Raw genomic sequence first — 115343 nt, 5'->3', positions numbered from 1 at the left:
TGTCAAGGTGACACCGGAGCTTTCGCGTGCCGCCCGACATAGTCGATGATCATGCCGACAACTGTTTCCAGCGACAGCGTCATGTCGACTTTCAGGTGTGGCACGTCGAGCGGCTCGAACTCTCCGTGGATCCGTTCCGCTTTTTGCGGCGTGCGTTGCGCACGCATATTGACAGCGTCCGACAGTCCGGCGGCCAAACGCTGCCGGATGATGTCGAGAGGCGCGTCGCAATGCACGACGTGCACGCGCGCATCATGGTCCACTGCCAGGGTCAGGATGCTGCGGACCTCTTGAGAGCGCGAGAAGGGCTTGCCGTCGATGATCAGGCAAGGTGGATGATGCCGGCTCAACAGATAACGAAGCACCTCGAGCAGGGTGTCGGTGCCAACCTGGTTCTGCTCAGGTGAATAGTCGAGATAGACGTCGGGAAAAATCGCATCGCGTATCAAATCCCGGCTCAATATCTGTCCGCCAAGGCGCGCGGCCAACTCGTTGGCCAACGTCGTCTTGCCGACGCTTGGCAAGCCGACCAGCAAGATGACGTTGGAAGTCGCCACGGTGGGCATATCCATCTTCACTCCGCGCGGTCGTCGCGCCGAACATGCGAATTCGGCGGTCGACCGCCTTTTCGGCAAGCTTGCGGGGACTCGGCGAGCGGCTCGCGCGTGTCGACCACCGGGTCGGCAACGCTGTAGGCTTTAATCAGCGCTTCGCGGAATCCGCCCTTGACCGCGGCGTCGATATTGATCTTCGCAATGCCTGCCTTGACAACGGCGGACACGGTTTCGGCCGGCACGCTGGTGCCGCTGTGAAGAACGAGCGGCATCTTCAGAGCCGCCGACAGTGCCTGGACCAGCGGCACGTCGATCGGCGCTCCGTTGCCGAGAACGCCTGATGTGTTGCCGATAGAAACGGCCAGGTAGTCGACACCAGCGTCCTTGATAAAGGCGACTGCTTCCTCGACCGTCGTCTTGCGTTCGATGACCTCGTCACCCTCCTCCGCAAGAGTCTCCCCAATCTGGGCTTCGACGCCGACGCCGTGGCGCCGCGCCAAGGCAACCACCTTGCGGACGAGTTCGACATTTTCGTCGTAGGATGCGCTCGACGCATCGATCATGACGGAGTCGAATCCCGCCTCGATGCACATCTTGACCGTCTCGTAGTTCGCGCCGTGGTCGAGATGCAGGATCAGGGGAACGGACGTGCGGCGGCGAGCCGCCTGCGCATTCCATGTCCGGCGATCAGAGGCGGTGAGATCGTAGCACGAGCGTCCATTTCTTTTCTCATTCGGCCATCATTGGCCCCCGGAGAAAACGCCGGTAGACGGTTGAGGGGCAGATTCCGGACAGGCAGCTTTCAGGCAACGACGGTGGGATAGCTGCCGTTGGTCTTGAAGCGCTCAGCGCGACCGCTTTCTACTCCATCTTGGCCATTGGCAGTTAAATTACGGAATAAAGCGGCCATTGTTCGGATGATAGCAATAGCGGTTTTGCGTGCCATCGTGACGTCAAAGTCTGCGTAGCAATCACCTGAAGCGCACACTCACGATAGATCGCTGATCTCATTTGATGCCGGCATGCAGATATCCGCCGTCAACATTCACGATCGTGCCGTTAATGAAGGTCGATGCGGGCGAAGCGAGGAACAGCGCTGCGCTGCAGATTTCTTCGAGCTTGCCGAAGCGGTCCATCGGCGTACGGTCGAGTGCCTGCTGCTTGCGGAGCGGGCTCATATTGCTCTCCGCCAGCGGCGTCATGAAATAGCCCGGCGAGATCGCGTTGACCCGGACGCCGCGGACTCCCCATTCTGCCGCGAGTGTCTTGGTAACACCGGCGACGCCATGTTTGCTGGCCGTGTATACAGCGGCGCGGGTGAAGCCGAGATGGGCGGCCATGGATGCGATGTTGATGATCGATCCAGAGCCGCGTTCCAGCATGCGCTTGCCGATCACGGTGCATGAGAAGAACACACTGCGCATGTTGACTTCCATGATCTCGTCATAGAGCTCGCAGGTGAATTCCTCGGCCGGACGCAGGCGCTGGATACCCTGCGCACAGACCAGTTGATCCGGCGTGCCGCAATCGGCGAGGAACGCGTCGAACTCAGCGCGGTTTGCCACATCGACCGAAATGCCCTTGCTGGCTGGGTTGATCGCCTTGAGCGCGGCAGTCGCTTCCTCAACCTTGGAGACGGTGCGCGCAGCGATCGTGACCTCAGCACCTTCGCGGGCGAAGCCTGCAGCGATGTGGTAGCCGAGGCCGCTCGAACCACCGATGACGAGTGCTGTCTGGCCGGCGAGTAAATTGCTCATGTTTCTCTTCCGTTGATCGATAATAGAAAGCGTCGGCCTATCGGCCGACGCTGAGAGTGCTTGGGAGGCACTTACTTCGCGAACTGATCGGTCCAGAAATCCGAAGCCTGCTTGTCCGTCTCCAGGTTCTGATACTTCTTCAGGAGGGCAAGGGTGTCTTCCCAGTCCTGTGCGACCATGACGCCGAGCGGCTTGCCCTTGCTGTGGGGGCTTTCGACCAACTTGTAGCCTGCCTCGAGCTGCGCCTTGGCCAGATCGACGTCGAGATCCGGCTTCATCTTCACGCCGGCAGCGATCGCGCCGTCTTCGTCATCCTTGGCGGCGGCGAAGCTCTCCTGCGTCGCCTCGACGAAGCGCTTCACGAGGTCCGGGTTCTCATCGATGGTCTTCTGGTTGGTCTGGATCGTCAGGCCGATCGTGTTGACGCCGAGTTCGGCATATGGAAAGTCGACGACTTCGGCACCCTTGCGCGGCAGCAGCAGCGACTGGTTGTCGAGGCCGGCGAGCATGCCGACGGCCTGTTTCTGCAGAACCGCGACCATCTTGGCGGCCGGGTCGAGACGCAAGATGTTGATCGCGTCGGGCGCCATGCCCTGTGATTCCAGCACGGCCGGCAGCAGGGCAAGGGGCGCTTCGCCGGTGTTGGCGGCGATCGTCTTGCCGGCCAGATCCTTGAAGCTCGTGATGTTCGCGTCCTTGCGGACGGCGATTGTGTACGGGCTGTGGTTGGTCAGCGACATGACGGCGCGGACCGGTGCACCTTTGAGCACGCCATTGATAATCGACGACGAGTCCGAGATGCCAAAGGTGTCGCCGCCGGCGCCGACGATCTGCACGGTGCTGGCCGATCCCTTGCCTTCGCCGATCGTCAGGTCGATGCCGTGCTTCTTGTAGATGCCCTTCTCGACGCCATAGTAGATCGGCGTATGGAAGCCGTAGATCGTGTAGTTCAGGCGCAGGGACACGACGTCGTCCGCGGACGCGATGCCGGTAAGGGCGAGAAGCCCGACAGCGGCTGCGGTAAGTGTCTTCAACATCAAGGTTTCCTCCGGTGTGATGTTTAGATGGTGGGAACGTCGCCCTGGGCGCGTCGACGCGACACGTGCCAAGGAATGGACATGCGTTCGATGAGCTCGACGACGCCGTAGAGCGCGAGGCCCATGATCGAAAGCACGATGATCGCGGCGAAGCTCATGGTGGTGTTGAGATCGCCATTGTAGCTCATGAGCAGATAGCCAAGACCGCGGTCCGACGCGACGAACTCGGCGACGATCGCAGCCGTAGAGGCCAGCACCGCTGCAACTTTGATGCCGCCAAACAGCGCAGGCAGCGCCTGCGGTAACTGAACCATGCGAAACGTTCGCAGGCGCCCGGCGCCGGTAGAGCGCGCCAGTTCCATGACTTCCGGCTCTATCGAACTGAAAGCTGTCATGGCGGCGACGACAACGGGGAAGAAGGACATCAGCCAGACAAGCAGGACCTTGGGCAGCATGCCGAAGCCGAACCAGATGATGAAAAGCGGCGCGACGGCGATCTTCGGAACGATCTGCAGCACGACCAGAAGGGGATAGAGAAGTGCGCGGCCGGTGGCGCTGAAGGCAATGGCGATCGCGATGACGAGGCCCGCAACGACGGCGACGAAAAAGCCAAGGACCATGGCCTGCGAGGTGTAGATCGCGGCCCATAGCAGCGTGTTCCAGTGACGCAGGCCACTGGTAACGATGACGCTCGGCGCTGGCATGATGTATTCCGGCACCGCGAAACCACGAACCATCAGTTCCCAGAATAGGAGGAAACCGATGATACCTGCTGCCGATTGCAGCGACCTCCAGCCAGCCATGTCCTCTCCTCGCCCTCTAAAAACCCGTCGCGACACTTTCGCTAACGACTAACATGTCAATAGTCAAATAATAATCTGCGCAACTATTGACGGTTCGCTCCGATAGCGAGAGAAAGACCCTGAAAAGAGCAATCGCCACACCAATGAGCACCGCAAAATGTCGTCATTGCCGTCCGAGATAGTCAAAACCTCCTTTGTGGATGAACTGCGCGCCGCAGTCGGCGCGATGGCATGTCTGACCGGCGCGGACATTCCCGCGCGAAATCTCCGTGACTGGAGCGGTGTCGCGCCACAGGCCCCTCTCGCGCTGGTGCGCCCGGATACGGTTGAAGGCGTCTCTGCCGCGATGCGCATTTGCGCTGAGCATGGTGTCGCCGTGGTACCGCAGGGCGGCATGACCGGCCTGTGCGGCGGCGCGGTCGCGACCGCCGACTCGGTGGCGATCTCGCTGGAGCGCCTCGCCGGTATCGACGAGATCGATCCCGCTGCTGCGACCATTACCGTCAAGGCCGGTACGATCCTTCAGACGATCCAGGAGGCCGTGTCTGACGCTGGCTTCTTCCTCGCGCTCGATCTCGGTGCGCGCGGATCCTGCACCATCGGCGGCAACCTTTCCACAAATGCCGGCGGCAACCGCGTCATCCGCTATGGCATGTCGCGCGAGATGGTGCTGGGCATCGAGGTCGTGCTGCCAGATGGCACGATCGTCACCAACCTCAACAAGATGATCAAGAACAACGCCGGCTACGATCTGAAGCAACTCTTCATCGGCGCGGAAGGCACCCTCGGCATTATCACACGCGCCGTCCTGCGCATGCTGCCAAAGCCGCGCTCCGTCTCGGCTGCGCTCTGCGCGGTGTCGAGCTTCCAGGGTGTTGTCGACCTCCTGAACGGAGCGCGCCAGGGCCTCGGGCCGATGATGTCGGCCTTCGAGGTCATGTGGCCGGATTACTGGTCGACAGTGATGGACCGCGTTGGCGGGTTCAGCGATCCGCTACCGGGCGATCATGCTGCTTACGTGCTGGTCGAGGCGCAGGGCGCGGATGATGCACTGGACAATGAGCGCTTCCAAGCCTGGCTGGAGGAGCAGGCCGAGAATGGTGTCGTTGCCGATGCGGTGGTCTCGCGTTCGCTTGCCGACGTGAAGTCATTCTGGGCGATCCGTGATGCATGCTCTGAATTCCCCAAGGTCTTTGGTGCTCACAAGCCGTTCGACGTCGGTTTGCCGATCGCGCAGGCCGACAATTTCGCGAAGACCTGCCGCAAGGAACTGGAAGCGCGCGTGCCGGGCGCTTTCGCCGTTTTCTACGGCCACATCGGCGATAGCAACCTGCACATTGTCGCGCATGCACCGAAGCACGACGAGTTCCCCGGCCATCTGATCGAGGAAGCGGTCTACACCGCCGTGCGGGCGTACGGCGGTACGATCTCTGCCGAACACGGCATCGGCACGGTCAAGAAACCCTATCTCTCCTATACGCGCAGCGAGCCGGAAATCGCGCTCATGCGCCAGCTAAAACAAGGACTGGATCCAGCCGGCCTCCTGAACCCCGGCAAGATCATCAGCGGAGGAAACAATGCGTCTTAATATCAATAAGGCCGCCAAGACCTTCGGGACCACACAGGCGCTTGCGCCCGTCGACCTGAAGATCGCGGATGGCGAGTTCATTGCCATCGTCGGCCCGTCCGGCTGCGGCAAGTCCACGCTGCTCCGCCTCGTCGCGGGCCTTATGGACGCATCCAGCGGCGAACTTCTGCTCAACGACAAACCGATCAACGGCCCTGTCACCGGGCTCGGCATCGTCTTCCAGCAGCCGGTGCTGCTTGACTGGCGCACCATTGTGGAGAATGTCCTTTTCCAGGTGGAGATGCGCGGCATCAATCCGGAAAAGTACCGCGCCCGCGCCATGGAATTGCTGGCGCAGATCGGGCTGACGGATTTCGCGAACAGCCGTCCGTATCAGCTTTCCGGCGGCATGAAGCAGCGAGCCGGCATTGCCCGTGCGCTCGTTCACGACCCGCGCCTGTTGTTGATGGATGAACCGTTCGGTGCGCTCGACGCGCTTACGCGCGAGCAGATCCGCGTCGATCTCGAAACGCTGTGGCTGCAAGACAAGATGACCGTGCTGTTCGTCACGCACAGCATCGACGAGGCTGTGCTGCTGGCTGACCGCGTCGTCGTGATGTCGCCGCGTCCGGGCCGTATCGACCGCATCATCGACGTGGATATTCCGCGTCCACGCGGACTGGCCGGTCGCCGTCATCCGGAGTTCCTGCGCATCGAGCACGAGATCACTGAGCTCTTCCTGTCCAGCGGTATCCTCGGAAAGGCGCACTGACCAAATGTCCAAGCCAGCCCATCTCGTCCAGAAGCGCTGGGAAGATGTCACGCCGATTTGGACCGGGCCGTCCTATGCGGATCGTGCGCTTCAATTCTCGGCCGATGTGAAGCGGGCTAGGCTCGGCAGCCGGCTGATCACCTGCGTCGATGTTCTGGATTGGGACGGTGATGGTGGCCGCGACGTGCTGATGTCCAACTGGGACGCCTGCTATGATGGTGGTGTTTTCCTGCGCCGGGAGATCGGCGTCCGCGATGATGGCACGCCGATCCTGGGGCAGGAAGAGCGCGTCGAAGGTGTGCATGGCTACGTCACCTCGGTACGCGACGGCGATGTCTTTCATCTGATCGCAACCTCCCGGTTGCGCCCGACGCTGCTCTTCTATCGCAACATCGGCACGCGCACCGAACCCCGCTTCGCCGAGGGCCTGGAGATCGCGCTCGACGTTGATTGGGTAAAGGGCGGCGAAGTTCTGCACATGGCCCGCTTCGCCGATATCGACTGCGACGGAAAGCCGGAACTGATCGTCGGCACGGATTACTGGCAAGACTATTTCCCGCATGGCCTGGAATGGAACGAGGAAGGCTATCGTGCCTTCGACGCCGCCGGCCGCTGGCTCGGCGGACCGCTGCGCGGCTTTGCCTACGTCTTCAAGAACGAGGGAACGCCGGCTGAACCGAAATTCGGTCGCGGCAAGGCGATCAGCGCCGGCAACAACGCGATGGAAGTCTACGGGCAGCTTTCGCTGGCCTTCGGCGATTTTCATGGGATCGGCCGCGTCGATCTTGTCGCCGGAGAGTTTCTCAACGTGCTGCATTATGCGCGCAATCGCGGCGAAGGCAGTTTCGACGCTGCAGATCTGCTGCGCGGCGCGGACGGCAAGCCGCTGCTGCTCGACCACTGTATCCACTTCCCGTGCGCGGTGGACTGGCGCGGTTCGGGCAAGCTCGACCTGCTGATCGGCGGCGAGGATGGTTATGTCCTGCTACTCGCCAACACCAGCGAAATCCGCGATGGCGCGCCGGTCTTCGCGCCGCCGGTTGCGCTGGAGACAGAAAGCCCGCAGATCCATGCCGGCGTGCTGCCCATGCCCTCGGTCTACGACTTCAAGGGCGAAGGGCGTCTCGACCTCGTCACCGGGACGTCTCAGGGCGAAATCCTCTTCTTTGAGAATGTCGGCACGCAGGCCGAGCCGCGGTTCGCTCGGGACGTGCCGTTGATTTCAGGCGGCGAGCGCATTCGCATCGCGGCTGGTGCGCCGGGATCGATCCAGGGTCCGTCGGAAGTCCGCTTCGGCTACACCTGCCCGGCTGTGTTCGACTGGGATTGCGACGGAAATCCAGACATCCTCGCAAGCGACGTGACCGGCTACCATCGCTTCTTCCGCAACGATGGCTCCGGCTCTTATCCACCACGCTTCGAGAAGGAGCAACTGCTCCAATTCGAGGGCAAGCCGCTGAGAACGGTCTGGCGCGTGCGCCCGACGATTACCGATTGGGAAGGCGTAGGGCGCGTCAGCTATGTCACGCTTGACGAGGAAGGCGTGCTTGCCTCCTACGATCGCGCCTCGCCGAACGAACTCGTCAACAAGACTGTGCTGCGCTGGGAAAATGGCGAACCAATCCGCTTCACCGAGGATATCGGCGGCGGCATGGGCCGGATGAAGTTGCATGCGTGCCGCTGGACGGGAAGCGACAGGATCGACCTGCTGGTCGGCACCCATGGCCGCGCGTCGATCCCTCCGGGGCCGACAGGCATGCCGCGTCACACGACCGGTCAGGCTGCTATTGTGCTGCTCCGCAACGTCGGCAACGGGCGGTTCGCCCAGCCGGTCGTGGTGAAGTACAAGGGCGAACCGATCCAGGCGGGCATGCATGAGATCGGCGTCGAAGCGGTCGATTGGAGGGGCGATGGCACGCTCGACATTCTAGTCGGCATCGAGGACGGTAGCGTCGTCTGGCTGCCGCGCGAAGATCTCAGTTGGTAATCATTCGGTTGTGAAGTCGGCCATCAGGGCGCGCTGGCGCGAGCTAGACAGATGGTCGTGCAGCGCGGCCACACTGGCCTCAATATCGCGGCAGCGCATCGCCTGGATGATCTTCAGATGTTCGTCAAGGGCAATCGGCAGGCGGTTCGCCGACAGACCGATGCGCGCACCGAGCACCATACGGATACGGATCGAGTTGACGCGATGGATTTCCCACATGATGCGGTTGTCCATCGCTTTCACCAGCACGTCGTGAAAGCCCCAGTCGGCCTTCTGGGCCTTGGCGAGCAACTCCGGCGTAACGCCTTTGCGCGCCTCTTCCTTGAAACCGTCGATCTCCGCTTCGAAGGCTGCAATGGTGCGATCCGTCGCGGAAGTTACGAACTCACGCATCGCCGCGGTTTCAACGACTTCGCGCACCGCAAAGGAATCGTGGATCATTTTCAGATCGATATCCGCGACCTGAAGACCTCGCTGGGCGATCGTCGTCACCAGCCCTTCCGCTTCAAGCCGTGGGATCATCTCCCGGATTGCCCCGAGCGACATGGACGTCATTTCGGCGAGTTCGCGCTGCGACAGGAGTTGGCCGGGCGTCAGCCTGCGATCCAGCAGATGCCGGGTGAATGCGTCATACGCCTGTTCGCGCAGTTTCATCGGCGCGCGTCCACATCCTGCCCGAGCGCCAGCGCCTTGGAGTTGCGCAGGTGGCGCTCAAGCGCTGCCATGGTCTGTGCGACGTCGCGCTTGGCCATGCCGTCTATGATCGCCATATGCTCGTTCATCACGCGCACCAGATTGGTGGCGGTAATGCGCAATTGCGGCTGGATCGCCATTCGGATCTTGATCGCGTTGACGCGATAGACTTCCGAGATCACTTCATTCTGGAGGAAATCGATCGCACGGTCGTGCAGTTCCCAATCGGTCTGCTGCGCACGCTCCAGCAATTCGTCGGAGACTTCGTCGGTGAGGTCGTCGAGGATCGCCTGATGCTGCTTGCGCATCTCAGCGATGGCTTCGTCGGATGTGTGCTCGATCAGAACAGAAAATGCTTCCTTCTCCAGTGCGACGCGCAGCTGGTAGGCATTTCTGATGAAGCTCGGGCTGACGCTGGCGATCTGCAAACCGCGCTGGCGCGTCGAGGTGAAGATGCCGTCTGCTTCCAGCCGTGGAATGGCTTCGCGCACCGAGCCGAGCGGCATTCCGCTGATTTCGACGAGTTCGCGCTGCGTGACGAACGCGCCGGGAATGAGCCGCCGGCGAACGATCGCATCGGTGATCTTTTCATAGACCTTTGCGCTGGGTTTCAGCGTGTTCAGCATCGACCTTCCCATTCCTCGCAGGGCTTCCGTCAGAGAATCTCTTGGCTGTATCCTGCTTACATACCCAAATGAAAATCAATGCCTATTTCAGAATTTGATGATTGACATGTTAGATTGCAATTATAATGAAGATCAGAATAATTATCCAACTCGAGGTACCATGGTGGCAAAGATCGTCAACGGAATCATACCAGTCATGCTCACGCCGTTCCTGGACAGCGGAGAGGTCGACTTCGCAGGGCTGCGAAAGCTGACCGACTGGTACCTCGACAACGGCGCGGACGCTCTTTTCGCCGTCTGTCAGTCAAGCGAGATGCAATTCCTCAGCCTTGAGGAGCGGGTCGCTGTCGGCAAGGCCGTAGTCGAGCATACGGTCGGTCGCGTGCCGGTGCTGGTGTCAGGCCATATCTCGGACGACATGGACGCCCAGATCGAGGAACTGAATGCCATGGCGCGCGTCGGCGCCGATGTCCTCATTCTCGTCACCAATCACCTCGATCCGTCGAATGCGGGGGACGATAAAGCGCTGGACTCGATCAAGCGCATTCTGGCCGCTCTGCCTGCCGATACCGTATTGGGTCTCTACGAGTGTCCGGCACCCTATCGCCGCCTTCTGACGGATGATGAATTGAAATTCTGCGCCGATACCGGCCGCTTCGTAGTCCTCAAGGATGTGTCCTGCGACCTCGATGTGTTGAAGCGCCGGAAGGCGCTGATCGCAGGCTCACCGCTGACGATCGTCAACGCCAATGCAGCTGTGGCGTTCGCTGCCATGAAAGCCGGGCTTGACGGATTCTGCGGCGTCATGACCAACCTTCATCCCGATCTCTACAAGTGGCTGCTGGGCAAGGCCTCGGATCCGGATGCTCTGTCAGAGGAGGTGGCGTCAATCCTGTCGATAGCCGCCATGTCCGAAGCTTATGGCTATCCGGCGCTGGCGAAACTTCACCATCAGCGCATCGGCACATTCGCTTCGATTCACTGCCGGGTGGACGCGGCGAATCTGCACGAACGCGTATGGGCCGTCAATCCGTTGCTCGACCACATCACATCCGCGACCGAATCCATACGGGCAAGGATCGCGAACGACGCCATCTGATCTACGTCTTCGTTCTGGAGGCCCGTTCAGGAAGCTTACATGCTCGAACTTCAGCGTCTTTGCCGGCAACGTCTGCTTTGAGGATGCTGTAAAACTGATCTCTACGACCGACATTCGGAAGGGTTTCGGGTGCCGTCAGGCGTACGAAAGTCTCTCATGTAGGAACCCGCGGGCCGCAGACGATTGCCCATGGGGATTTGTGCCTTGGGATATGCCAGCCCTATCGTGGACTTCCGCATAGGATGCGGTGGGCATGTCGTCGAAGCGGCTTCCGGGCCAAGTCGCAGAGCCTATAGAGTTGATTCCGACGGGATTGGTGTGCGTGACGATCGGCGCCACGGCAACGTGCACATAACATCCCGTTGACCGGTGCCAACGTGGCGCGGCCGTGTGGACAAACGGTCCATGCCGGGTCATGGAGCGTTCTCCCGGTTCGGCGCTCTTGAGGCAGGCGGTGCACGAGGCTGGCACCACCGTTCGAACCTCTCGATGACGATCATGCGTCCGCCGCAGCATGGGCACGGCGGGCGGGCGTCAGCCGGTTCTTCCGGAGTGTCGTCTCGGGCGGCGGAGGGACGTTCGTGCTTCGTTCGGCCTTAGCGTGTCTGTGGGAACAGCTCTTGTTCCGATCCCCGACAGATACCAGGCGACCAGTAGCGGATCTTGTGCTACCTTCGGCTCCAGGCTTGACGCCGTCGGCGGAACCGTCGTGGCACATGTAATTTCCGATCCGACAGGCGATGGCCGCCGCCTTCCTGTGCCAACCGGGAGTCTCAGCGACCGGAACCTTCCGGCAGATGCTGATCGCTATCCCATGTGTAGATGCCGGTCAGATTAATATGCTCCCAGCGGCGAGATGTGCTTGAGCAGGTAATCCGGAATCTCGCGACGCATTTTGCGCAAGTGGGTAACGGCCCGTTCGATATAGACCGTGTTCCAATGGACGATGGCGCTGACGACGAGGTTGAGGCCGGAGGCGCGGAAGGCTTGGCAATTCTCACGGAACTGACGAACGTGCGACGGGACGGCTTCGCATTAGTCGACCAGGAAGTTGAAATCGGGCTCCGTTCCGCTGCTCACCGTTCGGGGAAATGTGGTGGCTGCCGTGAATGTCGCGGTGCCAGCCACCTAGGTGGCGGCCACCGATCTGATTCCACTCTACCTTGAGCCGCTACGAGGTTTGCAAGCCGAGCTTCGTGCGGTTCTGCGATGAGGCTCTACCAAACCTTCCATGGAATAGTGTGTCGTCGCTGCGATCTGTACGCAAGGAGATATGGAATCGTCCGACGCTCACTGCCGACAAACGCGGCATCCTAAGCAATGAGCGCGGGCTAAACGGAGTCAGCTAGGAGACTGAAAGTTCCGAAAATCGGGATAAGTACCGATATTTGGAATTTCTTGATTGACATCCGGATTGGAGTTTGCCCAGATATTGGCATCGCTCCTAAATTCCGGAACCCGACATGACCCAAGCTCTACCGCGCGTTACCTATTCGAATATCGGCGTAGATTTTTCGCCCGTTCATGATCACTTGGACAGCCTGATCCCGGACTTCGAAAAGTCAGAGCTGTCGAAGCCGTGGAAGACCGAATTCGCGACAGGTGCCGTCGAAGATGTCGCCAGCCCGATCGACCCGGCACTTTCCCTTGGCAAGTTCCCGACATCCACGGACGCTGATGTCGACGCGGCGATCGCCGGCGCGCGCAAGGGCGCAAAGGTATGGAACCGCTCCTCCGTCAAGGAACGGCTCGATTTCGCTGTCCGCTGGAAGAAGGTTCTCGACGAAGAGAAGTATCGCCTCGGCTTGGCGGCTCTTTATGAAGTCGGCAAGTCTCGCATGGAGGCCATCGGCGAGGCCGAGGAAGCCGTCGACATGCTCGACTACTATCCGTCGGAGCTGGAGAACAATAAGGGCTATCGCCGCCCGATGAACGAGTTGGTGAAGAACGAGACGGCGGAGAGCGTGCTTCGCCCATATGGTGTCTTCGCCGTCATCGCTCCTTTCAATTTCCCGGTCGCCTTATCGATCGGAATGATAACCGGGGCGCTGCTCGGCGGGAACTCGGTCGTTTTCAAGCCGTCGCCAGCCTGCCAACTTACGGGTCTGCTGATCGCTGAGACGATCAAGAAGGCCGGTCTGCCAGATGGTGTCTTCAGCATTGTCCTCGGTGGCGCTAAAGTCGGTCAACGGCTCGCAACGAGCGATCGGGTGGATGGTGTCGCATTCACCGGATCTCATAAGACCGGAATGAGCATTTTCCGCCACATGGCCGTCCAGCCTTGGATGAAGCCAGTGATCGCGGAGATGGGCGGCAAGAACCCGGCATACGTAACCCGTAACGCCGATCTGGATCGCGCTGCACAGGGAGTGATCCGCTCCGCATTCGGCCTTCAGGGCCAGAAGTGCTCGGCATGCTCGGTCGTGTACGTCGATAACGCCGTGAAAGACGAGTTTATACAGCGGGCGAAGGCCTTCGCGGAGAAACTGGTTTTCGGCGACCCGCGCAAGCGGGAGACCTACATGGGGCCGCTGTACAACGACGGAACGGTCGGCCGCTTCAAATCTGCAATCCAGCAGGCGCAGACCGAGGGAAAAATCCATTTTGGTGGCAAGCCGATTGAAGGATTCCCATCCAATTACTTCGTTCCTGCCGTCGTGGAACTGGATGGCCCGGCGAACCTGACGCGCGATGAGCTGTTCATGCCGTTCGTCGTAGTGCGGGGAGTCGATAACCTTGAGGCAGGACTCTCTGAAGGAAACGACGTTTCATACGGTCTTGCAGCAGGCGTTTTCACGAAGGACGAAGGTGAACTTGAGTACTTCCTGAACAATGCCGAGGCTGGAGTTCTCTACGCGAACCGCGCCAGCGGGGCTACCACGGGCGCATGGCCTGGAGCCCAGCCATTCTGCGGCTGGAAGGGCACGGGTGTCAGCGGAAAAGGTGGCTTGGGTTGTTACTTCCTCCCGCAGTTCATGCGCGAGCAGAGCCATACCATCATGACGAAGTAATTCGATGAACCCGCAGCGGAGTGAAAGTTCCGCTGCGAACCCGTCTCCAATGCAACCGGAATCATTTTGAATGCCGACGTATCCAGAGTCCTGCCCGCGCTCTCAGCAGATGTTCGAGCGCGCCAAGAACGTCATGCCGGGAGGAAACACTCGGACGACAGTCTATATCGATCCGTTCCCGATCTACGCTGAGAAGGGTCACGGGTGTCGGGTCTGGGATGTCGACGGCAACGTCTACTTCGATTGCATCAACAACTTCACCGCAATGATCCACGGCTACTGCCATCCCGCCACGACAGCGGCCGTCTCGAATGTGCTTCCATTCGGTACGGCCTTCGGCGCACCGACGCAAAGTGAGATCGACCTCGCCGAGCTCTTGGTATCCCGGCTGCCTTCGGTTGAGCAGATAAGGTTCGCCAATTCCGGCACCGAAGCTGTCATGATGGCCATCAAGGCGGCTCGTGCGTTTACGGGACGATCGAAGATCGTAAAGATTGAAGGTGCCTACCACGGATCTTACGATTTCGCAGAGGTCAGTCTGGACAGCAGCCCGGAAAACTGGGGTGATCTACCGAAGTCCACGGCATATGCAAAGGGGACACCGCAAGGCGTACTCGACGACGTGATCGTCGTCCCATTCAACGATGCCGAGGCGATTTCGGCCGTGCTCAACGCACACGGACGTGAAATCGCTGGCATTCTGATTGATCCGATGCCCAACCGCGCGGGCTTGATTCCGGCGCGTAGAGAATATCTCGAGGCTCTGTTTAAAGTCTCCCGCGCCCAGGGTGCCTTGGTCATCTTCGACGAGGTCATCTCTTTCCGACTTGGCTATTCCGGTGCACAGGGCCTTTGGGATATGCGCCCTGATCTGACCGCTCTGGGAAAGGTGATCGGAGGTGGCTTCCCGGTTGGCGCAGTGGCCGGCAGCGCCGAAGTAATGAGCGTGTTCGATCCCACGAGAGGCAAGCCCGCCCTTCCTCATGGGGGTACGTTCACCGCAAATCCCGTCACGATGCGCGCTGGGCTGGCGACCATGAACTCTCTCGATAGCGATGCCTTAGCGCACTTGGACCGCATCGGTGAACAGCTCCGTGAAGGAACGAACGAGGCTCTGGCAAAGAACGGTCTGCAAGGACGTTGCGTTGGCCTGGGTTCGCTCTTCAAAGTCCATTTCACGGCGGGTGACATTTCGGACTACAGGTCCGTCTATCCGTCGGCTGCCGAAAAGAAGAAGCTAAACCAGTTTCACAAAGGTCTCCTCGATCGCGGCGTTCTGTCGGCCAGCTATGGTCTTTTTGCACTGTCCACGCCGATGACCGAAGGCGATACCGCGGAAATTCTCGCGGCTATCGATGACACCCTGAAGCAGATCGCAGCCGCCTGAAGTTAGCCGCGTTATCCACACAACCAGGTTCAGACAAATGCAAGCCTCTCCTCGCGTGGTCGTTATCGGAGCCGGAACGCTCGGTATGTGCTCCGCAATACACCTGATAAAGCTCGATGCGCACGTGACTGTGCTGGACGCGCAAGCGATCGCCTCGGGCTCGAGCGGTCGGTCGGTTGGCGTGATCGGGACCCAATTCACCGACCCCTTCCAGATACAGATCCGACGCCATTCGATGCGGCATTTTCGGGAATGGGAGGGCAAGGGTCTCAAGATTAACCGCGTGGGCTATCTGCGGCTCGCTCGCACAGACGCACAAATGGCATTGTTCGAGAAGTCGGTCGCGATGCAGGCCGACGCTGGTTTCCGGTCTAAACTGTATGTCGGCGATGAGCTACTCCAGCTCGTACCGCATATGAGCACCGACGGGCTGGCTGGAGGAATTTTCGGACCCGATGACGGCTTCGTGGATCCCCACGAGCTCTGCATGCTGCTGGCCGAAAAAGTGCGTGCAGCCGGGGGAATCGTGAAGCAGTTCTGCAAGGTGAAGGCTGTTTCACGAGTACCTGGCGGCTACCGCGTAAAGACATCGGCCGGACCGATAGATTGCGACTCCGTCGTTAACGCCGCGGGTGCCTGGGCACCGCAAGTGGCCGAGCTTTTCGGTCAGACACTACACGTTCGGCCAGAAAGGCACGAGGCAGTGACAATTCACCTCGACGAGCCGCTCGCCTACGTCATGCCGATGGTGATGGACCTCGTGAACGGCGAAGGGACGGGACTGAACTTTCGGCACGAAAAACCGGGCGAACTCATCGCCGAGATTCACAAGGTCGCCTCGCTGCTCCCGGAAAACCCTGATGCTTACAACGAGCTGTGCGAGGAAGAATCGAAGGTCAACCTGGCGGAGCTTCTTCTCGAGCGAGTTCCGGAATTGCCAGGTGCACGCTTGGGCCGAGGTTGGGCGGGTCTATATCCTATGACAGCCGACCATCGACCCTTCGTCGGGCCGATCGACCGTTCGGAGCCAGGCTTGATTACGGCAGCTGGAGCAGGTGGCTACGGGATCCAACTTTCCCCGGTAATTGGTCAGGTGGCTGCCGACTGGGCCGTTCACGGATCGCCGGTATCTGCTCCCGAGACAGAGCGTCTTTTGCCAACTGCAGAACGAAACATAGCCGCCTGATCAATTTTCCCTGCGAGCTGGTTTGCCGGGCCTTTAGCGGCACCTGCAACGCCGCCTCAGCGCGTGAGCCTGATGTTGGCCATGTCAGAAGCCAATTGACAGCGAGCTCGCACTTCCATACATTCCGTATATCGGCACAAAAGACCGAAAAACGGAACAAAAGAGAGGAACTATGAGGATCAAATCCGTTCTCGCCATGCTGATGAGCGCGTCTGTTGCAATCGTTGCACCATCGCTAGCCAGCTCCCAAGAGCTTAACGTGCTGCCTGCGGGGTCAACCCAAGAACTTAACGTATTGGCGTGGTGCGACCACACAGACCCAGCACTGCTCGACCCGTTCACTAAAGAAACCGGGATCAAGGTGAACGTTCGCGACTACGAGGGGACTGGAGCGGGCTTGGCTCTGCTTGATCAATCCCGCCCACAAGACTGGGATGTCTGGGTTCTGGATTCTCCCGCCATTCCGGAAGTCGCTCGCCTTGGTAAGCTTGCACCGCTGGACCCATCTGACTTCCCGCTCGCGGACATTCCCGAGAAGGTCCAGAACGCAGGTGTCCATGTCGTTGACGGCAAGTGGTACGGCATGCCTGAGAAATACGGCTATCATGGATTCGCCTTCAACAAGGATGTGGTAAAGGAAAGCGACCTCACCAGTCTGAAAGACATCCTGGCAGAGCGCTTCAAGGGGCGTGTAGCCGTATACAACTACTATCGTCCGATCATGGGGATGATTGCCGCTGGACTTGGCATCGATCCCGCCAAATTCAACGAACAGGATCTCGAGACCGTCAAGAAGTTCCTGATGGAACTGAAGCCAAACGTTTCGATAGTGTCGGATATCGTGACCTCACAGACCGCGCTCGCCACTGGTGATGCAGATGTCTTGCTGGGTGGTGGCGAGTACGCGATTGCTACCATCCTGCCCGAGCATCCGAACCTCGATTGGGTAATTCCCAAGGAGAACACCGTCCGGTACGAGCAATCGATCGCAGTTCTCGCCGGCAGCGAACACAAGGACGCTGCCAAGAAGTTCGTTCAGTATATCCTGTCGCCTGAAGGCCAAGCTCGTCTGGCGACCTCCTCCTGCTTCTGGGGCATGCCTGCGAACCGCAAGGCGACCCTGACACCAGAGCAGAAGACGGTTCTCCGATGGGATCAGCAGGACGAGTACCTGGCCAGAACGACTTCATACATCGCACCGACTGGTGAGCTGGCAGCGAAGGCAGAGGCCGTCTGGGCCGAGTTCATGCAGTAAATCAAGTGAGCCAGCCGCCAAATGGCTGGCTTCTTCTTTTCAACGCAGCGGGTGTCCAATGGACCGCAGTGAGAATTCTGCCGGGTGGCTCTTCGCGTCCCCTGCTCTCCTATTTCTGACAGCTTGCTTCTTCGTGCCCCTGGCAATCATGTGTGTGACGAGCCTCACTCCGATCCGCCTGACAGATTGGGGAATGTTCGAGAACTACGCCCGTTTCCTCAGGCAGGGTGCCTTGCTGTCCTCGCTTTGGAATTCGCTGCTGATCAGCGCGCTGGTTGCCATCGGTGCCGTCCTAGTCGGGTACGCCCTCGCCGCCGCCATAGTGTTCGGAGTTCCAGAGCGCTGGCAGCGAATGGTCTTGGTCCTGTTGTTGCTGCCCTTTTGGACGTCCTACGTCATACGCTCCTATGCATGGCTGCTCGTTCTCGCACCCAACGGCATAATCAATAACGTTCTGAAGACGCTCGGGCTGATAACGGCTCCGCTCCGCCTAAACTTTTCAATCTTCGCCACGGTAGTCGGCTTCGTTCATTTCTTTTCGATGTTGGCGGCGATCATCATCTATGCGGGACTTCGGCAGATCGATCGACGGGTACTCTTGGCAGCAGGAGATCTCGGCGCAGGAACGCTGATGAGCTGGAGCCGCATCGTGCTTCCGTTGAGCTTGCCATCGGTCGCCGTTGCCGCGTTTCTCGCCTTTGTCATGTGCATCGGTGACTACGTCACGCCACAGATCCTCGGTGGCAACGCCCGTCCCGTACTGCCGCAAGCCATTATGGAGCAGCTGAACAGGTCTAATGATCTTCCAATGGCAGCGGCTCTGGCCTTCGTACTCACCACAGTGGTCATGCTCGTTACAGCACTTTGCGTTCCAATATACCGTGCGAGGGTTCGCTCATGAGTGGGCGCAACGTTTCTACCGTAGCCGTGCTCACGATCGGCCTGGCATTCATCTACTTACCGATTGTCGTGCTCGGACTGTTCTCGTTTCACGATGGCCGGGCTGCGGTGCCACCGTTCTCAGGACCGACCCTCAAGTGGTACGCCGAAGTCCTGCACGACCCCAAGATCGTCAAAGCTGCTCTGAATTCGCTTTGGTTGGGCATCGCGTCCTCGGTCCTCTCCACTGTCCTCGGATTCCTGGCAGCATACGGACTAGGGCGCTACCGGGTATCCTGCGACGCGGCCTTGCGAGGCATTATCATGCTTCCAATGAACGTTTCGTACCTAGTCATAGGAATGGGGCTTTTGGTCTTGATACGCTGGGCGAGCTTTCCGCTCGGGCTCGCCGCCGCGTGCCTCGCGCATGTGGTGATGACGTTGCCGCTCTCCTTCGCAATCTGCCAAACGGCAATCACTCCCAGTCAGGTAAGGCTGGAGATGGCCGCCAAAGATTTAGGCGCTAGCCAGTGGATGATCCTGAGGCGGATTACGATCTGGCTCTGTTGGCCATCCATTCTCGCAGCGTTCTGCCTAGCGTTTACTCTCTCGTGGGACGAATTCATCATGACGTATCTGTTGACCAGGTTCGACGTGACCATCCCGATCTCGATCTGGGGAATGATGCGGACAGGACTAAACCCCGAAACCAATGCCTTGGGCGTGATGGTCTTTGTCGTATCGCTCGTCCTCTTCCTCACCTTCGAACTCGTCTACTTCCGCTCCGCGAAAGGACGCCTAACGTGACCTCATCGGAACTCTTCATCGACAACATAACGAAGACATACGGGGATGTCGTTGCGTTGCATCCGTTGTCGATGCGCATACTGAACGGGACGTATGTCGTCCTGCTCGGACCGTCGGGTTCGGGCAAGACGACCTTGCTGTCGATGCTGGGAGGGTTCGTTTCGCTTACATCAGGCTCGATCACCGTCGGGGGGCGAAACATAACAGGGTTGCCTCCAGCTCGGCGGCCTACCACGACCGTTTTCCAGGACTACGCACTGTTCCCGAACATGGACGTGAGTGCGAACGTCAGGTTCGGTCTGGATGCGAGGAAGATTGAAAGGACCGAGGCCCAGTCTCGATGTGAGGCGGTCCTCCGGTTGGTTGGGCTGGAGGGCTACGGATCGAGAGCGGTCGCCGCACTCTCGGGGGGCCAGCGCCAACGCGTCGCCCTCGCTCGCGCTTTGGCGGTTGAGCCGGAGATCCTGCTCCTCGATGAGCCGCTTGGCGCGTTGGATCTGCAACTTCGGCGTCAGATGCAGGACGAGCTCAAGCGTATCCAGACCCGGTCCGGGCGGACGTTTCTCCATGTGACCCATGATCAGGAAGAAGCGCTCGCCCTCGCCGACATAGTCGCGGTCATGAACAACGGACGGCTTGAGGATTTCGGACCGCCCGAAAGGCTCTACTCGCGGCCCGCGACAAGATTTTGCGCGACATTCCTGGGTGAGAGCAATCTGGTGGAGGGAATCGTCTCCGGCGGGGCAGATGGAGTGAATAAGATCGATACGCCATTCGGCAGTCTCTTTGCTATGGGCACGGAAGGGGCTGACAGCAAAGTCTGCGTCTGCATTCGCCCTGAGCGGCTTCGAGTAGCCAAGGCCGGGCAACCGTCGATCTCCGGACTCCAAGTCATAGAGACAGTTTTCCAAGGGACATTCGTCAGGGTTCGCGTTGCAAACGATCGCGGTGACCAGCTTCTGGCGAAGCTTCCGCCCGAGCAGGCACCTGCGCTAAAGGAAACGGTTTCGCTGTCGTACGAGCCAGAGCACGCAAGCTTGGTTCCGGCCTGAGGAGTACAATCTTGGCATATGAACTCGAAACGCTGAGCTGGACCGATTATCGAGACCTTCTGTCTTCGCGGGGTCCTGCAGTTCTGGTCCCGGTTGGCTCGATCGAGCAGCATGGTCCACATTTACCGCTGGCGACAGATACGCTGATTCCTGCCGCTTTGTGCCGTGCGGCCGCGGAACGTACGGGTTCAGTCGTAGCTGCGACGCTCAGCTACGGGGCAAGGTCGACACCAAGATCAGGGGGTGGCCAGCACTTCTGTGGAACCACGAGTCTTGATGCCGCCACGCTCATTCAACAGGTGCGGGATCTAGTGCGGGAGTTTGCCCGACACGGAGTGAAGGGGCTCGCATTCATTGCGGGACATATGGAGAATACCTGGGTTTTAAACGAAGCGTGCGAGCTTGCGCTTCGTGACTCCAAGTCATACGGTGTCGATGCACCTCAGATGATGTCGGTCGGTTACTGGGAGTTTCTCACCGCCGAGACGATCAGGAAGGTGTTTGGCGATACACCTCCCAACTGGCCTCTCGAGCATGCGGGAATTCTCGAGACATCCTTAATGCTGCATCTTTACCCGCAGCACGTCGCGATGAGCCGTCTCGAAGATCATCCGCCCATGAACCTTCCAGTGTATGACCTGTGGCCATACCGCGAAAATGACATTCCGGCAGATGGCATTTTGGACGGCGCGCGTAAGGCCAGTCCCGGACATGGCAAGATCTGTTTCGACGGCATCTTGAAGGGTCTCGTCGACGCTATCGAGAAGGAGTTCCCTCGGCCCGCGACACCTATGAGGCGAACGCAAGCCTAGATGTCTTCGCGACCACCTCCGTGAATTTCAGAGCAGCGCCCGATTGCCGCCAACGCGGCCAGATGGCTGTAATCTTCAACGGTGTCGTGGCCTCTCGAATTGGAATAACAACAGTGTCGGAACGCCGCACGGTGAAAGCGACATCAGTGTAGATACATGCTCCCATGCCGGCCGCGACGAGCCCGAACATGCTGTCCCTGGTCGGTGCCTCTTGCACCACGGAAGGAAGGAAGCCGTGCAACTGGCAAAACGCGTTCACCGCGTTGTTTAAGCTTTGCCATTCAACCTTCGTCCCTTGAACAAACGGGTCGTTTGCCAAATCCGTGATGCTAATCTGTTCCCGCCCTGCCAATGGGTGGCGAGAGGGGAGCACGGCCACGAGCCGTTGCTCGGCCACGACCGTGTTCACGATCTCGCGGTCGGAGTGCTCACCCACGACGAAGCCAACATCGATCCGCCCAGCATCGAGATCCAGCTTCTGTTTATGCGACCAGCCATAGGTGAACGTCACCTCGACCTCTGGGTGCTGTCTTCGAAACTCAGTGACGATCTTCGGTAGGAACGTCACGATGGCCAAGTCCATGTAGCCCACGGTGACTACGCCAGCGAAGCCAGACTGAATACGTTGCGCGGCGCGCCGTGCAGCATCGAGATCCGACAGAATTTTTTGGGCATGGCCGACGTATACCTTCCCCGCTTCGGAAAGCGTCACTTTGCGAGACGTTCTTTCGAACAGCCTGATGCCGAGTGACTCCTCGAGAGAGGCGATTTGTCGGCTTAACGCAGACTGCGAGATGTGCATGCGCTCGGCAGCCTTCGCAAAGTGCCCTTCTTCTGCCAACGCCAGAAGCAATGTCAGCTGTCGCTGTTCGATCATATCGATCCTTGCGCTAAGTGCATTCAATGTGCCGATATTAGCGTTAGATCATGCAATGATCGAGTTCTATCATCCAGCGACTTTAACCTGCGATCGGATAGGACATGTCGAAAAGCACTTCAGCTGGCCTTGCGAGCGTTGCGCGCATCACCCCGAAACTCGATCCCAAACGGACGGCCCTCATCCTAGTCGATTTCCAGAATGAGTGGTTTCACGAGGATGGAGCCTACGCCCGCACAGGATTCGACATCTCGCATATGACCAGAACCGTCGAGCCTACGGTTGCCTTGGTGAATTTCTGCCACGAGAACAAGATCGACGTTGTCTGCCTGACGTACGCTTGCCGTGGCCGTATTGACGGTGGTCCTGTTTTCGAAAAGCGACCTGCTCTGCGGGAAGACGGTGGCAAGGGACTGCGGGAAGGAAGCTTTGGCGTCGAGGTCATTCCCGAATTGCCGCTGTCTGCCGAAAAGTATGGCGACTGGTTTATCCAGCGCAAGCGTATGAGTGGCTTTTATCAGACAGGCCTTGAGCAGCTTCTGCGAGATCTTGGCAAGGACACGATCCTAGTCACCGGCGTTGCGACAGGTTCATGTTGCGAGTCGACGGCGCGTGATGCCAATTTCCGAAATTTCAATGCAGTCATGGTGCACGACTGCCTCGGGACGATCGGCGGAAAGACCCTTCATCCGATCACCAAGGAAGAACACTACGTAACAGCGGAAGAGATGCACTTCGCGTCACTCAGGAACTGCCAGATGATCGTCTGCGATGTGATGAGCAGCGACGAGTGCATGCAGGAGTTGAGTTCGGCTACGTAAATGCAGACACTATCCGGAAACGGCGATAGGCTGGATTGCCCTTTCCAATTTCCTTGCTGCGTCAAGCAGGTGAGACAGGTGCGTTGCGAAAACGTCCTCGCCTACAATACGATCGTAAGGTCCCGTGATTCCGACGGCGTAGATCACATCGATCCCGGAAGCCTTGATGGGGGCGCCGATCGAGGCGAGACCATCGACGTGCTCGGCGAGGTCGAGTGAATAGCCGCGAGTTCGCACTTGCTCGAGTTCACTACGCAGCAGCCCTTGGTCTGTTTTGGTATTCGCAGTGTACTTGTCGAGCGTGCCGCTCAATACCTTTTCGATCACGTCGCTCGGCTGGAACGCCAAGATCGCCTTGCCCGTGGCGGTGGCATTCCAGGGCATAGGCTTCCCGGGCACCACGTAGGTTCGAACGGGCGTATCCGGTGACTCGGTGTTCACGGAACGGACCTCAAGGCCCGTGAGCTTGGTGATGAAACAGGTCTGACCTGTCACGTCTGCAAGGTTCTGGAGAATTTTCTGGGTTGCGGTAACTACCCAACTCGAGTCAGCGGACGCGTGTGTAAGCTTCAAGAGGCGATTGCCGAGAACGTAATTTCTCGCCTTGGTGCTGCTGACCGCGACGAGGTTCGCCTCCAGCAACGTCCTGAGCAGGCGATTTACAGTCGTCTTGGGCAGTTGCAGTACCGCTTCGACATCAGAGGGCGATAGGCCATCAGGGAACGGAGCTAAGGCTTCCAGAATGGCTACATATCTATCCAGTGGTCGATCTTTGAGATCCCTGTTCTCGTCTTTGGCGAGCATAGTCAGTCCTTAATCTGGTATTCGCTATCATTTAGCCCGCCACAAATGCGGCCATGTCGATTTTCAGCATAGTGACCGCACCAGATAATGTCATTCAGTTCCGGAAATCGGCAGCGCCAAATGGGCGTTTATCCAGCTAATTCTCTCCTAACCAGCTCACCATGGCCCCGGAACTGACTTCGTTCGGTCGTCATCCACCGGCGGGATTTCAGCTCTGATGATTGGACGGTATCGGGCTCCACAGATGCAATCAAGCTATAAAAGTTCCGAAAACTGCACCGAAGTGCCAAAAACCGGATTGCCAGCCAAGCCCAGTCGTGCATACTGCCCGGACCTCAAGGGAGGTTCCATTGAAGATAAGAGGGCTGGAATGCTTAACCTGATTGTTGATCATACCGTCGCTGCAAAAGGCGGCTACGCCGCGCTTGTGAAGCAGGGTCAGGTAGTCCGTCTGACTGACCTGGAAGGTCAGCAGGTCATTGATTTCGTCGTTTGGAACAACGATGACCGCCGCGAAAAGCTCTCCGCGAGCTATTCACGCTCGCGCTGGTTCGTTCCGCTTCATTCTGAATACGAACCCCGCAATACCGTGGGTGAAGGCGACTGGCTGATGTCGACGTCCTGCCGCCCGCTTATGACGATCATCAAGGAGTCGGCAGAGCAAAAGGGCGTGCACGACCTCCACCATCGCATGTGCAACCGCTTCATGCAGAACGTGATCAACGGCGTCGACCAAGACGGCTGCCATGAGATTATCGGCAAGGCGATCAAGCCGTTTGGCGTCGACTACTCAGAGGTTCCGGACCCGATCAACGTGTTCATGAACTATCCGTACGACACCAAGCGTAATGGCTTCTTCATCTGCGAACCCATCACGAAGTCGGGCGATTACATCGAATTCCGTGCCGAGATGGACGTGCTGATCGCTATGGCGAACTGCCCGGAAGACATGTGTACGGCTTGCAACTCCGGCAATTGCACGCCGATCAACGTCAAGATTTTCGAAGACCCTAACTACGAGGCGAAGCCTGTGCTCGGACACTACGAATGGCTCCATAGCGAGTTGCAGAAGCGCGGCCGCGCTGTCGAGCAACGCCCGCAATAAGCTTTGCCTGAAGGGGCGGCTCAATTTTGCGGCCACCTCAAATACAAAGAAAGGGGAATCAAGGTGAAACTCGCAAGACATACTTTTCTAGCAGCAGTCGGCGTCGCGGCGGTGGCACTCTACGGAGCAGGCGCGTCGCGTGCTGCCGACGACACAATCTCGATCGCGAATTACGGCGGTGCTTACGGCGACGCTATGTGGAGCGCCATCTGGCAGCCAGCATCCCAAGACATGAAGATCACGATCAATAAGGACACCTTGGCCGGCATCGCAGATGTCCGCGCTCAGGTGAAGGCCAACGCTGTGCAGTGGGACATCGGCGAATTGACCGTCGACGAATGCGCGGTCGGCGAAAAGGAAGGTCTTTTTGAGCCGCTGTCGCTCAGCAAAGAAGCGATCAAGGGCTATGACAAGTCAGCAGTGAGGCCGAGCTACGTCCTCGTCAACACTTCATCTTATGTGATCGCCTGGAACAAGGACAAGCCTGCGATGCGGACTTGGGCTGACTTCTGGGACACTTCGAAATTCCCCGGGACGCGCGCGCTCCGCGACGACCCGTTGGAAAACGTGATCATCGCCCTGCTTGCTGACGGTGTCCCGCTCGACAAGGCCTATCCGCCGGATGTCGATCGCGCCTTCAAGAAGCTCGCCGAAATCAAGCCGCACATCGTGACTTGGTGGGCTTCCGGTGCCCAGGGTGCGCAGCTCCTCGGAAGCGGAGAAGCTGACTACATGGGCATCTGGGCAACCCGCGCGGGCGCTGCAATCAAGGAAGGCGCCAATGCGGAATTCACTTGGAACCAGGGTATCCTGATTCCTGATTGCCTTTTTATCCCGAAAGGTGCTCCTCACGCTGAGCTTGCTAAGAAGGTCTTCGAGCGCGCTCTGAAAGCTGACTTGCAGGCAAAACTGCCGACCGTCATAGACGCGTCCCCGGTCAATTCTGAGGTTTACAACCAGAACATGCTCCCGGCAGACTTGGTACCGAAGCAGGCGACCTCGCCCGACAACGTCAAGCTGCAGGTCTGGACTGACGGCGACTGGTGGGCTGAGAACGGTGCTGCCGTTCGCGAAAAGTGGTCCGCTTTCAAACTTCAATAATCGAACCACGATTATCGCCAGCAAGGGTTATCTCCCTGCTGGCGACGAAGGAGCATAGGATGCTGTTATATCCGCCACTTGAGCGACCTAAGCATCTTTGGAGCAGCTTTCGGGGAGTTGGAAAATTGAGCCGCAACAAAACCCGTGTGACTGTTCAAGGCCTCCAAAAGAATTACGGCAGCCTTCGCGTTTTGGCGGATGTCGACCTAAGCGTTGAGCCGGGTGAATTTGTTACCCTTCTGGGACCGTCTGGTTCTGGCAAGACGACGCTTCTCATGAGCATCGCGGGCTTCGTAGAAGTGGATGGCGGGGCTATACTCTTCGATGGCAAGGATGTGACCCGGGCCGCCGCCGAAAAGCGAAACATCGGGATGGTGTTTCAGTCATACGCCTTATTCCCTCATCTTTCGATCGGTGAGAACGTCGCCTTTCCACTGCGTGTGAGAAACGTCCCGAAAGCCGACCGTGATGCGCGGGTCAAGGAAGCCCTTGCGAGGGTTCAGCTTTCTCAACTTGCTGACAGATCGCCGACCCAATTGTCCGGTGGACAACGGCAACGCGTAGCGCTCGCCCGGGCATTGGTGTTCGAGCCGACACTGTTGCTCATGGACGAGCCACTGTCCGCTCTGGATAAATCTCTCCGCGAAGAAATGCAGTTTGAGATCCGTACGATCCAGCAACGACTCGGGATCACGACCATCTCGGTCACCCATGATCAACGCGAGGCGCTCACGATGGCGGATCGCGTAGCAGTGATGCGAGCCGGCCGCATCGAACAATACGATCGGGCAGAAGAGGTCTTCGAGCGTCCAGTCAATTCTTTTGTCGCTTCGTTCATCGGCGATGCGACTCTGTTTCCAATTGATCGACGAGACGGCTTCGGATGGGTGGGAAGCCAGCGCCTTTGTGAGGAAGCGCGTCTCCCTACTTCATCTAAAGTGCATCTTGTGGTGCGAGCCGACGAGACAACGCTTTCGCCGGAGCGGGTCGACGGCAGTGTCGCGCTCAAAGGGACGATTACATCGTCAGCCTATCAAGGGTCAGAGCGGCTCTTTTCCGTCTCGCTTGATACCGACCGCCACACCTTCGTTCGGCAAAAAATAAAGCGTAGCGAGGGCCTCAATCCCGGCGCTGACGCTTGGATCAACATCGATCCTGATCGGCTCATAATAGTACCTGAGGCATGAACCATGTTAGCAAGGTTGCCTCCTCCTAAACAAAGCGAATTGCCGAACCTTGGACTGGCCGCACCCGCTGTCGTGCTAACGACAGTGATCTGTATGGTGCCGATCATGATCCTTTTCCTACTTTCCTTCTCGGAGGGCGGGCAACTCACTCTCGCGCACTACGCCCGCATCTTCGAGAGCCCCGTTTATCTGTCAATTTTCGGGGCGACCGTCGGCTTGAGCCTCGGCGTGACCGCACTGGCTGTGATTTTCGGATATCCACTCTGCTACTTTATCTACTGTCTGCCCAAGCGCTACCGCGGTATTGCGATCGTGCTTGTAACCTTGCCCCTTTGGACGTCGATCCTAGTGCGCACATACGCTTGGCTGATCCTGCTTCAGAGGAAAGGCCTGGTGAACTCGCTGCTTACAAAAGCCGGGATCATCGATCAGCCGCTTTCGCTGGTTTTCAACCTCACCGGAGCGATGATTGGCATGTTCCACATAGTCCTGCCGCTGTTCATTCTCCCGGTCTATTCCTCAATGGCCAAGCTCGATCGCAACCTGATCATGGCATCCGCGAGCTTGGGCGCAAGCCGCACCTATACCTTCTGGAAGGTCTTCGTTCCCCTGACAGTCCCGGGAATAATCGCTGGCTCCTTGCTGGTCTTCATTTATGCGCTCGGTTTCTACATCACTCCTCAGGTGCTTGGCGGAGGCCGCGTCGTCACCGTGTCGATGAAGGTTGCCGAGAACACGACAATGTACAGCGAATGGGGAGCGTCTTCTTCGCTAGGCCTCCTGCTCCTAGCCTTCACGGGGGCGTTCATCGGTCTCGCGGCTATGCTTTTGCGGGGAAAGGTCAAGGTGGCCGGACAATGAGCGCTCGCACCAATCTTCATTTCAGGCGGTCTTGGCTCTACGCCTTGGGAGTCATCGGACTAATATTCCTGAACCTCCCGGTTCTGGTGATTGTTCCGTTGTCATTCTCTAACTCCAGCTTCTTGGAGTTTCCGCCGCAGAGCTGGAGTCTACGCTGGTACAAGGCCTTCTTCGCCTCTAGGGAATGGCGATCTGCTACATACATCTCGCTGACAGCAGCAATCCTGACAACTGTCGTCTCGCTTCCTCTGGGGACTGCTGCCGCCTACGGTCTCCACAAGTCCAACTTGCGCTTCGCGAGCTATCTCAACGCCTATCTCGTATCGCCCAGCGTTGTGCCCGTGATTATCGTTGCCGTGGGAATCTATTTCCTTCTCGCGACCATCGGCCTTAACAACACGATGGCGGGCTTGGTACTTGCGCACTGCGTCCTGGCTATCCCTTTCGTGCTCATCACGATGTCAGCTGGGCTGAAAGACTTCGATTTCACGTTGGAGAAAGCCGCAAGAAGCTTGGGGGCAAGCCCTGTGGGTACGTTTTTCCGCGTGACGCTTCCGAATATCCGTCGGTCTTTGGTCACGGCCGGAGTGCTCGCTTTTTTGACCTCGCTCGACGAGGTCGTGATTGCACTCTTTATCAGTTCCGGACCCAATTCGACCCTGCCCCGTCGGATGTTCGCCTCCATGCGGGATCAAGTGGATCCGACGATCGCCGCCATCTCGACAATGCTGATCGCGCTCGTTGTGATCATCCTGTGCGTGAGTTCGTTGATGGGGTCGGGGGTCGGCGGCGATGACACCGACTGACAAAACCTTTGAGCCGGTTCCCACAAAGGCGACCAGCGACCGATCTGAAACTTAAAAAAGGAGGGGCTTATGGCCCACACCGACGAGACCGATCAAACCCAAGTCGAAATGCTTGAATGGTGGGGCGTTCCTACGCTCTTCCGCGCGGAGCACACGAAGAATCCAGCCGACGCGGATATCGCGCTCGTCGGTGTCCCGCACTCGTCGGGTAACAACTCGACTTGGCGTGACCAGCATCTTGGTCCCCGAGCTGTGCGTAACATTTCGGCCAATGCACGTCGCTACCATGAAGCTTTCGGATTCATGGCCTGGGATGCCGTCCGGGTACGTGATCTAGGCGATGTGCCGCTGCCGGAAGCCTCCGACAACGAAAGAAGCGTAGAGCGCATCAGCGAGTACTATCGAAAGATCGCCGCAGCCGGTGCGCGTCCGGTCTCGATCGGCGGTGACCATGGCATCACAGGCGCCATCGTCCAAGCGATTGCAGGCGAAGGCTCTCCACTCACCAGCGGCAAGAAGGCAGCGCTCCTTCACTTCGATGCCCACACTGACGCGTATGATGGGCTGGATCACTGGCTCGGCTCGAAGAAGAGCGCAGCAAACTGGGCAGCCTACCTCGTGAAGCAAGGGAATGTGGATGCCACCAAGAGCGTTCAGTTCGGCATGCGCGGAAACCCCCGTGGGCCAAATTGGCTGCAGCGCTCGTTCGAGCTTGGTTATGATGTCATCACGATGCAGCGCTATCGGGAGATCGGAGCGGCTGAAACCATCAAGATCATCAAAGAGCGTGTCGGTGAAGCACCGCTGTACATCACGTTCGACTTGGACTGCCTTGATGCGAGCGTCGCTCCCGGCGTCTCCAATCCCGAAGCGGGTGTCTGCGGTTTCAATGTCGATCAGGTGATCGAGGTTTTGAGGGCTGTTCGCGGTTGCAATGTTATCGGCGGAGATGTGGTCTGCCTTATGCCGACACGTGATCTTCCAAATCAGATCACGGCCATGGTCGCCGCGGCCGTGATGCATGAGATGGTCGCGCTTATCGCGGACCGTATCAAAGCCTGATCAAACGAGGGGCGGCGACCGCCGTCCCTCGTTTGCCAAAACTCGCAGCTTTTCGTCTCGCGACTTCCAAACCGAAATATTGATTAATTATTAGCTGTTCCCTACTGCCAATTATGCGACTTTCCGGTGTAGCGACTAAGTTAAAATGTCCGGATCTGGCAAAGTGGGAATGTCGCTCCTGTCTTGCCAATCTGCCCGCGTTCGAGAGCGCGGGCAGATTGCAGATTGGGACTGGTTTTAATGAGCGAACGCGAGCTGCGAGGTATCGAGGTTTTGTTGAAGATTGTTGAATGACAAACGTTGCGGCGGCAAGCCTGCTCAACGTTTCAGTTAGTCAGGTCCAGCGGCTGTTGAAGACGTTCCAGACAGATGGCGCTGCGGCTCCACGGCACAAGGCGCGCGGCCGACATCCCAACAATCGCATCGTCGACGGCGTTCGCGACTTCGTGCTGGAGCTAATCCGCGAACGCTACGTCGACTTCGGACCCACGCTGCCTGTGAGAAGCCAATCGAACGGCATCAGCTCGCGGTCAGTAAGGAGACGCTCCGCAAGTGGACGACGGGAGCTGGAATCTGGACGTCACGCCGTGAGCGGAAGCGGCGGGGGCATCAGCCGCGCGGGCGGCGCGACTGCTTGGGTGAGATGGTGCAGATCGACGGCTCGTACCATTGGTGGTTCGAGAACCGTGGCCCCAAATGCGCCCTGCTCGTCTTCATCGACGATGCGGCCGGCATGCTGCTTCATCTGCGCTTTGCCGGCTCCGAGAACACATTCGACTACTTTCACGCGGCCAAGGCGTATCTGCGGGAATGGGGCAGCGGTTGGCTTTCTATAGCGACAAGCATGGCATTTTCCGCACTACACATGGCTCGGAGAAGGATCGCACCAGTGGCCTGACGCAGTTTGGCCGCGCGCTTTATGAGTTCAACATCGACATCATCTGCGCCAACACCCCGCAGGCCAAGGATCGCGTCGAGCGCGCCAATCAGAACGCTACAGGACCGGCTCGTGAAGGAACTGCGCCTGCGCGGTGTCAGCACGATCGAGGCGGCCAATGCCTTTGCGCCGGAGTTCACGGCGGACTTCAACGCACGCTTCGGCAAGGAGCCCCGCAATCCGAAGGACATGCACCGCCCCCTCGCCGAGCATGAGAACCTGGATGGCGCCATGTGCCGGAAGGAGGTCCGCACGCTGTCGCAGGCTCTGACGCCGCGGTACGACAAGGTGCTGTTCATTCTCGATCCGAGTGATATCGCAAAGCGGCTTGCCGGCAAGAAGGTGGTCGTATGCGACTATCCAGATGGTCGTCCAGGGCGAGAGCCAGGTCGTCAACGTCGATTTGACGCTCCCCGAGAGCGACAAGCATCGCATCGCGGACATCCTGGCCATGCTGGATGAGTTTCCAATCAATCGGAAACCTCAAACCACAACGGAAGCCGGCTTGTAGGAGGCTTCGCCGAACAGGCACCCAAAGCTAAAGCCGGAGGACCTTCACTGGAACGCGCCCGATCGGACTGCGCAACCCCAACCAGCTGACGCCCGATCATCCGCTCCCGTCGCGATCGGCACCACCGCTACGCGACATTTCTACTTTGCTGACCTCGCGCCATCCGAACTTGGTTGCAACATCACGACTCTGCAACAACCAACTGGCGTCACGAGGAAGATTGCTGCTTAGCGGTGGTCCGTCTTACGATTTCGTTGGCGGGGGCAAAGGTTCGCCCGCGACAAACCAGTCTTGAGCCGGCGTGTCGTTGAAAATCACCATCACGTCCCTGGGGTTGGAACCCAGCTTTTCCACGAAGACCCGCGTTATCGCGTCCGCCACTTCGTGCTTCTGTCCCGGTGAACGGCCGGGATAGAGATCGATCTTTACAAGGGGCATGGGCATCTTTCCTTCGATTGGCGCTGTGTGCGTGAGGCGCGACCCTGTCGGCGGTCTACTGCATCACCGAAGTGGAGGTGCCCCAGGTGTCTGACAGCACGTAGCCTTGCGGATACGGGTCCGTCGGATCGAGATAGTAATTATGCTCGCCCGTGATCCACGCCCTGCCGGTGATCTCTGGAACGATCGCCTTGCGTCCGCCGATTTCCGTCAGCTCGACGATCCTGCCTGTGAAGCGTGAGCCGATGATTGATTCATGGATCAATACGTCGCCCACTTCCATCAAGCCACGGGCCTGCAGCACCGCCATGCGGGCCGACGTGCCGGTTCCCGTCGGGCTGCGATCGGAGCGTCCGGGCGAGACGATGCAGGTGTTGCGGGTGACGTTGCCGGGTCCCTGGAACGGCATGGCGAACTGCACGATCGACACGCCGCGCACATGGTCGAATTCCGGATGGACGACATCGAGCTGTTCGCGCGCGGCGCGCCGGACCTTCTCGCCGGCCACCGCGAGCTCGCGCGCCTCGTCGGGAACGACCGAGAAGCCCAGCGCCTTGGCATCGACGATGGCGTAGAACATGCCGCCATAGGCGATGTCGACCGTGAGCGTACCCAGCCCTTCAACCTCGATGGCAGCGTCGAGACGTTCGGCGAAGGCGGGCGCGTTGCGGAAAGTGATCGAGACGCATTTGCCGTCGCGGCATTCGGCGCGCACCTCGATGACGCCGCCCGGCATGTCGAGCTTGAAGCGGGTCTCGGGCTCCTGCATCGGCACCATGCCAGTCTCGAGCAGCACCGTGGCGATGCATATGGTGTTGGAGCCGGACATCGGCGGATATTCCGTCGGCTCCATGATGATGGCACCGGCGGCGCAATCCTCGCGCGTCGATGGAACCAGGAGATTGACGTGGCGCGCGACGCTGCCGCGCGGCTCGCAGATCAGCATCCGCCTGACATGGTCATGATCCCGTTCCATCGTGATCATCTTGTCCATCATCGTACGGCCCGCCGGCGGCAGCACGCCGCCGACGATGACGTCGCCGACCTCCCCTTCGGCATGGCAGCCGACGACACGAATAGAGGCTTTGGTGTGCATTGTTGCTCCCTGTCGACCAAGACTATTTGCTTGGCAAATAGCGCGGATAGCTGCGTGAGTCCTGGATCACGACCGTTTTGAGAACACAAAACTCCTCGGCCGCATAGCGCCCGTTCTCGCGACCGAACCCACTCTGGCGCATGCCGCCGATGGGCACTTCGGACGGAACGTCCAGGAATGTGTTCACCCAGACGATGCCGGAACGGATTTCGCGCGCCATGAACAGCGCCGTGTCGATACTGCCTGTCCAGATTCCGGAAGAGAGCCCGTAGAGCGTGTCGTTGGCCAATTCCGCCGCATCCTCGGCCGTCTCGAAGGTGAGCACCGAAAGGACAGGCCCGAATATCTCCTCGCGCGCAATGGCGAGGTCGGGAGTGACGCCGGTAAAGATCGTCGGTTCGATGTAATAGCCCGGCAGGGTCTCGATCGCCGAGCCGCCCAGGACAAGCTTGGCCGAACGCTTTCCTTCCTCGATGTAGCGCAGGATCTTGTCATATTGCGGCTTGCTGACGATCGCTCCAAATGCGTTGCCAGCCTCCAACGGATCGCCCACCTTCACTTGGGCCATCTTCTCCTTCAGCATGGCGACGAACGTATCGGCGATCGAAGACTGCACAAGCAGCCGGCTACCGCTGCAGCACTCGGCCCCGGCATTGTGGATAATGCCCTTAACGGCGCCGTCGACCGCGGCATCCAGATTGGCATCAGCGAAGACAATGTTGGGGTTCTTGCCGCCGAGCTCCACAATCGTCCTCTTGAGGGTTCCGGAGGAGGCGGCGATGATGGCGCTTCCCGTCGCGGTCGAGCCGGTGAACGAGACCACATCCACATCAGGATGTTCCGCAATACGCTTGCCCACCGGATCGCCATGGCCGGTGACCACATTGAACACACCCTTGGGCAGACCGGCATCCTCGAGTATTTTCGCCAGCCGAAGCGTCGTTCCCGACGTCAGTTCGCTCGGCTTCGCCACGACGCTGCAACCGGCGGCGAGAGCGAATGGCAATTTCTGACTGAGGACGACCAGTGGATAGTTCCATGGCGTGATCATCCCGACCACGCCCGCCGGCTCACGCAGAACGAGCGCCATCTTGTCGCTGCCAAGATTGGTGTGGCTGTCGCCATGCAGCGAACGCGCCTGTCCGGCCGCGAAGTCCCAGATGTCGCCCGCCCATTGAATCTCTTCGCGGGCCTGGGTGAGGATCTTGCCCGATTCCAGCGCCTCGATCAGCGCGAGTTCCTCGAACAGGGTCTTCAGGTGCACCGAGACAGCTCGAAGCACGTCGCTGCGCTGAGCCCCGGTGAAGCCTGACCATCGTTTGTCCTTGAAGGCGGCCTTGGCGGCCGCAACGGCGCGGTCCACATCCTGCGCCGTGCCTTCCGGCCAGGTCGCCAGCAGAGCGCCATCGCTCGGCGCGTGGCGCTCGATCCATTTGCCGCCGGTCGATTCAACGGATGCGCCATCGATGTGATGGCTCATCCGCCGCATCGCTGTCGCGTTGCTGCGCTCATCCATTTGATATCTCCACTATGTTCATGCGTAATGGCGGGGTTTTCGATACCCGCGAGGCAGGGCTAGTTTTGCAGAATGACGACGTCGTCCGCGTTCCAGCTTGCTCGAACGCGTGCATCTGGCCAGAAGCTTGAGGACCGGACGTCGGGGACGGCAATCTGAATGACCGCGCCATTCGACAGCTGGGCATGCACGCGCAGCGCGGAGCCGAGATAGACGACCTGCTTGACGGTTGCCTCCATGCTGTTGGGCCGCTCAGCCTGGATGCCGTCGCCGGCGGCCAGACGCAAAGCCTCAGGCCTGACCATCAGCGTCACCTTGCCATCCGCGACGCTCGCCGGAATGCGGTCCGCGGGCAGCAGCGCCAGCCACCCCTCGCCTTTGACAAAGGCATCCGCGCCAGTCCTGACCAGATCTGCCGCCAGCAAATTGGACTCACCCACGAAATCCGCCACGAAGGCACTGGCCGGATTTGCATACAGCTCCTTCGGCGTCCCCACCTGCGCGAGCGCCCCTTGCGAGAAGAGTGCGATCCGGTCGCTCATCACCAGGGCCTCTTCCTGGTCGTGCGTGACCGAAATGACAGTGGCGCCGAACCGGCGCGTGACACGCAGAATCTCGAGCTGCATCGACGTGCGAAGCTTCTTGTCGAGCGCGCCGAGCGGCTCATCCAGCAGAACCACTTCCGGGTCGTAGACCAGGGCGCGCGCCAAGGCGACGCGCTGCTTCTGGCCGCCTGACAGCTGTCGCGGATACCGGTCGAGCAGATGACCAAGGTTCACGACATTGAGCATTTCCTCGGCACGCCGGCGTCTCTGCGCCTTGCCAGTGCCTCTGGATTCCAGCGGGAAGCCGACATTGTCGAGGGCCGTCATGTGCGGAAACAACGCGTAGTCCTGGAAGACCATACCGATGTTGCGCTTGTGTGCGGGGATGCCGGCAATGTCGCGCCCCTTCATCAGAAGACGCCCGCGATCGGGCTGCAGAAAGCCCGCAATGAGCTGCAGGGTGGTCGTCTTGCCCGAACCGGACGGCCCGAGCATCGTCAGGAACTCGCCTTGCTGCAGGTCCAGCGAAATATCCTGCAAGGCCCGGAACTGTCCGAACGACTTGCCCAACCCTTCGAGTTGCAAAGCTGAAGTCATGGTCTACCTCTACAGCGGTTGCCGGGCGTCGGCTCCGGCAGGACGCAGGGTATAGACGAGCGCCAGGCCGACAGCCGTGATGACGATCAGGATGCTGCCGACCGCGGCAATCACCGGGCTGAGGCCCGTGCGCACGCCAGACCAGATCAGGACCGGCAATGTGCGGTGAGTGGGGGACGACAGGAAGCTTGAAATGACGGCCTCATCCCACGAGGTGATGAAGGCGAAGACAGCACCCGCGGCGACGCCCGATTTCAGCAAGGGAAGCGTGACGCGGAAAAAGGTTCGCACAGGTCCTGCTCCAAGACCCGCGCTCGCCATCGCCAGATTGGGCGGGATCGTATGCAGCGCGGCCGTGACGGTCACGATCACCAGCGGAATCGCAAGCACGCTATGCGCGATGACAAGCCCCGTCAGCGTGCCTGCAAGTTTCCAGCGCGAGAACACCATGAAGATGCCGATCGCCAGGACGATCACCGGCGTCACCAGAGGGCTGAACAGGAACAGGCGAAGCGCCGGCTTGAAGCGGAAATCACTCGTGAAGAGCGCCAAAGCGGCGGTGGTCCCGAGGCTGACCGATACAACGACAGTCAGGAGGGCAACCTGCAGACTGGTGACGAAGGCCGCCTTCCAGCCCGAATCCGCCATGAAGGCTTCATACCAGCGAAGCGAGAAGCCAACCGGCGGGAAACGCAGATCGTTGATGTCGTTGAACGAGATCGGGATGACGACGAAGACGGGAAACAGAAGGAAGGCGACGATCGCTCCGATGAAGAGGACAAAGAGCGCTTTCGGCAGCCTTCGGGCAATCGTCTGCAGCATATCAGGCTCCCGCGACTTTCTTCTTCGAGAGAGCAAGGAGCAAACCAAAGGCGCCAAACGCGATCGAGGAGAAGACGATCAAGGCGACCGCCAGCGCGCTGCTGAAGGCAAAGTTGACCTGCTGGTTGATCTGGTCGGCGATAAGCTGCGCGATCATCACATTGCTCGAGCCGCCCAGCACCGCAGGCGTGATGTAGAAGCCAAGCGAAAGCGTCATGGTCAGGACGATGCCCGACAAGATGCCCGGCATGGTGAGCGGCAGATAGACCCTGAAGAAGCTGCGCAATGGCGATGCGCCGGAAATCGTGGCGGCCCGCATCAGGTTGGGGTCGATGCCGCGCATGACGGCAACCAGCGGCAGCACCATGTAGGGCAGCAGGATGTTGGACATGCCGACGACCACGCCAAACTGGTTTCGAATGAGCGAGACCGGAGCATCGGTCAGCCCCAGTGCCAGCAGCATCTGGTTGACGAGACCTGTATCCTGCAGCAGCACCAGCCAGGCGAAAGTACGCAGCAGCACGCTCACCCAGAACGGCAGCAACAGCGAGATGGAAAGAAGGGCGAGGATGGCGCCTCTGCTGCGCACCAGCGCATAGGCATAGGCATAGCCCATCACAAGGCACGCTGCCGTCACGATCAACGCCGTCTTGAAGGTCGAGACGATGACGCGCGCGTAAAGGGTGGTCGCGAATATCCGCTCGTAATTGGCAAGTGAATAGTCGGGAAAGCTCCGGCCCACAATGTAGAGGAGCGGGTAGATGAAAAGCAGGAGCAGGAACGCCAGCGTCGGTAGCAGCAGAAGAAACCAGCCGTCGGGTGTCGCCGGCCGCAGACGATCGCGCCAAGCATGTCGTAGTGGGGTATCGGACACGAGTACAGTCATTCCAAGCCACTGTTTCGGCGCGCATCCCGCCGTTGCCGACGGGATGCGCATTGCCTTGAGACCAACTCAGCCCAGGAGCCATTCCTGGAAACGGGTATCGACGGTGGCCTGGTTCTTGATCCACCAATTGTAATTGATCGAAACACGCGTATCGAGGTGATCGGTGGGCAGGTTGCCCTTGTACTTTGCGTCGACGCTCTTGGCAGCGGCGACATTGACCGGTCCGTAGGGCAGGTATTTTGTTATCGCGGCCTGCGGCTTCTCGGACAGGAAGAAGGCCAGCGCCTTGAAGGCCTCGTCCTTGTTCGGAGCGCCCTTCGGCACCACGAACCAGCCTCCGCCGCTCAGCCATTCGTTCCAGACGACACCGATCGGCGCGGTGTCCATCGCCGGGAAGGCGCGCGAACCCCACAGGATGCCCATGGTCGCTTCGCCACTGGTCAGCAATTGCTGCGACTGCGCGCCGCTGTCCCACCAGATCAGGTCGCCCTTGATGCTCTCGAGCTTCTTGAGCGCGCGCTCGACATCGATGGGATAGAGATCCTTCACGGCGACGCCATCGGCGATCAGGGCCGCCTCCAGGATGCCGCCCGCAACATATTTCCAGACGGCGCGTTTGCCGGGGAATTTCGCGGTGTCGAAGAAATCTTTGAACCCTTGCGGCGTGCCGCCGGCAACCTTGTCCGTCCTATACGTGATGATGGTCTGCTCGATGTCGTTGCCGACGCGATATTTCATGGCGTATTCAGGCAGCAGTGCACTCTTGTCGACAACCGAATAGTCGATCGGCTCTAGCCACTGCGCGTCATCGTCAAGTCCGAAGAAGTCGCCGGTGGTCGACAGATCCACCGTCACGTTGCCGGCTTCGACCATGGCCTTCAGACGGGATGCGTCGTCGGGCGTATCGAACTGCATCGCGATATCGGGATTGGCCTGCTGGTATGGCGTGAACATCGCGTTCTTCAGTGCCTGTTCGTAGGAGCCGCCGGACGTCGCAATGGTCAGGGAGCGCGTTGCCGCGCGTGCGATGCCGCCCAGGCCCGTGCCCGACAGAAGAGCCGCCCCCATCGCAGCCTTTCCTGCGTAGGCGAGAATTGCACGGCGGGAGATCTTTACAGACTTCTCGTTCATTCCAGTTCTCCTCAAGTTTTTTGTTTATTTGCAGTCCAGGGTTACCCGTGGTCGGGTCGAAGCTCGGGCGAAATCGGATCGCCCGACAAGTTCAGGCGCGCGATGCCTCGCGAAGCCGCGCGGACAAATGGCGTCCGCCATCGACGAGGTAGCCGGTGTCGAGGCCATGCGTCAGCAGGCTGAAGCCGAGCGCGCGATAGGTCGGGACGTAGTCCAGGGACGCGACATCAATGCCGGCGGCGATCCCATTGCGCCTAGCTGCGGCTCCGACCTTTTGACAGGCCGCCTTCAGCCCGTCGCTGAGCTGGCCGAGCGGCAGACCGAGCGACATGCAAAGGTCGGCGGGACCGACATAGATGGCGTCGATGCCTGGCGTGGCCGCGATCTCTTCGACCGCCTCCAATGCTGCCGCGCTCTCAATTTGCACGACAAGCGCGGTTTCGTTCGCGGTCGCAACATACGCCGCCTCATCGAGGTAGTAATTGGACACTCGCCAGGGGCCGATCCCCCGCCTGCCGACAGGCGGATACTTCGCAGCGGCAGCGGCCTGCGCAGCCTCTTGCGCCGAATTCACCATCGGTACGATCAGGGCGGTTGCGCCTGCGTCCAACGCAGCCTTGATCAGTTCCGGGCTGTTGGAACGGACGCGATAGAGCACCGGCTTGTTGTAGCGCTCCGTCGCGGGCAGCAGCGTATAGAGCAGGTCCGGCGGGACGGGCGCATGCTCTCCGTCGAGCAAGATGAAATCGAACCCGGTTTGCGCCAGCAGCTCGGCTACGATTGTGTGCGGGATCTGCATCCAGGTGCCGGTCACGAGCTCGCCGGAGTGGATCATCTTCGCGAATTCAGTACGGAGACTCATTTACGCCTGACCTATTCGATGCCGCGCTGCAATCTGTGATATATCACCGGTTACCAGTTGTCAATAAGCGTTTACTCATATGATCGCTCCCGACCGGACTTGAACGCGCCGCTGTAGGCAGTGATGACCTGAAACATCGCGCGGTCGGCAAAGGCCCGCGAAGGGACGCCGTCGTTCCGCTTGCGGCGCGCTATGGCCGCGATGCGCGGGACTGCAGGATCTCTTTGGCCGCACGTCCGCCCTCATGCAGCGCACCGTGCGAGCCGGCTGTCGCGGAAGTGAAGTCTCCCGCGAAATGAATGCCATCGACAGGTGCCTGAACCTTGTCGAGGATCTCCTCCCTACCCGGCGCGGGATAGGAGAAGCAGCGGGGCCAGCGTGCGAGACGGGTGCCAAGGACACGCCCACGCGCGTCCGGAAGAATTCGGAAGAAATCCTCCAGCCAGATGGCGGTAGTCTCGGCATCATCGCCTGGCGCCGCCGCATCAGGGTCGGCGCTCAAGTAGCAGTTGAAGTGGGTACGGCCCCGCGCGCTGGGGACGTGGTCGGCACTGGCTCTCGGCTGAAGTACGGTGTTGAACGTCGCATCGGCCGCGGTGATCAGGAATATGTCGTCCCAATTCGCTTTGCCTGTGCTGTCGAGCACGATTGCAAGAGTGACAGTGGGGCTTGTCGGCACTTTCTCCATAGCGTTCAACTTCCATGGCGGAAGCCAAGGGGCGAGTTCGGCCACGCCGGGCCCAGGCAGGGCAAAAACAACGTGAGATGCGCCGAACGCCATTGTCCCCCCAGCAGGCATGGCGACTTCGAGTTCGTAGCGGCTTCCGTCCAACCGAATGACCCGCTTGACGGTCGAGTTGAGCTTCAACACGTCACCGTCCAACCTTGCACTCAGGGCTTTCGAAATCTGCTGCATGCCAAGCGGTATGTACAGCCGGTGCCCCTTCGCACGGACCAGATAGCTGGCAAAGTACCGAAGCGCGTATTGTGCGGACAAGACATCGGGATCCGCCGTGCTGCCACCCCTCACCGCGTTGCGGACTATGCTTCCAACGATCGGATCCAGAGGCCCCAGATGTTCGGTCAGCGTCTCGTGCGCCAGGGCCTTCGAGCTGACCGAAAGGCCGCCACTGCCGGCATAGGTCTCATATTCCTTGCGCACCTCCGCCAGAACCCGGCGAAGGTCCGCTTCGGCTTTCGCCTGAAGCATCAGACCGGTGACGAGTCCCTCATCGTGGCGGGCTATCACCGTTTTTCCGCCCACGCTCACGCCGAACGAAGCCGGGCTGACCGGGACGGTTTGAATACCGAGCTCGCGACAGATCGCTTCGCTCTCCGTGCCGACGTAAACGAACATGGCCCCCATATTCACCTCTTCGCCCGCGACATGCTCCGTGCGGGTGCGTCCGCCGACATGCGGCAGGGCCTCGAACACGTTCACGCGAAGCCGGCTATCGCGAAGTTGATAGGCAACGCGAAGACCTGCGGGTCCAGCACCGATGATGGCTACGTCGAGATCCGTTTTCATTTATAGCAGGCCGTCCTGTTTGGGTACGATCTGGCGCGCCCTAGGCGCCACCGGGATAAGGCTCGACAGGAGCGCCGTGGCAGCGAATTGGTCTGCGGCCGGGGCGGCGCAATCCTCGCGCGCCGAGACATCATCAGATTGGCGTGGCGCGCGGCACATTATTGCCCCTGCTCCAGGCGGCTTCCGGCATTTGCGGGCATGGCATCTGCGCCGTAACCAACACCGAAGCCTTCAGGGAATGGATCTTCGGGATCGACAAGAAAGGTGGAGAATCCGATGATGTGCGCGCGGCCGCGTATCTGCGGTATCACAGCTTCGACCCCTTCAAGCGAGACGGTTCGAACGAGTTTGCCCTCGAAGCGGGACCCGATGATGCTGTCGTGCAGAAATGTCTCACCAAGCTTCTGCTCGCCTCTCGCATAGCGGAGCGCCATCCTTGCCGAGGTTCCGGTGCCACCGGGAGATCTGTCGACACCCGATCCACCAAAGAACACGAGGTTGCGGAACGAACCCTGTGCATTCTCCTCCTCAGTGAAGATCACCATCGGAATGGACCATTTCGGAGGCACGAGCGGGTGCTCCAGTTTGAGCATCGCGTTGGCGGTTTCGCGGACGAGCCTGCCCGCTTGCACGAGCGCCTCTGCCTTTTCGGGTCTGACGGACAGACCAAAACGATCGGCCGGCACGATCAAGTAAAGGTTGCCGCCATAAGAGATGTCGACAGCGACCTGGCCGAAGCCGGGGAGGTCCAGTTTTTGGTCGGTGGCGACGACAAAGGAAGGAACATTTTCAATTGTCACGCCTTTGGCGACCCCGCCTTCGACATCTACGGACGCCACGACGAGTCCCGCCGGCGTATCAAATCGAATTGCGGTGACGGGTTCGCTGACCTTTACCTGGCCGGTTTCCACCAGGACGGTCGCCAGCCCGATCGTACCGGCGCCGCACATTTGCGGCCACCCTCCACTTTCGAGAAAGACAACGCCGATATCCGCCGACGGATCGCATGGAGGGTGCAAAATACTTCCGCACATCTCCGAGCTTCCGCGCGGCTCGTACATGAGAAGCTTTCTGAGATCGTCGCGATTTTCCATGAGGAAAGAGCGCTTCTCGGCCATGGTGGAACCGGGCACATGCGGCACGCCGCCGACAACGACGCGCGCCGGAGCGCCCGCGCTGTGGGCATCGATGATGGAGAACTGCGCGCGAGATTTCATGTCGGACCTCCTTGACGCCTGTCGAGATGTCAGTAACGAGGCGGCGCGGCGTCAGCCGCATATCCGACACCAAATCCTTCCGTAAAAGGATCCTCAGGGTCCACGACAAATATTCGCGTCGCCGTGATGAAAGCCCGGCCCTTGATGCTGGGCACCACGGCTTCGATACCGCCCACCGTCTCGGAGCGTATGAGAACGCCTTCGAAACTGGAGCCTATTATGCTCTCATGCAGGAACGCCTCGCCCAGTTCCTGCTGCCCCCTGTGATATCTTTGCGCCATTCGGGCCGAGGTGCCGGTTCCACCCGGCGAACGATCGACGCCGGCCTCGCCGAAAAGCACCATATTGCGATAAGCGCCGTGCCGATCCGCCTCCTGCGTGAAGACGACGTTGGGAATCGGCCAGCTCTCGGTTGCAAGCGGATGCTTTACTTTGATGGTTTCATTGACCCTCGCGCGAATCCTGCGACCGATGTCGACAAGCCGATCCGCAAACACGGGCTCAATCCTGAGATCGAACAGGGAGGCGGCAGCGAGGATGTAGAAGTTGCCGCCATAGGCGATATCGACCTGTATCTCGCCATGTCCATCCAATTCGATCCGGTGGTCGGCGATCGCCAGATATGATGCGACGTTCTCGATGGTTACACCGCGAGCGGCCCCGTCCCGGACATCCACTTTCGCGGTCACCAGTCCGGCCGGCGTGTCGAACACGATGGTGGTGACGGGTTCGATCACCTCCACCATTCCCGTCTCGACGAGAACCGTGGCAGCGCCGATCGTGCCGGCACCGCACATTGTGAGCCAGCCGCCGCTTTCGATGAAGATGATGCCGACATCGGCACGAGGATTGCAGGGCGGGACAATGATGCTCCCGCTCATCTGCGCCCCACCGCGCGGCTCGTACATGAGCACCTTGCGGACCTTGTCGTGGTTCCGTGCCAGGTAGGCCCGCTTCTCGGCAATTGTCGCGCCAGGAGCAAACGGCACGCCTGACAAGACCACGCGCGCCTGAGCGCCCGCGGCGTGGGCATCGACCACCGAGTATTGAACCTTCGAACGCATTTTCCCCCGCTGACCGTGGCCGCCGGCCCGTAATCGAACCAGCCGACACCTTGGTTGACATACATAGATCACATGCTACCGTCTACCGGTAGCATATCACATGCTATGGGGAAGTCAAAAAGGACAGCAAATGTTTTCGATCTCTAGACGGACCTTCATGCGGACCGTGGCGGCGTGGGGAGCGCTGCTGCTTGGAACCGCGATTCCGGCCGCAGCCGGCGCTCAATCGCTCCCCGCGGGTGAAGTGGCCGCGGTCGACGCCGTGCCCGAGGTGGTTGCGCTCGTTCCCGAGCAGATCAAGGCTCAAGGCACATTGCGCGTCGCAACCATGACCAAGTACCAGCCGTTCTCGTTCGTGGCCGACGGCAAGATCGTCGGCATGATTCCCGAAATGGTCACCGCCGTTGCCCAGACCATGGGCCTCAAGGTGGAAATCGCTCCAATGGACTTTCCTGCCATCCTCATCGGTTTGCAGGCGAAGAAATACGACATCGGTATGGGTGAGTTCTTCGTCCGGAAAGACCGCCTGGAGGTCGCGGACTTCGTCACGGAATGGAGCAACTTCGACGCCTTCGTCGTGAATAAGGGCAGCGCGTACCAACCGAAAGCTTTGGCGGACGTTTGCGGGCACAAGATAGCGATCCTCGCAGGTTCTTCCGGCGTGCCGGCGATGGAGGGCGGCAAGAAACTCTGCAAAGAGCAAGGCAAACCGGATCCGGTGGTCAGCGCATTCCCGCAAATGTCGGACGCGGTGCTGGCTCTCTCCAGCAATCGTGTCGAAGCCGTTTTGACCGGCCGGGAAGTAGGCCTGTCCCTGATGGCGGCCGGCCAGCCGTTTGAAGCAACCGGCCGCGTCGGCGGAGGGCCCTGCGCAACCGCGGTAACGCGCACCGAGTATAGCGACCAGATGTTGAAGGCTATCCAGGCAGCCTATGTCCATCTGATGAAGACCGGTAAATATGCCGAAATCCACAAGCGGTGGGGCACCGACTATGGCATGATCGACAATCCGACGATCTACAAGCCCGGTGACACGCTGCCCGACTACGGCCACTGAGCTGCGAATGCCGCGGATCCGCTCCGTGCGGGTCCGCAGGCCGCGCCTTGATGTTTCGAAAGCCATTGGAGACCGACCCGAACATCGTTCTTCGGCAATTCGCGTGGATTGGTCCTGCCGCAGGTGCCTCGCAAGCCCTCTCTGGGATCGAAGCAAACCACGCCGCAGCAGGATACGGAGACGGACGTATGATCCTGCGAAAAATCGTCCATGCAGCTCAGGATCAGATCGCGCAATCGGTCCAGAAACACGCGCATGGCCCGCCGTCCCTATACAGGTCTCTCAGATACGCGAACGGTCCCGGACGGCGCTTTCGTCAACGCGATAAGCTCATCGTAAAGCGGCTTCGGTATGGTCACGCCGGCGCGCAGGCTTCTAAGGCGCGCTTCGTATCTGCGTTGCGACGGCAGCCGCGCATCCTGGTCGATGATCGCGTCGAACAGCAATTCGGCGCGAGCGAGGTTCTTTCCCAGCCCCTCGCCCAGGAACACGCCCGGATCGAAGATGAGGATCAGTTCGCCATGGCATGGCGTGGCGCCGAGCCCGCCGTCGAAAGCCTTCGATTCCAGACTGATCATGTCGTCGATCAAGGGGCCGGCCAACAGCTCCACCATGGCCGACAGCGCCGACCCCTTGTGGCCGCCGAAGGTCAACATGGCGCCGCGCAGCGCCTCGGTCGGATCTACCGTCGGCCGACCGTCGGGGTCCAGGGCAAGCCCCGGCGCAATGGTCTTGCCGGCCCGTCGGTGCAGCTCGATCTCGCCGCGCGCCGTGGCGCTCGTGGCAAAGTCGAAGACAAACGGGTGATTGTCCGCTCTCGGCCATGCAAAGGCGATGGGGTTGGTTCCGAACACCGGCTTGGTGCCGCCCGCCGGCGCCACCCAGCTGTGGCTCGGCGTCAACGCCAGCGCCGCGAAGCCCTGTTCGGCCAAGGGCTCGATTTCGGGCCACAGAGCGGAAAAGTGGTGGCATCTGTTGATCACCAGGGCAGCGAGACCCTGGGACCGCGCCTTGTCCAACGCAAGGCCGATCCCTTCATTGTAGGCGTATGGTGAAAAGCCGAAATCGGCATCGACCTTGACGATCGACGGCGCCCAGTCGATCACTTTCGGCTTGGCGGCCACGTTAATGCGACCCGTGGCCAGCGCATTGGCACAGCCGATCAGCCGGTACAGTCCGTGCGAGTGGCATTCGTCGCGCTGCCCGGCAACCATGACCGCCGCCACGGCCTCGGCGTGCTTACCGTCCAGGCCGGCATCGGAAAGCACGCGCAGGCACAGATCGCTGGCTTCGCTGAGTGTAAGAGTAACGGTTTCAGCCATGTGTTCATTCCCAGTGCGATGCAACCGACTAGCTGAGCGTAACCCATATGGTCTTAAGCTGCGTGTACTGATCGAAGGCTTCGACACCCTTGTCATAGCCGCCGAAGCCTGAGGTCTTGTAGCCGCCGAAAGGCGTGGTGATATCGCCCTCTCCATAGCCGTTGACCGCCACGGTTCCGGCCTGCACACGTCGGGCAACACGGATCGCGACGTTGATATCGGTCGAGAATACGGTGGCGGCGAGGCCATAGGCGGACGCGTTGGCGATGCGGATGGCCTCCTCCTCCGTCTCGAAAGGCAGAACGGCCACCACCGGTCCGAAAATCTCGTCCCTGGCCAGGGCGGTGTCCGGATGGACGTCGTCGATGACGGTCGCCTCGACGAACCAGCCGCCGGTTTCCTGGAACAATTGGTTCCCTCCTGAAACCACAGTCGCACCATCCTTCTTCGCCTGGTCGATGGCGCCCAGAACGCGCGTCAAAGCGGAGGCTTCGATCAGCGGTCCAAGCTTGGTCGCCTGGTCCGTCGGCTGGCCCACGACCCAGCTTTTCGAAGCCTTGACCAATCTGTCGACGAAATCCTGCTTGATACTGGACTGGACGAGGATGCGCGAACCGCATGTACAGTTCTGGCCCATGTTCCAGAACGCCGCGGCGGCCAGGTTCTCTGCGATTTGGTCGAGATTTCCGGCGGCATCGGCCATGACGATCTGCGGGCTTTTTCCGCCGCATTCCAGCACCACCTTCTTCAAATTGCTGTCGGCCGAGTAGCGCAAAAACTGCCGGCCGATTTCCGTCGAACCGGTGAAGGAGATGACGTCGACGTCGGGATGCAGGCCAAGCGCCTTGCCGGCGATGTAGCCGAGCCCCGGCACGACGTTGAACACGCCGGCGGGAATGCCCGCCTCCAAAGCCAGTTCGGCAATGCGTAAGGTCGACAATGGCGCAAGTTCCGCAGGCTTGACGACGATCGAATTTCCCGCCGCCAGCGCCGGCGCGATCTTCCAGGAGAGTGTGCCCGCCGGGAAGTTCCAGGGCAGCACCATGCCGACCACGCCAACCGGTTCGCGAACGATCAGGCCGAGATTGCCCTCCCCCGTGGGCGAGATCTTGCCGAACAGCTTGTCGATGGCTTCGGCATACCAGCGGATGTTGTTGACGACGTCGGGAACGTCCAGGTTCTCGCAATCGGCGATGGGTTTTCCCGCATCGATGGAATCGAAAAGCGCGATCTCCTTGCCGTTGGCTTCGACGAGGTCGGCGAACTTCCGCAGAATCCGCTTGCGTTCCTTAGGTTCGATGCGGCTCCACGTACCGGCCTCGAAGGCGCCGCGCGCTGCCTTCACCGCCGCATCGACATCGCGTGCCGAGCAGGCTGCCACCTTGACCAGCAGTTTCCCGGTCGCCGGATTGAGATTTTCGAACTCGGCACCGTCTTCGGCATCAACGAACTTGCCGTCGATGAAGGCCTGGTTTCGGACTTTGTCTGGGAGGCTTGTCATTTTGTGTTCCATTGGCAACTTCGGATTCGAAGGTCACAGGACCTTGCTGAGGAAAGCCTTGGCGCGGCTGCTCTTGGTGTTGGTGAAGAGTTCAGTGGGGCTGCCCTGTTCGACGACCACGCCGCCATCCATGAAGACGACCATGTCGCCGACTTCGCGGGCGAAGCCGATCTCATGAGTGACCACGATCATGGTCATTCCCTCGACGGCGAGCTCACGCATGACGTTCAGCACCTCGCCGACAAGTTCCGGGTCGAGCGCGCTCGTCGGCTCGTCGAAGAGCATCAGCTTCGGCTTCATCGCCAACGCCCGCGCGATGGCGACGCGCTGCTGCTGGCCGCCTGACAGCGTCCTTGGATATGAGGCCGCCTTGGCGGTGAGGCCGACCTTCGCGAGCAGTTGCATGGCCTCGTCGGTCGCCTGTTTCCTATCCACCCCCTTCACACCAACGGGCGCTTCGATGATGTTCTGCAACACCGTCATATGGGGAAAGAGATTGAAGCTCTGGAACACCATTCCGATGTCGGCGCGCTGGCGCGCCACTTCGCTCTGCTTCATCTCGTAGAGCTTGCCGGCATGCTGGCGATAGCCGACCAGTTGGCCGCCAACCTGCAGCAAGCCTTTGTCGATCCGCTCGAGATGGTTCATGCAGCGCAGGAAGGTGCTCTTGCCGGAGCCCGAAGGCCCCAGTATGCAGGCGACCTTGCCGTATTCCACGGTCAGATCGACACCCTTGAGCACGTGCAGATGTCCGAAGGACTTCTCGACGCCGCGCGCGACGACCGCGAAATCCCGCGCTTTGCCGGAATGGGTATTGGCCGACGTCATCTCAGGCACCCCTCGCGATTTCGACCGGACCGTCGATGACGTCGTCGGCAGGCGCGATCGCGGTCCTGCGGTCGCTCCTGCCGAAATGTCGCTCGAGGAAATATTGCCCGATAGACAGAATGGTGGTCAGCACGAGGTACCAGATGGAGGCCACGATCAGCAGCGGAATGGTCTGGAAGTTCGCCGAATAGATAAGCTGTGCCGAATAGAGCAACTCCTGAAGCGCAATGACGGAGACCAACGAGGTGGTTTTCAGCATGCCGATCAACTGGTTGCCGGTCGGCGGAATAATCACTCGCATCGCTTGCGGAAGGATGATGCGCCACATGACACGGAAGCTCGACATGCCCAGCGCCTCGGCCGCTTCCCTCTGGCCGACGGGAACGGAGTTCAGTCCGGAGCGGACGATTTCGGACATGTAGGCGCCCTCGTTCAACCCCAGCCCCAGCAGTGCCGCGACATAGACCGTTATGTATTGGTTGGCGTCGAAACTGCCCAGGCTCGGCCCGAAGGGGAAGCCGACGGTGATCTGCGGATAGAGCGCGGAAAGATTGAACCAGAAGATGAGCTGGACCAGGAGCGGAGTGCCACGAAATATCCAGAGATAGCCGGAAGCCACGCTGGCCAGCACGCGGTTCTCGGATATCCGCATCAGCGCGATTGCCGTGCCCAATACGATGCCGATTGCCATGGCGGCAATCGTCAGCCAGATCGTCATCAGCAGTCCGGAGATGATGGCATCGTCAACCAGATACTGGAAAACGATATCCCATTTGAACCGCGGATTGGTGACCATCGAGACGACCAGGCCTACCAGAATCACCAGCAACAGCGCGGAGGCCAGCCAGCGCCCGTAGTGCCTGAGCGGGACAACGGGCATTTTCTCGGTATCCTGGCCGGCGGACCAGCTTGGTGCGTCTGTCACGCGCATTCCCCTGAGGGTGGTTGCTGCATTTTGCTCTGGCATTTTACGGCACTAAAGAGTAATCGATAACCGGTAGCCGCTTACATAGTGACGCCCGCGGTCGGAGCCGTCAAGGCCCGCGCGCTCGAAAATGACAGGAGAAGTCCTTTGGCAGGCAGGAATCAATGGTCCAACTGGGGCGGCAACCAGACGTTCCAGCCAACGCGGATCGTCACGCCGGCGGATGAGGCGGACGCGATCGCCGCGATACGAGCCGCCATCGCGCAGAAGCGCTCGGTGCGGGTGGCCGGAAGCGGACACTCCTTCACGCCGATTGTCCGCACGGACGGCGTTCTCGTCGACCTCTCGAAGCTCAGCGGCGTGATATCGGTGGACCAGCAGAACAGCCAAGCCGAGGTCTGGGCAGGATCGAAGCTTGCAGCACTTGGAGCTCCCCTGTGGGAAAAAGGACTGTCCATCGCCAACCAGGGCGATATCGACGTCCAGTCGGTCGCCGGTGCTGTCGCCACCGGAACCAAAGGGTCGGGCACAGCCTTCGGCTCGATGTCGTCGATGGTCACGAGCATGCGGATCGTCGACGGCCAGGGCGAGGTCGCGGACATCGATCAGTCCGATCCCGAGCGGCTGCGCGCGGCGCAGGTGTCGCTTGGATTGCTGGGGCCGATGCTGCGGGTCGGTTTGCAGCTCGTTCCGGCCTACCGGCTTCGCGAGGAGAATGTCATCCTGCCGATGACGGAGGTGTTGCGGCAGTGGGATTTCCTACTTTCCGAGTACCGGCATTTCTCGTTCTGGTGGATGCCGACCGACCGGTCGTCGCACATGTACAAGCTCGGCGAGGTCCCCGCCGATCATTGCTTCGTCAAATTGTTGAGGGAAGTTCCGGCCGATCGGCCCGAGGTGCCGGTTGGCGACATGAACCGGCGCACGGATCGTGCGTACCGCATCTATCCCGACGGCACGACCATCGCCGAATTCCATGAGCTCGAATACATGGTCGGGGCCACGGATGCGCGCGCCGCGGTGGAGATCATGCGCGAGCTGATGTGGAAGCGTTTCCCGGATGAGATATCGCCATTGCAGGTCCGTTGGCAGAAGGCGGACCAGGCGTTCCTGTCCGCGCAAAGCGGCAGGGACAGCACTTCGATCTCCGTCTCCGGCGAAATCGGGCGGGACTATCTCCCCTTCCTTCATGCCGTCGACGAGGCGCTGCGGCCGCTCCTGGCCCGCCCGCATTGGGGCAAGCTGCACTTTCTCGACCGGCAGCGCGTGGCGCAACTGTACCCGGATTTCGCTCGGTTTCAGAGGGTCAGGCAGGACATGGATCCGGACGATCTGTTCCTCAACCCCCACCTTGCCGATCTCTTCGGCTGAGTGCCGGGCCACATGATCGACAGCGGCTTTTCCGACCTTGGAAAATCGCCGTTCGACGTCCTGATCGTCGGGGCCGGCATCAATGGCTGTGCGGCGGCGCGCGCGCTTGTCCGCCTCGGCTACCGCGTTCTCCTTGCCGATCGTGGCGATCTTGGCGGCGCGACGACCGCCCGGTCCGGGCGTGTCCTGCATTGCGGCCTGCAATTGCTGGCGCCCCGGCGATCCATCGTCGATTACCTGAAAAATCCCCTGGAGCTGACGATGCGTCTTCGCTCGGCCAGGCGGGCCGTTCTGGACTTCGAGGACTTCCGCCGCAAACCGCCAGGGCAGCTCGAGCCGATGACGACCTTCGCGCCGATCTTTCGCCACAGCCCGTACCGGGGATGGCAGGTCGATCTGGGGGCAAGGATCATCGGCGCGTTCGGCGGCGCTGACATCCAGTATCACCGGCAGGGCATCGCGGAAAGCCGCTCCAATCCGTTCGTCGCGGATCTGCGGGAGCGCGATGCGCTGTCGTCGCTGATCTCCTTCCGGGATTTCCGCTTCTGCTGGCCTGAGCGGATCGCCATTGACGCGGCACTGGACGCCGAGCGAAGCGGCGCCAGCGTGTTCAACTTCACCGAGGTCCGTGATCCGCGGCGCATGCCAGACGGCCTCTGGCATGCGAGGCTGGTGCAAATCACTGATGGCGCGCGAGAGGCGGAAATATCGGCCCGCATCGTCCTCAACCTGGCCGGGGCCCGGGTGGACGATGTGATTGCCAGCGCCAACCCCAGGCCCGCCGTCGCCGGGAAGATCACCGCCGTCAAGGGCGTCTACCTGCTGGTCAAACTGCCCGAGCGATATCGCGGTCTCGGCCTGGCCGGAACGAACAGCATTGGCGAGCCGATCTGCTGCCTGCCCTGGAGCGATCTCCACTATATCGGCCCGACGGAAACGCCCTTCGCCGGCGCCGTCGAGGATGTCAGGCCGAAGGAGGAAGACATCGATTTCCTGTTGGCCGAAATGCTCAGCTTTGCGCCCGGCCTCGCGGTCGACAGGAGCAAGGTCGTGATGGCCTGGGCTGGCGTGCGTCCAATAACCGCCCAGGACGGATACCCCAAAGGCAAACGATTGCCGTTCAACGTGATCCACGACCTGGCTTCGGACGGGTTGCCGGACATGCTGGCGTTGAGCTGGGGGATCGTCGCAAACCATCGCTCGACGGCTCGCGCACTGGCCAAGGCAGTGTCTTCAAGAATTCGGCCCTCCAGGCCGGCGCAAGTGCTGTCGGGCAGAGACATTGCACTCCCCGGAACCGGACGCCGGCTGCAGGACGATCATCCGGCAACGGAGGATGACGTCGCCTTCTGCGTCGAACATGAGCATGCGAAAGACCTGAACGGCGTGTTGTTCAGCCGCACGGGCCTCGGCTGGACCGGACGCATGACGGCAGAGGCCGTGCACGCGACCGCGGCCACGATGGCGCGATTTCTGTCATGGAGCCGGAGCAGGACGCAGGACGAATGCGACGCGTTCAAAGCCAGGCTCAAGGCCGATCATTGCTACGAGCTCGTCTGAGACTTTCTCGTCGGCCGGGACAATGTCCGGCGCAAGCATATCCTGCCCCGAAAGAAAAGATCCCGCCTCGGCGAGGCGGGATCGCAGTTCGAGCTCGATGGTCAGAACCCGTATTTGGGAGGCGTTGAGCCCTCCTTGTAGATGACGGCTTCCTTTGCCGCCCCATAGGAGGTGTCGTTCTTCTCGAGAATTTTCGCGTATTCGCCGCTGGCGATCAGGTGATCGTAGGCGCCCTTGACGGCGGCGAGCAGCTGTTCCGAGTTCTCGGTGCGGGCAACGGCGGTGGCGGTCGGCCCTCCCCCGATTTCGCCGGTTGCATCGAGGCCGGCATCGAGATGGATCGATTCCTGAGCGCCGCCGCGGTTGATCAGGACGCCATCGACACGGCCACTGTTGAGCGCCAGCACGGCATTGCTGATCGAAGGAAAGGCGCTGACGGTCGCCGCCTCGGAGCACTTCTTCGACGCCGTGTTGAGCGTCTCCAATTCGGCGGAGCCTGCCATCGCACCAACGATATGACCGCAGATGTCGGTTAGGGCTGTCGGCTTGTAGCCTTTGGCCTTGGTGACCAGGAAGGAGCTGTAGTCCTGCCAGCTGGTGACGAAGTCCGCCACCTTCAGGCGTTCGGCGGTCACATAGAATTCGCCGTAGGAAATGTCGTATTTGTTTGCCTGCAGCCCGGTCAGTGCGGCGGCGAAAGGAATGAGGCTGACTTCAGCCTTCAGGCCGAGCACGTCGGCGACAGCATGTGCAAGGTCCGGATCCATCCCCTTGAGGTCGGCGCCGTCCTTGTAGGCAAGAGGCTTGCCGACGTCCGGCACGGCGATGCGCAGCACGCCGGCATCCTGAATGGATTTCGGAAGGAGAGCGGCGACCGCATCAACCCTCCCTCCCTCGGCGTGGGCGACGGCAACCAGCGACGTGCTGGCCATCGCGACGATCACACACAGGGCATTGCGTCTGTTGAAGATCATTTCCGTTTCCCTCTGTTTTTGTGTCAAGTTCGAGTTCGCCACAGCCAACGCGCATTGACAATGGTGGCTTACGTGTGATATATTACCGCTTACCGATTGCTTTGACAAGCGCGTTCTTTAGAAGACCGGAATACGGTCTCGCAACCAGGCACTGTCATGGCCGTCGACCAAACGAACCACAGGGTTGGGACGAGAGCCAAATGACGAACACGACTTACGACGCGATTGTGATCGGTGGCGGCCCGGCAGGGACAGCCGCGGCCTGGGAACTGCGGGACCGGCACATCCTGGTTCTCGAGAAGACGAACCGCCTCGGCGGACGGCTCTATTCCCTGAGCCGCGGCGACTACTGGCTCAATCTCGGCGGCCACCTGTTCCCGACGGCCGGTTCGCATATGCGCAACATCCTGCATTCGATCGGTCTCGACGTCATCCGGATCCCCGGCAACAAGTTCGCCATCTACTGGGGCGGCAAGGTCTACAAGCCGAAGGCCGTGGCAGCCCTTCCGCTGACCCTCAAGATGAGCATCCGCGAGCGCATTTCGCTTGCCGCCATCGGGCTTCGCATGCTCAAGGCCGTCAAGGGCTGGCAGCAGGCCATGCAGATTGTCTACGGCGAGAACAACCAAAGGCGCCGCGCCAGGGTCGCCCGCTACATGTCGGACATCTCGTTCCGCGACTTTGTCGGCCGTCCGCCCAAGCGCGTCGAACAGTTGTTCCAGTCGGCAGCTCGCCGCGCCGCCGCCGAGATGGAGGACCAGCATGCCGGCGTCGGCGTCTCCCTGTTCGGTGCGGTGTGGGCCGGCAAGGGCGACTCGATGGCGCTGAACCTCGATGGCGGCTCCGGCCGGCTGGGCGAGGTGATGATGGAACTGCTCGGCGACAAGGTGCAGTACAACGCCACGGTGAAGTCGGTCGAAAAGACCAACGACAAGGTCACCGTGACCTATGAAGCGAATGGCGGCACACACACGGTTTCAGCTTCGCAGGTGATCGTGGCCGTTCCCGCCTATCAGGCGGCCGAGATCGTGCGCGACATTCCAGAGGATGTGCGGGCGACGCTGAAGAAGGTGCCGTATGGCCCGTTCCCGACGATGGGCATCATCACCGACGAACCCGGACCGATGCCCTATGACGACGTCTATGCCATCACGACGCCGGATGCCTCGTTCGACATGTTCTTCAACCACGCTAACCCGTTGCGCACCGGCCCGAGAAAGCCCGGCGGCAGCCTGATGGTCTATTCCGGCGGCGCGCCGGCGCGCGAGATGCTGAAGCTGACGGACGAAGGGATCCGCGACACCTACCTGGCCGATGTCTACAGGATGTTCCCGGAACTGAAGGGCCACATCAAGGAGACGATCGTGCAGCGCTGGGTCCCGGGCAACACCTATCGTCCCGCCGGCTTCAATTTCGACCCCATGCTGGCCTATTGCGAGAGGAGCGATGTCGACATCCATTTCGCCGGCGACTACTTCGCCGAGATCGGCAACATGGAAATCGCGACCGGCTCCGCGCACGAGGCCGCCCGGCGCGCCAGGGTCCGCTTGGCGGATAAGGAACAGAACGCCACGAAGCTGAAGGTTGTCGGTAGTTCCAGATGAACGGCCGGACAGTTCGGTTTGGCCTGATCGGTGCGGGCGTTGCCTCGGAAACCCACGCCCGTGAGTTGAGCCGCGTCGCCGGCGCCTTGCTGGTGGCGGTTTTCGCGAGGGACCGAACGAAGGCCGCGGCGTTCGGCGCCACCTTTTCGGTTCCGCGATGCTACTGCGACATCTCGGAATTCCTGGCGGACGACGAGATCGATGCCGTGATCATCACGACCCCGAACGGCCGGCATTTCGAATATGCCGTTGCAGCGGCCAAGGCCGGCAAGCACGTTATCGTCGAAAAGCCCCTGGAGGTAAACGAGGAGCGGGCGTCGAGGATCATTGCGGCATGCCGTGATGCCGGCACGCGGCTGTTCGTGATCTACCAGCGGCGATACTCCGCCGCCGCCCGGCAGGCGCTGTCGGACATCGAGAGCGACAGGCTCGGGCGGATACTCCTGGTCAACATCATCGACAACCAATACCGATCGCCCGCCTACTATCGAAAGGATGCCTGGCGAGGCACCCAATCCATCGAAGGCGGCGGTTGCGTCATCACGCAGTCGACCCATCTCATCGACCTCGCACAATATCTGGTTGGGCCGATTCGCTCGGTATTTGCGCTGACCGGAACGGCCTACCACGCCATCGAGACGGAAGATGTCGCGGTGGCGGCCTTCCAGTTTGCCGACGGGACGCTCGGCACCCTGTCCTCGTCGACCGCGGCGTTCCCGGGGCAGCGCCATCTCCTGACCATCTCGGGGACCGAAGGCTCCATCATCATCAATGGCGAGCACGACGAGATCGTCTTTAGGCAAGTGAAGAGCGATCCGGTTGCTTCAAGGATTCCGGAAAGCTTCAGTTTTGCGGATCCGATCGAGCCGCGCGACTATCCGACCGACGGCCAGCGGAAACAATTGCAGGCGATCGTGGGTGCGTTGCTCGACCCAAATACACCAGAGACCGACGACACCGAGACCTTGATGGCCGTGCGCGTCGTCGATGCGATCTATCGTTCGTCGGCGGAAGGCAGGCCGGTCGAGGTTCGCCACGCGCAAGCCGCGAGCCAGCCGGTGAAATGACGCCCTTAGGCTGAAATGACATGGATTTGGCGCATATTGAATTTTCTTACTGTCGATGCGAGAATCGCCGACCGATCGCATGTTATCGGTGATCACTTGCCAATCGAGGCGTAAATGGAAAACCGGCTGCAACAAACCAACTTGAGAGACCAAGCTCTCGAGGTCTTGAAGCTGCGGCTGATTTCAGGCGATCTGGCTCCAGGCGAGATCTATTCGGCTGCTTCTTTGGCGGCGGAATTGGGCGTGTCCAACAGCCCGGTTCGAGAAGCGATGCTGACGCTCGTCAACCAGGGCCTGATGGAAGCGGTCAGGAACCGCGGCTTTCGCGTCGTGCCTTTGAGCGACAAGGAGCGGCGCAACATCTACGACCTGCGCCTTCTGGTCGAAATACCTTCGATGGCCCGCCTTGCCTCGATGAAGGGGAAGGTCGCGACCCGCAAGGACGAGTTCTCCAGGATCGCGTCCGACATGGTCGCTTGCGCCAAAGCGGGAGACATCGTCGGATATCTGAATGCCGATCGGCGCTTTCACATCGGCCTGCTCGAAATCCTCGAAAACGACCAGCTGACCGCAATCGTCGAGAACCTGCGCGACCAATCCCGGCAGTACGGCCTCAAGGCACTGTCCGAAAGCGGTGCGCTGGTGAAGTCTGCCGAGGAGCATCAGCCGATCCTTGACGCCCTGGTCGCCGGCGACCAGAAGCTTACCGTCAGGCTGATGACGGAGCATCTCAGTCACCTGGTGACCGACTGGGCCTGATATGGCGAAGCCCGAGCCGGGCTCCGCCTGAGGCATCTTCCCTTAAGGCGATTAGCGCCTCGCCGCTGTAAGCAAGGCCGGATCTATCTTCGACAGCGCGTCTTTCAACTGGCCCACCTGCGCGGTCGAGTACGGCCGGATCGGCGCGCGAACGCGGCCGACCGGCAGACCGAGGATATCGCAGGCCGCCTTGACGCCGCTGTTGTAGGCGCCTGTTCCCAGTACGCGAATGACCGGATTTATCTGCCGCCAGATCGCCACCGCGGTCGCCGCATCCTCCTCCTGGCCGGCCTTGTGCAGTCTGGCCAGCGCCGGCGCCATGAAGTTTGCAACGCCCATGACCATTCCCGGCGCCTTGAGCATCAAGGCCGGCAGCATCAGGATGTCCTCGCCGTTGAGGAAGGTGATCTTGTCCGCATGGTCGTACAACAGCGTGTTCATCTGCACGATGTTGGCGGACGAATCCTTCACGAACTTCACCTGGGGAATTTCGCTCGCCAGCCGGACGAGGAAATCCACATCGAGGTGCAGCCCCGTGGCCGGCGGGAAATTATAGGCGCAGATCGGCAGGCTGGTCGCCTCCGCAACCGCGGCATAATAGGCAAAGGCCTCCTCGAAGCCGATCGGCTCATAATACGGCGTCGCCAGCATGATCGCGGTGGCGCCGACGCGCTCCGCGTGCTTCGACAGCGCGACGGCTTCCCTCGAAGACGTGGCACCGGTATGGGCGAGCACGGCAACGCGTCCCGCCGTCTGCTCGACGATAATCTCGACCAGCTTCAGCCTTTCCTGGTGGGAGAGCACCGAAAACTCGCCGGTGCCACCCGCCGGCACGAACCCGTCGACGCCGTCGGCGATGTTCTGGTCGACAAGTTTTCTAAGCGCCGCCTCGTCGATCTCTTCGCCGTCAGGCGTGAACGGCGTGACGATTGCGGAAAATACACCCTTGAGGGCCATCATGTTCTCCTGTGTCGAACCATTAAAGCAGCGGTAAAGCCGTCTGCGCGTAAACCATCGCCAGCTGGTCGCTAGCTGACCTCGAAAAGTGCAGGGCCGAGCGCCTTGGCATCGACGGAGATGCCAAGGCCCGGCCCGTCCGGCGCCCTGCCGCGGCCGCGGCTGGAGCGCGGCGCGTATCCCGCCACGTGTTCCTTCGTCCAATCGTTGAAGAAGGAGGCGTGAAGCAAGGCTTCCGGATGGGTACTGGCAGCCACATGTGCCACGGCGGCGGTCGTGACGTCGCCGCCCCATACGTCCTCGATACACATCGTCATGCCCAGATCCTGCGCCTGACCGCGCATCCGGACCGCACCGGTGATGCCGCCGACGCGGCCGAGCTTGATGTTCACCGAGCCCGCGCCTGCCTCATATTTGGCGCGATAGAGCTCCGCCGAATTGACGACGGACTCATCCATGACCAGCGGCAGGGAGCTCATTTTCTGGACGATGGCGCAGTCGGCCGTGTCGCGGCAGGGCTGCTCGACATAGATGTTGAGACCTGCCAGTTCGCGCACCGCGATGATAGCCGCCTGCAGGTTCCAGCCACCGTTGGAATCGGCGATGATCACGGCATCGTCCGGGCAGGCTTCGACGACGCTGCGTGTCCGCCTGGCATCGTCGAAGGGGTTGTTGCCGACCTTGACCTGAAACCGGTTGATCCCGACCTTGCCGCGTGTCCTGACGAAGTCGGCCATTTCCTCTGGCGATGCGAGCGGAACCGCTTCATAGAGCGGAAAGTCGTCCTGTGCCGTCCCGCCGATGAGGGTGGAAACCGGAAGATTGGCGACCTTTCCCAGGACGTCCCAGCAGGCGATGTCGAGGGCGCTCTTGGCGTTGTTCTGCCCCAGAAGAATGGCGTCCATCGCCTGATGCACTTTTGACAGATTGGTCGGGTCGAGGCCGATCAGGGCAGCGGCGAGAACCTTGATGGCTTCCCGTGTGCCCTCCGCGAACGCCGGCAAATAAGTGCCGCCGAGCGTGCTGCTTTCACCCCATCCTTCGACGCCCGCATCGGTACGAATTCGCACCAGAGTAGACGCCTGGCTTTGCGCGGCGCGGCCTTTCGACATCACGTATTCGCCGTGCGCGTAGGTCAGCTGGTATCCGAAGGCGTCGATCGAGGTGATTTTCATTGTCGGTCCCGGCGGCTCTCACGGCTCGTGGTTAGTGGTAACCGGTAATATGTCACCTTCTACCCAGTTGTCAATTGCGCTATAAAGGGATAAGAGGCCATGACAGTTGACCGCTGCCGGGCCAGACTGGCAGCCGGCATACCGACAAGCCTCAAGGGAGAATTCCAATGACCGCCAATGTCTTTTCCGGCTGCATGCCGGCGTTGATGACCCCATGCACGCAAGACCGCCGGCCCGACTTCGACGCGCTGGTGCGCAAAGGACGGGAGCTGATCGCGGCCGGCATGTCGGCCGTCGTCTATTGCGGCTCGATGGGCGACTGGCCGCTCTTGAGCGACGAGCAGCGCATGGAGGGCGTCGGACGCCTGGTGGAGGCTGGCGTGCCGGTGATTGTGGGAACCGGCGCCGTCAACACCGACAAGGCCGTGGCGCATGCGGCGCACGCCCAGAAGGTCGGAGCACGGGGCCTGATGGTTATCCCGCGCGTCTTGTCGCGCGGGCCTTCGGTGACGGCGCAGCGCAACCATTTCAAGGCAATTCTTGCCGCCGCGCCCGACTTGCCGGCGGTCATCTACAACAGCCCCTATTACGGCTTTGCCACGCGCGCGGAACTGTTCTTCGCGCTGCGCGCCGAACATCCGAACCTCATCGGTTTCAAGGAGTTCGGCGGCCAGTCGGATCTGCGTTACGCGGCGGAAAACATCACCAGCCGCGACGATGAGGTGGCGCTGATGATCGGCGTCGATACCGCCGTCTACCACGGTTTCGTCAATTACGGCGCGTCCGGCGCCATCACCGGCATCGGCAACGTGCTGCCGAAGGAGGTGCTACACCTCGTCGGCCTGAGCCAGGCGGCGGCCAGGGGCGACGTCGAGGCCCGCCAGCGCGCGCTGGAGCTGGACGCCGCGCTCGCCGTGCTGTCCTCGTTCGACGAGGGTCCCGACCTGGTGCTTTATTTCAAGCACATGATGGTGCTGAAGGGGAATCCTGAATACCGACTTCACTTCAACGAGACGGATGCCCTGACCGACAGCCAACGCGGCTATGCCGAGGCGCAGCTCAAATTGTTCGACAGTTGGTACGCCCAGTGGTCAAGCCAACTTGGCATCACGGCGAGATTCGCTGCCTGACGTCATCGGAGGTGCGGTCACCGATACCGGGGCAACTCGCCTATGGCCCTTACACCATGGCGATCGCGACTGGTCTCTAGTCTAGTGGCGACCGATGAGCAATGGCTGGCGGCACGCCGGATGGACAGGATCCTCGATGGGCGGGATCACGCCGAAGCGTCGCCGTGATCATGCAGCCCTGCGCGGGTAAGCTCTGTGGCCACCTACCGCCGACCTATAAGAGCAGTTCAAAATCTTACGCTAAGAGCGAACGGAGTGAGAACTTATGCGGCACGCCGTAGCCCAACCGGGAATCTCAGCGACCGGAACCCTTCCGGCAGATGCTGATCGCTATCCCATGTGTAGATGCCGGTCAGATTGATATGCTCCCAGCGGCGAGATGTGCTTGAGCAGGTGATCCGGAATCTCGCGACGCATTTTGCGCAAGTGGGTAACGGCCCGTTCGATATAGACCGTGTTCCAATGGACGATGGCGCTGACGACGAGGTTGAGGCCGGAGGCGCGGAAGGCTTGGCTTTCGAACGATCTGTCACAGGTTTCGCCACGCTCGTGGAAGAAGACGGCGCGCTTCAGCTTATGCGCCGCCTCACCCTTGTTGAGGCCGGCCTGGCAACGCCGGCGCAGCGGTGGGCTCGAATACCATTCGATCATGAACAGCGATCGCTCGATCCGGCCAAGTTCCCGCGGCGACCTTGCGAGCTGGCTTCCCTTCGGGGATGCTGATAGCTTCTTGAGGATCGTGTACGGCACCACGGCGCGCGTCGTGATCGACGCCGCCAAATGGCCGACCCTGGCGCCCTTGCCGACCTTCCGCCTCGAGCCTATTGACGAGGTCGACGGTATTGTAGAAGCGGCCGCACGCTCCGCCCCACGCCCAGGCAATGGCGATGGCCAAATGGGTCTTGCCGGTACCGGTTCCCCCGACCAAGACGGCGTTGCGCTGTTCGGCCAGGAAGCCACCGCCGGCCATGTCGCGCACCAAAGTCTCGTTGATCGGCGTGCCCTCGAAGGCAAAGTCGTCGATATCCTTAGCGAGCGGCAATTTGGCGATGGTCATCTGGTATTTGATCGAACGCGCCGTTTTCTCGCCGATCTCGGCCTTGAGCAGGGCACCGACAACGCGCGACGGTTCATGTTGTCGCTTGATGCCGATGGCCATCACCTCATCATAGGCATTCCTCATGCCGTAGAGCTTCAATTCCCCCATCATGTCGAAGAGATTGGGGCGTTCCATGGTCTGTTCTCTGCAGGCTGTCGTAGCGATGGCAATCGGCGAGCGGCTCATGTGTCAGACGTAGCGCTTCGAGAGTAAAGATCGGCGTGGTCGGTGTGATATCCCTGGTCCGTGCGGAGCTGGTAGGCATTGCCGGCTTCGATGAGGCCTCTCTCGTCGGAATGCGCGCCCATCAACTGGAAGTTCACTGGCCCGCCGTTTGACGTAAAACCGCAAGGCATGGAGATTGCGGGGTGCCCCGACATGGCCAATGGTGCCGTGAAGCGGACACGCCCTCGATGCTCTCGTCGGTCATGCGCTTGGTCTGCTCGACGGTAGGCGTGCTGAATGACATCACGGGAAGGACGATCAGGTCGACCTTGGTCAACAAGCGGCTGAGCGTACCCTCGGTGTATAGCAGCCCCCTTCATGCTGACGCTCTGTCGGGTCGCAAACTCGGGCACGGCGGCCGCGACGACAGAGGCAGTCCGTCGAGCAATACAGAATAGTCAAGGGAGCCTGAGAGCGCTGGCCAAACGCTATGGCATCGATCAGAAGACGGTCGCGAAATGGAGGAACCGGACATCGGTAGCCGGTCTTCCTACTGGTCCCAAAGACCCGAAGTTGACGGTGTTGTCTGTGGAAGAAGAGGCGGCCATCGTCGCCTTTCGCACACACACGCTGCTGGCGCTGGACGATTGTCTCTATGCCCTTCAGCCAACGATCCCGCATCTGACGCGCTCGTCACTGCATCGTTGCCTTCAGCGCCATGGTATTTCGAGGTTGCCGGAGGTCGACAGCGACGAGCCAGCCAAGAAGAAGTTCAAGGCCTATCCGATCGGTTATTCCCATATCGACATCGCCGAGGTGCAGACCGCTGAGGGCAAGCTGTACCTCTTCGTTGCCATCGACCGGACGTCCAAGTTCGCCTATGCGCAATTGCACGCGAAGGCGGGCAAGATGGTGGTGGCCCAGTTCCTTCGTGACCTGATCGCGGCCGTGCCCTATGCCATCCATACCATTTTGACCGACAACGGCATCCAATTCACGAACCAGGAACGCCACCGCTACGCCTTCGAGCACATCTTCGATCGCGTCTGCGACGAATATGGCATCGAGCACAGGTTCACAAAGATCAAGCATCTCTGGACGAATGGTCAGGTCGAGCGGATGAACCGAACCATCAAGGAAGCGACCGTCAAGCGCTTCCACTATGACTATGACGATCACGATCAACTGCGCCAGCACCTTGCAGACTTCGTCTCAGCTTACAATTTCGCACGTAGGCTCAAGACCCTAAAAGGCCTCACGCCCTATGAGTTCGTCTGCAAGAGCTAGACAAAAGAGCCTGAAAGATTCAGGCTCGATCCCGTCCATAAAATGCCGAGACTAAACACCTAGACCCCATGCTTCGCCTTACAGTTACACGGCCACATCTACACGGCCACATCGCGAACAGCGCGACGTTCAGACTTCGAACTGAGACATTACGGCCAAGAGCCACGTTCACGTAACCAACCGACCGATGCCTCTATTCCTCCGAAGGGATAGACGTGCAGGTGGCTGACGCTGGTCTCCACCTGAGAGATGTAGCTCTCGAGCGGCTCAGCGAACATCTCGGGCGATTGGTTTCGGGTTAGCGACATGAGTCCGCTGCCGCGCTTGCGAAGCATATCCAGTGAATTTCCGACGCCGCATGCCACTGCATACTTGACCAACGTGGCCAATCGCGCTGGACCGGCAATACCGATATGGACGGGAACGTCGATTGCCACTTGGCGCAAGGTCCGCGCCCATTGCCCGGACGCAATTCCATCGAAGCCGAACTGTGTGACGATTCGAAGCGTTGTGCCGGTCTGTCGCGCGTATTCCAGTTTACGTCGCAGCGATTGGTTCTCGTCATCTGGCGATACATCAGGGCTGCCTTCAGGATACCCCGCCACGCCTAGTTTTCGGATGCCGTAGTCGATCAGAACCCCGGTTTCGAGTACGTCGTAGGTGGACCCAAATGGCCCTTGCGCGGTGCGTGGGCTTCCGGCGATCACGAGCGTGTCTTCAACGCCCGCCTCTTCCGCCAATCGACGCACACGCGTCACAAGCTGCCGGTGACTGGAAAGCCGCCGAGCTGCGACATGAGGCACGGCAGAGAAGCCGAGATTCTGCACGTTGCGCGCGGCAGCAATTATCGCATCTTCCGTATCGATGCCCAAGTCGGGAATATAGATTCGTGTCCCGGGCGGAACCAAATGTGCGGTGTTGGAAAGATCGAGAATATGTCGCGGCGTCATTTCGATCGACGCGGGCAGGCGCCACCCCAGTCGTCCATCGACCCCCGGTATAACGACGCGGTTCACTCGAAAACCACAGTCTTCCCGCCGTTCAGCAGAACTCGATCCTCGATGTGGAGAGCGACCGCCCTGGCCAGCACACGTCGCTCGATATCTCGACCCTTGCGGACCATGTCGGCCGGCGTGTCAGCATGACTGACGTGCTCGACGTCTTGCGTGATGATCGGTCCTTCATCGAGATCCGACGTCACATAATGGGCCGTCGCCCCGATCATCTTGACCCCCCTCTCAAACGCCTGGTGATAAGGCTTCGCACCTTTGAATCCCGGCAGAAACGAATGATGAATGTTGATGCAGCGACCCGAGAGCGAGCTTGCGAACCCGTCTGAGAGAATTTGCATGTAGCGCGCGAGAACGACCAATCGCGCTCCGCTCTGCTCAATGATTTCTCGGATCCGACTTTCCTGACTGTGCCTGGTCGCCTGAGTGAGCGGTAGGTGATGTAAAGGGATGGAAGGATCAGGCGCGATCGCCAAGGATCCAATTGGATGATTGGAGATGATTCCAACGCAGTCGATTGCCAGCTCTCCGATCCGCGCACGATAGAGAAGATCCTGAAGGCAGTGGTCGAATTTCGAGACCATCACGAGGGCCTTGTGACGCTCGTCTGCCGGCCTCAGCCACCATTCGGGACCAATCCATTCGGCCAGCGCCGCAAGATCTTCTCTCAGTTCCACTGGATCTCCCGGAAGCCGAAAGCAGACGCGCATGAAGAAGCGATTGGTCTGCGAGTCATCGAACTGGGCAGCCTGCACGATGTCGCCGTCGCGACGCGCGATGGCAGTCGACACGACCGAGACGATTCCGGGGCGGTTATCGCAGCTGAGGGTGAGGATGTACTCGTCGATTGCCATGGCGGGCACCCTTGGAAAATTCGTTCTGCCCGCGCTCACCAGGAGCAGGTGAAGATCGAAGTCGCCTCTATCTATCATTGCAATAAATGGAAATCAATTCTATTATACAGAACTTTCGCAGGAGGGGACGGTAGAATGCTCGACATTTTTTTGCTTGCCGGAATGTTCGGATGGGGTTGGGAGAGTGCTCCGGCAGGAACGCCTCCCGAAAGTCACGATCCCATAGGGGCTTGCCGCAAAGTGCCGGATATGTCAGCCGCCGAACGGAGGATGCCCGGGCTTGCCGGCGTGCCTTCGGATGTGGCCGACAAGACCGGAACATTCAATAACGTCTGACGCGTGGATTTCCGGGGCGACAGGCAATTTCCGATGGGAAACACCTATGCAAAAGCAGCCTGAAGTGACCGGCTTCTACGACCTGCGTACGGGTTCGATCCAGTTTGTCGTCGCAGATACCGAGGCCAGGACATGCGCCATCATCGATCCCGTGCTCGACTACGACGAGAAGGCAGGGACGATCGCAACCCGCAGCGCCGACGCGATTCTCGGCTTTGTCGAGGCCAAGGGCTACACGATCGACTGGATCCTCGACACGCATCCGCACGCGGATCACTTCTCGGCTGCCGATTACCTGAAACGGCGAACGGGCGCGCCGACTGCCATCGGCGACAAGATCATCAGTATCCAGAAAATGTGGAAGGACTTTTACCATCAACCGGATTTCCGAGCCGACGGCTCGCAGTGGGACCGGCTCTTTGCCGCCGACGATACCTTCAAGGTCGGCGGCATCGATGCGAGGGTCATGTTCTCGCCCGGCCACACCATGGCCTCCATCACCTATGTGATCGGCGATGCGGCCTTCATCCACGACACCCTCTTCATGCCGGACAGCGGCACGGCCCGCGCCGACTTCCCCGGCGGCAGCGCCAGCGCCCTGTGGTCGTCGATCCAGGCAATCCTCGCCCTGCCGGACGAAACGCGCCTTTTCACCGGCCACGACTACCAGCCCGGCGGCCGCGAGCCGCTGTGGCAATCAACGGGTGCCGAACAGAAGGCCAAGAACATCCATCTTAGCGACGGCCGCACCGCAGCAGACTTCGTCGCCATGCGCGAGGCGCGGGATGCGACGCTGCCCATGCCCAAGCTCATTCTTCACGCGATGCAGATCAACATCAACGCCGGCCGGCTGCCGGAGCCCGAGACCAGCGGGCGGCGTTACATGAAAATCCCGCTCGGCCTGTTTGAAGGAGCTCCCTGGGGCTGAGCTGTTGCGGCCGAGCCCCGGCCCTTCACTCGCTTCGCCTCATGCCTCGTGCGAGGCCTCATCCAACGCGGCGACCTGTTCGCACGTGAGGACCAGCGTCGCCGCGTCGAGCACGGCATCCATCTGCTCGGGCCGGCTGGCGCTGACGATGGCGGCGGCGACGGTCGGCCGCGCGATCAGCCAGGCCAGCGCGATCTGCGCGGGGGTGGCATTCTGCGCTTCGGCAACGGTATCGACGGCAGCCAGGATACGCCGGCCACGCTCGTTCAGATAGTTTATGGCGGTGCTGCCCCGCGGGCTCTGGCTGCTGCTGGCCAGGGCGCGATACTTGCCGGTGAGAAAGCCCTGGGCCAACGAACGATAGGTCAGGACGCCCAGGTCCCGGCTCTGGCAGATCGGGGCCAATTCCTTCTCGTATGCGGCGCGGTCGCAAAGATTGTAGAGCGTCTGGAAACTCTGGAACCGCGGCAGGCCCTTGGCCGCGCTCATTTCCAGCGCCGCCGTCAGCCGCGGCACTTCATAGTTCGAGGCGCCGATCACGCGGGCCTTGCCCGCCTCGATCAGACGGGCGAACGCCTCCAGCGTTTCGTCGAGCGGCGTTTCCGGGTCGTCTATATGGGCTTGGTAGAGATCGATATAGTCGGTCTGAAGCCGCTTAAGCGACGCCTCGACGCCGGCGATGATGTAGTCACACTTCAGCCCCTGCCGCTCGTCGCCGAAGCTTTCGCCGACCTTGGTGGCGATCTTGACGCGATCGCGCCCGCCGCGCGACTTCAGCCATTCGCCGATGATGGTCTCGGATTCGCCGCCCTTATTGCCGTCGGCCCAGAGATAATAGACGTCCGCCGTGTCGATGAGATCGAAGCCCCTCGCGACGAAGCGGTCCAATATGTCGAAGGCGGTGTCCTCGGAGACTGTCCAACCGAAGACGCTGGTGCCGAGCGCTATGGGCGCGGTCGTAAGATCGGATCTTCCGATACGTCTGTTGTTCATAGCCATTCCTCCGATCAAGTCACGCTGGCGGTGTTCTATTATTCCAATATAAGAAATATTGACACAATATATGAAACAAATCACGCTGCCAATCGCAACAGGACAGGACCGGTGCTGAACCCCTCCCGCAAACGCGACCTATACGACTACATTATTGTGGGCGGCGGCTCGGCCGGTGCCGTGGTGGCATCGCGCCTGTCCGAGGACGCAGATACAACCGTGCTGTTGATTGAGGCTGGCCCGGCCTGGCATGGTCCCACGGTCCGCATGCCGGCCGCGGCCTTTATCGCCATGTCGGGGCAACGCTATGCCCAGAGCCTGGCGACACTTCCGCAACCCGGCCTGGGCGGGCGCCAGGATGCCATCACCGTCGGTCGCACGCTGGGCGGCGGCTCGGCGGTGAATTCGCTGTGCTATCTCAGAGGCCATGCGCTGGATTTCGACCATTGGGAGACGATGGGAGCGCGCGGCTGGTCCTACGCCTCCGCCCTGCCCTATTTCCGCCGGAGCGAGACGCGCATGCCGGCGGGTGATCCTGTGTATCGCGGCGACGCGGGGCCGCTGCGGGTCACAAAGGCGCAGCCGCACGGCCCGTTCCAACACGCATTCCTGGAGGCAGGAGCAGGCCACGCCTCGGGCGTCACCGACGATCCGAACGGTTTTCGACAGGAGGGTATCTTCATCTGTGACCAGACGATCGGCGATGGTCTGCGGGTCAGCACGGACCGCGCCTATCTACGGCCAGTAATGAATCGACAGAACCTCACTGTGCTGACCGGGACGACAGCCACCGGCCTGATCGTCACAGGCGGAAAGGCCGAAGGTGTCCGAGCCCTGAGAAACGGCCGGCAAGTGACGTTCAGGGCGGGCAAGGAAGTCGTCCTCAGCGCCGGCGCGCTGCGCACGCCGCAGTTGCTGATGCTGTCGGGCATCGGACCGGCCGATCACCTGCACGAGGCGGGCATTGCTCCAGTGCTTGACCTGCCCGGCGTCGGCGCCAACCTGCAGGATCACGTGGCGACACGCCTGTCGTGGCGGGCCGCCCAGCCGCTCAGCCATTCGCTTTACGCAAGTGGGCACCGGCGGCTGACGGCAGGCGGACGCTGGCTGCTGCGGCGCGACGGCATTGCCGCGACGACCGGGCTGGAAACATGCGCGATGCTGCGCTCCTCGTATGCCGACGGCACGCCGGACCTGCAGATGTTCCTCTATCCAGCGTTGATCGAGAACAACCGGCCGGATCCGCGCATGCACGGCTTCGGCATAGGCATCAACCTGAACCGCAGCCGCAGCACGGGGCATCTGCGCCTTGCGTCGGCCGATCCGTTGGCTGCGCCGTTGATCGATCCCCGCTATCTGTCCAACGCTATGGACCTCGCCATTCTCGCTGATGGCATCGACATCGCGCGCGATATCGTCGAGGACACGGCCTTCCGTAACCTGCGCGGCAGGCCCATGCAGGACCACCGCGCAATCCTGGCCGATCGCCAGGCCTGGCTGCGCCAGACTGTATCCGGCAACTGGCACCCGGCCGGCACCTGCCGCATGGGCGACGGCGACGGCTGTGTCGCCACCCCGGACGGCAGGGTCCACGGCATCGGCGGCTTGCGCGTCATCGATGCCTCACTGATGCCCGCGATCACGAACGCCAATCTGAACGCTCCCGTCATCATGATGGCGGAGCGGATCTGCGACATGATCCGGGGACGCCCGCTGCTTGCGCCCGAAGCGGCGCCATTCCACAGGGCTTGACGCCTAGGGGCGGCTCAGTTCGCCGCGGCGATACCGCCGCCGCGCCGCTCAGCCAGCAGCCGCGTCAGCCAGTCGGGATCCATTTCCGGAACGGACGAGAGCAGCAGGTTGGTGTAGTCCTGCTGCGGGGTTTCCAGGACCTGCGCGCGCGAACCTTGTTCTACCAGCTTGCCGCCGTTCATCACCACAACCTGATCGGCGATGGCCCGCACGGTCGCGATATCATGGGTGATGAAGACGTAGGTGATGCCCAGTTCCTGCTGCAGCGTGTCGAGCAGCTTCAGGATTTCCGTCTGCACCAGTTGATCGAGGGCCGACGTGACCTCATCGCTGATCACCAGGCTGGGCTTGGCGGCCAGGGCGCGCGCGATGCAGACGCGCTGCTTCTGCCCGCCTGAAAGCTCGCCCGGCAGACGGTCGAGGAACTGCGGCCCCATTTCGATCATGTCGAGCAGTTCGACCACGTGGCGATCCCGCTCCTCGCCCCGCAGGCCAAGATAGAATTCCAGCGGACGGCCGATGATCTCCTCAACCGTGTGGCGCGGATTGAGAGCCGTGTCGGGCGACTGGTAGATCATCTGGATCTTGCGCAGCAGATCACGTGAGCGGCTGCGGAACCCGGAGGGCAGCACCTGTCCCTCGAACACCATCTTGCCTGACCAGACCGGAACCATCCCGGAGATCACCTGGGCGAGCGTCGACTTGCCCGAGCCCGACTCTCCGACGATGGCCAGCGTGCGGCCACGCTGCACCTTCAGCGAGACATCATCCAGCACCTTGACGGATTTTCCATAGCCGCTCGACAGGCCCTCGATAGAGAGATGGATATCCGTCTCCGGGCGCTCGGCCTGCGACATGGCCCGCACCGACCACAGCGACCGGGTATATTCCGTCTCGGGCTCCGCCAGCATCTTGCGTGTCGGCGCTTCCTCGACCGCGACACCTTGGCGCAGCACCATGATGCGATCCGCCATCTGCGCGACGACGGCTAGGTCGTGCGAGATATAGATGGCGGCGGTGTTGAACTCGCGCACCACCTCGCGCATCGAGGCCAGCACCTCGACCTGGGTCGTTACGTCGAGAGCGGTTGTCGGCTCGTCGAAGATGATCAGGTCGGGGCGGCATTCCATCGCCATCGCCGTCATGGCGCGCTGCAGCTGGCCGCCCGACACCTGATGCGGGAACCGGAAACCGATTTCGGCCGCGCGCGGCAGGCGCAGCTTGCCGAACATCTCCACCGCCCGCGCCGCCGCCAGCCGACGGCCGAGCAGGCCATGGTGAACGGCAGTCTCGATGGTCTGGTCGAGCAGACGATGGCTGGGATTGAACGACGCGGCGGCGCTTTGCGCCACATAGGCGATGCGCGAGCCGCGCATGAGCCGGAGCTCCTCTTCCGGGAGGCTCAGCATGTCCTTGCCGTCGAAGGCGACGCTACCGCCGGTGATGCGGCAGCCGGGCTTGGCATATCCCATCGCCACAAGGCCCAGGGTTGACTTGCCGGCGCCTGATTCACCGATGAGACCAAGGATCTCGCCGCGCTCCAGACGAAGGTCGACGCCCTTCACGATCGGATGCCAGCGATCGTCGGAAAAGCCGTCGACCTTGAGGCCGGATATCTGCAGGAGCGGCGCGCCCTTCTGGCGGAGCTCGGATTTGCTAGCGTTCATCCCGAAGCCCGCTCGTACGATAGAGATACCAGTCGATCACGAAGTTGATGGCGATCGTCAGCAGCGCGATCGCTGCCGCCGGCAGCAGCGGCGTGATGTTGCCGTAGGAGATGAGAGCCGCGTTCTCGCGCACCATCGACCCCCAATCGGCGGTGGGCGGCTGGATGCCGACACCGAGGAAGGACAGCGCCGCGATGGACAGGAACACGAAACAGAACCGCAGGCCGAATTCCACGATCAGCGGCGCCATGATGTTGGGCAGTATCTCGCGACGGATCAGCCAGACGGCGCTCTCGCCACGGACGCGGGCAATCTGGATGAAGTCCATCACCACGACATTGCCGGCCGCGGCCCGTGCCAAGCGGAACACCCGCGTCGCGTCGAGAGCGGCGAGCGTCACGATCAGGTTGGGGATCGAGGAACCGAAAGCCGACAGGAACAGCAAGGCGAAGATGACGCTGGGGATCGACATGAAGACGTCGACGATGCGCGAGCAGAGCTGGTCGAGCCAGCCGCCATAGAGCGCCGCGACAATGCCGAGCGTGCCACCGAGGAGGAAGGCCAGGCAAGTGGTGATCACGGCGATGCCCACCGTGTTGCGCGCGCCATAGATCAGTCGCGACAGGACATCGCGGCCGAGCTGGTCGGTACCGAGCAGGAAATGCCCGCCCCAGGCCATATAGGGTTGCCCGGCGACGGTGGCCTCGTTGTACGGGGCGATCTGCGGCGCGAACAGCGCGAGGATCGCGTAGGCAAGGATCACCAGCACGCCGAACCAGGCGGTGAAACGCGCATGGCGCATTTCCTTCAGCAGGCGGCTGAACCAGGAGCGGCGGCGGCGCGTGACCGCCGGAGTCATGTCTGGAGAACTCATCGCGAATACATCAGCCGTGGATTGGTCACGATCGCGATGACATCGGCAACAAGGTTCAGCACGATGTAGGTCGCCGCGAAGATCAGCCCGCAGGCCTGCACGACTGGCATGTCGCGAGAGCGGACCGCGTCGACCATGAGCTGGCCGATCCCCGGATAGACGAAGACGACCTCGACGACGACGACGCCGACGATCAGGTAGGCGAGATTGAAGGCGACGACGGTCGCGATCGGCGCCCAGGCATTGGGCAGCGCGTGCTTGAAGACGATCCACGCCGACGAAAGGCCCTTCAACCGGCCCATCTCGATATAGGGGCTGGCCAGCACGTTGATCAGGACGGCTCGGGTCATGCGCATCATATGCGCGATGATGACCAGCGTCAGGGTGAGCGAGGGCAGCAGCAGCTTCCATATACGCTCTCCGATCGTAGTGCTCTCGTTGATGGCCGCAAGCGTGGGGAGCTTGGGCATCAGCGACAGGACCGAGCCTATGCCGGAGCTGAGCCAGACCGGCAAAAGCTGGCCGAGCTGCGTCATGGCGAACATGTCCTTCGAGATCACCAGATAGCACAGGATGTAGGCGATGAAGAATTCGGGCACGGAGATCGCCATCAGTGTCAGCCCGTTCACGGCGCGGTCGAAGAACGAGCCGCGGTAGAGCGCCGTAAGGGCGCCGAGCAGGATCGCCAGCGGCACGGCGATGATGGCCGTCATCGCCGCCAGGAAGAAGGTGTTGTAGAGCCGAGGCCCGATGATGTCGTTGACCGCACGCAACGCGCCCGGTCGACTGGTCAGCGAATTGCCGAAATCGCCATGGACGGCACCCGCCATCCAGCTCAGGTAGCGCTCGATCGGCGGGCGGTCGAAGCCGAGCATCTGGCGGTAGGCTTCCACCGTTTCCGGAGAAGCCGAACGCCCCAGGATCGACTGGGCGAAATCGCCAGGCAGAGCTTCGATCGACAGATAGATGACGATCGAGACCATGAACAGCGTCACCAGTCCAAGCCCGAGCCGTTGCAAAACGGTGCCTAGCAGGGGCACGATGGCCCGCTGCCTCCCCGGACCCGTCCGACCGGGAACTTCGGCGACATCAGTCATTATGTGATCCCGACCATGGCCTTGATGGAAGGCCGCATCCTGAGCGGCATGATCGCCTCAGGATGCGGCTGACGTGGCCGAGCCGTCAATCCTCGATCCACCAGCGGGAGATGAACTGCCAGCCGTCCAGCTCCCAGGCCTTGGAGATGCTCTCCGCGTGCTTGACGCGTGACCGATAGGCCCAGATGTTGTTGGGTAGGATCGGCGCGATCAGGCCGCCTTCATCATGGACGATGCGCTGCATCTCGCCATACATCTCACGACGCTTGGCCTCGTCGAGCTCGGCGCGAGCCGACAGGAGCAGGCTTTCGAACCTCGGGTTGTTGAAGCGGGTGTCGTTCCACGCCGCGCCCGCCTTGAACGCCACCGAGAACATCAGGTCTTCGGTCGGCCGGCCGCCCCAGTCCGTGGCAATGAAGGGCTTCTTCAGCCACACATTCGACCAGTAGCTGTCCGCCGGTTCGTTGATGACGGTCAGGTTGATGCCGATCGGCTTGAGGTTCGACTGATAGAGAAGCGAGCAGTCCACCGCCGACGCATAGGCGGCCGACGAAGCCGAGAGATCGACGTTCAACGACGTCAGGCCCGCCTTCTTGAGGTGATGGGCTGCCCGGTCGGGATCGTATGTGATCTGCGGAATTTCCGGATCGTAGAAGCGATAGGCCGGCGTTATCGGATGGTCGTTGCCTATCTTTCCATGCCCGGCAAGCGCGACGTTCAAGGCGGCCTCACGGTCGATGCCGTATTTGAGCGCCATCCTCACGTCGTTGTTGTCGAAGGGCGCGGTGTCGCAGAACATCGTGAAACCGTGGAAACGGAAGCCCGCCATCTCCTCGACCTTGACGCCGGGAGCGCCCTGCAGCATCGCCAAGGTGCGGATTTCCGGACGATCGATGATGTCGACGTCGCCGGTGAGCAGCGCATTCTGCCGCGCCGTGGCATCCGTGATGATCAGCACCTCGGCCGAAGCGAGGTGGCCGATATCCGGGTTCCAGTAGTTGTCGGCCTTCTTGAAAAGCGCGCGTACGCCGGGCTCGAACTCAGCCAGTTGGTAGGGACCCGCCCTGCTTCCATCGTTCTGCCAGTCGATCGTGCCGTCGTCCTTGGCCTTGCAGATCGCCAGCTGGTAGTCGGTCAGGATGTAGGGGAAGTCGGCGTCGCCGCTCTCGAGATCGAAGACTACGGTCTTGTCGCCGTCAGCGGTGATGTTCTTGACGTTCGCGACGACCGACTTGGAGTTGGAGGTCGTCTTGTCGCCACGATGATGGTTAATCGAGGCGATGACATCCTTGGCGGTGACCGCCGAACCGTCGTGGAACTGCGCCGAACGCAGCTTGAAGACCCACTTGCGGGCCTGGTCCGAACCCTCCCACGATTCCGCGATGTCGCCCTGCAGCTTGTTGTCGCTGCCGACGACCGTCAATTTTGCATGGCAGGTGTAGGACAGCATGATGGAGAAGCCGTGGGCATAGGTGCCCGGCTCGACCGAGTCCGTGGTCTGGCCGAACGAGCAGCCCACCTTCACATTGCCGCCCTTCACAGCGGCCTTGGCCTTGCCCGCCAGGGAGAACGAACCCGCCGCCAGGGCCAGGCCGAAGGCACCGGCAGTCTTGATCAAACCGCGGCGGTTTATCGAGCCGATGACACCGGCGTCTTTGTTGTCTGAAGCATGCATCGTAACTTCCCCTAACACTTGTTTCTTTTTCTAGTTCGCAGCCACTTCGCTAAGTTTGTTCCACTTGTTGAACCAATATCCCTACATATGAGACAGTCGGCAAGGCAAATTTTTGTCAACTCTGCCGGCAAATGGAGCATTTTCAGCTCTTTTCCCTCGCGATTAGTTCAGCTGCCCGATGGCCGACCATCATGCAGGCGGCCGCCGTATTGACGCTGACCATGGTTGGCATGATCGAAGCATCCGCGAGGCGCAGACCACCCATGCCGACAACCCGTAGTCGGGGGTCGACTACGCTCAGCGGGTCGTCGGCAGCCCCCATGCGGCAGGTGCCGCCCGGGTGGTAGCCGGTGGTAGCGGTTTCCCGGATATAGCCTGCGAGTTCGTCGTCCGAAGCGAGCTTTGCACCCGGCGCGAGCTCGTCACCCAGCCAGCCGCTCAAGGCGGGCATATCGAAAAGCCGCCGCGCAAAACGGATGCCTTCCGCCATGACCCGCAGGTCGTATCCGTCGGGATCGGTAAAATAGCCTGCGTCGATAAGCGGAGCCTCGTTGAGATCGGCCGAACGCAAGCGCACGGATCCCTCACTGCGGGCCCGGTTGACCGTCATATAGGCGGTGAACCCGGCGGGAGCCGATGGAAAGCCCGCAGGCGCGGTCTGCTGTTCGAACAGTTCCGGCCCCAACTGGATCTCGATATCGGGCCAGGCGGCCCGTTCATTTTCGACGCGCGCGAAAAGCACGCCGGAATAGTTCCACAATTCATCCCTGGTGATGGCCTTGCGCGAGGCGACATTCACGCAGGCCGCGGGATGATCCAGAAGATGCGCGCCGACCTGGGAGAGCGCATGGCGTGGCGAGATGCCAAGTCGCGCCAGTTCATCCGCCGGACCGATGCCGGAAAGCATGAGGATGCGGGGGGTGTCCAGCGCGCCACAAGACAAAATGACCTCGCGTCGAGCGCTGAAGGCGCCGCGGGGGGTCATGACGCCGGTCACCTGACGCTCGGCACCGAAGATCAATCCGCTGACCGGCGTATCGGTAAAGATCGCCAGATTGTCCGGCAGCGCCGAGCGCGGGCTGAGAAACACCTGTGCAGTGGATTCGCGCGCGATGCCGCGCTTGCTCATCCGGTAAGAACCCCAGCCCGCGTCGAAATCGGCGGCGAAATCGACCGACGGAAAGCCCATTTCCCGCGTGGCCGCCGCCAGGGCATCGTGCGGAAGACCTTTAGGCTGCACGGTTTCGATGTTGATCCGCTGCTCGAGCGCCTCGAAATGCGGACGCACGGCTTCCAGGTCCCAGCCGGCCGCGCCGGCATCGACCCAGGCCTGGAAGTCGCTGGCCGGCGGGCGAAACCATATGCAGGTATTCTGCGAGGTCGACCCGCCCAGCATGCGGGCGACCGGATAGAGGAAGCGGCCATTCCCGACGGGCGGCTGGAGGATCGGCAGCAGCCGCGCGAGCCCGCTTTCCTTGACTTCCCTGAACCGACGGAAATCCCTCACCTCTTCGCGCGCGACCGCGTCGGGGCCTGCTTCCAGCAGCGCCACCCGTCCGGTCGTGAGTTCCGCGAGCCGGCGCGCGGCGATCGCCCCGGCCGCGCCGCCACCAACGACGATATGGTCGAACTCCATGTTCATTCCCGATACGTCCTCAGGACTTGCCGCGATGCTTGCCTTGCCGCCGCTCATGATAGAAACGCGTAGGCTGGCTGGTGCGGGCGGTCAGGCCTCCGTCGACCACAAGCGACGCACCGGTAACGAAGGATGACTGGTCCGAGGCGAGGAACAGGATTGCCTCGGCGAGTTCGGACGCCTTGCCGATCCGGCCGAGCGCGCAGGATTCATTGTATTCGCGCTGCTCCTCCTCGGTGATCGTCGCCAGCATCCGTTCCGATGCCACCGGACCCGGGCAGATCGCATTGACGCGGATGCTGTAGCCGCCCTCTTCCCAGGCGAGCGACTGCGTCAGCGAGATGATCGCAGCCTTGGCGGCGTTGTAGGGCGCCCATTCCGGATCGCCGCGCAGGCCCGATATCGACGACATGGTGACGATGCTGCCGCCGCCATGCTCGCGCATTGCGGGAATGACGGCCTGGCAGGCGACCAGCGTGCTACGCAGGTTGAGCGTGTACAGGCGATCCCAGACGGCCAGGTCGATGTCGGCGGTCAAACCCGAGGCGCTGCCGCCGGCGATGTTGATCAGGCTGTCGACCCGGCCCCCGGTGCGTTCCAGCACCGTTGCGATGGCACCGCGCAGTTCGCTCTCGTTCATCACGTCGGCACGAAGCGCCTCGACGGGCGCACCATCCTTCGACAGGTCCCGCGCGAGGTCCCTCGCCGCATCCTCCTTGACGTCGAGAATGAAGACGCGCGCGCCTTCCGACGCGAGCTGGATGGAACAGGCGCGACCCATGCCGTCGGCGCCGCCGGAGACGATCACCACCTTATTCTTGAAACGCTGGCTTGCGGGCATCACGGCTCCTCATGAAATACGTCCGGACGAAAATACGTCCGGCTCAAACCTTGGACAGCTTCCGCTTCGGATCAAGGAACGGCATGGCCACTACTTCGGCCGGGATCTTCTGTCCCTGCGAAACGACCTCGACCTTCTGCCCCAGGCCCGTGGCCTTGACGGCCAGCAGGGCGATCGCCAGGGGCACCTGCAGGGTCGGCGAGACGATGCCGCTGGTAACCTCGCCGACGGACACTCCGTCAACCAGTACGGCGTCGCCCTTGAGCGGCGATTGCTGGCCGGCAAGGTGCAGTCCCGCCAGCTTGCTGGCCGGGTTCCGCGCCTCCTGCGTCACCAGCGCGTCGCGGCCGTGGAAGAAGCCCTTGTTCATGTTCAGCATCCAGCCGAGGCCGACCTGGTGCGGCGTATGATGCCAATCGAAATCCGTGCTGAAATCGATCAGTCCCGCCTCGACCCGACGCAGGTCCATGACGCCGCTGCCGCACAGGGCGCCGCCGGCGGCGGCGCATTTCTCCCAGATGCCGCCGAAGACACCCTCGCCCTTCTCCTGATCGACGATGATCTCGAAGCCAAGCTCGGCGGTGTATCCGGTCCGCGTGACCACGCAGGGCACACCGCAGACCTCCGTTTCGACGGAATGATAGAAAGGCAGGCCGCTAATGTCCGATCCGCAGACGCTCTGCAATATGTCGCGCGACCGCGGTCCCTGAATGCTCGCCAGCGCCTTCCGGTCCAGCAGGCTGCGCACGGTCACGTTGCGGCCCAGCGAATTCGCGTACAGCCACTGCTCGGAGTAGCCGAGGCCGCCGATCCACCAGAAGCGCTCGGCGCTGAAGCGCACTATGACCGCGTCCTCGACGATGCCGCCATAGTCGTAGCACATGATGCCGTACAGGCACTGGCCATCGACCGCCTTGCACAGGTCGCGCGTCACCATCTCGTTCATGAAGCCCAGGGCGTCGGGACCGGCGATCTCGATGATCTCCTCGCCGGTCACGTCGAAGAGACCGGCGACCTTGCGCATCTGCCAGTATTCGCCGATGAGGTCCTCGATGAAGAAGGGTTTGAGGAATGTGTTGTGAACCTTAAGGAGGGCGCCCTTGGAGCCGATAACGCTGTGAAACGCCGTCTGCTTTATGCCTTTTCGAAACTTGAGGTCGCCCGCGGCATAAGGCGGCACGCCGACAGTCGTCTTGAAGGAATATTCCTTGATGGCCGAATTTCCCAGCATTCACGACGCTCCAGTTTGTCGCAAAATTTCCAAATAGTGAAACTGTATTGTAAATCTTGACACCAATTTGGTTCGGATGCAAGCCTTCGTCCCGTGGAAGTGCCGGCGTTCGGCGCGAAGAGCCAAGCGAAGCATGAGCCGCGGCAACCCGCCTGGCGGCACTGAGCGAATGGAGAAACTGAAGTGCAATCTATGAAAAGCCGGCAGGACGAGCGTTTCGTCCGAACAGAGTTCGCGAGCGTCATCGGGACTCCGCCCTATGCCGCGGCGCCGATCCGCTCGCGCAGCGGCCTTAAGCGCACCGCCTTCTTTCCGACGATCAGTGCCATCGCCACGGACTTCAAGCTGCACAACACCTATCTCAAGCCCGATTACTTCACCGATCCGGTTGAAGAATACTGGGCCATCCGGCGCACGGCCGGCCTGCTCGACGTGACCGGGGAGGAGATCATCGAAGTGAAAGGCCCCGACGCAGAGGCCCTGCTCGACGACATCATGCCGCGCGACGTCCGCAAGATGAAGGAAGGGCATTGCTACTATTCGGTGCTCCTGCATGACCATGGCGGGATCGTCGAGGACGGCATCCTGGTGCGCTTCAACAGGGAGCTGTTCTGGTGGATCGGCGGCCCCGGCAACTCCGAGGAATGCCTTTATGCCAACGGCGTCGCCCGCAACGTCTCGATCGAGAGCTTCAACGACCGTATCCACGTCGCCAGCCTGCAGGGACCCAAGTCGCGCAAGATCCTGCAACAGGTCTGCGACGCCGACCTGACGCCGGTACCGTTTTACGGCATGATCCAGGCCAAGGTCTGCGGCGTGCCGGTCACCATTACCCGCACCGGCTACACCGCCGAACTGGGCTATGACATCTATGTCGATGTTGCCCATGGGGCCGCCTTCTTTGCCGATCTCTGGAGCACCGTGCAGAAAGCCGGAGGCGCGCTTTGCGGCAGCAAGTCGCTCGGCATCCGCCGCATCGAGGCTGCAATCCTGAACTTTGGCCAGGACTTCGACTGGCAGCACACCCCCGTCGAGATCGGCCTCGGCTGGATGGTCTCGGAGACCAAGGCCCCGTTCAAGTCGCAGAAAGCCCTGATGGCCGCCAAGGCGCATCCCTACAAGCAGAAGCTTGCCGGTCTTCGCTTCGATGGCAGGGAGATTCCGCTGATCGGCGACAGGATCGTCGTGGATGGCAAGGAGCGCGGCGTCATCACCTCGGCCACCGGCTCGCCCGCGCTGGATTGCCCGCTGGCGATCGGTTGGTTGGACATTGAGGCGGCCGTTCCCGGAACGACCGTGACCGTGGCCTTCGGTGACCGATCGGCAACAGCGACCGTGGTCGAGATGCCGTTCCTCGATCCGGAACGCAAGCTCTCCAAAGGTTGAACACCAATGACGATGAAGGGGCCGCACATACGGCCCCTTCATCGATCCGGAATTCTCTTTTCCTTAGCCTTCAGCCGGGTGGTCGCCGAAGCCGTTGATCTCGAAAGGCCTGCCGTCCGGCTGCAAGCCCGGCCGGTCGAACCGGAAGAGAGAGATGTCATGCTCGGTCCTTCCCTTCAGCACCAGATCGCCCAGCGTCCTGCCGATGACCGAGGCGAACTTGAAGGCGTGGGTCGCGCCGATGGCGCAGACGACGTCCGGATGCCCCGGCACCTTGTCCAGCAAGAAGTCAACGTCGGGCGTATGCGTCAGCAGGCACGTCTTGGTGTAGAGCACGGGGCCATGCGCCCGGGGAATGTGATTGGCGACGAAATCGCTCACCTCCTTCTCGTTGCGGGCGTCCGGGTCGAAACTTCGGTTGTCGGGATCGACCGGCGCGAACCGATCCTTGGCCACCTTGACACCCTCCGCCCCGTAGACGGGAAAGCCGTAGAAATTGTCGAGGATCATCCAGATCCAGACCGGGAAACGATCCGGCCGGAACTCGTCCAGATGCGGGCTGTTGAAATAGGTGACCTGCTCATGCGTGACCTGCAGGGGCAGCAGGAAGCCGAAATGCTTCAGCACCTGGTTGCTCCATGGTCCGGCGGCGATGACGATTTTCTCGCCCTCGAATTCGCGACCGCCAGCGACTACGCGGTAGCCGCCATTGATCTGCCGGATCGACGTCACCGGCATATTATCGAGCAGCGTGGCGCCGTTGCGCCGCGCCAGGCGCCGATGCGCCTCGTTGGCCTTGATGGCGCCTACCAGCCCGCCATCGGGCTGGTAGATGCCATGGATGTCGTCGGAGAAACGAAACTGCGGAAAGCGCTTTGCCATCTCGACGGCATCCAGGCGCTCGAAGGGAACACCGCATGCCGCCATGCTGCGATTGTAGTCATCCTCGACCAGGGTGGTCTTTTCGGGCCAGAAATTGAGCTCACCCGTCTTGACGACAACCTGCTCGCCGGCATCGTCCTCCATTTCGGCCCATGTCCGGTAGGAGGCCTGGGCGAAACGGACATATTGTTCGTTGTGATAGGTGAGACGGATGATGCGCGAATGGTCCTGGGATTCGCCCCTGACATGGCCGAGCTCAAACTGCTCGAGTCCCAGAACCTCGGTGCCCGCCCGGCGTGACAGCCAGTAGGCGGCAGCGCTGCCGAGGCCGCCAAGCCCGATGACGATGTGGGTGAAGCTGTTTTTAGACAAAGCTGTTACCGCTCTAATTTCTGTATATCAGCACTCTATCCTATTATTCGAAATATTCAATCCGTGCGCGTCTGGCACAAAAAAGCCGCCGAGAAATCGGCGGCTCATGTTCGGGATGATTGCCCCTGATGCATGTCGCCGAAAAGGGCGCAGCGGTTCTGGGACAACGACAAGCACCAAGACAAAGACTTAGAAGCGCGTCGTCTGAATCCGTTTCAGCGCGACGCGCTTTGGGCGCGGGCGAGCTTCGCCTTCGCCGGTTTCCGGGTCTTGCGCCCCGCCTTCGGCTCCCTGTCGACAGCCGGAATCCCGAAGCCCAGCGCATCCTGGATGGAATCCGCCGTTCTGATGAGCGCGGAGATGAACTTGTTGACGTCGTTTTGGCGAACTCGTTCTTCTGGGCCGGCCACGCCGATTGCTGCCACGACCCGCCCGGATGGGCTCCTGATCGCCCTGCCGAACCCGAGCACGCCTTCACGCCATTCGCCGCAGGTCTCGGAATAACCCTGCTCCCGGATATCGGCGAGTTGCCGGCGCAACGCATCGGTCGACGCCACGGTCTGGGGGGTGAAACGCTGAATGGTTTCGCCGACGGCCCGCACCACCTCGTCGGGGGCATAGGCCAGCATGGCCTTACCCGTGGCCGAGCAGTAGGCTGGCGAACGGTCGCCGATGTTCACATAGGTGCGCACCGCATGGATACTGTCGACCTTGTCGATATAGAGCGTCTGGTTGTTGTCCAGGATAGAGAGATGGACCGTTTCTCCGGTCTCCCCTGCGAAGGCGCGCATATAGTCGATTGCCACGCTGCGTATATCGACCTGCGAGAACACCCGCTGTCCCATCTCCCAAAGCCGGAGAGTAAGCTCGTAATTGCGCGAATCCTGCGACCGCTTCACGTAGCCACAGGCTTCGAGAGTGCCAAGAAGCCGGTGGGCGTTGCTTTTGCTGATCCCGCATTGGATGGCTATTTCGGTCAAGGACCGCGAGCCGTTTCCTTGAACCAGGTTCTCAAGAACCTTAAGGCCTTTGACGACAGTGGTTTCCATTTCTCACACTGATCTCTTCGACATATGGAATACTGCTTAAACGACACGCGGCGTTTTTCCAATATGTGAAACGATATAGGCGTGAAGAACCGAAATTTCCGTCAGAGGGACCGTTGAACCACCCGTGCGGCGTTGAAACCGGGAACACCTGTCACCCCACCGCCCGGATGCGCCGAGGCTCCGCACAGGAAGAGGCCCTGAACGGGCGTCGTATAGTCGGCATATCCCCGCACGGGTCGGCGGAAGAACAGCTGGTCGAAGGTGAGATCGCCGTGATGCGGGCTCCCACCCGGGAGACGGAAGATTTCCTCATAGTCGATCGGCAGCATGATCTGGCGATGATGCCAGTGGCGGTCGAAGCCCGGCGCATATAAGGCGATCGTGTCCATGACTCGCTCGAACAGCTGTTCGCGGGCCGCGGAACTCTGGTCGCTGCCGGCACCGGCGGGAAAATGGCCGCCATAGATGCTGATGATGTGCTTGCCCTCTGGCGCGAGCATCTTGTCTGCGAGTGTCGGGGTCTGCACCGTCATGTAGGGGCGCTCGGATATCCGGCCGCTGCGCATATCGGCATAGGCCTTCTCGACATATGAGAGGCTGGGGGCGAGCGTCACCTGAACGGGATAGCCGTGGCCATAACCGGCTTCCTTCAGTCCGGCGAACGGTATCGGCCGGTCTACAGCCAAGTGGATCTTGAAGTTGGTGACTGTGCCGTGGATCCCCGTCACGGCGCGCCGGAAATCTTCCGGCGCGGCAGATTGCGGCACAAGGTCGGCAAAGAGGTGCTGCAAAGAGGCATTGGAGACCACCGCGCTTGCGCGGACCACCTCGCCGCCGACTATCCGCACACCAACCGCGCGGCCATTTTCCACAATGACCTCCTCGACTTCGGCGCCGGTCCGGGTCTTGAGACCGAACCTGGCGCCGGAAGCCGCTATGGCCGCGGGGATCGTGCCCATGCCGCCGCGCGACAGGCCGGTGCCGCCGGCGGGGTTGTCGCCGTCGCGCATGTGGTTGCGCAAAAGCAGATAGGCGGTGCCGGGCGTATGGATCGACGTTGACTGTCCCGCCGCACCGGCCGGATAGTAGCCGACAATGATCCGGACCGCCTCGCTGTCGAACCAGCGCGCCACATAATCGTGCACGCTCATGGAGACGAGGTCCATCAGGTCGTGGAAAGCGCGCAGCACATCCCTGTTGCGCCAGCCGAGGCCGGCCAGACGCAACAGATTACGCACACTGGTGTCGCTGGGATCAACCGGAACCTGCCAGAGCAAGCGCCGGAAAATCGGCGCCATCCGAGCCAGATGCGCCTGGAACTTCGGATAGGCCTCAGCGTCCCGCTTGGAAAAACGAGCGAACTCCGCACAAAGTCGCTCCTGCTCCTTCCACAGGACAACAGGGCCGGCACCTTCGACGAGGTGCACGCCCGGCGGCACCGGGACAGGCTCATACCCGAACTTCTGCAGCTCGAGATCAAGGACGATCTTCGGCTGCATCAGGCTCAGCATATGGGCCGCGGTGTTGACCTTGTAGCCCGGCCAGATTTCCTCTGTAGCCGAAGCGCCACCGAGGATATCCCGGCGCTCGAGCACCAGCACTTTCTTGCCGGCCTTGGCCAGATAGGCGCCGCAGACCAAACCATTGTGACCGCCGCCGATGATGACGGCGTCGTAGTTCCCTGTAGCGACCATCGTCCTGCCCCGCTCAGCCACCCCGGACCAATCCGTGATTGCGATCGAAGTCCGTGGGTTGCCAGCCGCGCGCGGTCAGTCCTCCGTCCACCACCAATGTTGCCCCCGTAATGAATGATGCATCGTCCGATGCCAGGAAAAGAATCGCCGCTGCCTGCTCATCAGGCGTACTGAGCCGATCCAAGGCGATCGCCGATGCGAACTCCCGCATCCTTTCCGGCGTAAGGAAATTGCGCAGTCGTTCCGACGCGGTCGTGCCCGGACATATCGCATTGGCGCGGATGCCATTGCGTCCCTCTTCCCAAGCGAGCGCCTTCGTCAGCGCGATAACGCCGGCTTTGGCCGAATTGTAAGCCGACCAGCCAGGATCGGCGGCAATGCCTGAGATCGAGGCCATGTTGACGATCGCGCCTCGACCCGCCTGCCGCATGACCGGCAGCACCTTCTGGCACGCCTGCACCGTCGAGCGAACGTTGAGACGGTAGACCCTGTCGAACTGATCCAGTGCAATGTCGGAGATGTAGGCATGATAGCTTCCACCCGCGACATTGATCAGCACGTCGACTGAACCCAGATGCGCGATCGCCTTGTCGAGCGCATCGTCGAATTGCGCCTCGTCCATGACGTCGCCCGGGAAAGCGACCACATCATGTCCCTCGCCACGCAGGCGCGCTGCAAGGGCCTCCCCCATGTCCGCTTTCACATCGGTGATGACGATTCGTGCGCCTTCTGCCACCAGCCGGCGCACGCAAGCGGCGCCCATGCCGTCGGCACCGCCTGACACGATGGCGGACCGGCCCGAGAACCTTTCGGGGTGGGGAGCGCATGTCATCACGCGTCACCCGCCGCCACGGCTCCGCAAGCCTCGGGCACACAACGGGATCCAACTTCGCGGAGTAACTGATTTGTTCTGTATGTTGAAAACATATCATGTATATTGACACTTTTTAAGGACGGGCGCTAGATGGTTTCTGGAAATCTTCCTCGGATCCGAGAGTCGTCGGCAATAAAGTATGCAGAACGATCCGCTTCTCCGCCCCTACCGCATCAAGCATCTGGAACTGCGGAACCGGATTGTCTCGACTGCCCATGAACCTGCCTACGGCGAAGACGGCATGCCCAAGGACCGCTACCGGCTCTATCATGTGGAGCGCGCCAAGGGCGGCATCGGCTTGACCATGACGGCGGGATCGGGCGTCGTCTCCCGCGATTCGCCTGCCGCGTTCGGAAACCTGCTCCTGTGGCGTGACGACATCGTCGGCTGGATGCGCCGCCTGGCCGACGAGTGCCATGACCACGGCGCGGCGGTCATGATCCAGATCACCCATCTCGGCCGCCGGACAGGTTGGGATCACTCCGACTGGCTTCCCATCCTGGCACCATCGCCGCGCCGTGAACCGGCACATCGCGCGGCGCCCAAGATCATGGAGCACTGGGACATCGACCGGATCGTCGCCGATTATGCGTCCGCAGCGCAACGGATGCAGGCAGCCGGTCTCGACGGTATCGAGATCGAGGCCTACGGCCATTTGCTGGACAGCTTCTGGTCGCCTGCGACCAACCAGCGCGAGGACGCGTTCGGCGGATCTCTGGACAACCGGCTGAGCTTTACCTGGACGGTGTTGAAGGCCATTCGCGCGGCGGTTGGCGCAGACTTTATCGTTGGCATACGCATGGTCTGCGACGAAGACTGGTCGAAGGGCATCTCGACAGAGGAAGGGCTTGAAATCGCGCGGCGCATCGCGGCCTCCGGACTGGTCGATTTCCTCAACGTCATCCGCGGCCATGTCGACACGCAAGCCGCCACGGTCAAGGTGATTCCGGTGCACGGGATGGCGACAGCCCCGCATCTCGATTTCTCGGCCGGCATCCGCACGGCAACCGGCATGCCCGTGCTGCATGCCGCGGGTATCTCGGACGTGGCCACGGCGCGGCACGCGATCGAGTCCGGCAAGCTCGACCTCGTCGGCATGACCCGGGCGCATCTCGCCGACCCCCATATCGCCCGCAAGATCATGGAAGGCCGCGAAGACGACATCCGGCCCTGCGTCCGCGCGACCTATTGCATCGACCGGGGCTATGTCGGCGCGGAAGCACTCTGCATCCACAATCCCGCCACCGGGCGTGAAGCCACGTTCAAGCATGAGATCGCCCGCGACGTCGACAAGGCCCGCAAGGTGGTGGTGATCGGGGCCGGCCCGGCCGGTCTCGAAGCGGCGCGAGTCGCAGCGGAGCGCGGTCATCGGGTAACGCTTTTCGAGGCTCAGGGCGCGGCGGGCGGACAGCTTCGGCTGGCCACGGCCCATGCGCGGCGACGCGAGCTCATCGGCATCGTGGATTGGCGCATGGCGCGGCTTGAACGCCACGGCGCGCAAATCCTATTCAACACCTACGCGGAAGTCGAGGACGTCCTGCGGCAACAGCCGGACGACGTCATTGTCGCCACGGGCGGCGTGCCCAACTTCGATTGCATCGAAAGCGGCTCGGACCTGGCCCATTCCTCGTGGGATGTGCTTGGGCGATCGGTAGCGCCAGCGGGCGATGTCCTGATTTTCGACGACCATGGCGGACACCAGGCGCTGCAAGCGGCCGAGATCATCGCGGAGTCCGGCGCGCGGGTGGAGATCATGACCCCGCAACGCATACTCGGACCCGACGTCGGCAGCCTCACGCACGTCCCCTATTTCCGCAGCTTCCAGCGCAACGGCGTGAGCGTGACAACCTCTCGCCGCCTATTGTCCATCGCACGTGCGAACAACCGCCTTCTGGCGATCATCGGATCGGACTATGGCGATGACATTGTCGACGAGCGCCTGGTGGACATGGTCATCATAGAGAACGGGACTGCCCCGGCGGACGACCTCTACCACGCGCTTCGACACCTTTCCTCCAATCTGGGGGAAGTCGACTATGGGGCGCTGATCAAACAGCGCCCGCAGACAATCGTCCAGAATCCGGCCGGAACGTTCCGCCTCTTCCGAATTGGCGACGCGGTCTCGTCGCGCGACTGCCATGCCGCCATTTACGATGGGCTGCGCTTTGCCAACACCCTATAACCTTGACGGCCGCCAATCGAAGGGCGGCCGCGTAGCCTTCAGGAGTGCATGATGACAAATATTTCCAAGACCAACCGCCATATGGGTTTCTCGACCCGCGCAATCCATCTCGGCTACGACCCTGCAAGTGAAAAAGGCGCCCTGAACCCGCCCATCTACATGACGTCGACCTACGCGTTCGAGACCGCGGAAGCCGGATCGGAAATGTTCCGTGGTGAGCGCCCGGGCTACATCTACGGCCGCACGCGCAATCCCACACAGGCCATCCTGGAAGAGCGCATCGCCAGCTTGGAAGGCGCCGAGACGGCAATCGCTCTCGCCTCGGGCATGGCTGCGACATCCAGCACAATGCTGTCCCTGCTCGATGCCGGGGACGAGATCGTCATCGACAGCACGCTCTACGGCAACACCTTCGCCTATTTCACGCAGGCCCTCCCCCGCTGGGGCATCGTCGTTCGGCTGGCCGACTTCACCCGGCCTGAGACGCTGGCGGCCCAGATCAGCGAGCGCACCAAGCTGGTGTTCTTCGAAACGCCGGCCAATCCCAATCTCCGCGTCGTCGACATTGGCAGAATTGCCGAGATCGCTCACGGCTTCGGCGCCAAGGTCGTGGTCGACAACACCTTTGCCACGCCTGCCTTGCAGCGGCCCCTCTCGCTCGGCGCGGATATCGTCGTGCATTCGGCCACGAAATATATCGGCGGGCATGGCGACGTGCTGGCGGGCCTGGTGGTCGGCCCGGCGGAGACGCTGACCAAGATCCGGCAGATCGGCCTGCGCTGGGTCACCGGCGCGACCCTCTCGCCGATGAACTGCTTCCTCCTGCTGCGCGGGTTGAAGACGCTGGAACTGCGCATGGAGCGCCACTCCAGCTCGGCTCTCACGGTCGCCCGCATGCTGGAGACCCACGGACGCGTCGCCACCATATCCTATCCAGGACTGGAGAGCTTTGCCGGCCATGAACTGGCCAAGCGCCAGATGTCGGGTTTCGGCGGCCTCATCTCGTTCGAGCTGGACGGCGGAATGGCGCAGGGCATGGCGCTGATGAACAAGCTGTCAGTGATCACCCGCGCCGTCAGTCTCGGCGACTGCGAAACCTTGATCCAGCACCCGGCTTCCATGACCCACGCCGTCTACAGCCCGGAGGACCGGCAGAAGCACGGCATATCGGACGGGTTGCTGCGCCTCTCCATCGGCCTGGAAACGGTCGACGACATCGTAGAGGACCTGCAGCAGGCGCTGGATCTGCTGTGACCTTGCCGCGCTCGCGGCCTGATCGCGCCGCCGGCGCGGTCAGGCCGGCTGTGGCAGCACGCTGAGCCCGAGAGCCCGCATTCCTGCCGCTGCTTCGAAGCCTTCGGCGGCAGACAGCACGACGCCCTCGATCCGCGCCGGCCCCTCGACCATGTCTATCCACTGGCCGGGCGCGAAAGCGTAGCGCAGTGCATCTCCCTTCTGGACCGGCTCGCCGAACATCGGCCGGTAGTGATTGGCGGCGTCCGCGATATCCGGTGTCGACACCACCACGCCCAGCGTTCCGGTGACGCCGTTTGGATGCATCGTCCTTCCCGACGGGATGCGCAGGTGGCGCCCGACCTCGTCCTGCAGGACGAAGGGCAAGGCAACATGCCCCACACCCACCCCGGGCAGGCCGAGCGAAACCTTCCACGGACGCCCATCGACCAAGCGCCGCTCATGCGTGAGCGGACCGTTGATCGGGAATCCGGCTGCGGACTGGCGGCCGATCACCTCGTCTAGGCGATCGGTAACCAGCGTGAAATCCGCCCAGCCGGCCCTGCCATCCATATGGCGGGCCAGGCGATGCCGGGCCCGGGCCTCGGCGTCGCGTATGGTCAGGATCTCGACGTAAGAGCCATCGGCGAGACAGATCAGCCTTTGACGAGCGGCAGCAGTCTCCCGATCCTCGTCGTGGCGATCCGTAATCAGGAAGCCCGCATCCTCGAAGGCAGCGCAGGTTTCATCCAGCAAGGCCGGGTCCGGGACATAAAAGATCGTATGGTCGTAGCCGAGGAACATGGATCACTGCTTCCTGTCAGACGCCGAAACGGGAAGGCGCGAACGGTGTCGGGTCTACGACCGGCGCGGCGCCGGTGGCGAAATCCGCCGCCAGCCTGCCGCCGCCCGGGCCTATGCCGAAACCGTGGCCCGAAAACCCGGATGCGAGAACAAGCCCAGGGGCGGACCGCAATGGGCCGATGGCCGGTATGGAGTCCGGGGTGACGTCAATGAAACCGCCCCACGATCTGGTGACGCTGCCCGCGGCAAAGAACGGGAACTCCGCACGGGCGGCTTCTCTCGCCAGGGATAGGACGCGCTCCACCGGCACCGGATCGGCAATGCGCACGGCCTCGAATGGGGATGCCCGATCCAGCTCCCATTTTCGCGGCAGCATGGCTTCGGTCAGGAAGCGCCGTCCAACCCGAAAGCGCAATTCGCGGATGCTTCGGCGCAGCAGCGGCAGGTAGTTGCCGGCCAGGCGGAAACTGTCCGGCACGACGTCTACATAGGTCGCATTCGCACGTGACAGTATGTAGTCGCCGGCAAGGCGTCTGCGCCAGCCGAAACGCCGTGCCGCTACCGAGACATCAGGGCCTTCGGGCAGGGTCGAGGTCACCGAGACCGAGCCGAGGACCTTGAGCTGCGGGAAATCCATTCCAAGGCTGCGCAAGAACAGGCGGGACCATATCCCGCCGGCAACGATGGCGACCGACGTGCGGATGGCGCCACGCTCGGTCACCACGGCGCTCAGCCGGCCCGCCGCCGTCTCGATGCCCCGCACCGCGCAGTTGGTGAAGATGCCGGCGCCAAGCCGGCGCGCATCCTCCGCGATCGCCGGCGCGGCAAGTTCGGGCTCTGCGCATCCGTCGCTCGCTGTATAAAGCGCGCCTGTGGCATCGCCGCTGTTGCCGGGCAGAAGCGCATCCAGCTCGCGGCGCGACAGCATCCGGCTGTCCAGCCCTGCTCCGCTGACCTGCCGCAGCCATTTCGCCTGCTCGCCCTCGTTGTCGGGATAGGTGAAATAGGCAATACCCGTGGTGCGGAACCCGGTGGCAAGCGCGCCGAAGACCTTCGGATCGCGCCAGTCGCGCATGGCCTCGATCATCAGCGGTATTTCGGCGGGATCGCGGGTCGTGTTGCGGCACCAGCCCCAGTTGCGGCCGGATTGCTCGCCGCCGATGATGCCTTTTTCGCACAGGACGACCTTCAAGCCGCGCTGCGCGAGATGCCAGGCCGCGCAGACACCCACGAGGCCGCCACCAATCACGACGGCATCGGCCTCGCCCGGCAGCACGCCGCCGTCCTCGACGGACCGCATGCGCAATGCCGGCGTGCCTGTGGTCATGCCGGCAATGTTCATTTCGGCGACGCGTGCACCAGCTTGGGCGTGTCAGGACGCTGGCCCCATTCGTGCCAGGACCCGTCATAGAGCAGCCAGTCCTTGTTGCCGAGCCGCTCGACCATGAAGCCCAGGATCGCCGCGGTTACGCCGGATCCGCAGGTCGTGATGATCGGACCGTTCACGTCGACCTGCGCCTCGGCGAAGATTTCCGCCGCCTTCTCAGGCGAAACGAAGACGAAGTTGTTGGCTGAATCGAAGAAACGACCCCAGTGCAGATTGACCGCGCCGGGCATCGCCCCCGACGCGACCCCCGGATAACCGGAACCTTCAGCACCCTGGAAGCGTGCCGGCGTTCGGGCATCGACGATGGCGGCGCCGCCCTGCTCGACCACGGTGCGCACCTGCTCGAGCGTTGCGACACGACCGGGTACCGGACGGGCTACGAATTCGCGCAGCGTTGCGACCGATGCCTCTCCGGTCTCGACGGCGCGGCCCTCGGCCTTCCACTTCCGCCAGCCGCCGTTCAGGATGCGTATCTTGCCATGTCCGAAGATGCGGAACATCCACCAGAGCCGAGCGGACACGTAGCCGGCGTCATAGATGACGACGTCGGTATCGTTGCCGATACCGAGCGCGCCGACCACACGGGCAAACAGCGCCGCATCGGGAAGCATGTTCACATAGGGTGAATCCGGATCCGAGATCTGCTCGAGGTCGACGAAGCGCGCGCCCGGTATGTGACCGGCGCGAAAATCGTCGACGGCATGCTTGCCGGCGTCGGGAAGATACCATGAGCAGTCCAGGACGACGCGGTCGGCGTCACCCTCCGTTTTCAGGAGCAGCGCGAGTTCCTCGGTTTCGATCAGCCAATCAGCCATGCATCCTCCTTCACGATACGGAGGGAGCCTCCCAGGGGAGGCTCCGGTCAAAGCGGGCGTGCCAGCCGCCGCGAGGTGAGCTTGTGCTCGCGCAGTTCCTTGTAGATCGCGGCTACCTGCCCAGGCAGCACCTTCTCGCCGCTGTCTAGCCTGCGACCGATCTCGGCATAGAGCGCCTGATGGCCGGTCTGGCGCTGGACGCGCGAGAGATGGGCTATCTGCGCGCTGATGGCGTCGTGCAGTTCCGTTGGCCACAGCGTGTTGTAGGCCTCGCGCACCGGACCGTAGTCGATCGACTTGAGCGGCTGGCCCTGACGCGCGGCGATGATTTCGGCGCGACGCTCGCGCGTGGCCTCCGCATCCAGGGAGCCGTCCTCGCCGATGACCACGCCATATGAGCCGCGAGCGCTGGCGCGCGAGACATAGCCGTCCAGCACGTCCGAAAGGACCTGTTCGACGGGACGATCGAGTGGATCGCCATAGCCGCCGCCGCCCTGGGTGCCCATCTGAATTACGGCGCCCAACCCGACCTGCAGGATGTCGATCTTCCCGATGTCCTTCTCTTCCGGGGTACCGGGGTTGAGAAGCGTATAGCCCGTGGTACCCGGCTGACCACCCTGGCGACCTGCCGGCGGGAACACGTAGCGCTCGAGATTGCGCGCGGTGACGGTCGAGAACGGAGAGTGCGTCTCGAACTCGATGATCGCGCCCGTGCCGCCACGATATTTGCCGGCGCCACCGGAATCCTCGCGCAGGCCGTAGCGCCGGATCAGCACCTCCGGCATCTCGCGTTCCAGCAGTTCGGTCGGAACGTTCTTGAGGAAGTTGAGGATCACCATGGTGCCGTCCACGCCGTCGGCCATCGGCCGGCCGCCGGAACCGCCAACGACAGGCTGGATCACCGAGACACGGGTTTCGGAGGTATGCGGATCGGGCATGGCCACCATCAGGATGCCGCCCTGGCCGGAATCGGTCGCGGGCAGCTGGTCCGGCACCGCTTGCGCGAGCGCGCCGATGATGACGTCGCAGACCTTGTGCGAAGTCGAGTAACGCGCGCCGACTGCCGCGCCCGGTTCCGGATTGATGATCGTGCCGCGCGGAATGGTGATCTTCAGCGGGCGCACCATGCCGGCATTGTAGGCGATCGACGGTTCGCGCGTGCAGAGCCAGTTGACGACGCCGGTGGTCAGCATCCAGTGCCCGTCCTTCGAGAAGCTCGGCAGGTTGAGCGCGGCGCGGACTTCCGGCGCGGTGCCGGCGAAATCCATGTTGAACTCGCCGTCCTTCACCGTCAGCTTCAGGTTGATGCGCAGCAGGCCGAGGCCGACCATGTCGCCCTCGATGAAATCCGAGAAGTGGTAGGTCCCTTCCGGCACCGTGGAGATCACCCGGCGCGACTGGGCTTCCGCATAGTTCAGCACATCGTCGATCGAATGGCTGATCGTATCGGCACCAAACCGCTGGATGATCTCGCGCATGCGCCGCATCGCCGTGTTGAGGGCGGCGATGCAGGCCTTCATGTCACCCCAGTTCTGGTTGCTGCTGCGGGTGTTGACCAGGAACATCTTGAGGAAGGTCTCGTCGAGCACGCCCTCGCGGAACAGCCGCCGCGGCGGCACGCGGATGCCCTCCTGCATCAGTTCGTAGCTCGACGGGGCGATGGATCCGGACACACGACCGCCGACGTCGGTCATATGGACGAAACTCCAGAGGTAGCAGACGATCTTGCCTTCATGGAAAACCGGGGTCCAAAGGTAGACGTCGGACAGATGCGTCGCCATGCCCCGCGTCGCCTCCGGATCGTTGGTGATGAAGACATCGCCCTCGCGGACGTCGTCGCCCATGGCGAGGATCGCGTCATCCATGGGCTTGCCGACCATCATCAGCACGCCGTAGCGGCGGGAAGCAGCAAAGACCTCACCCTTGGTGCTAACCAGGGCGGCACCGTAGTCCTGCGTTTCCTTGATGAACACCGTGTGCGCCGTGCGGAACAGCGCCTGCGCCATCTCGTCCACAATCGCCTGGAAGCGATTGGACATGATCTCGAGTCCGATCTTGTCCTTGATCATTGCACGCGCTCCCCGATGAGATTGTACCACTGGTCGATCGTGGCCCTGAAGCCGGCCGGCAAATAGATCGTGGTGTCGTACTGCTCGACGATGGCCGGGCCTTCGAAGCCGAAGCCCGGTTCGAGCAAGGCGCGCCGGTAGACCGTCGCCATGCCGTCCTTGCCGTTTTCATAGAGCCGGCGTTCAGAGGTGGGCGCCTGCTCCGCATCGGCGAAAGGCCGCAGGTAGGAGAAATCGGGCTTCTTCGTCTTACCGACGATCTGAAGCCGCGCCTCGAGGATGCGCAGCGGGCTCGACCGGTCAGCGTAGCCATAGACCTGTTCATAGCGGTCGTGAAAAAGATTCTCGACCTGGGCAACCGTCAGTGGGCCATCGGGCAGGATCACGTTCAGCTCGAACGACTGGCCATGGTAGCAGATGTCGGCCGAACGGACGATCTGCTTCTCCTCGATCTCCACCTGCTGTGTGTCGAGCCAGTTCTCCGCCTCGACCAGGAACTGCTGGTAGGTCGCGTTGACCTGCTCGTCGGTCATGTCGCGGGAATCGTGCCAGAGGCTGCGCACGAAGTCGGCGCGAAGGTCGGCCACGAGGCAGCCGAGCGCGCAAAGCAGGCCGGGCATCGGCGGCACCACCACGCGGCGCAGGTTCAGCTCGCGCGCCAGCATGAAGGAATGCGTCGGGCCGGCGGCGCCATAGCACAGCAGGGAAAACTCCTGCGCATCGACGCCGCGCCGGGCCAGTTGCGGCACCGTCTCGGCATAGATGTTGGCGGTGGCGACCTGAAGGATGGCGTCCGCGGTCTGCTCGACCGACAGTCCGAGCTTGTCGCCGATCGTCGCGAGCGCCGCGCGCGCCTTGTCGACATGCAGCTTCATTTCCCCGCCGAGGATGGAGGTCATGATGCCGAGGGCCGCATAGGCGTCGGTAACCGTCGGCTCGATGCCGCCGCGACCGTAGCAGGCCGGCCCCGGGCGCGCGCCGGCGGAGCGCGGACCGACCTTGAGCACGCCCTCGGCGTCGAGCCAGGCGATGGAACCGCCGCCGGCCCCGATGGCCGAGACATCCACCGCCGGCAGCAGCACCGGGAAATCGCCCACCGTGTTCTCGTTCGAGTAGGGCACAGCCCCGTCGATCAGCGCCATGTCGACCGAAGTGCCGCCCATGTCGAGGGTCAACAGCTTCTGGTCTCCGATCAGCCGCCCTATGAAGGCGGCGCCGATGACACCCGACGCCGGCCCCGACAGCAAGGTCTCGACCGGACGGGCGCCTGCCGCTTCCAGCCCCATAACGCCGCCGTTCGATTTGGTGGAGAATATGCGCGTCTTGACGCCGCGCGCCGCCGTCTTCTTCTGCAGCGTTTCGAAATAGCGGCGCATGCGCGCGCCGATATAGCCGTTGATGACGCTGATCAGGGAGCGCTCGTACTCGCGCTGTTGCGGCCAGAGCTCGGCCGAGGCAATCACATACGCGTCCGGGAATTCCTCCAGTATCCACTGCTTGGCCTGCATCTCGTGGCCGTCATGGCGGTAGGAATGCATGAAGCAGATGGCGATGTTGTCGGCGCCGGCCTCGATCAGCTTTCGGGCCTGCGCCACGACGTCATCGCGCGAAATCGGCACGATGACATTGCCGTCGTGGCCGACACGCTCGCGGATCTCGGCAACGCGCCTGCGCGGCGCCAGCGCCTGCGGCCGCGGCGCATAGAGGTTGTTGGCCTGCGGCAGGCGTAGGCGTCGCAACTCCAGTATGTCGCGGAAGCCTTGCGTGACCAGCACGCCGACCTCGGCGCCGTCACGCTCCAGAAGCGTGTTCACGCCAAGCGTCGTTCCGTGGGAGAAGTAGGCGATGGCCTCCGGAGACACGCCATGTTTATCGCGCAGCGTCTCGAGGCCGATAACGATGGCTTCCTCGGGTTCCTGGCGGTTCGACGGCACCTTGAGCGACGTCAGCGCACCCGTGGTTTCGTTGAAGAGGAGCACATCGGTAAACGTCCCGCCTATGTCCACGCCGAGGCGGTATCGCGCATTCGATTCAGTCATCTGTCAGGCAAGCTCCTTGCAGGCGTGCCGATAGCGCCAATTCGGGGATGCATACCGGCGTCACGGCGTTTTTCCAAATAATGCGACTTAAACTCAATATACGATACAAACGCCGGTTTGAACAGAGGATTCGTGCGCTTTGACCTGCGATTAGATGCGCGGGAGAAGCCGGTATAACGGCCTGATTTCACGCGATAAAAGGCGCGTCAGCCATTGCTGGCGGACGTGCCTCCTCATCGTGCGAGGATCGAATTTCGAGCGCGTTTCAGTTCCGTGCGGGCGCCTTCTGGATCGCTTCGAGTATCAGTCCGTCGTCCGGGTTGCGAAGATAGGCGATACGCGAGCCGGTGTTCGGTCCCTGGTCTATAACCACGACGTCGCCGACCAGCTTGAGTGACCACTTGGCAGCGCGGGCGATGATATCGTCGATGTCATCGACGTTGAACGCAAGGTGCAGGGATCCGAGATCGCAGGGACGCGGGCGAAAATCCTTCCTGTCATCCGGACCGGAATAGCAAAGAAGTTCGATCGCCTGGGCGCCGTTGCGCATATAGACGATTTCGACCTTCGCACCCGGCACGCCGGTCACTGCCGAAATGATGGCCGGATCTCGTGGGGCGCGGTCGAACGTCTCGAAGCCGAACAGTTCGCGAAACATCTCCTCGGAGCGATCGAGATCGTAAACGGTGATACCGGTGTGATTGACTGTGACGGGCATAATGGACCTCATGCGTTCATGAAATGAAGTGACGTCGGCCGGAGGCTACCTGCCCCCGGTGACGGCGATGGTGGTGCCGGTAACGTAGCTCGCGGCGCCCGAGAGCAGCCAGACGATGGCCTCCGCCGTCTCCTCCGCCGTCCCGGACCGCCCGAGGGGCACGGTGGCGGCGAGCCGCTCGGCCCGCCCCGCATCCCCGGCGCTTCCGTGTATCCCGGTGTCGATAAGCCCCGGCCGCACGGCGTTGACGCGGATGCCTTGCGGTCCCAGTTCCCGCGCCAGACCGATGGTCAGCGATTCAATCGCGCCTTTCGTCGCCGCATAGTCAATGAACTCGTTCGGCGCCCCGTAGACCGCGGCCATGGACGACAGGTTGACAATGGACCCGCCTTCCCCGCCATGGCGGCGCGACATCATTCGCACCGCCTCGCGGCTGCACATGAAGGTGCCGGTGACGTTGATCGCGAAGGTCTCGTTCCAGCGCGCCGGATCGATATCCTCGAAACGTCCCATGCGCGGCAGGATGCCGGCATTGTTGACCAGGCCGTCGAGCCGGCCGTAGCGCGACCGGATATGTCCGTAGATCGCCGTCACGTCGGCCTCGCGCGCAACGTCGCCACGCAGAGCCTCCGCCTCGCCGCCCTGGGCACGGATACCGGCCACCACGGCCTCGGCGGCCGCGCTCGCGGACCGGTAGTTGATCACCACCGTCCAGCCGTCGCACGCCGCCAGCAGCGCTGTCGCCGCGCCGATCCCCCGCGAGCCGCCGGTGACGAGAAGTACCTTGCCCATCGCCACCATTAATGGCTGACGCGCTGGAGGGAGAGCTCGCGCGACATGTTCGCGAAATCGAAATCGCAGCCCAGATCCGCCTGTTCGACATGCGTGCGGTAGATATGCTGATAGCCGCTGCTGATCGGCGGCACCTGCGGCGTGAAGCCGGCCGCACGGCGGGCCAGTTCGTCCGCATCCACATCGAGATGCAGCCGCCGGGCATCGATGTCCACCTCGATCCAGTCTCCGGTCCTGACGAAAGCCAGCGGCCCTCCCTCGGCGGCTTCCGGCGCGACATGGAGGATGACCGTGCCGTAGGCCGTGCCGCTCATGCGCGCGTCCGAGATGCGGATCATGTCGCGCACGCCTTTCTCCAGGAGCTTCTTTGGGAGCCCCATGTTGCCGACCTCGGCCATGCCCGGATATCCTTTCGGGCCGCAATTCTGCAGCACCAGGATCGAGCGTTCGTCGACGTCGAGGTCAGGATCGTTGATGCGCGCGTGGTAATCCTCGATGGACGAGAAGACGACCGCCCGGCCGCGATGCTTGAACAGCTTCGGCGAGGCAGCCGAAGGCTTGAGCACGGCGCCGCGCGGGGCAAGGTTGCCGCGAAGCACGGCGATACCGCCCTCCGCCCGCAGCGGATTGGACCATTCGCGGATGACCTCCCTGCTCCAGACCTCGGCGTCGGCCACCTGTTCCCCGACCGTGCGCCCCGCCACGCACAGCGCGTCGCGATGCAGCAGGTCGTGCTCCGCCAGAGCCCTCATCACCGCCGGCAATCCGCCGGCATAGTAGAAATCCTCCATCAGGAACCGGCCGGACGGCATCAGGTCCACGATGGTCGGCACACCGCGACCGAGCCTGTCCCAATCGTCGAGCGTCAGGTCGACGCCGATGCGCCGCGCGATGGCGATCAGGTGCAGCACCGCATTGGTCGACCCGCCGATCGCCGCGTTGACCCGGATCGCGTTCTCGAAGGCTTCGCGGGTCAAGATCCGGCTCACCTTGACGTCTTGCCGAACCAGATCGACGATGCGGCGTCCCGCCAGTTGCGCCAGTTGATTGCGCCGCGCATCGACGGCGGGGATGGCCGCGTTTTGGAACAGTCCCAGCCCCAGCGCCTCGACCATCGCCGCCATTGTCGAGGCGGTACCCATGGTCATGCATGACCCCGCGGAGCGGGAATGCCCAGCCTCAGCGGCCAGGAAATCGCTTTCGGTCATCGTGCCGGCCTTGAGTTCCTCGACCCAGCGGAACACAGCGGTGCCCGAGCCGACCCTTTCGCCCTTGACGATGCCATTCAGCATCGGCCCGCCCGAAACGAGGATTGTCGGAATGTCGCAACTGGCAGCGCCCATCACCAGCGCCGGCGTGGTCTTGTCGCAGCCGGCCATGAGCACGATGCCGTCGATGGGATAGCAGCGGATCGACTCCTCCACGTCCATGGCGGCGAGGTTGCGATAAAGCATCGCCGTGGGGCGGGTCTGGCTTTCACTTGGGGACAAGACCGGGAATTCGACTGGAAATCCACCGGCTTCGTAGATGCCGAATTTCACCCGTTCGGCCAGGCCGCGCAGATGCGCGTTGCACGGCGTCATCTCGGACCAGGTGTTGCAGATGCCGATGATGGGCCGGCCGTCGAACGCATCGTCGGGCATGCCCTGGTTCTTCATCCAGGAGCGGTGCATGAAGGCACTCTTGCTGTTACCGCCATACCATTGGCGGGACCGCAGCGGGCGTTTCTCGTCAACCATGGGCTTTCTCCGCCATATCGAGCGCGACGTCGACGATCATGTCTTCCTGGCCGCCGACCATGCCGCGACTGCCGAGCTCGACCAGGATGGAGCGGACGTCGACATCGTATTGCGCGGCGGCCCGTTCGGCATGGCGAAGGAAGCTGGAGTAGACGCCGGCATAGCCGAGGGACAGGGTTTCGCGGTCCACCTGAACCGGCCGATCCATCAGCCGCCGCACAAGGGTCTCGCCAGCGTCCTGCAGGGCAAAGAGATCCGCCCTGTGCACGAAGCCTTCCCGCTCCATCACAGCGACCAGGGGCTCGATCGGCGTGTTGCCCGCGCCAGCGCCCATGCCGCACAGGGAAGCATCCACCCGCACCGCGCCCTCATGCAGGGCCGCGATGCTGTTTGCCACCGAAACCGATAGGTTCTGGTGGGCGTGGATGCCGATCTGCGTGGCGGGTTGCAGGGCGTCGCGATAGGCCCTGATGCGCTCGACCACGCCCTTCATCGTCAGGGCCCCGCCGGAATCAGTCACATAGACACAATGGGCGCCGTAGCTCTCCATCAGCCTGGCCTGCGCCGCCAGTTCCCCCGGCTCGGCCCGATGCGACATCATCAGGAAGCCGGAGACATCCATGTCGAGCGCCCGCGCGGCCTCGATATGCTGGCGCGAAATGTCGGCTTCGGTGCAATGCGTGGCAATGCGCACCGACCGCACGCCGAGCTTCGCCGCTTCCCGAAGATGCTCGATCGTGCCGATGCCGGGAAGCAGCAGCGTGGTCAATCTGGCCTGCCGGCAGTTCTCGGCCGCGGCCTCGATCCAGCTATGGTCGCTGTTGGAGCCGAACCCGTAGTTCAGCGACGAACCGGCCAGCCCGTCGCCATGGGCGACCTCGATCGCATCCACGCCGGCGGCGTCCAGCGCCGCCACGATCAGACCGAGGCGTTCCGGCGTCATGTGATGGCGGATGGCATGCATCCCGTCCCTGAGCGTGACGTCCTGAATGTAGACCTGTGTCATCCCTGCCCTCCCGAAACGCCGACGAGCCGCTCGGCGGTGCGCAGCGCCGCCGACGTCATGATGTCGAGATTGCCGGCATAGGACGGCAGGTAATGCGCCGCGCCCTCGACCTCGAGGAACACCGACACCTTGAGCCCGGAGAAACGCATGTCATGATCAGCGAGGATCAGCGGCGCATTGGCGGGGATCTTCTCCACCTGCACCTCGTGCTTGAGCCGATAGCCCGGCACGTAGCGGCGCACCTCCTCGACCATTGCGCGGACCGAGGCGCGTACAGCGACCGGATCGGCATCTTCGCAAAGGCACAGCACGGTGTCCCGCATGGTCAGCGGCGGCTCGGCCGGATTGAGGACAATGATCGCCTTGCCGTGATCGGCGCCGCCGATCCTCTCGATGGCGCGCGACGTCGTCTCGGTGAACTCGTCGATGTTGGCACGCGTGCCCGGACCAGCCGATTTGGATGCAATCGCGGCAACGATCTCGGCGTAGCGGACCGGCACCACGCGCGAGATGGCGGCCACGATCGGAATCGTCGCCTGGCCGCCGCATGTCACCATGTTGACGTTCGGCGCATCAAGATGATCATCAATGTTGACGCTCGGCACTACGAAGGGACCGATCGCCGCCGGGGTGAGATCGACACGGCGAATGCCGCGCGCGCCGAGCAGCGCATCGTGGTGCCTGTGCGCTCCGGCGCTGGTCGCGTCGAAGGCCAGCACGACCTCATCGGCTTCGGGCATGGCGAAAAACCCCTCCACGCCGCCGTCGCTGACGGGAACCCCGAGCCGCCTGGCGCGCGCCAATCCGTCCGACGCCGGGTCGATGCCCACCATCGCCCCCATTTCCAGCACCTCGGAAAGGCGCCTCACCTTGATCATCAGATCGGTGCCGATATTGCCCGATCCGATGATCGCAACCTTGCGGCGTGTCATAATCCAACCTCCACGCTCGATCCGGTCGGCCTCAGCTTGGCTTCGACCCTTGGAATTTTCCTGCTCGGATGCCGCTCGCGGTTCCCGCTCACGACCGCGGTCCGCCGCTAGCGACGCGGCGTTCGAGCTGATCCTTGCGGCTCGGCCCGGAGCGATCCTGAATGGCGAGCCTGACCGCAGCACGCACCAGCCGCGGCTCGAATACCGGCTCGATCTGCGCGATGATGGTGAGCGCAATGCGCGCGTAGTGCTCGGCCAGAAGGCCGGCGACAAGATCGCCGTCGCGCGCGGCGCAGGCGTCCATAATGGCCTGATGCTCGTCCCGCGACTGCTGATAGGAACTGGCATGCGTGAGATAAAGTCGGCGGTAGCGCTCAGCATGCTCGTTGAGCTGCGCCGAATAATCGGCGTGACGCGGGCCGGCGGCCCTGATCGCGATCATGTGGAACTGGCGGTGCGCCCGGTCGAAGTCGCCGAACTGTGCGGGCGCCTCGTTTTCACCCATGACGGCAAAGCAATTGCGCATCTCGTCGATATCGATGTCGGTCAATTCCGGAACGGTGGAGCGCACCGTAATGGTGTCGAGCTTTATGCGAAGTGCATACAATTCATCGAGGTCGGCCATGGATGTCGGCGAGATAACAACCTGGCGACCGCGCTCCGACGTGACTAGGCCCTCCTTCTCGATCAACCGCAACGCCTCGCGTACAGGTGTTCGGCTGAGGCCGAGTTCAGCGGATATCTTGACCTGAGACAAACGGCTGCCCGGCCTGAACATGCCTTCCAGGATGGCTTTTCGGATCTTCTCATAGGCGTCCAGCATGCGAGCGCCCGTCGACTCGTCGTCAACGACTGCACGTTCCCTTGCCAGATCAGAGGCCATTGGCTTCGACACCTCTCCCAAACCGGCACCAAAGCATCGGTCACAATGTGATGTCGAGATCTGTATCGCAGAGCAATTCGTCAGTCAACAAAACTGTATGCAGCCTTTCATTGAAAGGAACAACGGCCGTTCCGCCTATATACCAAGCGCAGATGCCGCATCGGCCGGCCGGACGTCAGCGACTGCCCGGCGGCGATGGTGCCGCGCGCGTCGATGCCGAAACGCCGATAGAGCTCGGCCAGCGATCCCGTTTGGCCGAAATGCTCAACACCGAGCGCGCGCGTGCGGTGCCCCACGACCGAACCAAGCCAGGCAAGCGTGGCGGGATGGCCATCCAGTACGGTGACCAGCGCGCAGTATGGCGGCAGATCATCGAGAAGTCGCTCGATGTGGCTGCGGGCATGGGAAAGGCCGTTTTCACGAGCTCTTAAAACGGCATTCCACCCTGCATTGAGCCGGTCCGCAGAGGTCACGACCAGCAAACCGATGTCGCGCCGGTCCTCGCCCATCAGGCCGACCGCCTCCATCGCCTCAGGCGCTATCACGCCGGTACAAGCAACGCCGAGCTGGGCATTGGGTCCCGGCCGACGCATCCAATAGGCGCCGTTGATGATATGGTCCGCCAGATCGGGCGTGACCTCGCGTTTCGGTTGGTCGATGGTGCGCGTGGAAAGCCGGAGATAGACCGAGCCACCGACCCGATCACGCAACCAGGACAACGGGTCCGGTTCTGCTTCGCCATCACGCTGCGCATAATCGAAGGCCCAGCGCATGATTGACAGCGAGCTCGTCGACGAAAGCCGGCTCGAAGCTGGCAAGCCCGTCCTGCGCCATGCCGATCAACGGCGTGGCGATCGACTGGTGGGCGCCGCCCTCGCCGGCCAGGGTGACGCCCGACGGCGTTGCGGCAAGCACGAATCGCGCATCCTGGTAGCAGGCATAGTTCAGGGCATCGAGGCCACGCTGGATGAAGGGATCATACAGCGTGGCGTGCCCTGCGGCTGGCGGCCGCATCCGGCGACGGATGTCGAGCTGCTGGGCATGGCGCTGAGGACGGCGTGCGAGCACCCGCGCTGTGCCGATCTCAGGCTGATGCCCGGCAGCGCGTGAGCGGACCGACTGCTCGATCAGGAGAACAGCGAGCCGTCCTGGTCGATAGAAGAATCCGCGGGTCATGCGGGTGCAACGAGGCGTCGTAGCCTTCCCGCTATATGTCTGCGAGTAATCGCTCTTGTCTACGAGAACTAAACCTGATTAAAATATGCAACTTTAATTCCATGCCGCGATGCGTTCGCTTAAGCAGCTGTGATGCAACGTTCGACTCTCGTTATAGAGCCGCGTCCAGCCTGCGGGAGACACTGTGTGCATCCCAGTTAAGGGTTATTGATGGTGGGCAGCCTTAATCACTGGCTAGGGGATCTGTTCAGATGGCATCATCGCGACCTTGTTCGATATGCCTCCCGACTCCTCGGCGATCGCGACAGCGGCGAGGAAGTGATCCAGAACACCTATCTGCGGCTGGCCGGCCGTTCTTCGCAGTCTGGGACCATAGATTATCCGAAAGCTTATGTTTTCGCGGCTGCGCGCACGGCGGTCGTGGATTTCACAGCCGAGCAGCACAAGGAGTGGATGCATCGCGTCGATTTCTCGGAAGTAGATTCTCACGCTGCGACCGAAGATCCGACGATCGCGTTGGATCGGCGGCACCGGATCGTTCGTCTGGCCGTGCTTTTGAACGAACTTCCTTCTGCCTGCCGGGCGGCCTTTATCATGAACAAGGTCGAGGGAAGAAACCATCGCGAGATCGCCGAACGGCTGGGCGTGTCGGTGAGCATGGTCGAGAAGCACGTCATGCGCGCACTCGTGCATTGCCGAGACCTTGTGCGTGACGATTTCGATTTTTAAGCAATCGACATCTGGCCATTGAGGATTCTGGCATCCAAACCCGTCTAAAGGGATAGCGAAGCCATATTGATTGGTCGAGAGATGCGGGCACTATCCGTTGAAGTCTGATGTGACGAAAAAGAGCTACCCTCCGAAAGAGGTGTCCGATCAGGCCTTGGCCTGGATCGTGCGCCTGCATTCGGGAACGGCCGGTAAGGCCGACTGGGCCGACTTCCGGGTGTGGCGTCTACAAAGCGCCGAGCATGAGGCGGCCGCGCTTGAGGCAGAGGCGCTGTGGAGCGATGCTTCAGAGCTCCACAGCGATCCGGCTACGGGGCTGATCCGACCGGGGCGCAGGGACAGTGGACCGTCGCGTCGAGCCGTACTCGGAGGAATTGTGGGCATGGCGGCAGTAGGCACTGCTGGGTTCTGGGCGAGCGGCGCCAGCCGGTCGTGGCGGGCAGATTATGTAACGGGCGTGGCCGAGACGCGCGGCATCGACCTTCCCGACGGATCGCGCGTGACGCTCAATGCCATGTCAGCGATCAACGTCGTCTATTCGTTTAACATCCGTCGTATCATTCTGGTCGAAGGCCAGTGCTTCTTTGAGGTGAGTGGTGATGCCGCTCGACCCTTCGTCGTGGACATTGGCGGTACGCTGGTCCGTGCGCTCGGCACTGCCTTCGATGTCGATGCAAACCTGCCCGGGGACAGCATAGCGATCGCGGTCGTCGAGCACTCCGTTCGGGTCGACGTGCAAGGCGCAGAACGGGGTGCTCCGAAACCGGGTGAGAGCGTCGTGGTGTCGAAGGGGGAGAGAGTCGTCCTTTCCAGCGACGGCCGGCTTGGTGCCATTGCCCTTCAGGATGCCACAACGGCAGCCGCATGGCGCGCCGGTATCTATGTTGCGGAGGAGCGGCGACTCGATGAGGTGATCGCTGCCTTTCGCGGATATCACGACGGCTGGATTGTCGTCCGGGGCGAGGATGTAAGATCGCTTAGTGTGAACGCCGTCCTGGACCTTCGGACGCCAGATATCTCCCTTGACGCACTGGCGAATGGCCTGCCGATCCGCGTGCGTCACATCTCAAGATACTTGACGGTTATTTCAGGCGCTTAGCGGAAAGCAAGAATTCTTTTCACTTTCGATTGAGGATTTTGCCGAGAAATCCGGTCATAGCTTACGAGGGCATATCTCGACCCAGACAGGCAACGATCCCTCTTCACACGAACGAAGGTTAGGGATCCATGTCGGGGACATCGAGGCAGAATCGTTTTCTGAGGGCGCTACTGGTCGCGTCGACCGCGCTAATACCGCTTGGCCATCTCACCACGGCGCAAGCACAATCCTCGGCGCAGGGCAGTGCGGTCGCATTCAACATACCGGCACAGCCACTGACTTCTGCACTGACCAGCTTTGCGCGACAGGCCGGGCTCAAAATCGCCTATCCGGCATCGTTAACGTCCGGAAAGTCGGTTGTGCCGTTGCAGGGTTCTTATACGAACGCCGAAGCGCTCAGTCGCCTTCTTGCGGGGACCGGTCTCAGCTATGCCTTTACGGACGCCAACACCGTGACGATAACCGACCGCGTTTCAGGGGCGCACAGCGGGACGGTCGCAGCAGACGGTTCTCTGGTGCTCGACACGATCGACGTGACTGGCGGCACGGATCGCATCGCCGCCTCGGGCTCAGGTTTTCAAGGCACGCCGGACTGGGTGTACGAGACGCCGGAGGCTGTCAGCGTGATCTCGCGTCAGGCCATCCAGGAGGCGCCCACGCGCAATGCGCGAGACCTGCTGGACAACGTCGCCGGCGTATACGCCAACCGCGCAGAGGCGCAGAGGCCGGGCGTAAGCGTCAATATTCGCGGTCTTCAGGATCAGGATCGCATCGGCATGATGATCGACGGCGCGCGCCAGAACTTTCAGCGAAACGGTCACGGCGCGACGCAGCAAACCTATGTCGATACAGCCTTCGTGCGCACGATCGAAGTCGAAAAGAGCAGCACGTCAGGCGCAGGAAGCCTGGGCACACTGGGTGGTTCAGTGAATTTCCGCACAATCGTCGCCGACGACCTGATCCGGCCGGGTCGCAACTGGGGGATCGAGATCAACGGCACGACCGGCACTAACAATTATCATTTCGACGGATCGGCCGCCGCAGCGTTCCGCATCTCGGACAGCTTCTCGATCCTGGGCGGCATAAGTCACAAGAATATCGGCGCTTATGAAGTTGGAAAAAACGGCGAAATCCGCAATCAGTCGACGACAACGGATGGCGATACTTTCCTCTTTTCTGGCCAGGAAGCGGTCTCGAGCCTTATCAAGGCGGAAGCGAATGTCACCGAGGACATGAAGCTGACGCTTGGCTGGGTACGCAACGAGTCCGATTTCAGTACGGGGAACTACTCCTCCCTTTTCGGAGAAACGACCCTTTCGGAGACTGAGCAGAATGTCGTCAACGACACCATTACGGCATCGTTCGATTGGGATTCGGATAGCGAATTGATCGATCTGAAGGCCCGGCTTTACTACAACCACACGGACCATGAGGACAGTTCCTCTGTGGTCGACAGCGTGGGACGAAATTACACGATGGGAACGCTGGGTGGCAGCATAGAGAATACAAGCCGCTTCGATACAAGCCTGGGCCTCTTATCGTTCAACTACGGAGCCGAAGCATTTCATGACGACGGCAAGTCCAACAATTCAGGACTTATTATCGACGGTATTGATCAGACGGACTTTTACAATGGCGGCAACCCGACAGGAAAACGCGACGTCGTTGGCAGTTTCCTAAACGCCAGGCTGGAACATGACGATTGGCTTACCGTAGAGGGCGGGCTACGCTATGACTGGTACCGGAATTCGGGAAACACCACGATCTTCGGCAACCCGACACGCGACGTCATCAGCTACACTCTTATTCCCGGCACACCCCCATTCTGTAACGCCCGTGGGTGCTCTACTGGGACCCCGGACAGGTGGGAGCCAGTATATGGGCCGGAATATTATCCGGCCCACGCCGTCGAGGTGGACCGATCGGAAGGCGCCTTCCTGCCGAGCTTGACGGTCGCGATAAAGCCTTATGACTGGCTCCAGCCCTTCGTAAAATATTCGAAGAGCTTCCGTCCGCCGACCATCATGGAGTCGTTCCTCAATAGCGGCCACGCCGGTGTCATAAACGGCTATTCTCCCAATCCGTATCTCGAGCCGGAACGAGCTGACACCTACGAGATCGGTGCCAATATCTCCCGCGACGGACTGTTCAAGGACGATGACAGCTTTCGCCTGAAGGTGGTCGGCTTCTATCGAAACATCGAGGACTACATCGCTCTCGGCGCTATCGATAATGAGGAAGCCAACCGGAGATACACCAGTTTCGTGAACTTGAACGGCACGACGCGGATGAAAGGCGTAGAGGTCGAGGCCAGTTACGATGCCCGGTCGTGGTACCTGGGAGGCACGTTTACTTACAACGACGCCAATTGGCCGACGACTTACGATGCCAATGGCAGAATCCGCTATCTGGGCCCGGAGGTGTCGGTCCTGTTCGTCCAGCCCAAAGTCCGCGTGGCGCTCGATGGCGGCGTGCGGCTGTTCGACGAAAAGCTGACGATCGGCGCCCGTATGACCCATGTAGGCCCGACCGAACCCACCATCGGCTCCCTGCAGAACAACTACAAGCTCGACTCCTACACGACCTACGACCTCTACGGCTCCTACGCGTTCAACGACAATGTGAAGCTCAGGGCGGCCGTGACCAACCTCACCGACCTAGCCTATGTCTCTGCGTTGGGTGCCGATTATTACGCAATGCCGGGACGTACCTTCACTGCATCGCTCAATTTCAAGTTCTGACACCGCGTTTCGCAGGCGAGCTTCAGCTCCCCTGATACGTGTTCATTTTCTTGTCCAAAGAGGCCGTATCGATGAATGAAACTGTCATTCTCCACAATCGTCCAGCTCTTACGCGCTCGAAGCGCCTGAAGGCAGCGACGCACTCTACGCATGATCGTCTGGACAAGTCGATCATGGTGGGAGAGCCGTTTGCGAGCTGGGATCGGTATGGGCTGTTCGTGAAGGTTCAGCATGCGTTCCACCGCGACATCGACGCGCTCTACGACGATGCGGCGCTGGACGCGATGTTGCCGGACCTCCAGGGCCGTCGACGTCTGCCGCTGATCGAGCAGGATCTTGTCGATCTCGACATGGAGACATTGGCTTTCGATGCGCGGCCGGCCTTCCTCCCCGGAGCCGCGATCTATCTGCCGACGGCGCTCGGCTGGCTCTATGTGGCGGAAGGCTCGAACCTCGGCGCGGCGTTCCTCATCAAAGAGGCGATGAAGCTCGGCCTCTCCGCGAATTTCGGCGCACGGCATCTGGCCGGAGCACCCGAAGGGCGCGGGCTGCACTGGCGGACCTTCACAGCGGCCCTCGACGCGGTGCCTCTGTCGGAAGAGGAAGAAGCCCGTGTTGTCGCCGGGGCTGAAGCCGCCTTCCGCCGCGTTCACGGACTGGTCAGGGAGGTCTTCGCGGCGGGAATATGAAAGCGGATGGAGCATCGCGGGGACGGCCTCGACGCCATCCCCTCGGCGAAGCCCGGCAGGCGGGGTTTATCGCGCTCGGCTGTTTGATGCTGATGCCGACGACGATCTTCCTGATCCTGGCGGCATGGTTCTTCGGACGCTCGTCGCCACGTCTTGAGGCGTGGATGCTAGACCAGCCCCGTTTCGGGCCGGTGCTGCGGGACTGGCGGGAGCATGGCGCGATGCCTCGCCGGGCGACGTGGGTGGCCTTTGGCGGCATGGCGTTCGGCTATGCGCTGTTCCTGATCGGAGTGCATCCCGGCATCTGGCTCACGATGGGCATGGCGGCGCTGATGGCCGGCTGCGCCATCTGGCTGGTGATGCGGCCGGAGAACAGGCGATACAGCGAGGAGGCAGGATGATGAAACTGACGAAGCAGGCCGAGATCTCGGTTCAGATCCTTGCGTTGTGTGCACGGACGCCAACGACCCGCACGGCGGCGGAGTTCGCCGGCACGACCAAGGACCATGCCGCGCAGGCGGTGGCGAAGCTGGTGCTTGCGGGCTATCTGACCGGAACACACGGCCGAGCCGGCGGCATCAGCCTCGCAGTCGCGCCTTCACGCATTAATATTGGCGACATGCTGCGGTTGATCGAGCCGGCCTTTGGTGGCGTTGTCTCCACGGATCGAATGAAGCCGGAGGGCATCTTCGACGCTTTGGTTCGGGCGGCGGCAGAATCCTTCGTCGCCACCTTCGACACCTTCACCATCGCCGATCTGGTCGCCAGTCCGGATAGCGGCCGCATAGGCTGTCTCGACTGCGACCTGCATAAGCTGATCCGACGCCGCAGCTCGCTCTCCCGGCTTCGCCGGCATCCCGCCTATAGGCCGACAGTGGCCCCGACATCTGCCACCCATGCGGCATAATGATCCAAAGAAGAAGAACGCAATGACATTCCGCCTCGCACCGATCTTCCGTCGCGCATCCTCCCTGACCGCGGGCAGCGCCGCCCTCGTCCTGACCGTTTCTATTGCCCTGTTGTCCCCGCTCTCGGCACAGGCGCAGGATTCGGGAGCGGCGCAGCCTCCCGCTATAGAAGGCGCGGCGGAGAGCGTCCAACCGCCACAAGCCGCTCCCACGGCTGAGTCCACGCCAAGGGCGCATGTCGCTTCCCCTCCTGAAGCGATTGGTGGCGCGCAACCGGAAGCATCAGGCGCATCATCCGCCGACATACCTGCTCCGGAAGTTCCTGCAGCCACGGAGACATCTCCCGCGCCAGAGCCGGCTCCGTCATTGCTGGACGATCCGGCGGGGGCAATCTCGCAGATGCTGGAGCCAGTCGCACGCGATCCTAATCTGCCTCACAATCTCTCCCCGTGGGGCATGTTCATGGCCGCAGACTGGGTGGTGAAGGGGGTGATGGTCGGGCTAGCCTTCGCCTCGCTCGTCACCTGGACGATCTGGCTGGCCAAGTCGGTAGAGATCGCCTGCGCCAAGGCAAGGGCCAAGCGCGCTCTCAAGATCATCGTCGATGCGTCGAGCATTCCCGATGCCGCCCATGCGCTCGCCGGACGCGGCGGGCCGGCGGCCTTCATGGTACGCACGGCGACAAGCGAGATGTATCGCTCGCAAGACGTGCTCGACCATGCCGGCGATCGGGGTGTGCTCAACCGCATCCTGTCGCATCTGGTGCGCATCGAGGCGCAGGCGGGCAAGAGATTGTCGCGCAGCACCGGCGTTCTGGCCACGATCGGCTCGACCGCCCCCTTCGTCGGCCTATTCGGCACGGTATGGGGCATCATGAACTCGTTCATCGGCATATCCGAGGCGCAGACGACGAACCTTGCCGTGGTGGCTCCCGGCATTGCCGAGGCGCTGCTGGCGACCGCGCTCGGCCTTGTCGCCGCCATCCCGGCGGTGATGATCTACAACGTCTTCGCCAGGAGCATCGCGGGCTACAAACAGTTGCTCGCCGACGCGTCGGCAGCCGTCGAGCGGCTGGTCAGCCTCGATCTCGACCGGCGCAAGGTCCCGGCGCGGACGATGCCTTCGGCTCTGGCGGCGGAGTAGATGTCATGGCAGGCGGCATCCGCGAGCGGGCGAGCGACGATCTCGACGAGAGCCACGAGATCAACGTCACGCCCTTCATCGACGTCATGCTGGTGCTGCTTATCATCTTCATGGTGGCCGCACCGCTTGCGACCGTCGACGTCAATGTCGACCTTCCGGCATCGACGGCGCAGCCGCAGGAGCGTCCCGACAAGCCGCTTTACGTGACGCTGAAGGAGGATTTGTCGCTGACGCTCGGCGACGATCCGGTGGCGCGAGAGGGACTGGCATCCGCGCTCGACGCCTTCACCGAAGGCGACAAGGAAACGCGCGTCTTCCTGCGCGCAGACGGGGCTGTGAGCTATCGCGACCTCATGGACGCGATGAACCTGCTGCGCGCGGCCGGCCATCTGAAGATCGCGCTGGTCGGGCTGGAGACCATGCCCGCACTGCCACCAATGCCGCGTCAGGATGCGCAAGCCTCATCGCCTGGTGCGGTGTCCGCCCCATGAGCGGCTTCAGCGCCTCCATCGGCCGCGGCGCGCGCGTCGCCGAGGCGGCGCTATGGACCTGCGCGGGTCTTGTCATGCTCACCGTCCATGTCGGCGGAGCGGTGTGGCTGATGCGCGAGCAGCTGGTCATGACGGTCGACGACGCGCCGCCGGCCGCCATAATGATCGAACTGGCGCCTGAGCCGGAAGCCGTCTTCACCGAGGCCAACGAGGTCGCGCCCGATCTGGAGACGGCGGAACTGAGTGTGCCCATCGAGGAGGTGCTGACGCCGGAGGAGGCGCCCCCCACAGAGGTTACGGAGCAGGTGGAGCCGGAGCCGGTCGAGGAGGTAGCAGAAGCCGAGCACGAACCGGTGGAAGAAGTTGGCGAGGAAGTTGCCGCATTTGAACCGGAAGAGCTGGAACCAGTCAAAGAGGAGATCGAACCGATCGAGGAGAACGCGATAGTCCCCGATGCGGTCGAGGTTCCCATTCCCGCCTTCCGGCCGAAGCCGCCGGAGCCAAAGAAAGAGGTCGTGAAGAAGGAGAAGCCGAAGAAGCCGGTTCGCCAGCGCCAGCAGCAGGCCGCCTCGAAGTCAGCCCTACAAGCCCAGGCGCAGGTCAGGCTATCGAACCGCAATGCCGGCCGTCAGAGCGCATCAGGCGTGTCTTCCGTCTCGCCGGCCAAATGGCAGTCACGGCTTATGGCGCATCTGGAGCGCCGCAAGCGGTATCCTTCCGGCGCGAAGGCGCGCGGGGAGCGCGGCACGGTCTATGTCCGCTTTCGCATCGACGACAGCGGAAATGTGCTTTCCGTCTCACTCGCGGGATCGTCCGGCTTCCCCGAACTCGACAATGAGGTGCTGTCGCTCGTGCGCCGCGCATCGCCTGTTCCGGCACCACCGCTCGGCGTCAACAGAAGCATCACCGCACCTGTCCGATTCAGTGTCAGATGAAAGGCCCCCCTCTCTCGATCGGCAAGGCTTGAGCCGCAGCCGATCACAACAAGAGTGAGAGCGCAGTTCTCCGCATTATCATGCTGCCTTGGAGAGCATTGCGCCAGCGTTGCCTGAACGTGGAAGCGTTGCTTCTATATCGCGGCCAGTTTGCGACGTTTGCCGTTCTTGGGCCGGGAGGCGTTGTCATTACGAGACACCGACCTTGGCCGGAAGCTAATAATCTTGGCGGTGATCTGCGCGCGGCGCATCGCCTTGATGAAGTGTTCCGACACACGATCGGCCATTTCGATCAGCGGTCTGTCAAAGACGCTTCAGGGTGTAGCCGCCGGTCACGCCGCCTACACCAGCTTCCTGGAGTTTCCGCCGCAGAGCTGGAGTCTACGCTGGTACAAGGCCTTCTTCGCCTCTAGGGAATGGCGATCTGCTACATACATCTCGCTGACAGCAGCAATCCTGACAACTGTCGTCTCGCTTCCTCTGGGGACTGCTGCCGCCTACGGTCTCCACAAGTCCAACTTGCGCTTCGCGAGCTATCTCAACGCCTATCTCGTGTCGCCCAGCGTTGTGCCCGTGATTATCGTTGCCGTGGGAATCTATTTCCTTCTCGCGACCATCGGCCTTAACAACACGATGGCGGGCTTGGTATTTGCGCACTGCGTCCTGGCTAAGCATTTCGTCAAGCACTTCCATCTCGGCCCAACGGTAGTAGCGTCGCTTCACCGATCGATAGTCGCCAAGCCGTTTAGGCAGATCACGCCAGCGCCCATCCGAGCGCGCCATCCACAACAGCGCATTCAGAAATCGACGGTTGTTCGTGCGTGGACCGCGCTTGCCCTTCGTGCCGCAGGGCACAAAGCCCTTAATCCGTTCCCATCGATCGTCCCGAAGCGCATCGCAGTCCATCGATAACCTCCAAGATTAGCGTTGAACCTGATTTGCGACTTCGAGGGAATCTGTACCCGTTAAATCGTCACTACGGCCTAAAGTCTCGCGAGGGAGAGGCCTCCGTCGGCATTCACAATCGATCCAGTCGCGAAAGCAAATTCACCGCCGACTAGCGCGCGCACAATGCGGGCGACGTCCTCAGCCTCGCCCCATCTTCTGACCGGAACCAGACCATTTTCGATCAGCGTGTCATAACGTGAGGCGACGCCCGCCGTCATGGGTGTCCGAATGATGCCGGGACGAACCTCGTAGACACCTATGCCATGCGGCGCGAGCCGCGTCGCAAATAGGTTCACGAGCATCGGCAGGGCAGCTTTAGAGAGGCAATATTCGCCGCGTTCAGTCGATGCCATTGTCGTGCTAACCGAAGAGATCACGACAATCGAACGCACCGGGCCGTCCATGGCCTTTGCTTCGAGCATGCGGCGCGCGACGCTCTGGGTCAGGAAGAACGTGCCACGCAGATTGACCGCGAGCGCATCGTCGAACGAGCCCGTCGAGATCGCCAGCAGGTCGCCCCGCACCCTGGCTGGTATGCCGGCATTGTTGACCAGCACGTCCGTGGAGCCGAGCTCGGCCTCGAACGCATCGAGAACAGCTTCGTGGCGGTCCGTCGCGGCGAGATCGCCCGCGATGACATGCACCGCGGCGGCACCAGCAGCGCGCAGGCTCGCGATCAGTTGCTGCTCGTCACCCACGTCACGGTCGAGGACCCCGATCCGAAACCCGGCGCGGGCCAGTTCTAGACCTATCGCCAGACCGATGCCGCCGCAGCCGCCGGTGACGAGAGCCGTGCGCGAAAGGCTCATGGCTGGGCCGTGCTCGCCGAGGCGCTGACGCGCGCCTCCATCATGGCGGCGGCCTGCGCACGCTGCGCCGAGCGCGCGCCGAGCCGACTGTTGTACTGGTCAAGCCCGACGGCGGTCATAAGCACGGCGCCCTTGATCACCAGTTGCCAATAGTCCTGCACGTTCAGAAGGATCATGCCGTTGCCGAGGATACCGATGATGAAGATACCGAAGATCACTCCGCTGAAGCGACCCTCGCCGCCGGAGATACTGATCCCGCCGAGGACGACGGCGGTGATGACATCCATCTCGAAGCCGGTGGCCACGTTCGGCTGCGCCGAGTTCAACCTTGAGAGCATGATCAGGCCAGCCAGGCCCGTGAACAGTCCCGCCAGCACATAGGTCCACACCAGCGTCTTGCCGACCGAAATGCCCGAAAGGCGCGCAGCCTCGGCATTGCCGCCGATGGCGTAGAGACGGCGTCCATAGCGAGTACGGTTGAGCACGATCCAGCCAAGCAGCAGCACCGCGAACATGATGATCACCGGCACCGGCACCGGACCGGCCATTCCGCGCCCGAGATAGCTGAAGGCTGGGGGAAAGCCGAAAATCGGCAGGCCGCCCGTGGTGATGTAGGCGAAGCCGCGGACCGCGGTCAAAGTCGCCAGCGTGGCAATCAGCGGCGGGATGGCAAAAACCGCGACCGCGAGACCGTTCACCAGGCCGACGACGCCACCGACAAGAATGGCCAATGCACTTGCCGAATAGATATCAAGGCCAAGCGTCGTCATGGCAACGGCCGCGACAACCCCGACAAGGGCGAGCGTCGAGCCAACCGAGAGATCGATGCCGCCAGTCAGGACCACCATGGTCATGCCGACGGCCGCTATTCCGAGCATCGCGACCTGGCGCAGGACATTGGTGATGTTTTGCTGCGTCAGGAACGCGTCGGTGGTCAACGTGAAGACGACGAACAGCACGACAAGCACGATCGCCATACCGTAGCGCGAAGCGAATTTGCGGAATGCCCTCATGGTGATCTCCGAGCGGTCTAGGAAGAGGCGAGTTCGAGGATGCGGCCCTGGCTGAATTCGGCCGCGGCGAGTTCCCCTGCGATCCTGCCGCGTGACATCACCAGGATGCGATCGGAAATGCCCATCAGTTCCGGCATCTCCGAGGAGATCATCAGGATCGAGACCCCTTGCTTCGTGAGTTCGCGCATGAGCCGATAAATCTCCTGCTTGGCGCCGACGTCGATGCCGCGCGTCGGCTCGTCAAATATCAGTATGCGTGCTTCTGTCTCGAGCCACTTGCCCAGCACAACTTTCTGCTGATTGCCGCCACTGAGCAGACGTACCTTTTGGTCGATGCTTGGCGTCTTTATCGCGAGCTTCTCGATCTGCCGGCTGGCGGCCTTCTGCTCCTGGGCAGGGCTTAGAAATCCGAGTGCTCCGAATTTGGACAATGCTGCCAGCGTGGAATTGTCGCTGACACTCATCGAAAGGAGTAGCCCCTGCTGCTTTCGGTCTTCCGGGATGAGGGCAATCCCGTGTCTTGTCGCATCGCGCGGCGATCCAATCTTGACCAGCTTGCCGTTGACCAGGACCTGACCGGCGGAAATATAATCCGCCCCGAAAATGGCACGAGCAACTTCGGTGCGGCCAGCGCCGACAAGACCGGATATTCCGAGGATCTCACCCTTCCTGAGCTGGAAGGATATATCGCGAAAGCGCCCTCCCGAGAGACCGCGGACTTCGAGTACCGTCTCGCCTTGCGCGTGGCCGCCACTCGGATAGGTCTCCGACAGGGACCGACCGACCATCATCGAGATCAGGTCGGCACGTGTCGCTTTCGCCGTCTCCAGCGCGCCGACATAGGCGCCGTCGCGAAGGACGGTGACGTTGTCGGTCAGTTCAAAAATCTCTTCGAGGCGATGCGAGATATAGATGATGGTGATGCCTTGCGCGCGCAGTCGGGCAATCAGCAGCTTGAGCTGGTCCACCTCGCGGTTGGAGAGCGGCGCGGTCGGCTCGTCCATGACCAGCAGCTTGACCTTTCGGGACACCGACTTGGCGATCTCGACCATCTGCTGGTAAGCGACGGTCAGTTCGCGAACCTGTGTGTCCGGATCGATATCGATGCCCAGTTCGTCGAACAGGGCTCTGGTACGCTTGCGCATCTGCGCATCACGCGTCAGCGGCCCGGACACCAGTTCGTTGCCGAGGAATACGTTCTCGGACACCGACATGAAGGGGATCAGGTTGAATTCCTGATAGATAACGCCGATACCCAGCGCCATCGCCTGCGAGGGTGAAAAGCCGCTGTAGGTCTGACCATCAAACCGGATGGTCCCGCCATCCGGTTTGATGGCGCCGGCAAGCACCTTGATGAGGGTGGATTTGCCGGCACCGTTTTCGCCCATCAAGCCATGAATTTCGCCGCGTCGCACACTCAACGTGACGCCGCTCAGGGCATTGACACCCGGATAGGTTTTCCGGATGTCGTGCATGTCGAGGATCGTATCGTTCATGACTTTTTTGGCTCTGCCCGGACGTACCGTAGCCGACCGTAGCTAGAAGGTCACTTGCCGGTGTATGCCTTGACGGCGATCACCTGACGGTACTCGACCTTTTTGCCGCCAATGAGGTCAATCGCGATGTCGACGTCCTGCTTCCCGTTCTCGAAGGGAACATTGTCGACACTGGCACGAAACGCTGTCTTGGCATCGATCTTGGCGCGCGCCTCCGGAGTGGCATCGATGCCGCCGACGAAGAAGTTGGTGGTGTCGATGCCCGAGGATTCCAGGGCGGCAAGAGCGCCGAGCGCGCTGGCGTCGTTGATGGAGACGATGACCGACAGATCGGGGTGAGCCTGCAGGACCGACTCGGTGACGGTGAGGGCCTCGGCGGTGTTTGGCGCGGGCTGGTCGGAAACGAACTCCGCATTGGGCGCAAGCTCGGAGATGCCGGCCTTGATACCGTCCTTGCGCGCGATCATCTGCGGAATCCGGTCGTTGTTAAGCGTCAACACCTTGGCTTTGCCACCAAGCTTCTCGGCGATCCACTTGCCAGCCTCTTTGCCTATGACGTAGCCCATGTCACGCTCTTCGGCAGATGCCCACACGTCAGCAACAGGCGTCTCGATGGATTGCGCGATGATCTTGATGCCGGCCTTGCGAGCCGCCTCGAGCGGGCCTTGCGTGGATGCAGGATCGATGGCGGAGACGATGATCGCCTGGCAGCCCGCTGTCGCGAAATTCTCAAGCGCGCCGACCTGCTTGTTGGTGTCATTGGCGGGATCGGCGACCGTCACCGTCGCGCCGACCTCCGTGGCCCGTTCCTTGACGCCATTGACGAGGTTGACCCAATAAGGATTGGTCAGATCCCAGGTCGTGATGCAAATCTTCTCATTGGCGGCTTGCGCGGTGCCGGCGGTCAGCATCGCAACGCTTGCTGCCAACACTGTACGATTGAAAATGTTCATTGATGTTCCTCCCGTTGAACCGGTGCTCTTCACACCGAAAGATCCCTTTAAGCGGCAGTCCCTGGGCGTTCCAAAGCAGGTTCACCCGATCCTTCTTCAAAACCTTCGAACGACGCTTGGCGCGTGCCTCCGATCTGATATAAGTAAAAGGCTTGTTCACTTAATGGGTTGCCGTCCTGAGTGTCAAGACGGATATTCGCGAGGTTGAGGAGCACCGCATGTACGACTACATCATCGTCGGCGCCGGTCCGGCGGGCTGCGTTCTAGCGGCACGGTTGACTGAGGATCCGAGTGTTCGCGTCCTGCTTGTCGAGGCGGGCAAGGCGGATCGCCATCCCTACATTCATATGCCGGCCGGCTTTGCGAAACTGACCGGCGCAATGGCCAACTGGGGCTGGTCGACCGTTCCGCAAAAACACGTCAACGACAAAGCCTACTGGTATCCGCAGGGTCGCGTGCTCGGCGGCGGCTCATCGATCAACGCCATGGTCTATATGCGCGGCAATGCCTGGGATTACGACAACTGGGCCCAAGCGCTCGGCTGTGAAGGATGGGCCTATCGCGATGTCCTGCCCTACTTCAAGCGCGCCGAAGATAATGAGATGCTGGTGGATGCCTTTCATT

At 61.6% G+C, this 115343-nt stretch carries 99 protein-coding genes and 9 pseudogenes (1 of these 108 only partly in view); 44 read left to right on the top strand and 64 right to left on the bottom strand.

Going from position 1 to position 115343, the window contains the following annotated elements:
• Window positions 1–2 precede the first annotated feature (2 nt).
• From AC07UC_RS34620 to AC07UC_RS34595, 6 genes and pseudogenes are all read right to left on the bottom strand, one after another.
• Window positions 3–572 (bottom strand): P-loop nucleotide/nucleoside kinase family protein, encoded by a 570-nt coding sequence (locus AC07UC_RS34620; protein WP_494909232.1) that lies wholly within the window; start codon window positions 570–572, stop codon window positions 3–5.
• Window positions 573–574: 2 nt separating this feature from the next.
• Window positions 575–1210, bottom strand: a pseudogene (locus AC07UC_RS34615) (class II fructose-bisphosphate aldolase); the annotation flags it as partial.
• A 146-nt stretch (window positions 1211–1356) separates the two neighbouring features.
• Complete coding sequence (locus AC07UC_RS34610; protein WP_494909231.1) at window positions 1357–1500, bottom strand: hypothetical protein; 144 nt, start codon at window positions 1498–1500, stop codon at window positions 1357–1359.
• Between the two features lie 61 nt (window positions 1501–1561).
• Window positions 1562–2311, bottom strand: a complete 750-nt coding sequence (locus AC07UC_RS34605; RefSeq protein ID WP_494909230.1) for an SDR family NAD(P)-dependent oxidoreductase — start codon at window positions 2309–2311, stop codon at window positions 1562–1564.
• 71 nt (window positions 2312–2382) lie between these two features.
• A complete protein-coding gene (locus tag AC07UC_RS34600; RefSeq protein WP_494909229.1) occupies window positions 2383–3348 on the bottom strand; it encodes an ABC transporter substrate-binding protein in 966 nt (321 codons plus the stop codon).
• A 23-nt stretch (window positions 3349–3371) separates the two neighbouring features.
• Window positions 3372–4151, bottom strand: coding sequence for an ABC transporter permease (locus AC07UC_RS34595; protein WP_494909228.1), 780 nt, complete (start codon window positions 4149–4151; stop codon window positions 3372–3374).
• A gap of 157 nt (window positions 4152–4308) precedes the next feature.
• Between AC07UC_RS34595 and AC07UC_RS34590 the strand changes: the two genes are divergently transcribed.
• The 3 genes from AC07UC_RS34590 to AC07UC_RS34580 are packed head-to-tail and all read left to right on the top strand — an operon-like array spanning window position 4309 to window position 8477.
• Complete coding sequence (locus tag AC07UC_RS34590; protein WP_494909227.1) at window positions 4309–5739, top strand: FAD-binding oxidoreductase; 1431 nt, start codon at window positions 4309–4311, stop codon at window positions 5737–5739.
• Window positions 5729–6490, top strand: coding sequence for an ABC transporter ATP-binding protein (locus AC07UC_RS34585; RefSeq protein ID WP_494909226.1), 762 nt, complete (start codon window positions 5729–5731; stop codon window positions 6488–6490). Before AC07UC_RS34590 ends, AC07UC_RS34585 begins: the two co-directional genes overlap by 11 nt.
• A 4-nt stretch (window positions 6491–6494) precedes the next feature.
• On the top strand, window positions 6495–8477 hold the full coding sequence (locus AC07UC_RS34580; protein WP_494909225.1) for a hypothetical protein: 1983 nt from the start codon (window positions 6495–6497) through the stop codon (window positions 8475–8477).
• Here the strand turns inward: AC07UC_RS34580 and AC07UC_RS34575 are convergent, their stop codons facing one another.
• On the bottom strand, window positions 8478–9131 hold the full coding sequence (locus AC07UC_RS34575; RefSeq protein WP_494909224.1) for a GntR family transcriptional regulator: 654 nt from the start codon (window positions 9129–9131) through the stop codon (window positions 8478–8480).
• On the bottom strand, window positions 9128–9796 hold the full coding sequence (locus tag AC07UC_RS34570; RefSeq protein ID WP_494909223.1) for a GntR family transcriptional regulator: 669 nt from the start codon (window positions 9794–9796) through the stop codon (window positions 9128–9130). The genes AC07UC_RS34575 and AC07UC_RS34570 overlap by 4 nt, the downstream gene beginning before the upstream one ends.
• 160 nt (window positions 9797–9956) lie before the next feature.
• Here AC07UC_RS34570 and AC07UC_RS34565 point away from each other — a divergent pair, with 160 nt between their 5' ends.
• Window positions 9957–10895, top strand: coding sequence for a dihydrodipicolinate synthase family protein (locus tag AC07UC_RS34565; RefSeq protein ID WP_494909483.1), 939 nt, complete (start codon window positions 9957–9959; stop codon window positions 10893–10895).
• 413 nt (window positions 10896–11308) lie between these two features.
• On the opposite strand, the pseudogene AC07UC_RS34560 reads toward AC07UC_RS34565, so the two are convergent.
• A pseudogene (locus AC07UC_RS34560) lies at window positions 11309–11455 on the bottom strand (IS91 family transposase); the annotation flags it as partial.
• A 205-nt stretch (window positions 11456–11660) separates the two neighbouring features.
• Window positions 11661–11885 (bottom strand): annotated as a pseudogene (locus tag AC07UC_RS34555) (Tn3 family transposase); the annotation flags it as partial.
• A 473-nt stretch (window positions 11886–12358) separates the two neighbouring features.
• Here AC07UC_RS34555 and AC07UC_RS34550 point away from each other — a divergent pair.
• The 8 genes from AC07UC_RS34550 to AC07UC_RS34515 all read left to right on the top strand — a co-directional run bounded on the left by AC07UC_RS34550 (window position 12359) and on the right by AC07UC_RS34515 (window position 21284).
• Window positions 12359–13906 carry an aldehyde dehydrogenase family protein gene (locus AC07UC_RS34550; RefSeq protein ID WP_494909222.1) on the top strand — a complete coding sequence of 516 codons (1548 nt, stop codon included), beginning with the start codon at window positions 12359–12361 and terminating at the stop codon, window positions 13904–13906.
• 70 nt (window positions 13907–13976) lie between these two features.
• Window positions 13977–15293 (top strand): aspartate aminotransferase family protein, encoded by a 1317-nt coding sequence (locus AC07UC_RS34545; RefSeq protein ID WP_494909221.1) that lies wholly within the window; start codon window positions 13977–13979, stop codon window positions 15291–15293.
• 37 nt (window positions 15294–15330) lie between these two features.
• Window positions 15331–16479, top strand: a complete 1149-nt coding sequence (locus tag AC07UC_RS34540; RefSeq protein ID WP_494909220.1) for an NAD(P)/FAD-dependent oxidoreductase — start codon at window positions 15331–15333, stop codon at window positions 16477–16479.
• 172 nt (window positions 16480–16651) lie between these two features.
• Window positions 16652–17734: an ABC transporter substrate-binding protein gene (locus AC07UC_RS34535; RefSeq protein ID WP_494909219.1), complete on the top strand. Its 1083-nt coding sequence runs from the start codon at window positions 16652–16654 to the stop codon at window positions 17732–17734.
• Between the two features lie 193 nt (window positions 17735–17927).
• Window positions 17928–18635 carry an ABC transporter permease gene (locus tag AC07UC_RS34530; RefSeq protein WP_494909218.1) on the top strand — a complete coding sequence of 236 codons (708 nt, stop codon included), beginning with the start codon at window positions 17928–17930 and terminating at the stop codon, window positions 18633–18635.
• Window positions 18632–19420 carry an ABC transporter permease gene (locus AC07UC_RS34525; protein ID WP_494909217.1) on the top strand — a complete coding sequence of 263 codons (789 nt, stop codon included), beginning with the start codon at window positions 18632–18634 and terminating at the stop codon, window positions 19418–19420. The genes AC07UC_RS34530 and AC07UC_RS34525 overlap by 4 nt, the downstream gene beginning before the upstream one ends.
• A complete protein-coding gene (locus AC07UC_RS34520; RefSeq protein WP_494909215.1) occupies window positions 19417–20472 on the top strand; it encodes an ABC transporter ATP-binding protein in 1056 nt (351 codons plus the stop codon). The genes AC07UC_RS34525 and AC07UC_RS34520 overlap by 4 nt, the downstream gene beginning before the upstream one ends.
• Window positions 20473–20483: 11 nt before the next feature.
• Entirely contained in the window at window positions 20484–21284 is an 801-nt protein-coding gene (locus AC07UC_RS34515) for a creatininase (protein WP_494909214.1), read from the top strand.
• Here the strand turns inward: AC07UC_RS34515 and AC07UC_RS34510 are convergent.
• Window positions 21262–22161, bottom strand: a complete 900-nt coding sequence (locus AC07UC_RS34510; RefSeq protein WP_494909213.1) for a LysR family transcriptional regulator — start codon at window positions 22159–22161, stop codon at window positions 21262–21264. The genes AC07UC_RS34515 and AC07UC_RS34510 overlap by 23 nt on opposite strands.
• 104 nt (window positions 22162–22265) lie before the next feature.
• On the opposite strand from AC07UC_RS34510, the gene AC07UC_RS34505 reads away from it, so the two are divergent.
• Window positions 22266–22982 carry an isochorismatase family protein gene (locus tag AC07UC_RS34505; protein ID WP_494909212.1) on the top strand — a complete coding sequence of 239 codons (717 nt, stop codon included), beginning with the start codon at window positions 22266–22268 and terminating at the stop codon, window positions 22980–22982.
• Between the two features lie 9 nt (window positions 22983–22991).
• Here the strand turns inward: AC07UC_RS34505 and AC07UC_RS34500 are convergent, their stop codons facing one another.
• The gene (locus AC07UC_RS34500; RefSeq protein ID WP_494909211.1) at window positions 22992–23786 is read right to left on the bottom strand and encodes an IclR family transcriptional regulator; all 795 of its coding nucleotides are present in this window, start codon (window positions 23784–23786) and stop codon (window positions 22992–22994) included.
• 370 nt (window positions 23787–24156) lie between these two features.
• Here AC07UC_RS34500 and AC07UC_RS34495 point away from each other — a divergent pair, with 370 nt between their 5' ends.
• The 7 genes and pseudogenes from AC07UC_RS34495 to AC07UC_RS34465 form a co-directional block, all read left to right on the top strand.
• On the top strand, window positions 24157–24891 hold the full coding sequence (locus AC07UC_RS34495; RefSeq protein ID WP_494909210.1) for a DUF1989 domain-containing protein: 735 nt from the start codon (window positions 24157–24159) through the stop codon (window positions 24889–24891).
• A 63-nt stretch (window positions 24892–24954) separates the two neighbouring features.
• Window positions 24955–25992 carry an ABC transporter substrate-binding protein gene (locus AC07UC_RS34490; protein WP_494909209.1) on the top strand — a complete coding sequence of 346 codons (1038 nt, stop codon included), beginning with the start codon at window positions 24955–24957 and terminating at the stop codon, window positions 25990–25992.
• A gap of 125 nt (window positions 25993–26117) precedes the next feature.
• Window positions 26118–27179: an ABC transporter ATP-binding protein gene (locus tag AC07UC_RS34485; protein ID WP_494909208.1), complete on the top strand. Its 1062-nt coding sequence runs from the start codon at window positions 26118–26120 to the stop codon at window positions 27177–27179.
• 3 nt (window positions 27180–27182) lie between these two features.
• Window positions 27183–28040, top strand: a complete 858-nt coding sequence (locus AC07UC_RS34480) for an ABC transporter permease (RefSeq protein WP_494909207.1) — start codon at window positions 27183–27185, stop codon at window positions 28038–28040.
• The gene (locus AC07UC_RS34475; RefSeq protein WP_494909205.1) at window positions 28037–28846 is read left to right on the top strand and encodes an ABC transporter permease; all 810 of its coding nucleotides are present in this window, start codon (window positions 28037–28039) and stop codon (window positions 28844–28846) included. The genes AC07UC_RS34480 and AC07UC_RS34475 overlap by 4 nt, the downstream gene beginning before the upstream one ends.
• 69 nt (window positions 28847–28915) lie before the next feature.
• The gene (locus AC07UC_RS34470) at window positions 28916–29908 is read left to right on the top strand and encodes an arginase family protein (protein ID WP_494909204.1); all 993 of its coding nucleotides are present in this window, start codon (window positions 28916–28918) and stop codon (window positions 29906–29908) included.
• Window positions 29909–30148: 240 nt separating this feature from the next.
• Window positions 30149–31217, top strand: a pseudogene (locus tag AC07UC_RS34465) (ISNCY family transposase); the annotation flags it as partial.
• A gap of 382 nt (window positions 31218–31599) precedes the next feature.
• On the opposite strand, the gene AC07UC_RS34460 reads toward AC07UC_RS34465, so the two are convergent.
• The 11 genes from AC07UC_RS34460 to AC07UC_RS34410 form a co-directional block, all read right to left on the bottom strand.
• Entirely contained in the window at window positions 31600–31794 is a 195-nt protein-coding gene (locus AC07UC_RS34460) for a tautomerase family protein (protein ID WP_494909203.1), read from the bottom strand.
• 55 nt (window positions 31795–31849) lie between these two features.
• A complete protein-coding gene (locus tag AC07UC_RS34455; RefSeq protein ID WP_494909202.1) occupies window positions 31850–32890 on the bottom strand; it encodes a proline racemase family protein in 1041 nt (346 codons plus the stop codon).
• A gap of 22 nt (window positions 32891–32912) precedes the next feature.
• Window positions 32913–34406, bottom strand: a complete 1494-nt coding sequence (locus AC07UC_RS34450; RefSeq protein ID WP_494909201.1) for an aldehyde dehydrogenase family protein — start codon at window positions 34404–34406, stop codon at window positions 32913–32915.
• A 59-nt stretch (window positions 34407–34465) separates the two neighbouring features.
• Entirely contained in the window at window positions 34466–35536 is a 1071-nt protein-coding gene (locus AC07UC_RS34445) for an ABC transporter ATP-binding protein (protein ID WP_494909200.1), read from the bottom strand.
• A gap of 21 nt (window positions 35537–35557) precedes the next feature.
• Window positions 35558–36370 carry an ABC transporter permease gene (locus AC07UC_RS34440; RefSeq protein WP_494909199.1) on the bottom strand — a complete coding sequence of 271 codons (813 nt, stop codon included), beginning with the start codon at window positions 36368–36370 and terminating at the stop codon, window positions 35558–35560.
• A 1-nt stretch (window position 36371) separates the two neighbouring features.
• A complete protein-coding gene (locus tag AC07UC_RS34435) occupies window positions 36372–37256 on the bottom strand; it encodes an ABC transporter permease (RefSeq protein WP_494909198.1) in 885 nt (294 codons plus the stop codon).
• 66 nt (window positions 37257–37322) lie between these two features.
• Window positions 37323–38387 (bottom strand): ABC transporter substrate-binding protein, encoded by a 1065-nt coding sequence (locus AC07UC_RS34430; RefSeq protein WP_494909197.1) that lies wholly within the window; start codon window positions 38385–38387, stop codon window positions 37323–37325.
• 91 nt (window positions 38388–38478) lie between these two features.
• A complete protein-coding gene (locus tag AC07UC_RS34425) occupies window positions 38479–39222 on the bottom strand; it encodes an HpcH/HpaI aldolase family protein (protein ID WP_494909196.1) in 744 nt (247 codons plus the stop codon).
• Between the two features lie 217 nt (window positions 39223–39439).
• Window positions 39440–40777 (bottom strand): flavin monoamine oxidase family protein, encoded by a 1338-nt coding sequence (locus AC07UC_RS34420; protein ID WP_494909195.1) that lies wholly within the window; start codon window positions 40775–40777, stop codon window positions 39440–39442.
• 158 nt (window positions 40778–40935) lie between these two features.
• Window positions 40936–41994 (bottom strand): proline racemase family protein, encoded by a 1059-nt coding sequence (locus tag AC07UC_RS34415; protein WP_494909194.1) that lies wholly within the window; start codon window positions 41992–41994, stop codon window positions 40936–40938.
• 29 nt (window positions 41995–42023) lie between these two features.
• Window positions 42024–43058, bottom strand: a complete 1035-nt coding sequence (locus AC07UC_RS34410; protein ID WP_494909193.1) for a proline racemase family protein — start codon at window positions 43056–43058, stop codon at window positions 42024–42026.
• Between the two features lie 130 nt (window positions 43059–43188).
• Between AC07UC_RS34410 and AC07UC_RS34405 the strand changes: the two genes are divergently transcribed.
• Window positions 43189–44115: a transporter substrate-binding domain-containing protein gene (locus AC07UC_RS34405; protein WP_494909192.1), complete on the top strand. Its 927-nt coding sequence runs from the start codon at window positions 43189–43191 to the stop codon at window positions 44113–44115.
• A gap of 269 nt (window positions 44116–44384) precedes the next feature.
• Here AC07UC_RS34405 and AC07UC_RS34400 read toward each other — a convergent pair whose 3' ends face one another.
• From AC07UC_RS34400 to AC07UC_RS34385, 4 genes are read right to left on the bottom strand one after another with little or no spacing between them, the layout of a single operon-like run.
• Window positions 44385–45437, bottom strand: a complete 1053-nt coding sequence (locus tag AC07UC_RS34400) for an Ldh family oxidoreductase (protein WP_494909191.1) — start codon at window positions 45435–45437, stop codon at window positions 44385–44387.
• 28 nt (window positions 45438–45465) lie between these two features.
• Window positions 45466–46938 (bottom strand): aldehyde dehydrogenase, encoded by a 1473-nt coding sequence (locus AC07UC_RS34395; protein WP_494909190.1) that lies wholly within the window; start codon window positions 46936–46938, stop codon window positions 45466–45468.
• A 33-nt stretch (window positions 46939–46971) separates the two neighbouring features.
• Complete coding sequence (locus tag AC07UC_RS34390; protein WP_494909188.1) at window positions 46972–47766, bottom strand: amino acid ABC transporter ATP-binding protein; 795 nt, start codon at window positions 47764–47766, stop codon at window positions 46972–46974.
• 1 nt (window position 47767) lies between these two features.
• Window positions 47768–48646, bottom strand: coding sequence for an amino acid ABC transporter permease (locus AC07UC_RS34385; protein WP_494909482.1), 879 nt, complete (start codon window positions 48644–48646; stop codon window positions 47768–47770).
• Between the two features lie 192 nt (window positions 48647–48838).
• On the opposite strand from AC07UC_RS34385, the gene AC07UC_RS34380 reads away from it, so the two are divergent.
• Both AC07UC_RS34380 and AC07UC_RS34375 read left to right on the top strand, forming a co-directional pair.
• On the top strand, window positions 48839–50062 hold the full coding sequence (locus tag AC07UC_RS34380; RefSeq protein WP_494909187.1) for a D-arabinono-1,4-lactone oxidase: 1224 nt from the start codon (window positions 48839–48841) through the stop codon (window positions 50060–50062).
• Window positions 50063–50074: 12 nt separating this feature from the next.
• The gene (locus AC07UC_RS34375; RefSeq protein WP_494909186.1) at window positions 50075–51622 is read left to right on the top strand and encodes an FAD-dependent oxidoreductase; all 1548 of its coding nucleotides are present in this window, start codon (window positions 50075–50077) and stop codon (window positions 51620–51622) included.
• Between the two features lie 101 nt (window positions 51623–51723).
• On the opposite strand, the gene AC07UC_RS34370 is transcribed toward AC07UC_RS34375, so the two are convergent.
• Window positions 51724–52596 (bottom strand): transporter substrate-binding domain-containing protein, encoded by an 873-nt coding sequence (locus AC07UC_RS34370; protein WP_494909185.1) that lies wholly within the window; start codon window positions 52594–52596, stop codon window positions 51724–51726.
• Window positions 52597–52796: 200 nt separating this feature from the next.
• On the opposite strand from AC07UC_RS34370, the gene AC07UC_RS34365 reads away from it, so the two are divergent.
• From AC07UC_RS34365 to AC07UC_RS34355, 3 genes are all read left to right on the top strand, one after another.
• A complete protein-coding gene (locus tag AC07UC_RS34365; RefSeq protein WP_494909184.1) occupies window positions 52797–54200 on the top strand; it encodes an NAD(P)/FAD-dependent oxidoreductase in 1404 nt (467 codons plus the stop codon).
• Window positions 54197–55267, top strand: a complete 1071-nt coding sequence (locus AC07UC_RS34360; RefSeq protein ID WP_494909183.1) for a Gfo/Idh/MocA family protein — start codon at window positions 54197–54199, stop codon at window positions 55265–55267. The genes AC07UC_RS34365 and AC07UC_RS34360 overlap by 4 nt, the downstream gene beginning before the upstream one ends.
• 141 nt (window positions 55268–55408) lie before the next feature.
• Window positions 55409–56026, top strand: coding sequence for a GntR family transcriptional regulator (locus tag AC07UC_RS34355; protein ID WP_494909182.1), 618 nt, complete (start codon window positions 55409–55411; stop codon window positions 56024–56026).
• A 51-nt stretch (window positions 56027–56077) separates the two neighbouring features.
• Here AC07UC_RS34355 and AC07UC_RS34350 read toward each other — a convergent pair whose 3' ends face one another.
• Together AC07UC_RS34350 and AC07UC_RS34345 are read right to left on the bottom strand one after the other, a co-directional pair.
• The gene (locus AC07UC_RS34350) at window positions 56078–56983 is read right to left on the bottom strand and encodes a dihydrodipicolinate synthase family protein (protein ID WP_494909181.1); all 906 of its coding nucleotides are present in this window, start codon (window positions 56981–56983) and stop codon (window positions 56078–56080) included.
• Window positions 56984–57054: 71 nt separating this feature from the next.
• Window positions 57055–58158, bottom strand: a complete 1104-nt coding sequence (locus AC07UC_RS34345; RefSeq protein ID WP_494909180.1) for a mandelate racemase/muconate lactonizing enzyme family protein — start codon at window positions 58156–58158, stop codon at window positions 57055–57057.
• 167 nt (window positions 58159–58325) lie between these two features.
• Here AC07UC_RS34345 and AC07UC_RS34340 point away from each other — a divergent pair, with 167 nt between their 5' ends.
• A complete protein-coding gene (locus AC07UC_RS34340) occupies window positions 58326–59288 on the top strand; it encodes a dihydrodipicolinate synthase family protein (RefSeq protein ID WP_494909179.1) in 963 nt (320 codons plus the stop codon).
• A 263-nt stretch (window positions 59289–59551) separates the two neighbouring features.
• Here AC07UC_RS34340 and AC07UC_RS34335 read toward each other — a convergent pair.
• A pseudogene (locus tag AC07UC_RS34335) lies at window positions 59552–60071 on the bottom strand (Tn3 family transposase); the annotation flags it as partial.
• Window positions 60043–60522: pseudogene (locus tag AC07UC_RS34330) on the bottom strand (ATP-binding protein); the annotation flags it as partial. The pseudogenes AC07UC_RS34335 and AC07UC_RS34330, both read right to left, overlap by 29 nt.
• Before the next feature lie 408 nt (window positions 60523–60930).
• On the opposite strand from AC07UC_RS34330, the pseudogene AC07UC_RS34325 reads away from it, so the two are divergent.
• Window positions 60931–61836, top strand: a pseudogene (locus AC07UC_RS34325) (IS481 family transposase); the annotation flags it as partial.
• A 152-nt stretch (window positions 61837–61988) separates the two neighbouring features.
• Here the strand turns inward: AC07UC_RS34325 and AC07UC_RS34320 are convergent.
• Window positions 61989–62855 carry a methylenetetrahydrofolate reductase gene (locus AC07UC_RS34320; protein WP_494909178.1) on the bottom strand — a complete coding sequence of 289 codons (867 nt, stop codon included), beginning with the start codon at window positions 62853–62855 and terminating at the stop codon, window positions 61989–61991.
• Entirely contained in the window at window positions 62852–63703 is an 852-nt protein-coding gene (purU, locus tag AC07UC_RS34315) for a formyltetrahydrofolate deformylase (protein ID WP_494909177.1), read from the bottom strand. The genes AC07UC_RS34320 and purU overlap by 4 nt, the downstream gene beginning before the upstream one ends.
• Before the next feature lie 48 nt (window positions 63704–63751).
• Between purU and AC07UC_RS34310 the strand changes: the two genes are divergently transcribed.
• Both AC07UC_RS34310 and AC07UC_RS34305 read left to right on the top strand, forming a co-directional pair.
• Window positions 63752–64039, top strand: coding sequence for a hypothetical protein (locus tag AC07UC_RS34310; RefSeq protein WP_494909176.1), 288 nt, complete (start codon window positions 63752–63754; stop codon window positions 64037–64039).
• 46 nt (window positions 64040–64085) lie between these two features.
• Entirely contained in the window at window positions 64086–64967 is an 882-nt protein-coding gene (locus AC07UC_RS34305; RefSeq protein WP_494909175.1) for an MBL fold metallo-hydrolase, read from the top strand.
• A 39-nt stretch (window positions 64968–65006) separates the two neighbouring features.
• On the opposite strand, the gene AC07UC_RS34300 is transcribed toward AC07UC_RS34305, so the two are convergent.
• Complete coding sequence (locus AC07UC_RS34300) at window positions 65007–65960, bottom strand: aldo/keto reductase (RefSeq protein WP_494909173.1); 954 nt, start codon at window positions 65958–65960, stop codon at window positions 65007–65009.
• Window positions 65961–66071: 111 nt separating this feature from the next.
• On the opposite strand from AC07UC_RS34300, the gene AC07UC_RS34295 reads away from it, so the two are divergent.
• The gene (locus tag AC07UC_RS34295; RefSeq protein ID WP_494909172.1) at window positions 66072–67712 is read left to right on the top strand and encodes a GMC family oxidoreductase; all 1641 of its coding nucleotides are present in this window, start codon (window positions 66072–66074) and stop codon (window positions 67710–67712) included.
• Window positions 67713–67726: 14 nt separating this feature from the next.
• Here the strand turns inward: AC07UC_RS34295 and AC07UC_RS34290 are convergent, their stop codons facing one another.
• The 7 genes from AC07UC_RS34290 to AC07UC_RS34260 all read right to left on the bottom strand — a co-directional run bounded on the left by AC07UC_RS34290 (window position 67727) and on the right by AC07UC_RS34260 (window position 76733).
• Complete coding sequence (locus tag AC07UC_RS34290) at window positions 67727–69379, bottom strand: ABC transporter ATP-binding protein (RefSeq protein WP_494909171.1); 1653 nt, start codon at window positions 69377–69379, stop codon at window positions 67727–67729.
• Window positions 69369–70238 carry an ABC transporter permease gene (locus tag AC07UC_RS34285; RefSeq protein WP_366140261.1) on the bottom strand — a complete coding sequence of 290 codons (870 nt, stop codon included), beginning with the start codon at window positions 70236–70238 and terminating at the stop codon, window positions 69369–69371. The genes AC07UC_RS34290 and AC07UC_RS34285 overlap by 11 nt, the downstream gene beginning before the upstream one ends.
• A gap of 11 nt (window positions 70239–70249) precedes the next feature.
• A complete protein-coding gene (locus AC07UC_RS34280; protein WP_494909170.1) occupies window positions 70250–71350 on the bottom strand; it encodes an ABC transporter permease in 1101 nt (366 codons plus the stop codon).
• A gap of 85 nt (window positions 71351–71435) precedes the next feature.
• A complete protein-coding gene (locus tag AC07UC_RS34275) occupies window positions 71436–73025 on the bottom strand; it encodes an ABC transporter substrate-binding protein (protein WP_494909169.1) in 1590 nt (529 codons plus the stop codon).
• A gap of 142 nt (window positions 73026–73167) precedes the next feature.
• Entirely contained in the window at window positions 73168–74718 is a 1551-nt protein-coding gene (locus tag AC07UC_RS34270; RefSeq protein ID WP_494909168.1) for a GMC family oxidoreductase, read from the bottom strand.
• Entirely contained in the window at window positions 74681–75502 is an 822-nt protein-coding gene (locus tag AC07UC_RS34265; protein WP_494909167.1) for an SDR family NAD(P)-dependent oxidoreductase, read from the bottom strand. Before AC07UC_RS34265 ends, AC07UC_RS34270 begins: the two co-directional genes overlap by 38 nt.
• A gap of 43 nt (window positions 75503–75545) precedes the next feature.
• The gene (locus AC07UC_RS34260) at window positions 75546–76733 is read right to left on the bottom strand and encodes an aminomethyl transferase family protein (RefSeq protein ID WP_494909166.1); all 1188 of its coding nucleotides are present in this window, start codon (window positions 76731–76733) and stop codon (window positions 75546–75548) included.
• A gap of 192 nt (window positions 76734–76925) precedes the next feature.
• Here AC07UC_RS34260 and AC07UC_RS34255 point away from each other — a divergent pair, with 192 nt between their 5' ends.
• Window positions 76926–78119 carry an aminomethyl transferase family protein gene (locus AC07UC_RS34255; RefSeq protein WP_494909481.1) on the top strand — a complete coding sequence of 398 codons (1194 nt, stop codon included), beginning with the start codon at window positions 76926–76928 and terminating at the stop codon, window positions 78117–78119.
• 63 nt (window positions 78120–78182) lie between these two features.
• Here the strand turns inward: AC07UC_RS34255 and solA are convergent, their stop codons facing one another.
• From solA to AC07UC_RS34235, 4 genes are all read right to left on the bottom strand, one after another.
• Window positions 78183–79373, bottom strand: coding sequence for an N-methyl-L-tryptophan oxidase (solA, locus tag AC07UC_RS34250; protein WP_494909165.1), 1191 nt, complete (start codon window positions 79371–79373; stop codon window positions 78183–78185).
• 215 nt (window positions 79374–79588) lie between these two features.
• The gene (locus tag AC07UC_RS34245) at window positions 79589–80422 is read right to left on the bottom strand and encodes an IclR family transcriptional regulator (RefSeq protein WP_494909164.1); all 834 of its coding nucleotides are present in this window, start codon (window positions 80420–80422) and stop codon (window positions 79589–79591) included.
• Window positions 80423–80523: 101 nt separating this feature from the next.
• Window positions 80524–82116, bottom strand: coding sequence for a phytoene desaturase family protein (locus AC07UC_RS34240; RefSeq protein ID WP_494909163.1), 1593 nt, complete (start codon window positions 82114–82116; stop codon window positions 80524–80526).
• 13 nt (window positions 82117–82129) lie between these two features.
• Window positions 82130–82948 (bottom strand): SDR family NAD(P)-dependent oxidoreductase, encoded by an 819-nt coding sequence (locus tag AC07UC_RS34235; RefSeq protein ID WP_494909162.1) that lies wholly within the window; start codon window positions 82946–82948, stop codon window positions 82130–82132.
• 181 nt (window positions 82949–83129) lie between these two features.
• Between AC07UC_RS34235 and AC07UC_RS34230 the strand changes: the two genes are divergently transcribed.
• Together AC07UC_RS34230 and megL are read left to right on the top strand one after the other, a co-directional pair.
• On the top strand, window positions 83130–85172 hold the full coding sequence (locus tag AC07UC_RS34230) for an oxidoreductase (RefSeq protein ID WP_494909161.1): 2043 nt from the start codon (window positions 83130–83132) through the stop codon (window positions 85170–85172).
• A 51-nt stretch (window positions 85173–85223) separates the two neighbouring features.
• A complete protein-coding gene (gene megL / locus AC07UC_RS34225; RefSeq protein ID WP_494909160.1) occupies window positions 85224–86426 on the top strand; it encodes a methionine gamma-lyase in 1203 nt (400 codons plus the stop codon).
• Window positions 86427–86465: 39 nt separating this feature from the next.
• On the opposite strand, the gene AC07UC_RS34220 is transcribed toward megL, so the two are convergent.
• The 12 genes and pseudogenes from AC07UC_RS34220 to AC07UC_RS34165 all read right to left on the bottom strand — a co-directional run.
• Complete coding sequence (locus tag AC07UC_RS34220; protein ID WP_494909159.1) at window positions 86466–87209, bottom strand: VOC family protein; 744 nt, start codon at window positions 87207–87209, stop codon at window positions 86466–86468.
• 16 nt (window positions 87210–87225) lie between these two features.
• Entirely contained in the window at window positions 87226–88551 is a 1326-nt protein-coding gene (locus tag AC07UC_RS34215; RefSeq protein ID WP_494909158.1) for an NAD(P)/FAD-dependent oxidoreductase, read from the bottom strand.
• Window positions 88548–89411, bottom strand: a complete 864-nt coding sequence (locus AC07UC_RS34210) for a sulfurtransferase (RefSeq protein ID WP_494909157.1) — start codon at window positions 89409–89411, stop codon at window positions 88548–88550. The genes AC07UC_RS34215 and AC07UC_RS34210 overlap by 4 nt, the downstream gene beginning before the upstream one ends.
• Window positions 89412–89458: 47 nt before the next feature.
• Window positions 89459–91480 (bottom strand): hydantoinase B/oxoprolinase family protein, encoded by a 2022-nt coding sequence (locus tag AC07UC_RS34205; protein WP_494909156.1) that lies wholly within the window; start codon window positions 91478–91480, stop codon window positions 89459–89461.
• Entirely contained in the window at window positions 91477–93519 is a 2043-nt protein-coding gene (locus AC07UC_RS34200; RefSeq protein ID WP_494909155.1) for a hydantoinase/oxoprolinase family protein, read from the bottom strand. The genes AC07UC_RS34205 and AC07UC_RS34200 overlap by 4 nt, the downstream gene beginning before the upstream one ends.
• A 265-nt stretch (window positions 93520–93784) precedes the next feature.
• The gene (locus AC07UC_RS34195) at window positions 93785–94237 is read right to left on the bottom strand and encodes a VOC family protein (protein ID WP_494909154.1); all 453 of its coding nucleotides are present in this window, start codon (window positions 94235–94237) and stop codon (window positions 93785–93787) included.
• Window positions 94238–94282: 45 nt separating this feature from the next.
• Window positions 94283–95035 carry an SDR family oxidoreductase gene (locus tag AC07UC_RS34190; protein WP_494909480.1) on the bottom strand — a complete coding sequence of 251 codons (753 nt, stop codon included), beginning with the start codon at window positions 95033–95035 and terminating at the stop codon, window positions 94283–94285.
• A 2-nt stretch (window positions 95036–95037) separates the two neighbouring features.
• Entirely contained in the window at window positions 95038–96768 is a 1731-nt protein-coding gene (locus AC07UC_RS34185; RefSeq protein ID WP_494909153.1) for an IlvD/Edd family dehydratase, read from the bottom strand.
• Entirely contained in the window at window positions 96761–97774 is a 1014-nt protein-coding gene (dmpG, locus tag AC07UC_RS34180; protein WP_494909152.1) for a 4-hydroxy-2-oxovalerate aldolase, read from the bottom strand. The genes AC07UC_RS34185 and dmpG overlap by 8 nt, the downstream gene beginning before the upstream one ends.
• The gene (locus AC07UC_RS34175; protein ID WP_494909151.1) at window positions 97771–98706 is read right to left on the bottom strand and encodes an acetaldehyde dehydrogenase (acetylating); all 936 of its coding nucleotides are present in this window, start codon (window positions 98704–98706) and stop codon (window positions 97771–97773) included. The genes dmpG and AC07UC_RS34175 overlap by 4 nt, the downstream gene beginning before the upstream one ends.
• A gap of 88 nt (window positions 98707–98794) precedes the next feature.
• Window positions 98795–99589: a GntR family transcriptional regulator gene (locus AC07UC_RS34170; RefSeq protein ID WP_494909150.1), complete on the bottom strand. Its 795-nt coding sequence runs from the start codon at window positions 99587–99589 to the stop codon at window positions 98795–98797.
• 107 nt (window positions 99590–99696) lie between these two features.
• Window positions 99697–100576, bottom strand: a pseudogene (locus AC07UC_RS34165) (transketolase family protein); the annotation flags it as partial.
• 399 nt (window positions 100577–100975) lie between these two features.
• Here AC07UC_RS34165 and AC07UC_RS34160 point away from each other — a divergent pair.
• The 9 genes from AC07UC_RS34160 (at window position 100976) to tolA (ending at window position 109500) form a co-directional block, all read left to right on the top strand.
• Window positions 100976–101494 carry a sigma-70 family RNA polymerase sigma factor gene (locus AC07UC_RS34160; protein ID WP_494909149.1) on the top strand — a complete coding sequence of 173 codons (519 nt, stop codon included), beginning with the start codon at window positions 100976–100978 and terminating at the stop codon, window positions 101492–101494.
• Window positions 101495–101591: 97 nt separating this feature from the next.
• A complete protein-coding gene (locus AC07UC_RS34155; protein WP_494909148.1) occupies window positions 101592–102593 on the top strand; it encodes a FecR family protein in 1002 nt (333 codons plus the stop codon).
• A gap of 128 nt (window positions 102594–102721) precedes the next feature.
• Window positions 102722–105334: a TonB-dependent receptor gene (locus AC07UC_RS34150; protein ID WP_494909147.1), complete on the top strand. Its 2613-nt coding sequence runs from the start codon at window positions 102722–102724 to the stop codon at window positions 105332–105334.
• Window positions 105335–105405: 71 nt separating this feature from the next.
• Entirely contained in the window at window positions 105406–106023 is a 618-nt protein-coding gene (locus AC07UC_RS34145; protein ID WP_494909146.1) for a biliverdin-producing heme oxygenase, read from the top strand.
• Window positions 106024–106109: 86 nt separating this feature from the next.
• Window positions 106110–106424: a YbaN family protein gene (locus AC07UC_RS34140; protein ID WP_494909145.1), complete on the top strand. Its 315-nt coding sequence runs from the start codon at window positions 106110–106112 to the stop codon at window positions 106422–106424.
• A complete protein-coding gene (locus tag AC07UC_RS34135; RefSeq protein ID WP_494909144.1) occupies window positions 106421–106930 on the top strand; it encodes an RrF2 family transcriptional regulator in 510 nt (169 codons plus the stop codon). Before AC07UC_RS34140 ends, AC07UC_RS34135 begins: the two co-directional genes overlap by 4 nt.
• Window positions 106920–108074, top strand: a complete 1155-nt coding sequence (gene exbB, locus AC07UC_RS34130; protein WP_494909143.1) for a tonB-system energizer ExbB — start codon at window positions 106920–106922, stop codon at window positions 108072–108074. Before AC07UC_RS34135 ends, exbB begins: the two co-directional genes overlap by 11 nt.
• Window positions 108075–108079: 5 nt before the next feature.
• Window positions 108080–108565, top strand: a complete 486-nt coding sequence (exbD, locus tag AC07UC_RS34125; RefSeq protein ID WP_494909142.1) for a TonB system transport protein ExbD — start codon at window positions 108080–108082, stop codon at window positions 108563–108565.
• Window positions 108562–109500 (top strand): cell envelope integrity protein TolA, encoded by a 939-nt coding sequence (gene tolA, locus AC07UC_RS34120; RefSeq protein WP_494909141.1) that lies wholly within the window; start codon window positions 108562–108564, stop codon window positions 109498–109500. Before exbD ends, tolA begins: the two co-directional genes overlap by 4 nt.
• 134 nt (window positions 109501–109634) lie before the next feature.
• Here the strand turns inward: tolA and AC07UC_RS34115 are convergent, their stop codons facing one another.
• The 6 genes and pseudogenes from AC07UC_RS34115 to AC07UC_RS34090 all read right to left on the bottom strand — a co-directional run bounded on the left by AC07UC_RS34115 (window position 109635) and on the right by AC07UC_RS34090 (window position 114719).
• Window positions 109635–109787, bottom strand: a complete 153-nt coding sequence (locus AC07UC_RS34115; protein WP_494909140.1) for a hypothetical protein — start codon at window positions 109785–109787, stop codon at window positions 109635–109637.
• A 379-nt stretch (window positions 109788–110166) separates the two neighbouring features.
• Window positions 110167–110406 (bottom strand): annotated as a pseudogene (locus AC07UC_RS34110) (transposase); the annotation flags it as partial.
• A 77-nt stretch (window positions 110407–110483) separates the two neighbouring features.
• Window positions 110484–111257, bottom strand: a complete 774-nt coding sequence (locus AC07UC_RS34105) for a 3-ketoacyl-ACP reductase (RefSeq protein ID WP_494909139.1) — start codon at window positions 111255–111257, stop codon at window positions 110484–110486.
• Window positions 111254–112270 (bottom strand): ABC transporter permease, encoded by a 1017-nt coding sequence (locus AC07UC_RS34100; protein ID WP_494909138.1) that lies wholly within the window; start codon window positions 112268–112270, stop codon window positions 111254–111256. Before AC07UC_RS34100 ends, AC07UC_RS34105 begins: the two co-directional genes overlap by 4 nt.
• A 17-nt stretch (window positions 112271–112287) precedes the next feature.
• Window positions 112288–113766 (bottom strand): sugar ABC transporter ATP-binding protein, encoded by a 1479-nt coding sequence (locus tag AC07UC_RS34095; RefSeq protein ID WP_494909137.1) that lies wholly within the window; start codon window positions 113764–113766, stop codon window positions 112288–112290.
• A 50-nt stretch (window positions 113767–113816) separates the two neighbouring features.
• Window positions 113817–114719: a sugar ABC transporter substrate-binding protein gene (locus tag AC07UC_RS34090; RefSeq protein WP_494909136.1), complete on the bottom strand. Its 903-nt coding sequence runs from the start codon at window positions 114717–114719 to the stop codon at window positions 113817–113819.
• A gap of 218 nt (window positions 114720–114937) precedes the next feature.
• On the opposite strand from AC07UC_RS34090, the gene AC07UC_RS34085 reads away from it, so the two are divergent.
• Window positions 114938–115343, top strand: the beginning of a protein-coding gene (locus tag AC07UC_RS34085; RefSeq protein WP_494909135.1) for a GMC family oxidoreductase. 1241 nt of this gene lie beyond the right edge of the window; only the first 406 of its 1647 coding nucleotides appear in the window; the start codon lies at window positions 114938–114940; its stop codon lies beyond the right edge, outside the window.

This window comes from Mesorhizobium sp. GW821-FHT04C10 (assembly GCF_059420305.1).
This window is presented reverse-complemented; position numbering and strand designations above follow the sequence as displayed.

Excerpts from the sequence above, each read along its gene's own strand:
- AC07UC_RS34620 (WP_494909232.1), bottom strand. The coding sequence starts at position 572 with ATGGATATGCCCACCGTGGCGACTTCCAACGTCATCTTGCTGGTCGGC.
- AC07UC_RS34610 (WP_494909231.1), bottom strand. The coding sequence starts at position 1,500 with ATGGCACGCAAAACCGCTATTGCTATCATCCGAACAATGGCCGCTTTA.
- AC07UC_RS34605 (WP_494909230.1), bottom strand. The coding sequence starts at position 2,311 with ATGAGCAATTTACTCGCCGGCCAGACAGCACTCGTCATCGGTGGTTCG.
- AC07UC_RS34600 (WP_494909229.1), bottom strand. The coding sequence starts at position 3,348 with ATGTTGAAGACACTTACCGCAGCCGCTGTCGGGCTTCTCGCCCTTACC.
- AC07UC_RS34595 (WP_494909228.1), bottom strand. The coding sequence starts at position 4,151 with ATGGCTGGCTGGAGGTCGCTGCAATCGGCAGCAGGTATCATCGGTTTC.
- AC07UC_RS34590 (WP_494909227.1), top strand. The coding sequence starts at position 4,309 with ATGTCGTCATTGCCGTCCGAGATAGTCAAAACCTCCTTTGTGGATGAA.
- AC07UC_RS34585 (WP_494909226.1), top strand. The coding sequence starts at position 5,729 with ATGCGTCTTAATATCAATAAGGCCGCCAAGACCTTCGGGACCACACAG.
- AC07UC_RS34580 (WP_494909225.1), top strand. The coding sequence starts at position 6,495 with ATGTCCAAGCCAGCCCATCTCGTCCAGAAGCGCTGGGAAGATGTCACG.
- AC07UC_RS34575 (WP_494909224.1), bottom strand. The coding sequence starts at position 9,131 with ATGAAACTGCGCGAACAGGCGTATGACGCATTCACCCGGCATCTGCTG.
- AC07UC_RS34570 (WP_494909223.1), bottom strand. The coding sequence starts at position 9,796 with ATGCTGAACACGCTGAAACCCAGCGCAAAGGTCTATGAAAAGATCACC.
- AC07UC_RS34565 (WP_494909483.1), top strand. The coding sequence starts at position 9,957 with ATGGTGGCAAAGATCGTCAACGGAATCATACCAGTCATGCTCACGCCG.
- AC07UC_RS34550 (WP_494909222.1), top strand. The coding sequence starts at position 12,359 with ATGACCCAAGCTCTACCGCGCGTTACCTATTCGAATATCGGCGTAGAT.
- AC07UC_RS34545 (WP_494909221.1), top strand. The coding sequence starts at position 13,977 with ATGCCGACGTATCCAGAGTCCTGCCCGCGCTCTCAGCAGATGTTCGAG.
- AC07UC_RS34540 (WP_494909220.1), top strand. The coding sequence starts at position 15,331 with ATGCAAGCCTCTCCTCGCGTGGTCGTTATCGGAGCCGGAACGCTCGGT.
- AC07UC_RS34535 (WP_494909219.1), top strand. The coding sequence starts at position 16,652 with ATGAGGATCAAATCCGTTCTCGCCATGCTGATGAGCGCGTCTGTTGCA.
- AC07UC_RS34530 (WP_494909218.1), top strand. The coding sequence starts at position 17,928 with ATGTTCGAGAACTACGCCCGTTTCCTCAGGCAGGGTGCCTTGCTGTCC.
- AC07UC_RS34525 (WP_494909217.1), top strand. The coding sequence starts at position 18,632 with ATGAGTGGGCGCAACGTTTCTACCGTAGCCGTGCTCACGATCGGCCTG.
- AC07UC_RS34510 (WP_494909213.1), bottom strand. The coding sequence starts at position 22,161 with ATGATCGAACAGCGACAGCTGACATTGCTTCTGGCGTTGGCAGAAGAA.
- AC07UC_RS34505 (WP_494909212.1), top strand. The coding sequence starts at position 22,266 with ATGTCGAAAAGCACTTCAGCTGGCCTTGCGAGCGTTGCGCGCATCACC.
- AC07UC_RS34500 (WP_494909211.1), bottom strand. The coding sequence starts at position 23,786 with ATGCTCGCCAAAGACGAGAACAGGGATCTCAAAGATCGACCACTGGAT.
- AC07UC_RS34495 (WP_494909210.1), top strand. The coding sequence starts at position 24,157 with ATGCTTAACCTGATTGTTGATCATACCGTCGCTGCAAAAGGCGGCTAC.
- AC07UC_RS34480 (WP_494909207.1), top strand. The coding sequence starts at position 27,183 with ATGTTAGCAAGGTTGCCTCCTCCTAAACAAAGCGAATTGCCGAACCTT.
- AC07UC_RS34475 (WP_494909205.1), top strand. The coding sequence starts at position 28,037 with ATGAGCGCTCGCACCAATCTTCATTTCAGGCGGTCTTGGCTCTACGCC.
- AC07UC_RS34470 (WP_494909204.1), top strand. The coding sequence starts at position 28,916 with ATGGCCCACACCGACGAGACCGATCAAACCCAAGTCGAAATGCTTGAA.
- AC07UC_RS34460 (WP_494909203.1), bottom strand. The coding sequence starts at position 31,794 with ATGCCCCTTGTAAAGATCGATCTCTATCCCGGCCGTTCACCGGGACAG.
- AC07UC_RS34455 (WP_494909202.1), bottom strand. The coding sequence starts at position 32,890 with ATGCACACCAAAGCCTCTATTCGTGTCGTCGGCTGCCATGCCGAAGGG.
- AC07UC_RS34450 (WP_494909201.1), bottom strand. The coding sequence starts at position 34,406 with ATGGATGAGCGCAGCAACGCGACAGCGATGCGGCGGATGAGCCATCAC.
- AC07UC_RS34440 (WP_494909199.1), bottom strand. The coding sequence starts at position 36,370 with ATGCTGCAGACGATTGCCCGAAGGCTGCCGAAAGCGCTCTTTGTCCTC.
- AC07UC_RS34435 (WP_494909198.1), bottom strand. The coding sequence starts at position 37,256 with ATGACTGTACTCGTGTCCGATACCCCACTACGACATGCTTGGCGCGAT.
- AC07UC_RS34430 (WP_494909197.1), bottom strand. The coding sequence starts at position 38,387 with ATGAACGAGAAGTCTGTAAAGATCTCCCGCCGTGCAATTCTCGCCTAC.
- AC07UC_RS34425 (WP_494909196.1), bottom strand. The coding sequence starts at position 39,222 with ATGATCCACTCCGGCGAGCTCGTGACCGGCACCTGGATGCAGATCCCG.
- AC07UC_RS34420 (WP_494909195.1), bottom strand. The coding sequence starts at position 40,777 with ATGAAAACGGATCTCGACGTAGCCATCATCGGTGCTGGACCCGCAGGT.
- AC07UC_RS34415 (WP_494909194.1), bottom strand. The coding sequence starts at position 41,994 with ATGAAATCTCGCGCGCAGTTCTCCATCATCGATGCCCACAGCGCGGGC.
- AC07UC_RS34410 (WP_494909193.1), bottom strand. The coding sequence starts at position 43,058 with ATGCGTTCGAAGGTTCAATACTCGGTGGTCGATGCCCACGCCGCGGGC.
- AC07UC_RS34405 (WP_494909192.1), top strand. The coding sequence starts at position 43,189 with ATGTTTTCGATCTCTAGACGGACCTTCATGCGGACCGTGGCGGCGTGG.
- AC07UC_RS34400 (WP_494909191.1), bottom strand. The coding sequence starts at position 45,437 with ATGGCTGAAACCGTTACTCTTACACTCAGCGAAGCCAGCGATCTGTGC.
- AC07UC_RS34395 (WP_494909190.1), bottom strand. The coding sequence starts at position 46,938 with ATGACAAGCCTCCCAGACAAAGTCCGAAACCAGGCCTTCATCGACGGC.
- AC07UC_RS34390 (WP_494909188.1), bottom strand. The coding sequence starts at position 47,766 with ATGACGTCGGCCAATACCCATTCCGGCAAAGCGCGGGATTTCGCGGTC.
- AC07UC_RS34385 (WP_494909482.1), bottom strand. The coding sequence starts at position 48,646 with ATGCCCGTTGTCCCGCTCAGGCACTACGGGCGCTGGCTGGCCTCCGCG.
- AC07UC_RS34375 (WP_494909186.1), top strand. The coding sequence starts at position 50,075 with ATGATCGACAGCGGCTTTTCCGACCTTGGAAAATCGCCGTTCGACGTC.
- AC07UC_RS34370 (WP_494909185.1), bottom strand. The coding sequence starts at position 52,596 with ATGATCTTCAACAGACGCAATGCCCTGTGTGTGATCGTCGCGATGGCC.
- AC07UC_RS34365 (WP_494909184.1), top strand. The coding sequence starts at position 52,797 with ATGACGAACACGACTTACGACGCGATTGTGATCGGTGGCGGCCCGGCA.
- AC07UC_RS34360 (WP_494909183.1), top strand. The coding sequence starts at position 54,197 with ATGAACGGCCGGACAGTTCGGTTTGGCCTGATCGGTGCGGGCGTTGCC.
- AC07UC_RS34350 (WP_494909181.1), bottom strand. The coding sequence starts at position 56,983 with ATGGCCCTCAAGGGTGTATTTTCCGCAATCGTCACGCCGTTCACGCCT.
- AC07UC_RS34345 (WP_494909180.1), bottom strand. The coding sequence starts at position 58,158 with ATGAAAATCACCTCGATCGACGCCTTCGGATACCAGCTGACCTACGCG.
- AC07UC_RS34340 (WP_494909179.1), top strand. The coding sequence starts at position 58,326 with ATGACCGCCAATGTCTTTTCCGGCTGCATGCCGGCGTTGATGACCCCA.
- purU (WP_494909177.1), bottom strand. The coding sequence starts at position 63,703 with ATGGCAATCGACGAGTACATCCTCACCCTCAGCTGCGATAACCGCCCC.
- AC07UC_RS34305 (WP_494909175.1), top strand. The coding sequence starts at position 64,086 with ATGCAAAAGCAGCCTGAAGTGACCGGCTTCTACGACCTGCGTACGGGT.
- AC07UC_RS34300 (WP_494909173.1), bottom strand. The coding sequence starts at position 65,960 with ATGAACAACAGACGTATCGGAAGATCCGATCTTACGACCGCGCCCATA.
- AC07UC_RS34290 (WP_494909171.1), bottom strand. The coding sequence starts at position 69,379 with ATGAACGCTAGCAAATCCGAGCTCCGCCAGAAGGGCGCGCCGCTCCTG.
- AC07UC_RS34285 (WP_366140261.1), bottom strand. The coding sequence starts at position 70,238 with ATGACTCCGGCGGTCACGCGCCGCCGCCGCTCCTGGTTCAGCCGCCTG.
- AC07UC_RS34280 (WP_494909170.1), bottom strand. The coding sequence starts at position 71,350 with ATGACTGATGTCGCCGAAGTTCCCGGTCGGACGGGTCCGGGGAGGCAG.
- AC07UC_RS34275 (WP_494909169.1), bottom strand. The coding sequence starts at position 73,025 with ATGCATGCTTCAGACAACAAAGACGCCGGTGTCATCGGCTCGATAAAC.
- AC07UC_RS34270 (WP_494909168.1), bottom strand. The coding sequence starts at position 74,718 with ATGAGCGGCGGCAAGGCAAGCATCGCGGCAAGTCCTGAGGACGTATCG.
- AC07UC_RS34265 (WP_494909167.1), bottom strand. The coding sequence starts at position 75,502 with ATGCCCGCAAGCCAGCGTTTCAAGAATAAGGTGGTGATCGTCTCCGGC.
- AC07UC_RS34260 (WP_494909166.1), bottom strand. The coding sequence starts at position 76,733 with ATGCTGGGAAATTCGGCCATCAAGGAATATTCCTTCAAGACGACTGTC.
- AC07UC_RS34255 (WP_494909481.1), top strand. The coding sequence starts at position 76,926 with ATGAAAAGCCGGCAGGACGAGCGTTTCGTCCGAACAGAGTTCGCGAGC.
- AC07UC_RS34245 (WP_494909164.1), bottom strand. The coding sequence starts at position 80,422 with ATGGAAACCACTGTCGTCAAAGGCCTTAAGGTTCTTGAGAACCTGGTT.
- AC07UC_RS34240 (WP_494909163.1), bottom strand. The coding sequence starts at position 82,116 with ATGGTCGCTACAGGGAACTACGACGCCGTCATCATCGGCGGCGGTCAC.
- AC07UC_RS34235 (WP_494909162.1), bottom strand. The coding sequence starts at position 82,948 with ATGACATGCGCTCCCCACCCCGAAAGGTTCTCGGGCCGGTCCGCCATC.
- AC07UC_RS34230 (WP_494909161.1), top strand. The coding sequence starts at position 83,130 with ATGCAGAACGATCCGCTTCTCCGCCCCTACCGCATCAAGCATCTGGAA.
- megL (WP_494909160.1), top strand. The coding sequence starts at position 85,224 with ATGACAAATATTTCCAAGACCAACCGCCATATGGGTTTCTCGACCCGC.
- AC07UC_RS34220 (WP_494909159.1), bottom strand. The coding sequence starts at position 87,209 with ATGTTCCTCGGCTACGACCATACGATCTTTTATGTCCCGGACCCGGCC.
- AC07UC_RS34215 (WP_494909158.1), bottom strand. The coding sequence starts at position 88,551 with ATGAACATTGCCGGCATGACCACAGGCACGCCGGCATTGCGCATGCGG.
- AC07UC_RS34210 (WP_494909157.1), bottom strand. The coding sequence starts at position 89,411 with ATGGCTGATTGGCTGATCGAAACCGAGGAACTCGCGCTGCTCCTGAAA.
- AC07UC_RS34205 (WP_494909156.1), bottom strand. The coding sequence starts at position 91,480 with ATGATCAAGGACAAGATCGGACTCGAGATCATGTCCAATCGCTTCCAG.
- AC07UC_RS34200 (WP_494909155.1), bottom strand. The coding sequence starts at position 93,519 with ATGACTGAATCGAATGCGCGATACCGCCTCGGCGTGGACATAGGCGGG.
- AC07UC_RS34195 (WP_494909154.1), bottom strand. The coding sequence starts at position 94,237 with ATGCCCGTCACAGTCAATCACACCGGTATCACCGTTTACGATCTCGAT.
- AC07UC_RS34185 (WP_494909153.1), bottom strand. The coding sequence starts at position 96,768 with ATGGTTGACGAGAAACGCCCGCTGCGGTCCCGCCAATGGTATGGCGGT.
- dmpG (WP_494909152.1), bottom strand. The coding sequence starts at position 97,774 with ATGACACAGGTCTACATTCAGGACGTCACGCTCAGGGACGGGATGCAT.
- AC07UC_RS34175 (WP_494909151.1), bottom strand. The coding sequence starts at position 98,706 with ATGACACGCCGCAAGGTTGCGATCATCGGATCGGGCAATATCGGCACC.
- AC07UC_RS34170 (WP_494909150.1), bottom strand. The coding sequence starts at position 99,589 with ATGGCCTCTGATCTGGCAAGGGAACGTGCAGTCGTTGACGACGAGTCG.
- AC07UC_RS34160 (WP_494909149.1), top strand. The coding sequence starts at position 100,976 with ATGGTGGGCAGCCTTAATCACTGGCTAGGGGATCTGTTCAGATGGCAT.
- AC07UC_RS34150 (WP_494909147.1), top strand. The coding sequence starts at position 102,722 with ATGTCGGGGACATCGAGGCAGAATCGTTTTCTGAGGGCGCTACTGGTC.
- AC07UC_RS34145 (WP_494909146.1), top strand. The coding sequence starts at position 105,406 with ATGAATGAAACTGTCATTCTCCACAATCGTCCAGCTCTTACGCGCTCG.
- AC07UC_RS34140 (WP_494909145.1), top strand. The coding sequence starts at position 106,110 with ATGCTGATGCCGACGACGATCTTCCTGATCCTGGCGGCATGGTTCTTC.
- AC07UC_RS34135 (WP_494909144.1), top strand. The coding sequence starts at position 106,421 with ATGATGAAACTGACGAAGCAGGCCGAGATCTCGGTTCAGATCCTTGCG.
- exbB (WP_494909143.1), top strand. The coding sequence starts at position 106,920 with ATGCGGCATAATGATCCAAAGAAGAAGAACGCAATGACATTCCGCCTC.
- exbD (WP_494909142.1), top strand. The coding sequence starts at position 108,080 with ATGGCAGGCGGCATCCGCGAGCGGGCGAGCGACGATCTCGACGAGAGC.
- tolA (WP_494909141.1), top strand. The coding sequence starts at position 108,562 with ATGAGCGGCTTCAGCGCCTCCATCGGCCGCGGCGCGCGCGTCGCCGAG.
- AC07UC_RS34115 (WP_494909140.1), bottom strand. The coding sequence starts at position 109,787 with ATGGCCGATCGTGTGTCGGAACACTTCATCAAGGCGATGCGCCGCGCG.
- AC07UC_RS34105 (WP_494909139.1), bottom strand. The coding sequence starts at position 111,257 with ATGAGCCTTTCGCGCACGGCTCTCGTCACCGGCGGCTGCGGCGGCATC.
- AC07UC_RS34100 (WP_494909138.1), bottom strand. The coding sequence starts at position 112,270 with ATGAGGGCATTCCGCAAATTCGCTTCGCGCTACGGTATGGCGATCGTG.
- AC07UC_RS34095 (WP_494909137.1), bottom strand. The coding sequence starts at position 113,766 with ATGAACGATACGATCCTCGACATGCACGACATCCGGAAAACCTATCCG.
- AC07UC_RS34090 (WP_494909136.1), bottom strand. The coding sequence starts at position 114,719 with ATGAACATTTTCAATCGTACAGTGTTGGCAGCAAGCGTTGCGATGCTG.